The organism is Xanthobacter luteus, from assembly GCF_040049235.1.
Taxonomy (GTDB): domain Bacteria; phylum Pseudomonadota; class Alphaproteobacteria; order Rhizobiales; family Xanthobacteraceae; genus Xanthobacter.
Map to the genome: position 1 here is coordinate 1111196 of NZ_JBDZDO010000001.1, position 111579 is coordinate 1222774.

General features: G+C 70.1%; 105 protein-coding genes (2 of these 105 only partly in view). 47 read left to right on the plus strand and 58 right to left on the minus strand.

What is annotated here, in order from left to right; genetic code table 11:
- Positions 1-1032, plus strand: partial view of a YeeE/YedE family protein gene (locus ABLE88_RS05420; RefSeq protein WP_348830421.1) — the 3' portion only. The gene continues 75 nt to the left of window position 1, outside the view; only the last 1032 of its 1107 coding nucleotides appear in the window; its start codon lies off the left edge, out of view; it ends in the stop codon at positions 1030-1032.
- 37 nt (positions 1033-1069) lie between these two features.
- Here the strand turns inward: ABLE88_RS05420 and pdxR are convergent, their stop codons facing one another.
- Genes pdxR through ABLE88_RS05445 form a run of 5 tightly spaced genes read right to left on the minus strand, consistent with a single transcriptional unit; the run spans position 1070 to position 6688 of the window.
- Positions 1070-2641 (minus strand): MocR-like pyridoxine biosynthesis transcription factor PdxR, encoded by a 1572-nt coding sequence (pdxR, locus tag ABLE88_RS05425; protein WP_348830422.1) that lies wholly within the window; start codon positions 2639-2641, stop codon positions 1070-1072.
- A 46-nt stretch (positions 2642-2687) separates the two neighbouring features.
- Positions 2688-4010: a TRAP transporter large permease gene (locus ABLE88_RS05430; RefSeq protein WP_348830423.1), complete on the minus strand. Its 1323-nt coding sequence runs from the start codon at positions 4008-4010 to the stop codon at positions 2688-2690.
- A 3-nt stretch (positions 4011-4013) separates the two neighbouring features.
- The gene (locus tag ABLE88_RS05435; RefSeq protein ID WP_348830424.1) at positions 4014-4556 is read right to left on the minus strand and encodes a TRAP transporter small permease subunit; all 543 of its coding nucleotides are present in this window, start codon (positions 4554-4556) and stop codon (positions 4014-4016) included.
- A gap of 32 nt (positions 4557-4588) precedes the next feature.
- Positions 4589-5674, minus strand: a complete 1086-nt coding sequence (dctP, locus tag ABLE88_RS05440; protein ID WP_348830425.1) for a TRAP transporter substrate-binding protein DctP — start codon at positions 5672-5674, stop codon at positions 4589-4591.
- A gap of 33 nt (positions 5675-5707) precedes the next feature.
- The gene (locus ABLE88_RS05445) at positions 5708-6688 is read right to left on the minus strand and encodes a dihydrodipicolinate synthase family protein (RefSeq protein ID WP_348830426.1); all 981 of its coding nucleotides are present in this window, start codon (positions 6686-6688) and stop codon (positions 5708-5710) included.
- 191 nt (positions 6689-6879) lie between these two features.
- On the opposite strand from ABLE88_RS05445, the gene ABLE88_RS05450 reads away from it, so the two are divergent.
- The 5 genes from ABLE88_RS05450 to ABLE88_RS05470 all read left to right on the plus strand — a co-directional run bounded on the left by ABLE88_RS05450 (position 6880) and on the right by ABLE88_RS05470 (position 12576).
- A complete protein-coding gene (locus tag ABLE88_RS05450; protein WP_348830427.1) occupies positions 6880-7563 on the plus strand; it encodes a pyridoxamine 5'-phosphate oxidase family protein in 684 nt (227 codons plus the stop codon).
- 334 nt (positions 7564-7897) lie between these two features.
- Positions 7898-8275, plus strand: coding sequence for a hypothetical protein (locus ABLE88_RS05455; RefSeq protein ID WP_348830428.1), 378 nt, complete (start codon positions 7898-7900; stop codon positions 8273-8275).
- Between the two features lie 121 nt (positions 8276-8396).
- Positions 8397-10607, plus strand: coding sequence for a TonB-dependent receptor (locus tag ABLE88_RS05460; protein ID WP_348830429.1), 2211 nt, complete (start codon positions 8397-8399; stop codon positions 10605-10607).
- 176 nt (positions 10608-10783) lie between these two features.
- On the plus strand, positions 10784-12172 hold the full coding sequence (locus tag ABLE88_RS05465) for a PepSY-associated TM helix domain-containing protein (RefSeq protein WP_348830430.1): 1389 nt from the start codon (positions 10784-10786) through the stop codon (positions 12170-12172).
- A 140-nt stretch (positions 12173-12312) separates the two neighbouring features.
- Positions 12313-12576: a hypothetical protein gene (locus ABLE88_RS05470; protein WP_348830431.1), complete on the plus strand. Its 264-nt coding sequence runs from the start codon at positions 12313-12315 to the stop codon at positions 12574-12576.
- Positions 12577-12619: 43 nt separating this feature from the next.
- On the opposite strand, the gene ABLE88_RS05475 is transcribed toward ABLE88_RS05470, so the two are convergent.
- The 10 genes from ABLE88_RS05475 to ABLE88_RS05520 form a co-directional block, all read right to left on the minus strand.
- On the minus strand, positions 12620-13759 hold the full coding sequence (locus ABLE88_RS05475) for an NAD(P)/FAD-dependent oxidoreductase (RefSeq protein ID WP_348830432.1): 1140 nt from the start codon (positions 13757-13759) through the stop codon (positions 12620-12622).
- A gap of 110 nt (positions 13760-13869) precedes the next feature.
- On the minus strand, positions 13870-14334 hold the full coding sequence (locus ABLE88_RS05480; RefSeq protein ID WP_348830433.1) for an SRPBCC family protein: 465 nt from the start codon (positions 14332-14334) through the stop codon (positions 13870-13872).
- A gap of 32 nt (positions 14335-14366) precedes the next feature.
- On the minus strand, positions 14367-15068 hold the full coding sequence (locus ABLE88_RS05485) for an ABC transporter ATP-binding protein (protein WP_348830434.1): 702 nt from the start codon (positions 15066-15068) through the stop codon (positions 14367-14369).
- A complete protein-coding gene (locus ABLE88_RS05490) occupies positions 15061-15801 on the minus strand; it encodes an ABC transporter ATP-binding protein (RefSeq protein WP_510182852.1) in 741 nt (246 codons plus the stop codon). The genes ABLE88_RS05485 and ABLE88_RS05490 overlap by 8 nt, the downstream gene beginning before the upstream one ends.
- 8 nt (positions 15802-15809) lie before the next feature.
- A complete protein-coding gene (locus ABLE88_RS05495; protein WP_348830436.1) occupies positions 15810-16823 on the minus strand; it encodes a branched-chain amino acid ABC transporter permease in 1014 nt (337 codons plus the stop codon).
- A 91-nt stretch (positions 16824-16914) separates the two neighbouring features.
- Positions 16915-17790 carry a branched-chain amino acid ABC transporter permease gene (locus ABLE88_RS05500; protein WP_348830437.1) on the minus strand — a complete coding sequence of 292 codons (876 nt, stop codon included), beginning with the start codon at positions 17788-17790 and terminating at the stop codon, positions 16915-16917.
- Between the two features lie 25 nt (positions 17791-17815).
- Positions 17816-19066 (minus strand): ABC transporter substrate-binding protein, encoded by a 1251-nt coding sequence (locus ABLE88_RS05505; protein WP_348830438.1) that lies wholly within the window; start codon positions 19064-19066, stop codon positions 17816-17818.
- Positions 19067-19097: 31 nt separating this feature from the next.
- Positions 19098-21512, minus strand: coding sequence for a xanthine dehydrogenase family protein molybdopterin-binding subunit (locus tag ABLE88_RS05510; protein WP_348830439.1), 2415 nt, complete (start codon positions 21510-21512; stop codon positions 19098-19100).
- A complete protein-coding gene (locus tag ABLE88_RS05515; protein WP_510182853.1) occupies positions 21509-22012 on the minus strand; it encodes a (2Fe-2S)-binding protein in 504 nt (167 codons plus the stop codon). Before ABLE88_RS05515 ends, ABLE88_RS05510 begins: the two co-directional genes overlap by 4 nt.
- A complete protein-coding gene (locus ABLE88_RS05520; protein ID WP_348830440.1) occupies positions 22009-22869 on the minus strand; it encodes an FAD binding domain-containing protein in 861 nt (286 codons plus the stop codon). The genes ABLE88_RS05515 and ABLE88_RS05520 overlap by 4 nt, the downstream gene beginning before the upstream one ends.
- 486 nt (positions 22870-23355) lie before the next feature.
- Here ABLE88_RS05520 and ABLE88_RS05525 point away from each other — a divergent pair, with 486 nt between their 5' ends.
- From ABLE88_RS05525 to ABLE88_RS05550, 6 genes are all read left to right on the plus strand, one after another.
- Complete coding sequence (locus ABLE88_RS05525; protein ID WP_348831092.1) at positions 23356-23982, plus strand: TetR/AcrR family transcriptional regulator; 627 nt, start codon at positions 23356-23358, stop codon at positions 23980-23982.
- Between the two features lie 111 nt (positions 23983-24093).
- The gene (locus ABLE88_RS05530) at positions 24094-24879 is read left to right on the plus strand and encodes a DeoR/GlpR family DNA-binding transcription regulator (RefSeq protein WP_348830441.1); all 786 of its coding nucleotides are present in this window, start codon (positions 24094-24096) and stop codon (positions 24877-24879) included.
- Complete coding sequence (locus tag ABLE88_RS05535) at positions 24876-25997, plus strand: ABC transporter ATP-binding protein (protein WP_348830442.1); 1122 nt, start codon at positions 24876-24878, stop codon at positions 25995-25997. The genes ABLE88_RS05530 and ABLE88_RS05535 overlap by 4 nt, the downstream gene beginning before the upstream one ends.
- Before the next feature lie 56 nt (positions 25998-26053).
- Positions 26054-27322 carry an ABC transporter substrate-binding protein gene (locus ABLE88_RS05540; RefSeq protein ID WP_348830443.1) on the plus strand — a complete coding sequence of 423 codons (1269 nt, stop codon included), beginning with the start codon at positions 26054-26056 and terminating at the stop codon, positions 27320-27322.
- A gap of 241 nt (positions 27323-27563) precedes the next feature.
- On the plus strand, positions 27564-28475 hold the full coding sequence (locus ABLE88_RS05545) for a carbohydrate ABC transporter permease (protein WP_348830444.1): 912 nt from the start codon (positions 27564-27566) through the stop codon (positions 28473-28475).
- Complete coding sequence (locus ABLE88_RS05550) at positions 28472-29305, plus strand: carbohydrate ABC transporter permease (protein WP_348830445.1); 834 nt, start codon at positions 28472-28474, stop codon at positions 29303-29305. The genes ABLE88_RS05545 and ABLE88_RS05550 overlap by 4 nt, the downstream gene beginning before the upstream one ends.
- A gap of 20 nt (positions 29306-29325) precedes the next feature.
- Here ABLE88_RS05550 and ABLE88_RS05555 read toward each other — a convergent pair whose 3' ends face one another.
- Complete coding sequence (locus ABLE88_RS05555; protein WP_348830446.1) at positions 29326-30516, minus strand: acetyl-CoA C-acetyltransferase; 1191 nt, start codon at positions 30514-30516, stop codon at positions 29326-29328.
- Between the two features lie 31 nt (positions 30517-30547).
- Positions 30548-31315, minus strand: coding sequence for a 3-hydroxyacyl-CoA dehydrogenase (locus tag ABLE88_RS05560; RefSeq protein ID WP_348830447.1), 768 nt, complete (start codon positions 31313-31315; stop codon positions 30548-30550).
- Between the two features lie 139 nt (positions 31316-31454).
- Here ABLE88_RS05560 and ABLE88_RS05565 point away from each other — a divergent pair, with 139 nt between their 5' ends.
- Positions 31455-32480 (plus strand): AraC family transcriptional regulator, encoded by a 1026-nt coding sequence (locus ABLE88_RS05565; RefSeq protein ID WP_348830448.1) that lies wholly within the window; start codon positions 31455-31457, stop codon positions 32478-32480.
- A 93-nt stretch (positions 32481-32573) separates the two neighbouring features.
- Here the strand turns inward: ABLE88_RS05565 and ABLE88_RS05570 are convergent, their stop codons facing one another.
- Positions 32574-33764, minus strand: coding sequence for an MFS transporter (locus tag ABLE88_RS05570; protein ID WP_348830449.1), 1191 nt, complete (start codon positions 33762-33764; stop codon positions 32574-32576).
- A 135-nt stretch (positions 33765-33899) separates the two neighbouring features.
- Here ABLE88_RS05570 and ABLE88_RS05575 point away from each other — a divergent pair, with 135 nt between their 5' ends.
- A complete protein-coding gene (locus ABLE88_RS05575; RefSeq protein ID WP_348830450.1) occupies positions 33900-34784 on the plus strand; it encodes a LysR family transcriptional regulator in 885 nt (294 codons plus the stop codon).
- A gap of 599 nt (positions 34785-35383) precedes the next feature.
- Positions 35384-35638 (plus strand): hypothetical protein, encoded by a 255-nt coding sequence (locus ABLE88_RS05580; RefSeq protein WP_348830451.1) that lies wholly within the window; start codon positions 35384-35386, stop codon positions 35636-35638.
- Positions 35639-35828: 190 nt separating this feature from the next.
- Here ABLE88_RS05580 and ABLE88_RS05585 read toward each other — a convergent pair whose 3' ends face one another.
- The 6 genes from ABLE88_RS05585 to ABLE88_RS05610 all read right to left on the minus strand — a co-directional run bounded on the left by ABLE88_RS05585 (position 35829) and on the right by ABLE88_RS05610 (position 40329).
- Positions 35829-36347 carry a Dps family protein gene (locus ABLE88_RS05585; protein WP_348830452.1) on the minus strand — a complete coding sequence of 173 codons (519 nt, stop codon included), beginning with the start codon at positions 36345-36347 and terminating at the stop codon, positions 35829-35831.
- Positions 36348-36545: 198 nt separating this feature from the next.
- Positions 36546-37061: a hypothetical protein gene (locus tag ABLE88_RS05590; protein ID WP_348830453.1), complete on the minus strand. Its 516-nt coding sequence runs from the start codon at positions 37059-37061 to the stop codon at positions 36546-36548.
- Between the two features lie 51 nt (positions 37062-37112).
- A complete protein-coding gene (locus tag ABLE88_RS05595; RefSeq protein ID WP_348831093.1) occupies positions 37113-37487 on the minus strand; it encodes a response regulator transcription factor in 375 nt (124 codons plus the stop codon).
- A 165-nt stretch (positions 37488-37652) separates the two neighbouring features.
- Positions 37653-38309 carry a response regulator transcription factor gene (locus ABLE88_RS05600; RefSeq protein ID WP_348830454.1) on the minus strand — a complete coding sequence of 219 codons (657 nt, stop codon included), beginning with the start codon at positions 38307-38309 and terminating at the stop codon, positions 37653-37655.
- Positions 38306-39814: an ATP-binding protein gene (locus ABLE88_RS05605; protein ID WP_348830455.1), complete on the minus strand. Its 1509-nt coding sequence runs from the start codon at positions 39812-39814 to the stop codon at positions 38306-38308. Before ABLE88_RS05605 ends, ABLE88_RS05600 begins: the two co-directional genes overlap by 4 nt.
- Positions 39815-40041: 227 nt before the next feature.
- Positions 40042-40329, minus strand: a complete 288-nt coding sequence (locus ABLE88_RS05610) for a hypothetical protein (protein WP_348830456.1) — start codon at positions 40327-40329, stop codon at positions 40042-40044.
- Between the two features lie 301 nt (positions 40330-40630).
- On the opposite strand from ABLE88_RS05610, the gene ABLE88_RS05615 reads away from it, so the two are divergent.
- From ABLE88_RS05615 to ABLE88_RS05635, 5 genes are all read left to right on the plus strand, one after another.
- Positions 40631-41806 carry an HlyD family secretion protein gene (locus ABLE88_RS05615; protein WP_348830457.1) on the plus strand — a complete coding sequence of 392 codons (1176 nt, stop codon included), beginning with the start codon at positions 40631-40633 and terminating at the stop codon, positions 41804-41806.
- Positions 41803-43398, plus strand: coding sequence for an MDR family MFS transporter (locus ABLE88_RS05620; protein ID WP_348830458.1), 1596 nt, complete (start codon positions 41803-41805; stop codon positions 43396-43398). The genes ABLE88_RS05615 and ABLE88_RS05620 overlap by 4 nt, the downstream gene beginning before the upstream one ends.
- A 249-nt stretch (positions 43399-43647) precedes the next feature.
- A complete protein-coding gene (locus ABLE88_RS05625; protein WP_348830459.1) occupies positions 43648-44538 on the plus strand; it encodes a helix-turn-helix domain-containing protein in 891 nt (296 codons plus the stop codon).
- 94 nt (positions 44539-44632) lie between these two features.
- Positions 44633-45685 carry a catalase family peroxidase gene (locus ABLE88_RS05630; protein ID WP_348830460.1) on the plus strand — a complete coding sequence of 351 codons (1053 nt, stop codon included), beginning with the start codon at positions 44633-44635 and terminating at the stop codon, positions 45683-45685.
- A complete protein-coding gene (locus tag ABLE88_RS05635) occupies positions 45682-46266 on the plus strand; it encodes a cytochrome b (protein ID WP_348830461.1) in 585 nt (194 codons plus the stop codon). Before ABLE88_RS05630 ends, ABLE88_RS05635 begins: the two co-directional genes overlap by 4 nt.
- 263 nt (positions 46267-46529) lie before the next feature.
- Here the strand turns inward: ABLE88_RS05635 and ABLE88_RS05640 are convergent, their stop codons facing one another.
- Complete coding sequence (locus ABLE88_RS05640; RefSeq protein WP_348830462.1) at positions 46530-46820, minus strand: hypothetical protein; 291 nt, start codon at positions 46818-46820, stop codon at positions 46530-46532.
- 249 nt (positions 46821-47069) lie between these two features.
- On the opposite strand from ABLE88_RS05640, the gene ABLE88_RS05645 reads away from it, so the two are divergent.
- Both ABLE88_RS05645 and ABLE88_RS05650 read left to right on the plus strand, forming a co-directional pair.
- Positions 47070-48203: a metallophosphoesterase family protein gene (locus ABLE88_RS05645; RefSeq protein ID WP_348830463.1), complete on the plus strand. Its 1134-nt coding sequence runs from the start codon at positions 47070-47072 to the stop codon at positions 48201-48203.
- Positions 48200-50908, plus strand: coding sequence for an AAA family ATPase (locus ABLE88_RS05650; RefSeq protein ID WP_348830464.1), 2709 nt, complete (start codon positions 48200-48202; stop codon positions 50906-50908). The genes ABLE88_RS05645 and ABLE88_RS05650 overlap by 4 nt, the downstream gene beginning before the upstream one ends.
- A 110-nt stretch (positions 50909-51018) precedes the next feature.
- Here ABLE88_RS05650 and egtD read toward each other — a convergent pair whose 3' ends face one another.
- Together egtD and egtB are read right to left on the minus strand one after the other, a co-directional pair.
- Positions 51019-51990: an L-histidine N(alpha)-methyltransferase gene (gene egtD / locus ABLE88_RS05655; protein ID WP_348830465.1), complete on the minus strand. Its 972-nt coding sequence runs from the start codon at positions 51988-51990 to the stop codon at positions 51019-51021.
- Between the two features lie 2 nt (positions 51991-51992).
- Positions 51993-53285 carry an ergothioneine biosynthesis protein EgtB gene (gene egtB / locus ABLE88_RS05660; protein WP_348830466.1) on the minus strand — a complete coding sequence of 431 codons (1293 nt, stop codon included), beginning with the start codon at positions 53283-53285 and terminating at the stop codon, positions 51993-51995.
- A 258-nt stretch (positions 53286-53543) separates the two neighbouring features.
- On the opposite strand from egtB, the gene ABLE88_RS05665 reads away from it, so the two are divergent.
- Both ABLE88_RS05665 and ABLE88_RS05670 read left to right on the plus strand, forming a co-directional pair.
- Positions 53544-54290 carry a haloacid dehalogenase type II gene (locus ABLE88_RS05665; RefSeq protein WP_348830467.1) on the plus strand — a complete coding sequence of 249 codons (747 nt, stop codon included), beginning with the start codon at positions 53544-53546 and terminating at the stop codon, positions 54288-54290.
- A 61-nt stretch (positions 54291-54351) separates the two neighbouring features.
- Positions 54352-55245, plus strand: coding sequence for a LysR family transcriptional regulator (locus ABLE88_RS05670; protein ID WP_348830468.1), 894 nt, complete (start codon positions 54352-54354; stop codon positions 55243-55245).
- Positions 55246-55540: 295 nt separating this feature from the next.
- On the opposite strand, the gene ABLE88_RS05675 is transcribed toward ABLE88_RS05670, so the two are convergent.
- The 5 genes from ABLE88_RS05675 to ABLE88_RS05695 are packed head-to-tail and all read right to left on the minus strand — an operon-like array spanning position 55541 to position 60249.
- Entirely contained in the window at positions 55541-56869 is a 1329-nt protein-coding gene (locus ABLE88_RS05675) for an ABC transporter substrate-binding protein (RefSeq protein ID WP_348830469.1), read from the minus strand.
- Between the two features lie 29 nt (positions 56870-56898).
- Positions 56899-57636, minus strand: coding sequence for an ABC transporter ATP-binding protein (locus ABLE88_RS05680; protein ID WP_348830470.1), 738 nt, complete (start codon positions 57634-57636; stop codon positions 56899-56901).
- Positions 57633-58388: an ABC transporter ATP-binding protein gene (locus tag ABLE88_RS05685; protein ID WP_348830471.1), complete on the minus strand. Its 756-nt coding sequence runs from the start codon at positions 58386-58388 to the stop codon at positions 57633-57635. The genes ABLE88_RS05680 and ABLE88_RS05685 overlap by 4 nt, the downstream gene beginning before the upstream one ends.
- On the minus strand, positions 58385-59398 hold the full coding sequence (locus ABLE88_RS05690; RefSeq protein ID WP_348830472.1) for a branched-chain amino acid ABC transporter permease: 1014 nt from the start codon (positions 59396-59398) through the stop codon (positions 58385-58387). The genes ABLE88_RS05685 and ABLE88_RS05690 overlap by 4 nt, the downstream gene beginning before the upstream one ends.
- A complete protein-coding gene (locus ABLE88_RS05695; protein ID WP_348830473.1) occupies positions 59395-60249 on the minus strand; it encodes a branched-chain amino acid ABC transporter permease in 855 nt (284 codons plus the stop codon). The genes ABLE88_RS05690 and ABLE88_RS05695 overlap by 4 nt, the downstream gene beginning before the upstream one ends.
- A 544-nt stretch (positions 60250-60793) precedes the next feature.
- Here ABLE88_RS05695 and ABLE88_RS05700 point away from each other — a divergent pair.
- Positions 60794-61528 carry a DJ-1/PfpI family protein gene (locus ABLE88_RS05700; protein ID WP_348830474.1) on the plus strand — a complete coding sequence of 245 codons (735 nt, stop codon included), beginning with the start codon at positions 60794-60796 and terminating at the stop codon, positions 61526-61528.
- Positions 61529-61551: 23 nt separating this feature from the next.
- On the opposite strand, the gene ABLE88_RS05705 is transcribed toward ABLE88_RS05700, so the two are convergent.
- Positions 61552-61860: a transcriptional regulator domain-containing protein gene (locus tag ABLE88_RS05705; protein ID WP_348830475.1), complete on the minus strand. Its 309-nt coding sequence runs from the start codon at positions 61858-61860 to the stop codon at positions 61552-61554.
- Positions 61832-62422 (minus strand): GntR family transcriptional regulator, encoded by a 591-nt coding sequence (locus ABLE88_RS05710; protein ID WP_348830476.1) that lies wholly within the window; start codon positions 62420-62422, stop codon positions 61832-61834. The genes ABLE88_RS05705 and ABLE88_RS05710 overlap by 29 nt, the downstream gene beginning before the upstream one ends.
- Before the next feature lie 392 nt (positions 62423-62814).
- Here ABLE88_RS05710 and ABLE88_RS05715 point away from each other — a divergent pair, with 392 nt between their 5' ends.
- Both ABLE88_RS05715 and ABLE88_RS05720 read left to right on the plus strand, forming a co-directional pair.
- Positions 62815-63885 (plus strand): carbon-nitrogen hydrolase family protein, encoded by a 1071-nt coding sequence (locus ABLE88_RS05715; protein ID WP_348830477.1) that lies wholly within the window; start codon positions 62815-62817, stop codon positions 63883-63885.
- Positions 63886-64185: 300 nt separating this feature from the next.
- On the plus strand, positions 64186-65022 hold the full coding sequence (locus ABLE88_RS05720) for an alpha/beta fold hydrolase (RefSeq protein ID WP_348830478.1): 837 nt from the start codon (positions 64186-64188) through the stop codon (positions 65020-65022).
- Positions 65023-65116: 94 nt separating this feature from the next.
- On the opposite strand, the gene ABLE88_RS05725 is transcribed toward ABLE88_RS05720, so the two are convergent.
- The 4 genes from ABLE88_RS05725 to ABLE88_RS05740 form a co-directional block, all read right to left on the minus strand.
- Complete coding sequence (locus tag ABLE88_RS05725) at positions 65117-66433, minus strand: amidase (protein ID WP_348830479.1); 1317 nt, start codon at positions 66431-66433, stop codon at positions 65117-65119.
- 93 nt (positions 66434-66526) lie between these two features.
- Complete coding sequence (locus ABLE88_RS05730; RefSeq protein WP_348830480.1) at positions 66527-67501, minus strand: ABC transporter substrate-binding protein; 975 nt, start codon at positions 67499-67501, stop codon at positions 66527-66529.
- Positions 67502-67544: 43 nt separating this feature from the next.
- The gene (locus tag ABLE88_RS05735; protein WP_348830481.1) at positions 67545-68426 is read right to left on the minus strand and encodes an ABC transporter permease; all 882 of its coding nucleotides are present in this window, start codon (positions 68424-68426) and stop codon (positions 67545-67547) included.
- Positions 68423-69202, minus strand: coding sequence for an ABC transporter ATP-binding protein (locus ABLE88_RS05740; RefSeq protein ID WP_348830482.1), 780 nt, complete (start codon positions 69200-69202; stop codon positions 68423-68425). The genes ABLE88_RS05735 and ABLE88_RS05740 overlap by 4 nt, the downstream gene beginning before the upstream one ends.
- Before the next feature lie 297 nt (positions 69203-69499).
- Here ABLE88_RS05740 and ABLE88_RS05745 point away from each other — a divergent pair, with 297 nt between their 5' ends.
- Positions 69500-70195 (plus strand): class I SAM-dependent methyltransferase, encoded by a 696-nt coding sequence (locus ABLE88_RS05745; protein WP_348830483.1) that lies wholly within the window; start codon positions 69500-69502, stop codon positions 70193-70195.
- A 4-nt stretch (positions 70196-70199) separates the two neighbouring features.
- On the opposite strand, the gene ABLE88_RS05750 is transcribed toward ABLE88_RS05745, so the two are convergent.
- The gene (locus tag ABLE88_RS05750) at positions 70200-70625 is read right to left on the minus strand and encodes a GtrA family protein (protein WP_348830484.1); all 426 of its coding nucleotides are present in this window, start codon (positions 70623-70625) and stop codon (positions 70200-70202) included.
- Between the two features lie 284 nt (positions 70626-70909).
- On the opposite strand from ABLE88_RS05750, the gene carB reads away from it, so the two are divergent.
- Together carB and greA are read left to right on the plus strand one after the other, a co-directional pair.
- Positions 70910-74272 (plus strand): carbamoyl-phosphate synthase large subunit, encoded by a 3363-nt coding sequence (gene carB, locus ABLE88_RS05755; protein WP_348830485.1) that lies wholly within the window; start codon positions 70910-70912, stop codon positions 74270-74272.
- Positions 74273-74522: 250 nt separating this feature from the next.
- Positions 74523-74996 (plus strand): transcription elongation factor GreA, encoded by a 474-nt coding sequence (greA, locus tag ABLE88_RS05760; RefSeq protein WP_348830486.1) that lies wholly within the window; start codon positions 74523-74525, stop codon positions 74994-74996.
- A 208-nt stretch (positions 74997-75204) separates the two neighbouring features.
- Here the strand turns inward: greA and ABLE88_RS05765 are convergent, their stop codons facing one another.
- Positions 75205-75876, minus strand: coding sequence for a hypothetical protein (locus ABLE88_RS05765; RefSeq protein WP_348830487.1), 672 nt, complete (start codon positions 75874-75876; stop codon positions 75205-75207).
- Between the two features lie 178 nt (positions 75877-76054).
- Between ABLE88_RS05765 and ABLE88_RS05770 the strand changes: the two genes are divergently transcribed.
- The gene (locus tag ABLE88_RS05770; RefSeq protein WP_348830488.1) at positions 76055-77557 is read left to right on the plus strand and encodes an MFS transporter; all 1503 of its coding nucleotides are present in this window, start codon (positions 76055-76057) and stop codon (positions 77555-77557) included.
- Positions 77558-77635: 78 nt separating this feature from the next.
- Here the strand turns inward: ABLE88_RS05770 and ABLE88_RS05775 are convergent, their stop codons facing one another.
- From ABLE88_RS05775 to ABLE88_RS05785, 3 genes are all read right to left on the minus strand, one after another.
- A complete protein-coding gene (locus ABLE88_RS05775) occupies positions 77636-78340 on the minus strand; it encodes a superoxide dismutase (RefSeq protein WP_348830489.1) in 705 nt (234 codons plus the stop codon).
- Between the two features lie 99 nt (positions 78341-78439).
- The gene (gene budA / locus ABLE88_RS05780) at positions 78440-79273 is read right to left on the minus strand and encodes an acetolactate decarboxylase (RefSeq protein ID WP_348830490.1); all 834 of its coding nucleotides are present in this window, start codon (positions 79271-79273) and stop codon (positions 78440-78442) included.
- Between the two features lie 116 nt (positions 79274-79389).
- On the minus strand, positions 79390-79932 hold the full coding sequence (locus ABLE88_RS05785; RefSeq protein ID WP_348830491.1) for a DUF2478 domain-containing protein: 543 nt from the start codon (positions 79930-79932) through the stop codon (positions 79390-79392).
- Between the two features lie 201 nt (positions 79933-80133).
- Between ABLE88_RS05785 and ABLE88_RS05790 the strand changes: the two genes are divergently transcribed.
- On the plus strand, positions 80134-80742 hold the full coding sequence (locus tag ABLE88_RS05790; protein ID WP_348830492.1) for a cupin domain-containing protein: 609 nt from the start codon (positions 80134-80136) through the stop codon (positions 80740-80742).
- A 218-nt stretch (positions 80743-80960) separates the two neighbouring features.
- Here ABLE88_RS05790 and glmM read toward each other — a convergent pair whose 3' ends face one another.
- Entirely contained in the window at positions 80961-82304 is a 1344-nt protein-coding gene (gene glmM / locus ABLE88_RS05795) for a phosphoglucosamine mutase (protein ID WP_348831094.1), read from the minus strand.
- Positions 82305-82955: 651 nt separating this feature from the next.
- On the opposite strand from glmM, the gene ABLE88_RS05800 reads away from it, so the two are divergent.
- On the plus strand, positions 82956-83957 hold the full coding sequence (locus ABLE88_RS05800; RefSeq protein ID WP_348830493.1) for an adenosine kinase: 1002 nt from the start codon (positions 82956-82958) through the stop codon (positions 83955-83957).
- 10 nt (positions 83958-83967) lie between these two features.
- Complete coding sequence (locus ABLE88_RS05805; RefSeq protein ID WP_348830494.1) at positions 83968-85299, plus strand: ATP-dependent DNA helicase; 1332 nt, start codon at positions 83968-83970, stop codon at positions 85297-85299.
- Between the two features lie 54 nt (positions 85300-85353).
- Here ABLE88_RS05805 and ABLE88_RS05810 read toward each other — a convergent pair whose 3' ends face one another.
- On the minus strand, positions 85354-86646 hold the full coding sequence (locus ABLE88_RS05810; RefSeq protein ID WP_510182854.1) for a type III PLP-dependent enzyme domain-containing protein: 1293 nt from the start codon (positions 86644-86646) through the stop codon (positions 85354-85356).
- Positions 86647-87009: 363 nt separating this feature from the next.
- Here ABLE88_RS05810 and ABLE88_RS05815 point away from each other — a divergent pair, with 363 nt between their 5' ends.
- The 5 genes from ABLE88_RS05815 to ABLE88_RS05835 all read left to right on the plus strand — a co-directional run bounded on the left by ABLE88_RS05815 (position 87010) and on the right by ABLE88_RS05835 (position 90751).
- On the plus strand, positions 87010-87453 hold the full coding sequence (locus ABLE88_RS05815) for a hypothetical protein (protein ID WP_348830495.1): 444 nt from the start codon (positions 87010-87012) through the stop codon (positions 87451-87453).
- The gene (locus ABLE88_RS05820; protein WP_348830496.1) at positions 87450-88130 is read left to right on the plus strand and encodes a ribonuclease T2 family protein; all 681 of its coding nucleotides are present in this window, start codon (positions 87450-87452) and stop codon (positions 88128-88130) included. Before ABLE88_RS05815 ends, ABLE88_RS05820 begins: the two co-directional genes overlap by 4 nt.
- A gap of 34 nt (positions 88131-88164) precedes the next feature.
- Entirely contained in the window at positions 88165-89013 is an 849-nt protein-coding gene (locus ABLE88_RS05825) for a 23S rRNA (adenine(2030)-N(6))-methyltransferase RlmJ (RefSeq protein WP_348830497.1), read from the plus strand.
- 12 nt (positions 89014-89025) lie between these two features.
- Positions 89026-89970: a hypothetical protein gene (locus ABLE88_RS05830; RefSeq protein WP_348830498.1), complete on the plus strand. Its 945-nt coding sequence runs from the start codon at positions 89026-89028 to the stop codon at positions 89968-89970.
- Between the two features lie 184 nt (positions 89971-90154).
- Entirely contained in the window at positions 90155-90751 is a 597-nt protein-coding gene (locus tag ABLE88_RS05835) for a glutathione S-transferase N-terminal domain-containing protein (RefSeq protein WP_348830499.1), read from the plus strand.
- Positions 90752-90832: 81 nt separating this feature from the next.
- Here ABLE88_RS05835 and ABLE88_RS05840 read toward each other — a convergent pair whose 3' ends face one another.
- Together ABLE88_RS05840 and ABLE88_RS05845 are read right to left on the minus strand one after the other, a co-directional pair.
- Positions 90833-91219 (minus strand): DUF1236 domain-containing protein, encoded by a 387-nt coding sequence (locus ABLE88_RS05840; RefSeq protein ID WP_348830500.1) that lies wholly within the window; start codon positions 91217-91219, stop codon positions 90833-90835.
- Positions 91220-91510: 291 nt separating this feature from the next.
- A complete protein-coding gene (locus ABLE88_RS05845; protein ID WP_348830501.1) occupies positions 91511-92938 on the minus strand; it encodes an aspartate aminotransferase family protein in 1428 nt (475 codons plus the stop codon).
- Between the two features lie 242 nt (positions 92939-93180).
- On the opposite strand from ABLE88_RS05845, the gene tmpT reads away from it, so the two are divergent.
- Positions 93181-93819, plus strand: a complete 639-nt coding sequence (tmpT, locus tag ABLE88_RS05850) for a thiopurine S-methyltransferase (RefSeq protein WP_348830502.1) — start codon at positions 93181-93183, stop codon at positions 93817-93819.
- Positions 93820-93840: 21 nt separating this feature from the next.
- Here the strand turns inward: tmpT and ABLE88_RS05855 are convergent, their stop codons facing one another.
- On the minus strand, positions 93841-95322 hold the full coding sequence (locus ABLE88_RS05855) for an aldehyde dehydrogenase (protein ID WP_348830503.1): 1482 nt from the start codon (positions 95320-95322) through the stop codon (positions 93841-93843).
- 214 nt (positions 95323-95536) lie between these two features.
- Here ABLE88_RS05855 and ABLE88_RS05860 point away from each other — a divergent pair, with 214 nt between their 5' ends.
- A complete protein-coding gene (locus tag ABLE88_RS05860) occupies positions 95537-96442 on the plus strand; it encodes an outer membrane protein (protein ID WP_348830504.1) in 906 nt (301 codons plus the stop codon).
- Between the two features lie 128 nt (positions 96443-96570).
- Here ABLE88_RS05860 and yacG read toward each other — a convergent pair whose 3' ends face one another.
- Together yacG and ABLE88_RS05870 are read right to left on the minus strand one after the other, a co-directional pair.
- Positions 96571-96774: a DNA gyrase inhibitor YacG gene (gene yacG / locus ABLE88_RS05865; protein WP_348830505.1), complete on the minus strand. Its 204-nt coding sequence runs from the start codon at positions 96772-96774 to the stop codon at positions 96571-96573.
- Positions 96771-97391 carry a Maf-like protein gene (locus ABLE88_RS05870; protein WP_348831096.1) on the minus strand — a complete coding sequence of 207 codons (621 nt, stop codon included), beginning with the start codon at positions 97389-97391 and terminating at the stop codon, positions 96771-96773. Before ABLE88_RS05870 ends, yacG begins: the two co-directional genes overlap by 4 nt.
- A gap of 404 nt (positions 97392-97795) precedes the next feature.
- Between ABLE88_RS05870 and ABLE88_RS05875 the strand changes: the two genes are divergently transcribed.
- Positions 97796-98290, plus strand: coding sequence for a GNAT family N-acetyltransferase (locus ABLE88_RS05875; protein WP_348830506.1), 495 nt, complete (start codon positions 97796-97798; stop codon positions 98288-98290).
- An 11-nt stretch (positions 98291-98301) separates the two neighbouring features.
- Here ABLE88_RS05875 and ABLE88_RS05880 read toward each other — a convergent pair whose 3' ends face one another.
- Positions 98302-99039, minus strand: coding sequence for an SDR family oxidoreductase (locus tag ABLE88_RS05880; RefSeq protein ID WP_348830507.1), 738 nt, complete (start codon positions 99037-99039; stop codon positions 98302-98304).
- 230 nt (positions 99040-99269) lie between these two features.
- Here ABLE88_RS05880 and ABLE88_RS05885 point away from each other — a divergent pair, with 230 nt between their 5' ends.
- Positions 99270-99713: a dihydroneopterin aldolase gene (locus tag ABLE88_RS05885; protein ID WP_348830508.1), complete on the plus strand. Its 444-nt coding sequence runs from the start codon at positions 99270-99272 to the stop codon at positions 99711-99713.
- A 17-nt stretch (positions 99714-99730) separates the two neighbouring features.
- Here ABLE88_RS05885 and ABLE88_RS05890 read toward each other — a convergent pair whose 3' ends face one another.
- From ABLE88_RS05890 to ABLE88_RS05900, 3 genes are all read right to left on the minus strand, one after another.
- Positions 99731-100186, minus strand: a complete 456-nt coding sequence (locus ABLE88_RS05890; protein ID WP_348830509.1) for a hypothetical protein — start codon at positions 100184-100186, stop codon at positions 99731-99733.
- An 85-nt stretch (positions 100187-100271) separates the two neighbouring features.
- Positions 100272-101972 (minus strand): SulP family inorganic anion transporter, encoded by a 1701-nt coding sequence (locus tag ABLE88_RS05895; protein WP_348830510.1) that lies wholly within the window; start codon positions 101970-101972, stop codon positions 100272-100274.
- A 254-nt stretch (positions 101973-102226) separates the two neighbouring features.
- Entirely contained in the window at positions 102227-103663 is a 1437-nt protein-coding gene (locus ABLE88_RS05900) for a class II 3-deoxy-7-phosphoheptulonate synthase (RefSeq protein ID WP_348830511.1), read from the minus strand.
- Between the two features lie 312 nt (positions 103664-103975).
- Between ABLE88_RS05900 and ABLE88_RS05905 the strand changes: the two genes are divergently transcribed.
- The 3 genes from ABLE88_RS05905 (at position 103976) to ABLE88_RS05915 (ending at position 106164) form a co-directional block, all read left to right on the plus strand.
- Positions 103976-104335: a DUF6152 family protein gene (locus tag ABLE88_RS05905; protein ID WP_348830512.1), complete on the plus strand. Its 360-nt coding sequence runs from the start codon at positions 103976-103978 to the stop codon at positions 104333-104335.
- Between the two features lie 9 nt (positions 104336-104344).
- Positions 104345-104815 carry a hypothetical protein gene (locus ABLE88_RS05910; protein ID WP_348830513.1) on the plus strand — a complete coding sequence of 157 codons (471 nt, stop codon included), beginning with the start codon at positions 104345-104347 and terminating at the stop codon, positions 104813-104815.
- 116 nt (positions 104816-104931) lie between these two features.
- Entirely contained in the window at positions 104932-106164 is a 1233-nt protein-coding gene (locus tag ABLE88_RS05915; RefSeq protein WP_348830514.1) for a multidrug effflux MFS transporter, read from the plus strand.
- A 37-nt stretch (positions 106165-106201) separates the two neighbouring features.
- On the opposite strand, the gene gor is transcribed toward ABLE88_RS05915, so the two are convergent.
- Positions 106202-107563, minus strand: coding sequence for a glutathione-disulfide reductase (gene gor, locus ABLE88_RS05920; RefSeq protein WP_348830515.1), 1362 nt, complete (start codon positions 107561-107563; stop codon positions 106202-106204).
- A 155-nt stretch (positions 107564-107718) separates the two neighbouring features.
- On the opposite strand from gor, the gene ABLE88_RS05925 reads away from it, so the two are divergent.
- Entirely contained in the window at positions 107719-109905 is a 2187-nt protein-coding gene (locus ABLE88_RS05925; RefSeq protein WP_348830516.1) for a glycosyltransferase, read from the plus strand.
- 109 nt (positions 109906-110014) lie between these two features.
- On the opposite strand, the gene ABLE88_RS05930 is transcribed toward ABLE88_RS05925, so the two are convergent.
- The 3 genes from ABLE88_RS05930 to ABLE88_RS05940 all read right to left on the minus strand — a co-directional run.
- Positions 110015-110560, minus strand: a complete 546-nt coding sequence (locus ABLE88_RS05930; protein ID WP_348830517.1) for a DUF2059 domain-containing protein — start codon at positions 110558-110560, stop codon at positions 110015-110017.
- Positions 110561-110704: 144 nt separating this feature from the next.
- Complete coding sequence (gene rpiA / locus ABLE88_RS05935; RefSeq protein ID WP_348830518.1) at positions 110705-111412, minus strand: ribose-5-phosphate isomerase RpiA; 708 nt, start codon at positions 111410-111412, stop codon at positions 110705-110707.
- A gap of 147 nt (positions 111413-111559) precedes the next feature.
- A protein-coding gene (locus tag ABLE88_RS05940; RefSeq protein ID WP_348830519.1) for a hypothetical protein crosses the window boundary here: on the minus strand, positions 111560-111579 show its 3' end. 424 nt of this gene lie beyond the right edge of the window; only the last 20 of its 444 coding nucleotides appear in the window; its start codon lies off the right edge, out of view — the gene reads right to left on this strand; its stop codon occupies positions 111560-111562.

Consider the following 111579-nt stretch of genomic DNA (forward strand, 5'->3'; position numbering starts at 1 on the left):
CGCGCGCGCCTATGCACCTTCGGCGCCATGGAGGACGCCATGGTCGGGAGCGACTGGCGTCGGATGAAGGTTTTCGCCCTCGCCCTGGGCATTGCCCTGATCGGAACGCAGATCCTCGCCCTCGCCGGCATCTTCGACCCCGAGCGGACCAATTACGTGACCACGGCCTTGCCCTGGCTGGGCATCCTGGCGGGCGGCATCCTGTTCGGCCTCGGCATGGCGCTGGTGGGAACTTGCGCTTTCGGCTCCCTCGTGCGTCTCGGCTCGGGCGACCTGCGCAGCCTCGTCGTCCTGCTCGTCTTCGGCGCCGTCGCCTACGCCACGCTAAGGGGAATCTTCGCCACCATCCGCGTCGATGGCCTGGAACGGATCGCCGTGGCGCTGCCGGCCGGCACGAGGTCGGATCTGCCCTCGCTGCTGGGGTGGCTCACGGGCCATGACCTCAGGGCGATTCTTACCGCCTGCCTCGGCGTGGGGCTGGTGGTTCCCGCCCTGGCCGATCGCCGGCTGCGCCGCGCGGGCCGGCTGATGACGGCGGGCGTGCTGCTCGGCCTCGGCGTGGTCGGCGGATGGCTCGCCACGACCCTGCTGGTGGACGAGTTCGCCCATTCCGGCACACCTCAGAGCCTCACCTTCGTGTCGCCGGTGGCGCGGACCCTATTCGGCGTCCTGTTCGAGCAGTCGAGCCTCGCCGAGTTCGGCGCCGGCAGCGTGGTCGGCGTGGCGCTGGGCGCCTTCCTTGCCGCGCGCCTCGCCGACGAGCTGCGCTGGGAGGCATTCGACGACCCGCGCGAGATGAAGCGCCACCTGCTCGGGGCCGTGCTCATGGGCTCCGGCGGCATCCTGTGCGGCGGATGCACCATCGGCCAAGGCCTCACGGCCGGCTCCCTGTTCGCGCTGTCGTGGCCGCTCGCCGTTGCCGGCATGGCGCTCGGCGCGCGGCTCGGCATCGCGCTTCTGATGGAGGGATCGCTGAGCGGCCTCGTGCGCCAGACGGTGGTGGGGCGCTTCGGCTTCCACAACAAGCCCTGATGGTCCGGATCGCGACGCCGCTGCGGTGGACCAGCCTTCAGAGGCTGGCGTCGCTCGGCCTGGAAATCCGCTGCGTGGGACGCCGGCCGTCGATGCCGGGAATCTCGTGGACGAGGGCGGACTTCAGCTTGGCGATGCCGCTTCGGACCCCCTCGGGCGTCAGCGTCGCGTAGCCGAGGATGAGGCTGCGCGGGTGCGCGCACAGCGTCTCGTAGGCGCCCGCGGCCGACAGCGTATAGACCCCGACGCCTTCGCCGGCGGCGATGCGGCAGACATCCTCCGCCAGAGGAAAATGCTCCGGCATCTGCCACATGATGTGCATGCCCGCCTCGGCGCCGGAAATCTGCACGTCGCCGAACCGCTCGGCGAGGGCCTCCAGAAGCGCCGCCCGCGATTGCGCGTATTGCTGCCGATTGCGCCGCACATGCCGCGCAAATCCGCCGCCGCGCAGGAATTCGGAAAGGAAGATCTGCTCCACCCAGGGATGCCCATAATTGGCCAGACCCTTGGCGCGGCGGGCGGCATCGACCAGATGCTTCGGAACGATCAGGTAGCCGGTCCGCAGCCCCGAGCCGATCGATTTCGAGAAGGTGCCGAGATAGATGACCGAAGTGTTGTTTCTCAGGCCCGCCAAAGAGGGCAGAGGCGGGCCGTCGTAGCGAAAGTCGCTGTCGTAGTCGTCCTCGATGATGTAGGCGCCGTTCTGCTCCGCCCAGTCCAGGAGCTCCGTGCGGCGGGCGCGGGTCATGGTGACGCCGGTGGGAAACTGGTGCGAAGGCGTGACGTAGATCAGCGTCGCGCCCGAGCCCTGCAGCAGGGCTGTTTGCATGCCATGCTGGTCCACCGGAATGGCGAAGAGCGAAGCGCCATAACTGCGGAACACGAGCGCCGCGCCGAGATAGCAGGGGTCCTCCACGGCGATGCGGATCGAAGGCTGGACGAACAGGCGGCTGATCAGGTTCAGACCCTCCTGCGCGCCGGCGGTGACGATGACCTGATCGGCGCTGACCGACGCCGCCCGGGTGACAGAGATATGGGCAGCGATCGCCTCGCGGAGCTCCAGAATGCCCTCGGGCGGACCATAGTGCGAAACATTGGCGCTGGTGCGGGAGAGGTTCTCGGTCAGGATCTGACGCCACTCGCGCAGCGGGAAGTGCCGCCAGTTCGTGCCCCCATACCAGAAGTCGACCTGCAGGGTGCTGGGCCCCGACTGCGCCATGCGCAGCCTGCCGGGGCGCAGCAGGACCGAAGGATGCCGGACCCGCCGCTCCCTCGGCTCGCGGTCGCCGCCGCTCGCCTCGGCGACGGCAACCCGGTCCTGCGGGGCGGGCGCGCTGGCACTGGCTTCCGGAACCGCCTCGGAGACGAAGGTCCCCGCGCCCTGCCGCTTGAAGATGTACCCCTCCTCCTCGAGCCGGTTGTAGGCCAGGACCGCCGTGTTGCGCGAGACGCCCAGGAACTGGGCGAGATCGCGCGACGAGGGCAACCCGGCACCGGCGCGGAGCGTGCCGGCGAGGATCGCGCCGCGCACTTCGCGGTAGATCTGCTCCTGGAGGGAGATCTCGCTCGCGCGCTCCAGACGGAGGGGAATCATGCCATTGCCGGTCATGCCCTGTCCGAAGCAATTTCCGCGCCAACCGCACCCCGCCGGTTCCTCACAGCCGGAACAGAACCTTCGGCATGTAAGTGGCGAGGCTGGGGAACAGGTAGACCAGGAAGAGCGTCAGCATCTGGACCAGGATGAAGGGAACGACGCCGCGGTACATTTCCACGAGGGAGATCAGGCGCGAGGCGATGGATTGCAGATAGAAGATGGAGGGCGCCATGGGCGGCGTCAGGTACGACGTCTGCAGCACGACGCACACCAGGACCGCGAACCACACCGGGTCGATGCCCAGCGACAGCACCACCGGATTGAAGATCGGGACGGTGATCAGCAGGATCGATGCCCAATCGAGCACGAAGCCGAGCACGAAGATCACACCGAGGAACAGGAACAGCGTTCCGTCGGGGCCGAACTCGAGGCTGGCCAGGAGGCCGCGCACCAGCCCGCCGCCGCCGTTGACCATGAAGGCATTGGTGAACAGCGAGCCGCCGAGCATGATCATCAGCGTCATCGCCGTGATGGCCACGGTCCGCTCGAGCGCCTCGGACAGCAACCGCCTCGAGAACTGCCCGTACCAGAGCGTCAGGGCCAGGGCGCCGGCCGATCCGATCGCGGCCGCCTCCGAGGGCGAGGCGACCCCGGCGAAGATGCTGCCGATCACCGCCAGGATGAGCCCGAAGCAGGGCAGCAGCGCCGTGAACAGAAGCCAGATCTTGTCCCGGAAGCTGACGTCGTCCAGTTCGTCCTCGGAAATCGCCGGCCCGTCCTGCGGGTGCGCCACGCATCGGACGACGACGTAGGCCAGGAAGCCAACCGTCATCACCAGGCCGGGAACGAGGATGCCCGCGAACAGGTCGCCGATGGAGAGGTCGGCGATGGAGGCATAGATCACGACGATGACCGAGGGCGGAATGATGGTTCCCAGGGACCCGCCGCCGCAGATCGATCCGGCGATCAGGTCCTTCTTATAGCCGGCGGCGACCATCGCAGGGACCGCCATGAGGCCCACGAGGATCTCGACCGCGCCGACCACGCCCGAGCTGGCGGCGAAGAGGGCGCAGATCAGGATGGTCGACACCGACAGGCCGCCGGGGAAGCGCCCGAGCAGCAGCCGAAGCGCCTTTAAGAGATTTTCCGCGATCTGCGAGCGCTCCAGCAGGGCGCCCATGAAGATGAACAGCGGAATGGCGACGAGCACGAAGTTCGACGCGAGGTTTGTCAGACTTCCATGCACCTGAAGCCCGATATTGTTTCCGAATACGGCGTACCCGAACAGCATGCCCATCGTCAGAAGGCAGAACGCGACCGGAAGACCAAGAAAGATCAGGCCAAACAAGGCAGGGAACATCAACACAGGCAACAAGCCCTGCATGTCTCAGCCTCTGGGGTTGGAGGATGGCGTGAGCGCGCCGGCCGCTGACGGTTCGCTCCAGACCGCCGCGAGTGCTTTCAGGGTTTCGGCGAGAACCTGAAGCCAGAGACTGCACACGCCGACCGCGATGCCGGCGTAGAAGGGCCAGAGCGGCGGGGCCCAGACGCTGACGCGCTCCACCGTCCCCTCCACATAGGCGTCCACGGCCTGCCCGACCGACGCATGGGCCAGGAAGCCGAGCGCGGGCAGGAGGAGGAGAATGTAGAAGGCGGCGTCGATGAGATGGCGCGCGCGCGCCGGAATGTTCTGGGACAGGAACGTGACGCGCACATGCTCGTTCTTCATGAGCGCGTAGCTGGATGCGCCGATGAAGATGCATCCGTTGAGCATGTACGAAAGATCGAAGGCCCACACGGTCGGGGCATTCAGGAAGCGGCGCATGATCACCTCGAAGATCATCACCGCGACCAGGACGACGACCACCGCCATGACGATCCGGGCGAGGGCGGCCGATGTCCAATCGATCACGTCGACGATCTGCTTCATGACCGCGCTCCCCGGTGCCCCGCTCGGCCGGCCTACTGGTTCACGACGCGGATGTCGGCGGCCGCCACCCATTTGTCCTGGAAGGGGTAATAGGAGTTCGCGAACTTCTCCATCCAGGTATTGCCGCTGTCGGCCTGCTTCTTCGCGGTCTTCATGGCCCACTCGCGGCCGTATTTCTTCACCGCTTCGACCAGGCTCGGCTCGGGCGAAAGGAACACGTTCTTGCCCTCCGCCTTCATCTTGGCGATGGTGTCGATGTCGTCGACCGACAGCTTCATGAGCCCTTCGATCATCGTCAGCTGCCCGGCCAGCACCAGCTTCTCCTTGAGATCGGCCGGCAGCTTGTCCCAGGTCTCGGTCTTGACCATGAACTCATAGACATAGGTGGGCTGGTGGATGCCTGGAACCATCACGTACTTCGCGATGTTCTGCAGCCCCGTCGCATAATTGATGCTGGGGGTGACGTACTCCGTCGCGTCGATCACCTTGCGGTCGAGCGCGGTGAAGATCTCTCCGCCCGGCAGCGTCACCGGGGAGGCGCCGAAATAGTCTTTCAGGATGGCGGCCCAGGCGCCGGTGGTTCGGATCTTCAGGCCCTTGAAGTCCTCCGCCTTGGTCAGCGGCTTGTGCGCATGGGCGAAGACCTCGGTCGGCCCGATGCAGGCGACCACCGGGTGAAGGCCCATCTTCTCGCGGCGGAAATTCTCCCACAGCTGCCGACCGCCGCCATAGAAGATCCAGGCCATGGTCGCGTCGGCCGGCATCCCGCCGGGAAGCCCCGCGAGGAAGGCGTTGGCGGGGTCCTCATTGACCATGAAGGCGGGAAAGTAGATCCCGGCATCGGCGATGCCGTTCTGGACCGCCTTGGCGGTTTCGAATGCGGGGGCGAGAATGCCGGCGCCGAACGCCTGGATCTTGATCTGGCCGCTGGTCAGCTTCTCGACATTGCGGATGAAGGGCGCGACGCATTCGCGAAAGTCCGCGTTGCCCTCCGGCGAGAAGGTCGTGAGGCGCCAGTTGATGGGTTCCGCCTGGGCCAGGCCGGACACGAGGCCGAAGGCCAGGGCGGCGACGGCCGTTTTGGTCAGAGCGCGCGCCGTGCGCTTGATCGAGCTCATATCCTGGTTCCCTTTGCGAGAAGAGGTAAGACGTCAGGCAATGCCGGCGCGCGCGATCGCGGCGGCAAGCTCCGCTTTCGCGGCGCCGGTCAGTTTCGCCAGCGGGCGCCGCGGTCCGCCGAGATCGCGCCCGATGAGCTCGAGGCCCGTATGGGCAACCCGGATGATCCCGTAGCGCCCGCCGATCTCGCTGACCTCGAAGAGCCGCTGGCTCAGCGCGAACGCGGCGGCGGCGTCGCCGCCCTTCGCGGCGTTCCAGAACGCGACGCATTCCGCCGGACAGAAGTTCGCAAGGCCCGTAAACCAGGCCGGCGCGGGCCCCATGACCGGCTCCAGCGCGAGGGTGTCCTGGCCGAGCCCGACCTTCACCCGCCCTTCGCTCATCCGCGGAACGGTCCACACGCGGGTGAGGTCGCCGGAACTGTCCTTCATGCCGACAATGTTGGGGACGCGCGCGGAGACCTTGGCCATGAAGTCGGGCTTGAGATCGATGCCGGCAAGGCCGGGATTGTTGTAGACCCAGACCGGTATTTGGCTCGCCTCGCCCACGGCCGCATAATGGTCGAGCAGCTCTTCCTCGGTGGGCTTCCAATAATTCAGCGGAACGACCAGCACCGCATCGGCGCCGTTGGCGGACGCGAACGCGGCAAGCCGCACGCTCTCGGCGGTGGTCATCGCGCCGATGCCGAACATCACGGGCACGCGGCCCGCCACGTGCGCCGCCACCTTGGTGAGGGCCTCCTGCTTCTCGCCCTCGGTAAAGTATCCGTTCGCGCCGGTGCTGCCGAAGAGCGTTATCGTGTGGATTCCGGCCCCAATGGCGAAATCAATATGTCGCGCCCATTGGTTGAAATCGATGGATCCATCGTCGCCGACCGGGGTTATCGAAAAAAGCGAGACGCCTTCGATAGCTGATTTATCGGCAGTCATTCGTTCACCATGGCATGAGCGCGATTTAGAGCTTGTGTAGGCTTGATCCTGCGGTCGATTTGATGCACCGACAAGGGCGCCCATGGATCCAATTTCAAAAAAATCGATGAGACCACCGCCTCCTGGCATGTTTTGCCTGCGCCTCACCGTCTAAGTTTTTCGTGCAAAGCGCCGCCACAACGTCCCCGCGCGGTGACGGACCGTTCGCAGATCGTCCGGTGCTGCAGGGCGGCGCGCGCGTCAGGCATTTTCGTGAACCAAAGGATGAGGAGATCATGAACGATACCGTCGATCCGACAGAAATTGCCGGAGCGCCGAGCGAAAAAACGCGGCTTCGCCGTTATAATTGGCTCGCGAAATATGATCGTGACACGATCAATGCCATCATCGATGCCGGCATCGTCTGTCAGGTCGGCTACGTCATCGACGGCATGCCGTATGTCACACCGACAAATCATTGGCGTATTGATGACTTCGTCTATTGGCACGGCTCTTCGGCCAGCCGCATGCTGAAGGCACAGCAGAAGGGCATTCCGGTCTGCTTCACCGTCACCCATCTCGACGGCATCGTATTCTCGCGTGCCGCCTTCAACCACAACATCCAGTATCGGTCGGTCATGGCGTTCGGCGAGGCCGAACTGTGCGCGGAGGAGGTCAAGCGTCGCGCGCTCGCCACCTTCACCGACCGCCTGGCGCCCGGCCTGTGGGACTATGCCCGCCTGCCCGCCGAGCAGGAGTGGAAAGCCACGAAGGTGATCCGCATGCGGCTGGACGAAGTCTCGGCCAAGGTCGCCGATGGCCTGCCAAGCGAGGACGAGGAGGACTACCAAAGCGACCGCTGGGCAGGATCGGTGGCGCTGAAGATGGTGCAGCTGGATCCCGTGCCGGACCCGAAGCTGCGCGGCGGCATCGAGATGCCCGCCTTCGTGCGGAATTTCCGCTATGTGGGGGTGAAGTGACCGGCTGAGAGCCAGCCAGGGTCGTCCGCCAGGAAAAGCCGGCGGCCGCCATCGGCCCAATGGAGCGGTCACGCGTCGGCCCGGTCCGGGCGGCGCGGACGGTCGGGCGCGCCGCGAGCGCCGCCGCCGGCGACAGGACGGCGTCGGCGGGCCCGCGGCCGGCGGGAACGGACGCCCCCGTGCGAAAAGATCTGGCCCCCCGGGGCGCAAAGGGGGCTGTCTCGCGCGGCGACAGGTGCTAATCCAGAGCCAGTTGCCGCACCTTGGATTGCCTCGCGGCAACCGCTCTTTCGCTGCCCTACAGAGTGGACATGAGGATACCGCGGCCCCACCCATGAGCACGTCGTCGCCCTGGAAGCTCCCTGTCGCGTGGGCCGTTGCCTATCTGCTCGTCATGCAGATGGTCCTGGCCGGATTCGCGCTCGGAGCCCAGGCGGGGCAGGCGCGCGGACAGGCCACAGGCATCCTGTGCGCCGCGTCCGGATCCTCCGATTCCGGCGGCGGCGACAGCCCGCCCGCGAGCCATGTGGACTGCTGCGTCAGCGGCTGTCCCATGGCCGGCGCGCTTTGGATCCCGGCGCCCGGCCAGGCAAGCGTTCCCGCGCCGCAATTCATCGCCGCTCGCAAGGCCCCTCCCCCCGCCGCCGAAGGGCTGGAACCGGCACGGCGGGAAGACCCGCAGTCCGCCCGAGGGCCGCCGCGCGCCGGCTAGACGTCCGCGCGGATGCAGGTCGAGGAGCGCCGGCGCCCGCCGCAAGCGGTGCCGGACGCCGGATGGCGTGCAGCCGCCGCGGAGCCTTCCGCGCCTGCCCCTCATCATCGGACACCACGCCATGCCCCATGCGATTGCGCGCCGCGCCGGCGGACAGCTGAGCCTTGCCGTTCTGCTCGCCTCCACGTCGGCTTTGCCGGCCTTTGCCCAACAGGCCCCCCAGGAGCTCCCCGAGCTGACGGTTCAGGGCGACACCCCCCAGACCGCCGCCGCGGCCCTGGTCCAGCCCGAGCTCGACAAGCTTGCGACCCAGAACGAGACCGGCAGCCTCGTGGGCCTCACGCCCTTCGAGACCCCGGCGGCGATCTCCATCGTCACCCAGCAGGAGATGCAGGAGCGCGGGCTCACGACCCTCACCGACGTCTATAACATCGTGCCCGGCGTCACCGCGGGCAACCTGCCGGGCGAGCCGGGTGTCACCTCGATCCGCGGCTTTTCGCGCGACGCGGTGGGCTATTCGGTGGACGGGATGCAGGTGCCGGACCCGCTCCTGATCTCCCGCAACTATGACAGCTTCAGCTTCGAGCGGGTGGAGGTGCTCAAGGGGCCGGCCTCGGTGATCTACGGCAACGGGGCGCTTGCCGGCACCATCAACCTCGTGACCAAGCAGCCGGTGCTGAACCAGAATTTCGGCCAGGCGCTCGCCAGCATCGGCAGCTTCCAGAGCTATCGCGCAGGCGCCGACTACAATTACGCGATCGGCGAGAATGTGGCGCTGCGGGCAAGCGGCGTCTATTCCCAGTCCGGGGGTTACGTGGACGACACCGATTCCCAGAACGGCGCGTTCACGCTGGCGGCGACGGCGAAGCTGTCCGAGCGCCTGACCACCACCACCGCGCTCGACTATTTCCACGACGATTACGAGACCCCCTACCAGGGCGCGCCACTCATCCCCTATGCGGCGGCCATCAAGCCGTCGGGCATCGTTTCCGCCCCGGGCGGCATGGTGATCGACGAGGCTTTGCGCGACAAGAACTACAACGTCTACAATGGCGAGATGAATTCCACGTCGTGGTGGGCCCGGAACCGCACGGAATACGCCCTCACCGACAACTGGACGCTGCGCAGCGACTTCAATTATTATACGTCCAACCGCCTCTGGGCGAATTCCGAAGACTTCACCTACAACACCGCCACCGGCCTGCTCGACCGCTCGACCACCTTCATCTCCCACGACCAGCAGGTGTGGTCGGAGCGCGCCACCGCGCTCTATGACGGGATGGTCGGCGGAATGCGGCACCGCTTCGCGGCAGGGCTCGAATATATCGACACCACACTCTACTCCCAGCGGCGCTTCGGCGAGACCACCTCGGTGAGCCCCTATTTCCCCCAGCGCGGCGTCTTCCCGGCCGACACTGCGGCGAACTTCCCCACCCGCGTGGACTACGACAGCAAGATCGGCACCTTCGCCGGCTTCGCCGAGGACGCGGTGAACCTCACCGACAAGTGGCTGGTGGTGGGCGGCCTGCGCTACGAGAACATCCAGCTCGACCGCAAGGTCATCAACCTCAACACGCCCGGCACGGATACCTTCGACAACACCTTCAACAGCGTCTCCTGGCGTATCGGCACGGTCTACAACATCGCGCCCGGCACCGCGCTGTTCGCGCAATACAATCAGGCGACCGTGCCGGTCGCCTCGCTGCTGCTGAGCAACCTGGCCGATTCCCAGTTCGAGCTTTCCACCGGCAATTCCGTTGAAGCCGGAATCAAGACCGCCTTGTGGGACAACCGCGTGGTGGGAACGGCCTCGGTCTACCAGATCGAGCAGTACAACATCCTGACGGTCGATCCGGCGAACCCCTCCCAGACCATTCAGGGCGGCTCGCAGCGCTCGCGCGGCGCCGAACTGGAGCTGGCGGTGGCGCTCACCGACCAGTGGAAGCTCTCGGGCTACGTGTCCTACATCAACGCCGAGTTCATGGAGCTCTGGAGCGCGGGCAGGAGCCTCGCCGGCAACCGGCCGCCCAACGTGCCGGAGCTGACCTGGCTGCTGCTCACCAGCTACCGTTTCGACAAGATCCCGCTGACCGTCAGCGCCCAGGTCCAGCATGTGGGCGCGTTCTACACCGACACGGCCAACACCATCGAGGTGGCGGGGCGGACCATCCTCGATGCCTGGATCGACTATGAGATCGGCAAGGGCACGCTGCGCCTGCGCGGCCGCAACCTGACCAACGAATTCTATGCCAACTGGTCCGGCTACAGCCCGACCCAGGTCTATCTCGGCGCGCCGCGCAGCGTCGAGCTGTCGTATTCCGTGAAGTTCTGAAGCCCGAACTGCCCATGCTGTCTCGCGCCCGCGATTCATCTTGGACAGCACACCCGTCGCCTGTCGATGCGTTGGAGCGCGGGCCCATCGGTTGCCGCGCTCGATCGGAGATCGGTTGAAAAGCCCGCCTGTCCCGCGCCAGCCCTGGCCGGGACGGGTCGGCTGGAGATGAAGCCATGCCGGATGCCGTCTGGTCCGCCAGCGCCCATTATCGCGCCGTGTGGCGCTGGCATTTCTATGCCGGGCTGTTCTGCGCCCCCATTCTAGTGATCCTCGCCGTCACCGGCGCCATCTATCTCTTCAACGACGAGATCAACGATCTCGCCTATCCCGAATTGCGCCTCGTTGCGCCGTCGGCGCGCACAGCGGCGCTCTCCACCATGGCCGATGCGGCGCTCGCCGCCTTTCCGGGCGGCCAGGTCACCCGCATGGACACGCCGAAGGAGGGGCGCAGCGTCGAGGTGTTCGTGACGCCGCAGGACGGCCCGCCGGTGCGCGTCTTCGTCGACCCCGGCTCCGGGGCCGTGCTCGGGTCCTACGTCTATGCCCGGACCCTGGTGGGCATCGCCGACCTCACCCATGGCTCCCTGATGCTGGGCCCGTTCGGCGATGGCATGGTCGAGCTCGCCGCGTGCTGGGGCTTCATCCTCACCGTGAGCGGGCTCTATCTGTGGTGGCCGCGGGCCGGGGGCAAGACCCAAGGCGCCTTCCTGCCGCGATGGCGCCTTGGCGGGCGGGCCTTCTTCAAGGAATGGCACGCCGCCATCGGCCTGTGGACCGCCGGGCTGATCTTGTTCCTGATCCTCACCGGCCTGCCCTGGGCCAATCTCTGGGGCGACCTGCTGCGCCGCGGCACCGAATTCGCCGGCATCGGCTATCCGGCGAGCCATCAGGGGTACGCCGTGAGCCTCGCTTCCACGGTGAAGCAGGCGAGCGACGGCGCCGGCCCCTGGACCACGGAGAACGCGCCGGCGCCGCTGTCCGACCCCCATGCCCATCATCACCCCGGCGCAGGCGCATCGCCCGCAGGCGCGCCGCACGCCGCCATCGGCGTCGACCGCGTGGCCGAGATCATCGCCGGCGCAGGCATGCGCGCGCCCTACCGCCTCAATCTGCCGCGCGACGCGACCGGCGCTTACATGATCTTCACCTATCCGGACCAGCCGGAGGGCCAGCGCACGCTCTATGTGGACCAGTATTCCGGCAAGGTGCTCGACGACGTGGGCTTCGCCCACTACGGCATCGCCGCCCAGGCCGTGGAGCTCGGCGTGCAGATCCACATGGGCAATTATTTCGGCCGGCTCAACCAGATCGTCATGCTGCTGCCCTGCCTCGGCATCCTGTTCCTCGCCGTCACCGGCCCCTATATGTGGTGGCGGCGGCGCCCCAAGGGCCGCCTGGCCGCGCCGCGACCTCTGGCGGCGCCGACCCTGAAGGCGCTGGCGATCATCGTGCTCGCCGTGAGCATTCCCTTTCCCCTGGCCGGCGCGTCGCTCGTGGCGTGCCTCGTGGTCGACCGGCTGGCCGCGGCCGGCTGGCGGCGGCTCATCCCCGGCCCCGGCTGAATGCGCAAACATCGCGGCGGACCCCGTCCCGCCCGCGCCGTCGCCCTCGCCCGCTCCCCGCGCGCATTTCTCCAGCCACGTTGAAACGCCTGCCACGCTGCGCCGTTGACTATCAACGTGCGTGGAGCAGGAGCGGCGCGATGGACCAGGACAAAAAGCAACAGAGCGAACAGAAGAAGCAGTCTGAAGGCGGCCTCGTCGGCAACCACCAGGAGAGCAACCGCGAGGCGCCCGGACCGGACGCCGAGGCGTGCGAGCGGGCACCCGGCGGCCTCGTGGGCAACCACCAGCGCGGAAAGCCCGATTGCGAAGCGCCGGCCGCCGAGGCCGCGGCCGAGGGCGCCCCCGCCCGGCCCGCGGCCCGCGGCCGGCCGGACCTGGTCCGGCGCGACGACCGGACTTAGGGCGCGTCCGGAGGCATCACAGAACGCGCCGCGGCGGCCGGGCTCACACGGCGGCCGCGGCGCCGGTTCGGCCCGCTGCCTCCCGCGCACCCAGCCGCGCCACCTCCTCGGCGATGGCCAGGGCACTGGTGAGGCCGGGCGATTCGATGCCGAACAGGTTCACCAGGCCGGCGACCCCGTGGACATCGGCGCCCTGGATCAGGAAGTCCGGAGCCGCACCGCCGACGCCCGGTATTTTCGGTCGGATGCCGGAATAGCCCGGGACGAGGTCGTCCGGCTCCACTTGCGGCCAATAGCGGCGGATGGAGGCCAGCATGGAGCCGCGCCGCGCCGGATCGACCTCATAGCGGCGCTCGGCCACCCATTCCACGTCCGGGCCGAACCGGCCCCGACCGGCGAGGTCCAGCGTCAGATGGGTGCCGAGCCCGCCCGGCTCCGGCACCGGATAGATCAGATGGCGGAAGGGAACCTTGCGGGTGCAGGTGAAATAATTGCCCTTCGCCAGGGTCTGCTGCGGCACCAAATGGGCCGGCATGCCGGCCACCGCGCCCGCCAGAGCCGGCGCGTCGAGACCCGCGGCGTTCACCAGGAGCCGGCAGTCGAGCGTCATCGGCGCGGCCCCGCCGGTGCGCACCCTGAGCCCTCCGGCGACCGGCTCGGCGCCGAGGAAGGGCGCGGCGAGGGCCAGCATGCCGCCGGCCGCCTCCATGTCGCCCAGCAGAGCCAGCATGTAGCCGTGGGAATCGACGATGCCGGTGGACGGCGAGAGCAAAGCGGCGTGCACCGACAGCGCCGGCTCGAGCGCACGCGCCTCGCCGGCATCCAGCATGCGCAGATCGTGGACGCCGTTCCTGGCGCCGTTGGCGGCGAGCTTTTCGAGATAGGCCACCTCTCCGGCGCTGGCGGCGACGATGAGCTTGCCGAGCCGGGCATGAGCGACGCCGTGGCTGGCGCAGAAGGCATAGAGGGCCGCGCGCCCGCGCACGCAGAGCTTGGCCTTCAGGCTGCCCGGCTCGTAATAGATCCCGGCGTGGATCACCTCCGAATTGCGGGACGAGATGCCGGTGCCGATCGCCTCGGCCGCCTCGATCACCACCACGTCGCGACCCGAGACGGCGAGCGCGCGCGCCACGGCGAGCCCGACCACCCCGGCGCCCACCACCATGCAATCGACCTGATCCATCGCACTGACCGCCCTGCGCCAATCGCGGACCGCGCCGGGGTCGCGCGCGACCGGGCCGGGCGGACCCCATGCGCCATCCCAGCACACGCGGAGCGCCGGCGGCAACCGTCTCAGTCCGGGGGCGGGGCCAGGGCCGGCGCGCCCACCATGGCGGCGAAGGTGGAGAAGAACTGGTCGGACAGCTTCCTGGCGGTCGCCTGGATCAGCCGCCCGCCGAGCGAGGCGAGCTTGCCGCCGATCTGGGCGTCGGCGACGTAGGTGAGCACGGTCTGCGCGCCCTCCTCCACGAGGCTCACCTTTGCCTCGCCCTTGGCGAACCCGGCCATGCCGCCATTGCCCTGGCCGACGATGCGGCAGGCGGCGGGCGGATCGAGATCCTGCAGCTCCACGGTGCCGGCGAAGGTGGCGGAGACCGGCCCCACCTTGAGCTGCACCTTGGCCACGTAGGCGCCCTCTCCGGTCCGCTCCAGCTCCTTGCAGCCGGGGATGCAGGCGGCGAGCACTGCGGGGTCCAGCACCGCCCGCCACACCACGTCGCGGGGGGCGGCGATACGATATTCGCCGGTGATCTCCATCTCATGCTCCTTGCGGGAGGCCGCAGGCCGCCTCAGACCGCGCAATAGCGGTCCTGGATGTCCTTGTCGGCGAGCAAAGCCGCGGCGCTCGATTCGTACACCTTCTCGCCCTGGTCGATGATGATGGCGCGGCTGGCGAGCTTCAGCGCCCATTCCACGTTCTGCTCCACCAATAGCAGCGTGGTGCCCTGGTCGCGCAGGGTGCGGAACAGGGCACCCATCTCCTCCACCAGCACCGGCATGATGCCTTCGGAGGGCTCGTCGAGGAGCACCATCTTCGGCCGTGAGATGATGGCGCGGGCGATGGCCAGCATCTGCTGCTCGCCGCCGGACATGGTGGTGCCCTGCTGGTCGAGCCGCTCCTTGAGGCGCGGAAAGCTCTTGGCGATCTCGTCGATGGCCGCGCGCTCGTCGGTGCGGCCGGCGGCGACGAGGCCCAGTTGCAGGTTCTCCCGCACGGTGAGCGAGGGCACGATGCGCCGGTCCTCCGGCACATAGCCGAGGCCGAGGCGGAAGCGGGCATGGGCGCCGAGCGGCAGCAGGCTCGTGCCGCCGAAGGCCACGCGCCCCTCGGCGCGCGGCATCAGCCCCATGATGGCGCGCAGCGTCGAGGTCTTGCCGGCGCCGTTGCGGCCGACGAGGGCGACGATCTCCCCCTCTTCTACGCGGAAGGAAAGGTCGTGCACCACATGGCTCGGGCCGTACCAGGCATTGAGCGCGTCGACCTCAAGCATAGCCATCGTTCTGCCCCAGATAGACGCGGCGCACCTCGGGATCGGACTGCACCTCGGCCGGCGCGCCGTCGGCGATGAGGCGGCCGTGATGCAGCACCAGGATCCGGTCCGACAAACCGAGGATCATCTTCATCTTGTGCTCGACCAGGAGGATGGTGCGATCGGCGGCGAGGCGCTCGATCAGCGCCACCATCTCCTTGGTCTCTTCCGGCCCCATGCCGGCGGTGGGCTCGTCGAGCAGCAGCAATTCCGGCTCGGCGACCAGGGCGATGGCGATCTCCAGCGCCCGCTGCTCGCCGTGGGCGAGGTCGCGCGCGCGCCGGCCGCGGCGGTGAAGCAGCCCCACCTGGGCGAGCGCCGCCTCGGCCTTTTCATCGAGTTCGGGATAGCGCGCGCGGTGGCGCAGGATGTCGTAGCGGGTGGTGAGCGCCTGCGCCGCGACGCGCACATTCTCCTCCACCGACAGGTGCGGGAACAGGTTGGTGATCTGGTAGGAGCGGGCGATGCCGAGATGGGCGAAACGGTGCTGCCTCAGCCCCCGCAATTCCTGCCCCTTGAAGCGGATCGAGCCGGTGGAGGGCGCGAGCACGCCCGAGAGCACGTTGAAGAAGGTGCTCTTGCCGGCGCCGTTGGGGCCGATCACCGCCGTGACCTTGTTGCGCTCGAATTCCGCCGTGATGCCGGCGAGGGCGATGAAGCCGCCGAACGCGCGGCCCACGTCCTTGACGCTCATGATGGCGTTCATTGCTGCGCCCTCCCCCCGCGGCGCGCGAGCGCGATCAGGCTGCCCCAGATGCCCTTGGGCATGAACAGCACGAACACGATGAAGACGATCCCCACGATCAGCTGCCAGTGGGAGGTCCACAGCGAGGCCACGTCCTCGATCAGCAGGAACACGAGGGCACCCACGAACGGTCCAAAGAAGGAGCCGGCTCCGCCCAGCATGGTCATCATCACCACGAGGGAGGAGGTGTGGTAGCCGAGCGCATCGAGCGGCACGATGGACAGGTGAAGGGCGGAGAGCGTCCCCGCGAGGCCGCAGACCGCGCCGGACAGGACGAAGCAGAGGAGCTTGGTGCGCTCCACGTCGAAGCCGCAGGCGCGCGCCCTCGTCTCGTTCTCGCGCACCGCTTCGATGGCAGCGCCGAAGGGCGAATTGAGCACCCGCGAGACGAACCACAGCGCGAGCGCGGTGAAGACCATGAGGAAATAGTATTTCTGCAGCGGGTCCAGAAGGTTGACCGAAAGCCCGCCGATCAGCTCGGCGCGCGCCACGGTAAAGCCGCGCAGGCCGTTCTCGCCGCCGGTCCAGCCCGAGGCCTGGAGCGCGAGATAATAGACGAGCTGCGCCAGCGCCAGCGTGACCATGCAGAAATAGATGCCGCGGGTGCGGATGGCGAGGGCGCCGATGGCCGCCGAGAGCAAGGTCGCCCCGGCGACCCCGGTGAGCATGGCGGGAAACCAGCCGAAGCCGAAATGGACGATGGCCATTCCGGTGAGATAGGCGCCGCCGCCGAAGAAGGCGGCATGGCCGAAGGAGAGCAGCCCGGTATAGCCGAACAGCAGATTGAAGCCGACCGTGAACAGCCCGTAGATCAGCACGTTCACGGCGAGCGCCTGGGACGGCAGCACCCAGGGCAGCAGGCACAGCACGCCGACGGTGAGCGGCACCCGCCAGCGGTCGAGCGCGGCGCCTGCGGACACCGGGCCGCGCGCGGCCAGCTCGCCTGCCGCGGCGAGGTCGGAAGTGGTCATGGTGTGGTCTCCCCGCACGCGCCGGTTTCCCTCACGCCGCAAGTCTTCCTGCCGCAAGTCTTCCTGCCGCAAGTGTTCACGCCCGAAGTCCTCACGCCCGCGCTCCCGGGCGCCCGAACAGGCCCTGCGGCCGCACGAGAAGGATGACGGCCATCAAGGCGAACATGACGATGGTCGCCATTTCGGGAGCGAACAGCGCCGTCATGCTGACCGCGACGCCCACCATGAGCCCGGCCACCACCGCCCCGAGAAGCGAGCCCATGCCGCCGATGACGGTGACGACGAAGGCCTCGGCCAGCACCAGCGTGCCCATCTCCGGGCTCACGTTGCGCATGGGCGCGGCGAGCACGCCGCCGAGCGCGGTGAGGCCGACGCCCAGGCCGAACACGATGAGCCAGAGCTTGCTCACGTCCACCCCCAGCACCCTCATGATGAGCGGATCGCGGGCCCCGGCGCGCACGATCAGCCCGAAGCGGGTCTTCTCGAGCGCGATCCACAGCAGCCCCAGCACCACCGCCACCAGCCCCACCACGAACAGGCGGTAGAGCGGGAAATAGCCGAAGCCGAGATCCACCACCCCCTGGAGCGCCTCCGGCGCCGAGAAGGGGATGCCGTCCGAGCCGAAGGTGATGCGCACCCCCTCCACCAGCACGTAGCCGAGGCCGAAGGTGAGCAGCAGCGGATCGTCGGGCGTGCGCCCGTAGAGCGGACGGATCAGGACCCGCTCGATGAGCATGCCGAAGGCGCCGACGAGGATCGGCGCGAGCACCAGCGCCCACCAGAAGCTGCCGGTCTGCGCCGCGATCCACAGCCCGGCATAGGCGCCGACCATGAACAGCGCGCCGTGGGCGAAGTTCACGATGCCGAGCATGCCGAACACGATGGTGAGCCCGAGGGCCACCATCACGAGGTTCGCGCCGAGGGCGAGGCCGGAGAACAACTGAATGCCTAGGAGTTCGAGGTCCATCGTCCGGTCTCCGGCCGCCTTCGGGTCAGGTCGGGAAGCCGAGTTCCGCGCAGGTGCGCAGCATCTGCTCGGAACCGGGCTCGTTGGCGATGATGTCGAACAGGTCGACCGGGCTCTTCATCTCGGCCTTCGCCTTGGACTTGAGCACCAGCACCGACTGCACCGACTGGTGGTCGCAGGCGCGGTAGTATTGCGGCCCCTTGGCGACGTCGTATTTCAGCCCGGCAAGCGCATCGACCACCTTCTCGGTCTCGGTGCCGCCCGCCTTCTCCATGGCGAGCAGCAGCGCGGAGACGCCGGTGAAGCCGTAGGCGCCGTAGTCGGTGGGCACCGCGCCGTCATAGGCCGCCTTGAAGGCGTCGTTGAAGCGCTTGGCGGTCGGCACGGTGGATTCGAGCTGCCAGTAATAGTTGGCGCCGCCGATCACGCCCTCGAACACCTCGGGCGCGACCGCGATGCGCTGGTTGTAGAGCAGCACCGGCACCACGATCTGCATCTGCTTCTGCATGCCGAAGTCGTTGGCCTGCTTGATGGAGTTGGCCTGGTCGCGGCCGAAGTTGCAGATCGCGAGGATGTCCGGCTTCATGGCGCGCAGGCGCGGCATCAGGGTCGAATAGTCCGGCGTGCCGAGCGGGTGGAGGATCTCGCCCACCACTTCCGCGCCCATGACGGCGGCGGCGCGCTTGAAGCCGCGCAGCATCTCGTGGCCATAGGCGTAGTCCGCCACCAGGAAGGCGATCTTCTGGCCCTTCTTGAAGGTGGCGCGCGCCACCGCGGCGGTGGTCATGTGCGGGTTCAGCGCCTCGTGGAAGGTGTAGCGCGAGAAGTCCTTCACCTCGTTGATGGTGTCCGACTGGCTGATGGACACGTAAATGACCTTGCGGGCGCGGGTCACCTCGTTCACCGCCAGCTGGACCGCGCTCGAGAGCGCGCCGACCACCGCGTGCACCTTGTCCTTCTCGATCAGCTCCAGCGTGCGCGTCGCCGCCTCGCCGGCGTTCAGCTTGTCGTCGCGCACCAGAAGCTCGACCTTGCGGCCGGCGACGCCGCCTTTGTCGTTGGCGAGCTTCACGGCGAGTTCGGCGCTCTTCACCTGGTCCTTCGCCTCCGCCCCGAAGGGACCGGTGAGCGGGACGGGAAAGCCGATGCGGATGGTCTCGGCCTGCGCGCGAACGATCGAAGGCGCGGCGAGAAGGCCGACGCCGGCGGCGCCCATTCCGGCGAGCACGGCGCGGCGGGATACGCTTGAGAAGGGACGCTCTTTGGCTCCGGTCATGTCATCCTCCCGAGTGGCTTTTTGTTTGTGGTCAAATGGTTCCGAGCGCCTTGAGGAGGCGCGCGGGGGTCATGGGGATCTGCGTCAGCAGGGCGCCGTGCGGCGCCAAAGCGTCGTTGACGGCGTTGAGCGCGGCGGCGGCCGAGGCGGCGGTGCCGGCCTCGCCGCAGCCCTTGGCGCCGAGCTCGGTGTCCCGGGTCGGCGTCTCCATGTGGGCGATGACGATGTCGGGCATCTCGCACGCCATGGGCACGAGATAGTCGGCGAGCGAGCCGTTCAGGAGCTGGCCGTTCCCGTCGTAGCGGCATTCCTCGAAGAAGGCGGCGCCGAGGCCCTGCACCACGCCGCCGCGCACCTGCTCCTCCACCAGGAGCGGGTTGATGATGCGGCCGCAATCCTCCACCACGAAGTGCTTCAGGATCTTCACGAGGCCGGTCTCGGTGTCCACCTCCACATGGCAGCCATGGACGCCGTTGGTGAAGGCGAAGGGATAGCCCTTCGGGGCGTAATGGTGGGCGACGGTGAGCTGGGCCTCGATCCCCGGCGGCAGCGTGTCGGAGCGGAAATAGGCGATGCGCGCCACCTCGGCGAGGGCGAGGCGCACCGCGCCGCCGCCGGCGTCCCGCACCGCGCCGTCCACGAGGTCGAGGTCGCAAGGCTGGGCCTGGAGGATGGCGGCGGCGAGCGCGAGCACGTTGGCCTTGAGCTTCTTGGCCGCCTGGAGCGCGGTCTCCCCGCCGATCCCGGCGCCGCGGCAGGCCCAGGTGGCGCCGCCGTGGGGCGTCGTCTCGGTGTCGCCGGTGATGACCCGGACCACGTCGCGCGAGACGCCGAGATAGTCGGCGACGATCTGGCCGATGATGGCCTCGGTGCCCTGCCCCTGCTCGGTCACCGAGATCGTGCAGCGCACCTCGCCGGAGGGCGTCACCGTGATCACCGCGCCGTCCTGGGCCGAGATGCGGGCGCCGCCGACGCCGTAGAAGGCCGGCGTCGGGTTGGTGATCTCCACGAACGCGGCGATGCCGATGCCGCGATAAATGCCGCGCGCGCGCGCCGCCGCCTGCTCGGCGCGCAGCCGCTCATAGTCCATGAGCGCACGCAATCTGCCGAGGCAGGCCTCGTGGGAGAGCTTTTCAAACTGGTAGCCGGTGGGTGAAGCGCACGGATAGGCGTCGTCCGGGATCAGGTTGCGCGCGCGGATGTCGAACGGGTCGAGGCCGAGCCGGGCGGCCGCGCGGTCCATCAGGTGCTCGGTCACCGCGCAGGCGATGGGATGGCCGACGGCGCGGTACTGGCTGGTCTGGGTCTTGTTCTGGAACACCACCTTCAGCTCGCCCCGATAGGCCTCAAGCCGGTAGGGCGCGCCGATCAGGCGGATCACCTGGTTGCCCTCCACCGCGCTGGTGCGGGGATAGGTGGAGAACGGGCCGATGGCGGTCTCGTCCTGCGCCGCGATGGCCAGAACCCGACCGTCCGCGTCCACCGCCGCTTTGGCGCGCACCCGGTGATCGCGGGCGTGGATGTCGGAGACGAAGGCTTCCAGGCGGTCGGCCACATACTTCACCGGCCGGCCCGCCAGCATGGCGAGGCCGATCACCGCCATGTCCTCGTGATAGACGTGCAGCTTGATCCCGAACGAGCCGCCCACGTCCGGCGCCACCACCCGCACGCGGGCTTCGGGAAGGCCGTAGTGCCGGGCATAGATGTCCTGGAACTGGAACGGCGTCTGCGTGGCGTGATGCACCGTGAGGCGGCGCTCGCTCGCGTCGAAGTCGGCGATCAAGGCGCGCGGCTCGAGCGTCACCCCGGTGTGGCGGCCGAAGGTCATCTCCGTCTCCACCACGTGCGCGGCCGCGGCGAAGAGCGCCTCCACCTCGCCCTTCTCGACCACGCTCCGGAAGCAGACATTGTCGGCGAACCCCGGCGCGATGGCGGGGGCGTCCGGCGCCAATGCGCCGTCGAGATCCGCCAGCACGGCCAGTTCCTCGTATTCCACCTCCACCAGCTCGCAGGCGTCTTCCGCCGCGGCGCGGCTCTCCGCCACCACCGCCACCACCGCCTGGCCGCTCCAGGTGACACGCTCCAACGGCAGCGGCAGCTGCGGCGCCGACTTCATGCCCTGGAAATGGTCGAGCGTGCCGACCCAGGGCGTGCAGAGCCGGGCGAGGTCCTCGCCGGTCGCCACCAGGGCGACGCCCGGCGCGGCGCGGGCCGCCGCCACGTCGATGCGGGTGATGCGGGCATGGGCGAACGGCGCGCGCACGAAGGCGGCGTGCAGCATGCGCGGCAGCTTGATGTCGGTCACGTAGGTGCCCCGCCCCGCAAGCAGGCGCTTGGCGCTGGGCCGCGGCAGCGGCGCGCCCACATGGGGCCCGGCATGGGCGTCGGGACGGCCGGCCTCGGGCGAGGGGCGATCGGGCTTGCCGAACACGGTGGGGGCGTTCATCGCGCGCCTCCCTCGCCGCGTTCGGCGCGGGCCGCGGCCTCGATGGCGTCCACGATCGCCTCATAGCCGGTGCAGCGGCAGTAATTGCCGGAGAGGGCGTCGCGGATCTCCTCGCGGTCCGGCACGCCGCCGCGCTCCAGCAGCGCGTGGGCGTTCACCAGCATGCCGGGCGTGCAGAAGCCGCATTGCAGCGCGTTGCGGGCGTGGAAGGCGTCCTGAAGCCGCGCCAGCGCGCCGCGCGCCACCAGGCCTTCCACGGTCTCCACCTGCTGGCCCTCCGCCTGCACGGCGAACACCAGGCAGGAATGCACCGGCACGCCGTCGAGCAGCACCAGGCAGGCGCCGCAGGCGCCCATCTCGCAGCCCACATGGGTGGCGGTCAGCTCCAGCTCGGTGCGCAGGAAGTCGGCCAAAGTGGTGCGCGGCGCCACCATGCGGGCGAGCGGCGAACCATTGACGGTCAGAGCGAGCGGGACGGGGCCCGGGGCGGTCATGGTCATTGCGGCGCCTCCAGCTTTGCGAGCAGCCGGCCGAGCAGGACGCGGGCCAGGTGGCGGCGCAGGCTGGCGGGGATCTCGGCGTCGTCCATGGGGTCGATGTCGCCGTCGAGGGCGCGCTGGGCCTCGGCGATCGCCGCGGCGTCGGGCGCGCGCCCCTCGAGCACCGCCTCGGCGCGCCGGGCGCGCACCGGCGTCGGCCCGACCGAGAACAAGGCGATGCGGACGCCGCGCAACCCATCGCCGGCGCGCTCCGCCATCATCCCGCCGCCGACCATGGCGTAGTCGCCCCGGCGGCGCGCCAGTTCGTCGAACGCCCAGCAATGGCTGGAACCGGCCGCCGGGACATGGAGCGCAATGAGGATTTCTCCCGGCGCGATGGCGGTCTGGTAGAGGTCCTGGAAGTATTCGTCCGCCGGGACGCGCCTGAGGCCCTCGGGCCCGGAAATCTCCATCTGCGCCCCCATGGCCAGCATCATGGCCGGGAATTCGGACGCCGGATCGGCCAAGGCGACGCTTCCGCCCAGGGTTCCGCGGTTGCGGATCGCCGGGTGCGCCACGAACGGGGCGGCGGCGGCGAGCAGCGGCGCGTGGCGGCGGATGAGCGGTTCGGTGAGGGTTTCCGCATGGCGGGTGAGCGCGCCGATGCGCAGCGTCTCCCCTTCCAGGCGAACGCCGCGCAACTGGTCCAGGCCCGCGAGATCCACCAGCAGCTGGGGCGCCTGGAGCCGCATGGCGAGCGCCGGCACCAGGCTCTGGCCGCCGGAAATGAAGCTCGCATCTCCCTGCGCCGCGTCGAAGGCGGCATGGGCCTCCTTGAGCGTGCGCGGACGAACATATGCGAAAGCCCGAGCCTTCACGACGCCTCTCCCCATCGACGCGGCCTATTTGTGACCACTTGGTCACAACATGAGGCCAGCGGCGGGGCGCTGTCAACCGGATTTCCCACACGTCTGCGGAAAAGCTTGCTGCGCCGCAGGAAGGGTCTGTTTCTACGGTGGAAGCCGATCGTTATATTCCTCAGTATATAACGTTGTTCATGAGCAATTCTTGGGACCCATGTCGGGAAGCTGTCCGGAATGGCCGCCGTGTCGCGCAAGGCCGATGGCTGTCATCGCGTCATCCCGGGGACAGGCCGGAGCAGGACGGCCGGCGACCAATGACGGCGGCGCGAAACGGAGCCCCTCCCATCCCCAGCCCCCCGCCCCCCTTGGTGCCGGCGCCGGCTTGCGCTATCGCAGACGAGGCGCGAAACGCCCCGCCGGCGGCCAACGACGAGAGACGCGGTGAAGCCATTGCCCGAGACCACGGCCAAAGCGCCGGCCGCGCGCCCGCCGCGGCGCCACATGCGCGCCGCGGACCGCGAGCAGGCCATCATCGAGGAAGCGGTGCGCTTCTTCGCCGAGCGCGGCTTCGAGGGGCAGACGCGCGAGCTGGCCAAGCGCATGGGCATCACCCATTCCGCCATCTACCGCTACATTCCGAGCAAGGAAGCGCTGATAGAGCGCGTCTACGAGCACGTCTATCTCAGCCGATGGAAGGCCGACTGGGCGCTCCTCGTCACCGACCGCACGCGCCCGCTGGAAGAGCGCCTCACCCAATTCTACCTCGAATATGTGGAACGGGTGTTCGACTACCATTGGGTCCGGATCTTCGCCTTTTCGGGGCTGAAGTCCTTCGACATCACCAGCCGCTACCTCGCCATCGTGCGCGACCAGATCATCCTGCCCGCCTGCGCCGAGCTGCGGGCCGAGCTGGCGCTGCCGCCGCCCACGGAGGCGCCGATCTGCGAGCGCGAGGCCGAGCTGTTCTGGGGACTGCACGGGCGCATCTTCTATCTGGCGATCCGGCGCTACGTTTACGGCACCAAGACGCCGGACGACCTCGCCCCGGTGGTGCGCGACGCGGTGAAGAGCTTCCGGGCGGGCGTCGCCCCGGTGCTGGCGGACATCCTGCGCGAAGAAGCGCGCTGAGGCCGCCCCCTCCCGCCACGTTCATTCGAACGTCATATAACTGACGCTCCAGGGTCAACGAGCCCGTCTACGGTCCGGTCAATGTTCGAATGAACATTTCGGCGGGCGGGAATGAACATCACATTGCGGCAGCACGACATTGTCGACCTCGCCCGCCAGGGCGGCTTCCTGAGCGTCGAGATGCTCGCCGAGCATTTCAGCGTCACCCCGCAGACCATCCGGCGCGACATCAATACCCTGTGCGACGCCAACCTGCTGCGCCGGCGCCGCGGCGGGGCGGAATATGTGGAGGCGCCGCGCCTCAATCTGCCCTACGATTCCCGCCGCATCATCCACCCCCTCGCCAAGCAGGCGATCGGGGCGCTGGTGGCCGGGATGATCCCGAACGGGGCCTCGGTGTCGTTCGGCATCGGCACCACGCCGGAATTCGTGGCGCTGGCCATGCAGGGCCACGCCGACCTCACGGTGGTCACCAACAACCTCAACGTCGCCATGGCGTTGAGCGTGGCGCGCGCGAACCGGATCATCCTGCCGGGCGGCGCCCTGCGGCTGCCGGACCGCGACATGCTGGGCCCGCACGTCGAGGAAATGTTCGGCAATTATCGCGTCGATGTCGCCATCTTCGGCGTCGGCGGCATCGAGCCCGACGGCACGCTGGTGGATTTCGACCGCGCCGAGGTGCTCGCCCGCGCCGCCATGCTGGAGAGCTGCCGCCGCTCCGTCCTGGTCGCCGACGTGAGCAAGCTCGGCCGGCCGGCGCCGGCGCGCGGCGGACGCCTCGACGACGTCGACCTCGTGGTTCTCGACGCCCCGCCGCCGGCCGAATTCGCCGACCTGCTGGGCCGGGAGGCCATGGCCGGCCGGCTGCGCGTCGCCACCCAGGGTGCGGGACCATGAGCATGGCCGCGCCCGGTGCCGATTTCGTCCGCCTCGACGGGGTGACGCGCCTCTTCCCGGGCGGCGGCGGGGTCGTCGACCTGTCGATCGCCATCCCGCGCGGCGGCTTCACCGTGCTGCTCGGCCCGTCCGGCTGCGGCAAGTCGACCACCCTGCGCCTCATCGCCGGGCTCGAGGCGCCGGACCGCGGCCGCATCGCCATCGACGGGCGCGACGTGACCGCGCTCGCCCCGTCCGCGCGCGGCCTCTCGGTGGTGTTCCAGTCCTATGCGCTGTTCCCGCACCTGTCGGTGGCGGAGAACATCGTCTTCGGCCTCAAGGTGCGCCGGGTGGCGAAGGCGGAGCGGCAGCGCAAGCTGACGGAGGCGCTGGCGCTCACCGGCCTCGAAGGGCTCGGCGCGCGCAAGCCGGCCCAGCTCTCCGGCGGCCAGCGCCAGCGCGTGGCGCTGGCGCGCGCCATCGTCGCCGACCATCCGCTGTGCCTGATGGACGAGCCGCTCTCCAACCTCGACGCCAAGCTGCGCCACGCGGTGCGCCAGGACATCCGCGCCCTGCAGCGCCGGCTCGGCATGACGGTGGTCTACGTCACCCACGACCAGACCGAGGCCATGGGCATGGCGGACCAGGTGATCCTCATGCGCGCGGGCCGGGTGGAGCAGCAGGGCGCGCCCGCCGTCCTCTACGAGGCGCCCGCCTCGGCCTTCGCCGCCGGCTTCGTCGGCACCCCGCCCATGACCCTGCTGCCGGGCGCTCTGGTGCCCGTGCCCGCGCCCGCGGGCCATGCGCCCGACCGGCTGCTGGCCGGCGTGCGCGCCGAGGCGCTGCGGCTTTTGCCGCCGGGCGCCGGCCTGCTGGCCGCGCGCGTGAGCGCGAGCGAGTTCCTGGGCGCGGAGACCTTCGTCTATCTCGAGATCGAGGGTGGCGCGCAATTGATCGCCCGCCTGCCCGGCCGCAGCGAGCCGGCGCCCGGCGCGCCGGTGTCGCTGGGCTGGGCACCGGAGGACACCCACTGGTTCGACCGCGACAGCGGCCGGCGCATCCCCGCCGGCCCGGCGCCCGACCGGCCCGCTTTGAGCCCGTCCGCGCCGCCGGTCCCCGCGGTCACGGCCCCGGCTTGACCGCCTCGAGCTTTCACCCGCGTACGCGTTCCCCCAAGGCCAGAAGGACACTGACCATGAGACGCTTCTTCACCGCCGCCGCCACGGCGGCGAGCCTCCTCGCCGCAGCCACGGTCCCGGCCTTCGCCAAGACCGAGCTCACCATGTACTACCCGATCGCCGTCGGCGGCCCGCTCACCAAGGTCATCGACGACATGATCCAGGGCTTCGAGAAGGAGAACCCGGACGTCGCCGTGAAGGCGGTCTATGCCGGCAATTACGACGACACCCGCGTGCGCGCCCTCTCCGCGCTCAAGAGCGGCCAGCCGGCGCAGCTCTCGGTGCTGTTCTCCATCGACGCCTACGACCTCATCGAGCAGGAGCTGATCCTGCCGTTCGAGGACGTGGTGAAGACCGCCGAGGAGAAGGCCTGGCTCGAGAGCTTCTATCCCGCGCTGATGGCGAACGGGCGCATCGATGGCAAGACCTGGGGCATCCCGTTCCAGCGCTCCACCATCGTCATGTTCTACAACAAGGACATGTTCCGCGAGGCCGGCCTCGACCCGAACGCGCCGCCGAAGACCTGGGACGAGATGGTGGCGGCCGGCAAGAAGCTCGCCAAGGACGGCCGCTACGGCCTGATGGTGCCCTCCACCGGCTATCCCTACTGGATGTTCCAGTGCTTCGCGATCCAGAACGGCAAGGAGCTGATGAGCAAGGACGGCGCCAGCGTCGCCTTCGACGACCCGGCGGTGATCGAGGCGCTCGCGTTCTGGAAGTCGCTTTCCAGCGACCACAAGATCTCGCCCGCCGGCCTCGTCGAGTGGGGCACCCTGCGCCAGGCCTTCGTGCAGGGCCAGACGGCCATGATGTGGCACACCACCGGCAACCTCACCGCGGTGAAGAAGGAAGCGAAGTTCGACTTCGGCGTCGCCGAGCTGCCGGCCCACAAGCGGCCCGGCTCGCCCACCGGCGGCGGCAACTTCTACCTGTTCCGCAACGCCTCCGAGGCCGAGCGCGGCGCTGCCCTGAAGCTGATCCGCTACATGACCGCGCCCGAGCGCGCCGCCGAGTGGTCGATCGCCACCGGCTATGTGGGCGTGAGCCCGGCGTCCTACGAGACCGCCAAGCTCGAAGCCTACGGCAAGGAGTTCCCGCAGGCGCTGGTGGCCCGCGACCAGCTCAAGGTCGCGATTGCCGAATTCTCCACCTGGGAGACCGCCCGCGTGCGCGAGGCGCTCAACAACGCCATCCAGGCGGCGCTGACCGGCACCAAGAGCCCGGCCGACGCGCTGAAGGGCGCCCAAGCCACCGCCGACCAGCTGCTCAAGCCCTACAAGCGCTGACCGGCGCTTGGCCTGCGCCGCCGTCATCCCCCGGCTTGTCCGGGGGATCCACCCCTCGGCCGGGCCGGCCTTTTCATCCTGAAGCGCGGCGCAGGCGGCCGCGTGGATGCCCCGGACAAGCCGGGGCATGACGGGCGTGAAGAATGACGACGACCTTGGGTGGCGGCCCCTGATCGCCGTCACCCGCTTGTCCCCAACCCCCGCTTTTTCCTCACCGCCGCCGGCGAACCCCAGGCCCGCAATGTCCGCGACCCGCGCGCTCGATCCCATCGCCTTGCAGCAGCGGCGCCTTCAGGCGCTCTACGCCTTCATGCTGCTCGCCCCGGCGCTGATCCTGCTGACGCTGTTCGCCTTCCTGCCCACCGCCACGACCCTGATCGCCAGCGTCCATTCCCGCGGCACCGCGCGCCGGCCCTCGGTGTTCAACGGCGCCGAGAACTATGCCGATCTCCTCGCCGATCCCACCTTCTGGACCGTGCTCGGCAACAACCTCGTCTATGCCGGCATCACCATCCCGGTCTCGATCGCGCTGGCGCTCGTCATGGCGCTGTGGGCGGACGCGCGCCTGCCGCTGCGCGGCTTCGTGCGCGGCGCCTATTTCACCCCCACCATCCTGCCGATGATCGCGGCGGCGAACCTGTGGCTGTTCTTCTACACGCCCGGCCTCGGCGTGATCGATAGCTTCACCGGCCTCTTCGGCCTGCCGCCCGTGAACTGGCTCGGCCAGCCGCAGACGGCGCTCGGCGCGGTGATCGTCGTCACGGTGTGGAAGGAGGCGGGCTTCTTCATGATCTTCTACCTCGCCGCGCTGCAGACCATTCCCCCCGACCTCAAGGAGGCGGCGCAGGTGGAGGGCGCCGGGCGCTTCACCTATCTGCGCCGCGTGCTGCTGCCGCTGCTGATGCCCACCACCGCCTTCATCTTCATCAATGCGCTGATCAACTCGGTGAAGCTGATCGACCACCTGTTCATCCTCACCAAAGGCGGGCCGAACAACGCCACCAAGCTCGTGCTCTACTGGATCTGGGAGATGGCCTTCTCCTATTTCGACCGCGCCCACGCCGCCGCTCTGACGGCGCTGGTGCTGGCGGTGCTCGGCGCGGTCGCGGTGCTCCAGTTCGCCGTCCTCGACAAAAGGATCCACTACCGATGACGCCCGGCCGCACCCTTCGCCCGGCCGTCTGGAGCGACGCGCTCGATGCCGTGGGCGCGTGGCTGCTGGCGCTCGTCTGGATCGCGCCGCTTTTGTTCGCCGCCTGGGCCTCGGTGCGCGCGCCGGGACAGGCGCTCGACTTCTCGCTAAACGCGCCGTTCACGCTCGAGAACTACCGCGCCGCCTGGGCCGCGGCGCCCTGGCCCACCTACGCGCTCAACACTTTGGCGCTGGTGAGCTTCACCCTCGCCGGCCAGCTCGTGCTGTGCACGCTCGCGGGCTATGCCTTCGCGCGTTTCCGCTTCCCCGGCCGGGAGGCGCTGTTCGTGCTGGTGCTGCTGCAGCTGTTCATCCTGCCCGAGGTGCTGATCGTCGAGAATTACGCCATGGCGGCGCGCCTCGGCCTGATCGACTCCATCGCCGGCATGGGGCTGCCTTATGTGGCGAGCGCGTTCGGCATCTTCCTGCTGCGCCAGGCGTTCAAGTCGGTGCCGCTGGAATTGGAGGAGGCCGCGCGGGTGGAGGGCTGCTCCTTCATGGGCGTGCTGTGGCGGGTCTATGTGCCCGCCGCCCGGCCGGTCTATCTGGCTTATGCGCTGGTGTCGGTCGCGACCCACTGGAACAACTTCCTGTGGCCGCTGATCGTCACCAACGCGCCGGCCACGCGCCCGCTCACGGTGGGCCTGTCGCTGTTCGGCGCGCCGGAGAGCGGGGTGAACATCTCCATCATCAGCGCCGCGACGCTCATGGTGGTGGCGCCCTTGATGATCGCGTTCCTGATCTTCCAGCGCCAGTTCATCCAGGCGTTCCTGCGCGCCGGCATCCGCTGAGGCGGCGCGCGGGCAGGAGCCTATGGCAGGCGCTCGATGGCGACCGCGGTCGCCTCGCCGCCGCCGATGCACAGCGAGGCGACGCCGCGCTTCAGCCCGTAGCGCTGAAGCGCGGCCAGCAGCGTCACCATCACCCGCGCGCCCGAGGCGCCGATGGGATGGCCGAGGGCGCAGGCGCCGCCATGCACGTTCACCTTCTCCGCCGGCAAGCCGAGGTCGCGCATCGCCGCCATGGGCACCACCGCGAACGCCTCGTTGATCTCGTAGAGATCGACGTCCGCGAGCGCCCAGCCGGTCTTGTCGGCGAGCGTCTTCATGGCGCCGATGGGGGCGGTGGTGAACAGGTTCGGCGCCTGGGCGTGGGTGGCGTGACCGACGATGACGGCGAGCGGGGTGAGCCCGCGCTTCTCGGCTTCCGACCGGCGCATCAGCACCAGCGCCGCGGCGCCGTCGGAGATGGAGGAGGAATTGGCCGCCGTCACCGTGCCGCCGTCGCGGAAGGCGGGCTTCAGGGTCGGGATCTTGTCGAGCTTGGCCTTGGGCGGCTGCTCGTCCGTCGCCACCACGCGCTCGGCCTTGCCGGCCTTCACCGTGACCGGGACGATCTCGGCTTCGAAGGCGCCGCTGGTCATCGCCTTCTGGGCCTTCTCAAGCGAGCCGATGGCGAAGGCGTCCTGCGCCTCGCGGGTGAACTGGTAGGCCTCGGCGCAGTCCTCGGCGAAGGTGCCCATGAGGCGGCCCTTGTCGTAGGCGTCCTCGAGCCCGTCCAGGAACATGTGGTCGATCACCTTGCCGTGGCCCATGCGGTAGCCGGCGCGCGCGCGGTCGAGCAGATAGGGGGCGTTGGTCATGCTCTCCATGCCGCCCGCCACCGCCACCCGCGCCGAGCCGGCGGCGAGCAGGTCGTGGGCGAACATGGCGGCCTTCATGCCGGAGCCGCACATCTTGTTGACGGTGGTGGCGCCGGTCGCGAGCGGCAGGCCGGCGCCAAGCGCCGCCTGGCGCGCCGGCGCCTGGCCGAGGCCGGCCGGCAGCACGCAGCCGAACACCACCTCCTCCACCTGATCGGGCGCGAGCCCGGCGCGCGACAGAGCGGCGGCGATGGCGGCGGCGCCCAGCGCCGGGGCGGCGACGTCCTTGAGGTCGCCCTGGAAGCCGCCCATGGGGGTGCGAGCGGCGCCGACGATGACGATGGGATCAGATGCGGTCATGGCTCAATCCTCCCGGAATGACGGACGTGGTTCAGCGCGGTGGCATGCGCAGCGCGCCGTCGAGGCGGATCACCTCGCCGTTCAGCATGGTGTTCTGAAGGATGTGCCGCACCAGAGCGGCATATTCCGAAGGCCGGCCGAGGCGCGGCGGGAACGGCACGGTCTTGCCGAGGCTGTCCTGAACATCCTGGGGCAGGCCCGCCATCATGGGGGTCTCGAAGATGCCGGGCGCGATGGTGACCACGCGCACCCCGAAGCGCGCCAGCTCGCGCGCCACCGGCAGGGTGAGCGCGACGACGCCGCCCTTCGACGCGGCGTAGGCGGCCTGGCCGATCTGGCCGTCGAAGGCGGCGATGGAGGCGGTGTTGACGATCACGCCCCGCTCGCCCTCGGCGTCGGGCGCTTCCTTGACGATGGCGTCCGCCGCAAGCCGCAGCATGTTGAAGGTGCCGACGAGGTTGATGGCCACCGCGCGGGCGAAGCTGTCGAGCCGGTGCGGGCCCTCGCGCCCCACCACCTTCTCGCCGGGGGCGACGCCGGCGCAGTTCACGAGGCCGTGGACATGGCCGAACGCCGCGCGCGCCAGCGCAACGGCGGCGATGCCGTCCGCTTCGCTGGTCACGTCGGCGCGCTGGAAGCGGGCCGCGGCGCCGAGTTCGGCCGCCACCGCCGCGCCGGCCTCGGCGTTGACGTCGACGATCACCACCTTCCCGCCCTCGTCCACCAGCATGCGCGCCACCGCCGCGCCCAGCCCCGAGCCGGCGCCGGTGACGAGAAAGACGTGATCCTTGATCTGCATCCTGTGGTCCTCCCAGGCCGCGCCGGGTCGTTCGCCCAGGGTCGCGGCGATCTAGCCGCCAATCCATATGGCAAGCGATGACAGTTTCGGCATAATTTATCGATCGATTTTGCCATACCAGCGCGCACGCGGAGGGCCGATGGAGCGGCGCATGATTTCCGCCGGTTTCGTGGAGGACGCCCTCGCGGGCGTGCGCCGCGCCGGCCTGCCCGTGGCGCCGCTGCTCGCCCGCGCGGGCCTGCCCGCGAAGGTGCGCGCCTCGGTCTCGGCCGAGCAGTACGGCGCGCTCTGGCGCGAGATCGCCCGCGTGCTCGACGACGAATTCTTCGGCGAGGGCGCGCGGCCCATGCGCGCCGGCAGCTTCGTGCTGCTGTGCCAGGTCATCCTGCATGCGGCGACGCTGGAGCATGCGCTCAAGCGCGCGCTGCGCTTCCTGCGGCTGGTGCTCGACGCGCCCCACGGCCGGCTGGTGGTGGAGGACGGGCTCGCCAAGATCGTGCTGGCGGATGACGGCCCGGCCCGGTCCGCCTTCGCCTACCGCACCTTCTGGGTGATCGTGCACGGCATCACCTGCTGGCTGGTGGGCCGGCGCATCCCGCTGCGCAAGGTGGACTTCCGCGCCCCCGATCTCGCCCATGGGCCGGACTACCGCCTGTTCTTCGGCGCCCCGGTGCGCTTCGACCAGCCGGCGAGTCTGCTCGCCTTCGACGCCGCCTTCCTGAAGCTGCCCGCGATCCGCGACGAGAAGGCGCTGGCCGAGTTCCTGCGCCGGGCGCCGGCCAACATCCTGGTGCGCTACCGCCACGACGCCGGGCTCGCGGCGCGGGTGCGCACGCATTTGCGGGATGCCGCGCCCGCCGCCTGGCCGGGCATCGGCGCCCTCGCCGCCCGCCTGAACCTGTCGCAGCTCAGCCTGCGGCGGCGGCTCAAGGCCGAAGGCCAGACCTATCGCGGCATCAAGGAGGAGGTTCGCCGCGGCCTGGCGCTGGAACACCTCGCCACCGGCACCCGCGGGGTGGGCGAGATCGCCGCCGAGCTCGGCTTTTCCGAGCCGAGCGCATTCCACCGCGCATTCCGCAAATGGACCGGCATGAGCCCGGGCGCCTATCGCCGCGCAGCCTTGGAGCACGCGCCGATCGGCCTGCACCGCAAGCTGATCGGATAACGCGTTCTCCTGCTTCAATTCAGAGGACGAGTCCGATCGCATGGAGGCGATTTGCGGGAATCGCGCTCCAGCGGAAAGCGGCGGGCCTGCGCCTCAGCCCGCGCGAAGCCTGAGCCGGGCCGCGCCCTGGAGCAGCGCGGCGGCGAGCCCGAAGCCGATGCCGAGCGCGCTCACCAGCCCCCAGCCGCCGGCGTTCCAGGCGAGCGTGCCGAGGCCGGAGCCCGCGGCGCCGCCGAGGAACATGACGCCCATGAAGGCGGTGTTGAGCCGCGCCCGCGCCTCGGGCTTCAGCGCATAGATGATGTGCTGGTGCGAGACCAAAGCGCTCTGCATGCCGAAATCCAGCAGCACGCAGCCCACCACCAGTCCGGCCAGGGTGCCCCAGGCGCCGAAGACGATCCAGGACACGAGCGCGACGCCCGTTCCCAGCAGCACCGCGCCGGTCGGCCCGTTGCGGTCGGCGAAGCGCCCGGCGAGCGGCGCGGCGAAGATGCCCACCGCGCCGATCAGCCCGAACAGGCCGGCGATGTCCGGGCCGAACCCGAAACGGGGCGCCTCCAGGCGGAAGGCGAGGATGGTCCAGAACACCGAGAAGGCGGCGAAGATCAGCGCCTGCGTCGCCGCCGCGAGGCGCAGGGTCGGATAGGCGTTCCACAGCTCGACGATCGAGGCGATGAGGCGCCCGTAGCCCATGCGCGTGTCCGGCGCGCTGCGCGGCAGCACCAGCCCCATGAACGCCGCGGCGCCGAGCGACATGGGAACCGCGAGCCAGAACATCTCGCGCCAGCCGCCATGGGTGGCGACGAAGCCCGCCAGCGTGCGGCTGAGCAGGATGCCGGACAAAAGGCCGGCCATCACCGTTCCCACCGTCGAGCCGCGCTTTTCGGGCGCGGCGAGATGGGCGGCCAAGGGCACGATCTGCTGCGCCACCGTGGAGCCGAGCCCCACCATCAGAGACGCGAAGGTCAGCACGGCGGCGTTGGGCGCGAGCGCCGCCAACACCAGCGCGCCGGCGAGCAGCACGAACTGCACGACGATGAGGCGCCGCCGCTCCATCAGGTCGCCGAGCGGCACCAGCAGGAACAGGCCGAGCGCATAGCCGAGCTGGGTCGCGGTGGGGATCGCGCCCGCGAGCGGGCCGGGCAGCTCCTGCTCCATGAGCGCCAGCATGGGCTGATTGTAATAGATGTTCGCCACCGCGATGCCGGTCGCGGCCGCCATGGCGAAGGTGATGCCCGGGCCGGCGGTGCGGACCTGCGCGGGCGCCAGTTCGTGCGTGGTCATGTCCATTCTCCGGATCGCGCCCGTCGCCTATGCCTCGTCGGGCATGAGGGGCGGTGCGATGTCGGCCGGAAAATAGGCTATTGCGGATTGAGTTATAATCTCTTCCTTTGATGCACGGATATAACGGAATCTGCGATGCTGGATCTCTCCGCCCTCGCCCTCCTCGTCGAAATCGCCACGGCCGGCAGCCTGGCCGCCGCCGCGCGCCGGCTGCGCCTCTCCCCCATGGCGGCGAGCCGGCTGCTCGCCGGCCTGGAGCGGGAGCTGGGCGTGCGCCTCGCCCACCGCACCACGCGGGCGCTCTCGCTTACCGAGGAGGGCGCGGCGCTGCTGCCGCATGCCCGGACGATGATGGAGGAGCATGCCGCCGCCCTCGCCAGCGTGCGCGGCAGCGACGCCGGGGCACACGGGCTGCTGCGGGTGACCACCTCGTTCGCCTTCGGCCGCCGGGTGCTGGCGCCGCTGACCGCGCAATTCATGCTGGCGAACCCGAAGGTCCAGGTGGACCTGCAGCTGACCGACGGGGTGATGGACATCGTCGCCGAGGGCATCGACCTCGCCATCCGCATCGCCGCCCCGGCGGACAGTGGGCTCGTGGGCCGCCGGCTCCAGGACAGTCCGCGGGTGCTGGTGGCCGCGCCCGCTTACGTCGAGCGGCGCGGCGCGCCCGAGGTCCTGGCGGACCTGCGCGACCACGACTGCCTCACCATGAGCAGCGCGGCGCACTGGAGCTTTTCCGGCGGCCGGGAGATGCGCCGCGTCCGCGTGGCGGGGCGCTTCACCGCCAATTCCATCGACGCCATCCACGAGGCCTGCCGGGGCGGCCTCGGCATCGCATTGCTGTCGCTGTGGAACGTCGGGCCGGACCTCGAGGCCGGCCTGTTGAGACAGGTCAGGCTCGCCGACGCGGTGCCGGAGCCGCTCGGCATCTGGGCGGTCTATCCCACGCGCCGCATGGTGCCGGCGAAGGTGCGCCTGTTCGTGGAGGCGCTCGCCGCGCGCCTGAAGGCCATGGCCTGAGCGGCGCCCGGCGGCGCCGGCCCGGCGCGCGCCGCCCGCGGCCGTGCGAAGCGGATGGCGCCGTGCGCGGCGAAAAGATGCGCCGCCCGCACGTCCCTAGCCTGGTCCCGTCAGCGATGCGTTCCCACCCCGCTGACCGGCCCGGAAGTCCGCCCCCACAGCTTCCGGTCGCCCTCCCGGCGGCAGCCGCCGCGCTGCCGCCGGGACCATTTCGCCGGCGGCGGACGGGCGGACGTCGGGGGCGGCTGCGCGGAAAGGCATGCCCATGCTGCGGTCGAGACGCACCGGACCCCGAACCGAGATCGGTCGGCTGTTGGCGTTCCTGAGGAACCCCTATTGGGGCTTCAGCTGAGCCGACGCCGCCGCCCTGGAGACCACCATCGCCATCGCCGCCGGGCGCCCCTCTGCGGGAGGCTCGGCGGCGTGCGTCCGCGTGAGGGCGCCCTGCGCCGCGGCCGCCGCCTGCGGCCTCGTCTCCTTGCCGTCATACCCAAGTATCCTCTGGCGATCCGCACCGATTATCGAGACCTATCACTGTTCAATTCTTTATTTCGACTGACAGACATAAAACAGACTGCATCCAGAACGGAGATTTGACCATGAACGCCGCCACCAAGATTGTCGTGACCCTCGGCACCCTGGCTGTCCTCGGCATCGGCGCGCTGCAGAGCGCGTCCGCCGACGAGGGCACCACCCGCGAGAACCTGGAGCAGTACCAGGTGTTCGCCAATGACTATGCGCAGGCGCACGCCCCGGTGTACCGGATGCGCCACGCCGACCACGCGAAGTCGGGCCGCATGGGCGCGATGCCCTTCGAGCAGCGCGCCGTGCCCGCGGATGCGCTCCGCGGCTGAACGGCCGCGAAGGGACCGCGCGCGGGCTCACCCGCCGCACTTTTCCGGCTCTGCGGCCGGCGATCCCCGCGATCGCCGGCCGCAGGACGTAGGACGGCAGCGCCGGCGCGGGGGCACCGGACAGGCCGGCAAGCAAAACCCGCCGGCGCGAGGCGTCCGGCGGGCCATGCTTGGCGAAACGGAAACCGATTCACCGGTGGGTGCGGGTCGCCTCGTAAAGGAACCACACCCGGCGCTCGGCCTCGTCGATCCAGTTCTCGATCAGGCTTGCGGTGGCGACGTCGTTGAACTCGTCGCACACGTCATGGACCTCGCGCAGGAAGGTGATCATGCGCTTGTTGTCCTCCAGCAGCTCGGCGAGCATGTCCTCGGCGGTGACGAAATCGGCGTCGTTGTCGGCGAGGCGCTGGGTGCGGTGGATCTGGCCGATGGAGCGCAGCGTCGTGCCGCCCACCTTGCGGGCGCGCTCGGCGATGTCGTCGGTGGTGGCGAAGATTTGCTCGCCCTGCTCGTCGAGCATCAGATGGTAGTCGCGGAAGTGCGGGCCCGAGACGTGCCAATGGAAGTTCTTGGTCTTCAGATAGAGCGCGAACATGTCGGCGAGCAGGCCCGTGAGGGCGCCGGCGATGTCGCGCGTCGCATTGGCGCCGAGATCGGTGGGGGTGCGCAGGGCGGCCTGTTGGCGCTCCTTGACGGTGGTGGAGGGCATGATCGCGTTCCTCTGAGGGGATGGAAACCGGCAATCGCGGGCGCAGGAGATCCGGCGGTTCGCAAGAACCGGAACGCTGCAAGGCTAGCCCCGTTCCCGGGCGCGGAAAATTTGCGCCATCGTGTGCCCGCCTCATACGTGCGTATGGCCGGCTGTTGCCGGATGTTGGCGGAACGGGGCCGGAAGCGCCGCCAAGGCTCAGCGCAGCTTCATGCGCGCCCAGCGCGCCAGCGCCCGCAGGCGGGCTTTGATGCGGTCGAGACGGATGAAGTCGGTGATGGCGTCGCGCACCGAGGCGGCGGTGTTCACCAGCCAGGCCACCGGACGCAGCGTCATCAGCTGCGCGCGCCCCGCGGTGAAGATGCGCTCGATCAGCACGAACGAGACCAGGTGCGCCAGCAAGAAGGCGGCGCCGCCGGTCTTCACGTGGCCGTCGGCGATCTTGAGCAGAGCCAGGAACTTCAGCGGCTCCACCACCGCATAGGGCACGCCGATCAAGAGCAGGACCAGGTAGGGCGAGAGGCCGGACACCCACCGCTCCAGCGCCCGCATGAGGCCGAGCGCCGCGATCCATCGCACCAGCGGCCGGTAGAGGGGCCGCACCAGCTCGTCGAGCACGATGGCGGCGCCGCACACGACGCGGATCAGGAAGACGAGCGCCGCGAGGATCGGGCTGCGGGCGGCGCGGCGGGGTGGCGACGGGAGGGCGGGCATGGCGCTCCGGCTGACAGGCGCGCGCGTCCAAAATGCGGCGGCGCGACGCCGTCAGCCGTCCGACGGGCCGGCGCCGGACTGCAGCGCGCGATCGATGCACTCGATCATCGCGCTGCCCTCGAACGGCTTGGCGAGAAACCCGAACGTGCCGGCGGCATTCACCTGCCGGCGGACCCGCTCCTCGGGAAAGGCGGTGATGAAGATCAGCGGCGTGCGATGGCCGCGCGCCCGCAGATATTTCTGGAGCTCCACCCCGCTCATGCCCGGCATCTGCACGTCGGTGATGACGCACGCCGTCCGGCCGAGCTCGGACGAGTGAAGGAATTCCTCCGCCGAGGCAAAGGACCTCGCGCCGAAGCCCAGCGACCGGACGAGGCTTTCCGTGGCGACGCGAACGGATTCGTCGTCGTCGATGATCGTGATCATCGGAACAGGGGACACGACAGGTTACCTCGGCACGATCTTGCGTCGCACAACGACGCGTCTATTTAGGTGATCACCATACCCTTCCGGGCTACCAACCTAAATAATACACACGTTTGCGCCGGTATCCCTTGCGCTGTGTCAGACATGCCGGCCGATGCCACGGATTCATTCCTTGGCGCCGCCGAGGCCCAGCGCCTGCGCCATCCGGACCAGGTCGGCGAGCGAGTGCGCTTCCATCTTCCGCATCACGTGGCCGCGGTGGATCTTCACCGTGATCTCGCTGAGGCCCACCTCGGCGGCCACCTGCTTGTTCATCAGGCCGGACGTGACGAGGGCCATGATCTGCTTCTCGCGCGCGGTCAGCGCCTCGTAGCGCCCGCGCAGCTTGGCGGCCGCCTCGCGCACGCCCCGGCGGGCGCGGTCGACGGCGATCGCGCTCGCCACCGCGTCCAGCATGTCCTGGTCGCGGAACGGCTTGGTCAGGAAGTCCACCGCCCCCGCCTTCATGGCCCGCACCGTCATCGGGATGTCCCCGTGGCCGGTCATGAAGATCACGGGCATGTCGATGCCCGAGCGCGCCAGCTGAGCCTGGAAGTCGAGCCCGCTCACCCCGGGCAGGCGGATGTCGAGCACCAGGCAGCGCGGTCCGTCCGGCAGCGTGGCGGCCAGCAGCTCGCTGGCGGAGGAGAACAGCGCGACGCCGAGGCCGATGGAGCGGAACAGGCTGGAGAGCGCCTCGCGCAAGGCGAGGTCGTCATCCACCACGATCACCACGGGTTCCGCCGGGGCCGGCGCGGGGCGCGATTGGGGTCGGCTGGTCACGATGCTGCCTTCCTGCTGGTGGCGGCCGCGGCATCGGCGCCCGCATCCTGGTCCGGCGCCGCCGCCGGCAGCGCCACGGTGAAGCACATGCCCCCCGCCCGCGCGCGCGCGCCGGAGATGCGCCCGCCATGGGCCTCGACGATGGAGCGCGAGATCGACAGGCCGATGCCGATGCCGTTCTTCTTGGTGGTATAGAATGCGGTGAACAAGGCCGGGATCGCCTCCTCCGCCACGCCCGGCCCGTTGTCGCGCACCGTGATGGCCACGCTTGGGGCCGCTTCGTCCGCCATGCGGACGGCGGCGATGCGCAGCACGCGCCCCTCCGCCGGCACCGCATCCATGGCCTGGATGGCGTTGAGCGCCAGATTGATGACCACCTGCTGGAGCTGCACCCGGTCGCCCCGCACCGGCGGCAGGCCGCGCTCGAGGGCGAGGTCGAGCCGCACCCGGTGGTTGGCGAGCTCGCGTTCCAGCAGCATGACGCAATCCTCGACCACCTCGCTCGCATCGACCGCCACGTGCTCGGGGTCGGAGCGCCGCGCCAGCGCGCGCAGGCGCGCCACCACCTCGCTCGCGCGGCGGGCATTGGCGATCATGCGCTTCACCGTGGCGTCGGCCTCGGCGATGTCGGGCACCGGGCGGCCGAGCCACCGCAGGCAGGCCTCGCCATTGGTGACGATGGCGGCCAGCGGCTGGTTCACCTCGTGGGCGATCGAGGCGGTGAGCTCGCCCATGGTGCTCACCCGCGTCACGTGGGCGAGGTCCACCTGGGCGCGGTGCAGCTCGGCCTCGGCGCGCTTGCGCTCGGTGATGTCGTGATTGGTCTCCAAGGTGCCAAGCCAGCGCCCGCGCGCATCGCGCTGGATCGACCAGCGGCTCAGCGTGACGACCTCCGTGCCGTCGCGCCGGGTCTGGACCAGCTCGCCCTCCCAATGGCCGGTGCGCTGCAGCTCGGCCATGATCGCCTCGCGCCGGGCGGGAAAGGCGGTCTTCAGCAGCACCGCCGCCTGGCGGCCGAGCGTGTCCTGGCGCGTCCAGCCGTAGAGCTGCTCGGCACCGCGGTTCCAATAGGTGATGGTATCCTTCGGATCGCGCACGAAGATGGCGTCGTGGGACAGGTCCAGAAGGTCGGCCTGCTCGCGCAGGGAGCGCGTCGCCTCGCGGTCGCGCAGCAGCAGCAGGGTGGTCACGGTGATGGCGGCGACGCTCACCGTGCAGCGCATGGTGGCGGCGAAGCCGTAATCGCCCACATGCATGATGGTGTAGCTGACGAGCGTGAGCCCGATGCAGGCGCCGCCCACGAACAGCAGGCCCTGGCGCTCGACGAACTCCGCCGCGAACAGCACCACCACCACATAGAGCACGGCGATCGCCATATCGAGCGGCGACAGGGTATCGATGAGGAAGATCGTGGCCGCGAGCACAGCCACTAGAGCAAGCCCGAGCCGATTGCCGCGCCGCGCCGCCGCACTGCCACCCGAGATCGCGCCGCGCCGACCGAACATGGGATGCCTCGATTGCCCGATAAGGTGAGGGATACTGTGTACACCCGGCAAACGGACGCAAGGGCCGGATCCACGGCAAGCTACACCGCCCTGCGGCGGCGCAATTGCGGGAAAGCCGGCCCCTTGCCTATTCGCACCGCGAATGCGGCACCGCGTTGGCATGCACCAAAAGGGGGCCGCGGCGCGGCCCCCTGGGTCGACCGCCGGGCCGCGCCCGGCCCCGTCGGTCAGTCGTCGGTGCCGTCGGAGGCGCCGCCCCAGTGCGGGTCCGTGGCCTGGAACGGGCCGAGCGGCGCGTTGTAGGGGCCCTGGATGTGGAACGCGCTCGGACGGGAGATCCGGGCAAGCTCGGCGGTCGCCGCGGCGGGGGACGACGGAAACGCGCGCTCCTCGCGCGACACCGCATACTGCTCCAGATTCTCGCGGGTGGTCTCGGGGCTGGCGAAGGCGGTGCCGGTGGAGGCCAGCAGCGTGGCGGCGAAACCGACGGCGAGGATGGCGGACTTGGCAGACATGTCATTCACTCCGATGCGTGAGGACAATTCCTCGTTGAGAGTGACGACATGGTGCATACATCTCGAACATCGCTCAATTTTACTTATGTTTTCTAGTCATATCTTGTGTTATGGCGTGGCCATACCAAGGTTTTGCCGCCCCCCCGAGGCGGCGCGGCGGCCGCCGCCGCGCCGGACGCCCCGGGGCAGCACGCCCCTTTCGGCGTGCATTCGCATAACCGCGCGTGGCGATGAAGAAGAAGTCCCGCCCCGATCGTGAAAACGATGCCCGCTCCATGTATCCAGCGGACGGGGCGGACCAATGACGGCACCGGTGAAGGAGATCGAAACGGCGAAACGGACCGAGCCCCCCTCGGACCTTCCGCCGGAGGCGACCGGCGGCGCGCCCGCGGCGGCACGGGAGGCGCCGGCCGGCCGGCGGCGCCTCCGCCGCGCCGTCGAGGCGGGGCTCGCCGTGGCGGCGCTCCTCGGCCTCGCGTGGCTCGGCGACCAATACTGGTCCCAGTGGCGCTTCGAGGTCTCCACCGACGACGCCTATGTCCAGGCCGACATCGTCGCCGTCGCGCCCCAGATCCCGGGCACCCTCGCCACCGTTGCCGTCGGCGACAACCAGCCGGTGAAGGCGGGCCAGCTCCTCGCGGTCATCGACCAGCGCGACTACATCGCCGCCCTCGACCGCGCCGACGCCGAGGTGCGCCAGGCGCAGGCGGCGATCGCCACCACGCTGTCCCAGATCGCCCAGCAGCAGGCGGTGGTCACCGAAATCGCGGCCACCATCGAGGCCGACAAGGCCGCGGAGACCTTCGCCGAGCAGAACAACCGGCGCTACGGCACGCTGGCCCAGGACGGCTTCGGCTCGGTGCAGGTCGCCCAGCAGGCGGCGAGCGCCATCGCCACCGCGCGCGCCACCCGCGCCAAGGACGAGGCCGCGCTCGACGCCGCCCGCAAGCAGGTGGCGACGCTGACCTCGCAGCTCGAGGAGGCGCGGGCCGCGCTGGCCGCCAGCGAGGCGGTGCGCGCGCGCGCACGGCTCGACCTTGGCTACACCACGCTCACCGCGCCGGTGGACGGCGTCGTCGGCAACCGCACCCTGCGGGTCGGCCAATACGTGCAGCCGGGCACGCTTTTGCTCTCCATCGTGCCGCTGGCGCAGACCTATGTGGTGGCGAACTTCAAGGAGACCCAGCTCGAAGGCGTGCGGCCCGGCCAGAGCGTCGCGCTCCTGGTCGACACCTATCCCGACGCGCCGGTGCACGGCATCGTGGACAGCATCGCCCCCGCCAGCGGGCAGGAATTCGCGCTGCTGCCGCCGGACAACGCCACCGGCAACTTCACCAAGATCGTGCAGCGCATCCCGGTGCGCATCGCCGTCGACCCGAAGGACCCGCAGGCCGGCCGGCTGCGGCCGGGCATGTCGGTGACCGCGACCATCAGCCTGCGCGCGCCCGCGCCCCGGCCGACCGGGCCCGCATCATGAGCGCCGCCACCACCGGGGGCACCGCCCCCGTCGCCGCGGGCGAAGAGCGCGCCTCGCTGCGCACCTGGATCGCCGTCATGGGGTGCCTGCTCGGCGCGCTGATCGCGGTGCTCGACATCCAGATCGTCAATTCCTCCCTGCCGGACATCGAAGGCGGCATCGGCACCGGCGTCGACAACGGCACCTGGATCTCCACCTCCTATCTCATCGGCGAGATCATCATGATCCCGCTCACCGACTATCTGAGCCGGGTGTTCGGCTTTCGCCGCTTCCTGCTCACCAACGTGGTCCTGTTCCTCACCTTTTCCGTCGCCTGCGCCTTCGCGCGGGACCTGCCGACGATGATCCTGATGCGCGGCCTGCAGGGCTTTTCGGGCGGCGTGATGATCCCCATGGCCTTCACCATGGTGCTCTCCCGCCTGCCGGCGGCGCAGCGGCCCATCGGCATCGCCACGTTCGCCCTCACCGCCACCTTCGGGCCGGCCATCGGCCCCTCGGTGGGCGGCTATCTCACCGAGCAGTACGGCTGGCCCTACATCTTCTACGTCAACCTCGTGCCCGGCGCGGTGATGCTGGCCATGCTGATGCCCACGCTCGAGCGCGCGCCCCTCAAGCTGCACCTGCTCAAAGAGGGCGACTGGTGGGGCATCGGCACCATGGCCATCGGCCTGGCCTGCCTCCAGACGGTGCTGGACGAGGGCAACAAGGACGACTGGTTCGGCTCGCCGCTGATCGTGCGCCTGTCCATCCTCGCCGCCGTGATGCTTACCGCCTTCGTCGTCATCGAGTTGCGCGGCGCCGCGCCGGCGGTGCGGCTGAGGCTGCTCGCGACGCGCAATTTCGGCCTCGGCACGCTCGCCAACATGCTGGTGGGGTTCGCCCTGTTCGGCTCGGTCTACGTTCTGCCCGCCTATCTCGACGAGGTGCAGGGCTACAATGCCGAGCAGATCGGCGAGGTGCTCGCCTGGGCGGGACTGCCGCAGCTCTTCATCATCCCGTTCGTGCCGGCGCTGCTGGCGCGGTTCGATTCGCGCATCATCGTGTGCGCCGGGCTCGTGGTCTTCTCGGCCAGCTGCTTCATGAACGCGCATCTGTCCTTCAACGACGGCGGCCCGCAATTCATCCTCACCAACATCGTGCGCGCCTTCGGCCAGGCGATCGTGCTCTCGCCGCTCGCCAATCTCGCGATGGCGGAGATCGGGCCGAAGGATTCGGCGGCCGCCTCGGGCCTGTTCAACATGCTGCGCAGCCTCGGCGGGGCCATCGGCACGGCGGCGCTTGCCACCATCATCTCCAAGCGCGAGCAGTTCCACTCCAACATCATCGGCCAGTCGGTGACGCCATCGGCTCCGCGCGACGTGTCCTTCCTGCTGGAGATGCAGCGCTTCTTCGAGGCGCACGGTCTGCCCGACCCGGCGCGGGCCTACCACCAAGGCGAGATCCTGCTCGGCAAGCTGGTGGCGCGGCAGGCCCTCATTCTCGCTTTCTCCGATGCCTTCTTCGTCATGGCGGCGGTGCTTCTGACCGCGGCGTTCGCCATCGTCCTGACGCGCGCGCCGCGCCACGCCGCCGGTCCGCACCACCCCGCCTGAGGCCGGCGCCGCATCATACCAAGGTATGAGCGGGACAAACCCATCATATGCGCGGTCAAACGCACGTAGAGTGGAGCCTGCGGACCCGATTGCTATCCTTGTCCCGTCATCAGCCGGAGAAAGACGTAGTATTCATCGGTATTCACGGGGCAAATATTGCCACCTGATCCCCCAGATCAGCCAAACGTGACCCGCTGCGGAACCACGTCCTGCGGCTTCGTCCAGACCCAGGCAGCAAGGGGACCACTCATGTCCGTCCACGTCTCGCCGTCCCTTTCCGGACGCAGCGCCACGGCCCGCATCGCCGAACTCCATCGCGGCGCGATCCCCGCCGGGTCCCCCGCCCTGCCCGCGACGTCGCGAGCGTCCGGATCCGCCGAAACGCTCGCGATCCGGCTCGACCATCTGGGCCTCGTCCTCGACATCTCGCCGGCCAGGCAGACGGGCGCGGACCGGCCGGGCGCGGCGACCGCGGCCGGCACGATCCGCCTGCAGACCGATCGCCGCGCCGATGTCGGCGTGCTGTTCGCCGGCGCGGCCCGCGATGGCGGGGCGCCGCGCGCCGCAGCCGTCGGCGATCCGGTGGTGCGGCGGCTCGCCGAGGCCCTCGCCGAGGCGGAGCTCGGCAGCGATGCGTTTTCGGGGCTCTATGCGGATGCCCTGCGGCTCGCCGTCGTCACCCGCATGCTCGGCATCGATGCGCGCCCGGCCGAGGCCCGCGCGCTCCAGCGGGAGCCGCCGGCGCCGGCGCCCCGCGCCCGCGCCGGCCTCGTCAAATGGCGCCTGAAGCGGGTGACCGCCTTCATCGAGGAGAATCTCTCGCAGACCGTGACGCTGGCCGGCATGGCGTCGGCCGCAGGGCTGAGCCGCATGCATTTCGCCGCCCAGTTCCGGGTCGCCACCGGCCTGCGGCCCCACGACTATCTCCTGCGCCGGCGCATCGCCCGCGCCCAGCAGATGCTGCGCGAGACCCGCGAGCCGCTGGTGCAGGTGGCGCTCGCGGTGGGCTTCCAGACCCAGGCCCATTTCACCACCGTGTTCCGGCGCATCGTCGGCGACACGCCCCATCAGTGGCGCTGCGCCGCCGCCCCGGCGGGCCGGCAAGGGCATTCGGGACGCGATCTGCGCATCTCGGACTAATCGCACCCCGGATCGGCCCGCGATCGGCCGACCGCAACCCGCGCCGGATGGAAACGCTCGTTTCGTCGCCGCGCGCCGCAACGGAGAGAACACCATGCCGATGCCCGCGCACGCGCGCGTCCCGCTCGCCGCCGCCTTGATCATCGCCGGCGTGACCGGGGCGGGAGCCGCCGCCTTCGCCTACACCGCCGGGTGGCTGTCGCCCGGCCGCCTGACGCCGAACAAGATCCTCGACGCCCTGGACCCGAACCCCGCGCTCGGCCACCGGCGCAACCACGCCAAGGGCATCTGCTTCGCCGGCACGTTCGAGGCCAACGGCAACGGCGCCGAAATCTCCCGCGCGCCGATGCTGGCGGCGGGCACCTACCCCGCGCTCGGCCGCTTCAACCTCGGCACCCCCGATCCGGACGCCGCCGACGCCACCGTGCGCGTGCGCGGCCTGAGCCTGCAGATCACCAGCCCGGACGGCGCGGTCTGGCGCGCCGCCATGATCGACCCGCCATTCTTCCCGGTCTCCACCCCCGAGGGCTTCTACGAGCTGCAGAAGGCATCGAAGAGCAAGGACCCGGGCGCCATGGGCGCGCTCGCGCTCCGCCATCCGGAGGTCACGCCGTTCTTCGCATGGGCGTCCACCGCGCCCTATACGACCAGCTACGCGCAGAACCGCTTCAACAGCCTCGACGCCTTCATCGCCACCGACACGGCCGGCACCACCCGCGCCGTGCGCTGGTCCTACGTGCCGCAGGCCGCGGCGACGCCGGTCGGCGCCCAGGCGCTCGCCGCGCTCGGCCCCGATCACCTGGAAACCGAGATCGCCGCCCGCGTCGCCGCGGCGCCGCAGCGCTGGACGCTGGAATTCACGCTCGCCGCCCCCGGCGACCCCACGAACGACCCGAGCAAGGCCTGGCCCGCCGGCCGGCGCACCATCGCCGCGGGCACGCTGGTGGTGCGCGCCACCCAGCCGGAGCGCGACGGCCCCTGCCGCGACATCAATTTCGATCCCACCCTGCTGCCCGACGGCCTCGCGGTCTCGGACGACCCGATCCCCGCCGCGCGCTCGGCGGCCTACGCCAGGTCCTACGACCTGCGCGCCGCGGAAGCGCAGGACTATCCCCGCCACCTCAACACTGGGAGCGCCGCCCGATGACCCGTGACCGCACGCACTTCACCGCGCTCCAGCGCGCCCTCCACTGGCTCATGGCCGCGGCGATCCTGGCGATGCTGTTCATCGGCGTCGGCATGGTCTCCACGGTGGCGCCGGCCTACGTGCCGCTGCTGGCGACCCACAAGACGCTGGGCATCGCCATCCTGGTGCTCGCTCTGGCGCGGCTCGCGGTGCGCCTCAGGTCGGGCGCGCCCGCTTTGCCCGCCGGCCTTCCCGTCCCCGTCAGGCTGGCGGCGCACCTGTCGCACGCGGCGCTCTACGGGCTGATGATCGCGCTTCCGGTCATCGGCTGGGGGATGCTGTCGGCGGCCGGCTATCCGATCGTGCTGCTCGGCGGCATCCGCCTGCCGCCGATCCTGCCGCCGAGCGATACGCTCCACGCCGTGCTGTGGACCGCCCATGCCGGCCTCGCCTTCGCGCTGTTCGCGCTGATCCTGATGCACGTGGCCGCCGCTTTGTTTCATGCCTTGGTGCGGCGCGACGGGGTGTTCGAGAGCATGGCCCCGGTGCCCGCCGCCCGGGCGCGCCCACCGGTGCGGCCGGGGCAGGCGCCCGCCGAGTGAGAGCGCCGCGGGCGGACCAAGGCAAGCGCCGCCAGCCGGCGGCGCCGGACCAGGCCACGCGACCATGGCGTGCGATCAGCGCACGGGATCAGGTGGGGTTTGCGTCGAAGCGCCCGGCCGGGAAGCCGCAGGCACCGGCGCCATACCCGCGGCGGCGGATGCGCTGCTCGGCAAAGGCAGGTCACAGAAGTGGCCTGGCCTCCTGCGACAGACGGGCTCCCTCTGCCGCAGCGGAATAGCGGCGTGCTCTGCCGCCCCTGTTCCTATCGCGGCCAAATGCAGGTCAAATGCTCGCCGCACCATTGTCCAAGCTTGCAGCACCAATTGGCCTTGCCATTGTAGCAACACTTGTCACCATTACACGTAAAGCGCCCGCCCTTCCCATAGCAAACCTGCTCGGCAACTTTGATCATGCCGGCAGGCGCCGGCCGTGAAGCCGCAATGCGGTCTTTGATCTGAGCCAGGGATGTCGTGGCCGAACTGCTCGGATCTGCGCGAACGGGCGTCACCGAGAGAGCCAAGATTGCCAGAATCGCGATGACGAACGCACGCATGACACCCTCCCATCTCCAGTCGCTCTGTACTTATGCGGGGTGCTGCGAGGCCGCATCGCCCAATTGGGGGGGAGGTGGCGACCGCAGGGATGCGGTCGATCCGCTGAGTCATTCACCCTCGCCGGCGTGCGGCGGCGCGGCGGTTCCGGCACCGGAGCAAGGCAACCCGGCCGGAAAAACACGGCTGGTGTTCCATCGCTCCGGATCGCGCTCTAGGATCGGCCGAATCTCGCAGCTCCGGAGAGGCCGGTGGGCATCAGGCTGATCCATACGTCCGACTGGCAGATCGGCAAGGTCTTCCGCTTCCTGGACGGCGCCACCATGGGCGTGCTGCAGGAGGCGCGGCTCGCCGCGATCACGCGCATCGGCGCCCACGCCCAGGCGTTCGGCGCCGGGCACGTGCTGGTGGCCGGCGACGTCTATGACATGCAGGCGCTCTCGGCCCGCTCGCTCAACCAGCCGCTGGAGCGCATGCGCGCCTTTCCCACCGTGACGTGGCACCTGATCCCGGCCAATCACGACCCGCATCGGCCGAACGGGCTGTGGGACCAATTGGTGCGCCGGGGCCTGCCCGCCAACGTCCAGGCCCACCTGGCGCGCGCGCCGGTGGCGCTCGAGGCGGGCGCGGTGCTCCTGCCGGCGCCGCTGTTCCACCGCCACACGCTGGACGACCCCACCGCCTGGATGGACGCGGCCGAGACCGCCGACGGCGCGCTGCGCATCGGCCTTGCCCACGGCTCGGTCACCGGCTTCGGCCCCGAGGGCGTCGACCAGCCCAATTACATCTCGCCGCTGCGCCCGCAGACGGCGGGCCTTGCCTATCTCGCGCTCGGCGACTGGCACCGGCAGCAAAGGATCGGCCCGCGCTGCTGGTACAGTGGCACGCCCGAGCCGGACGCCTTCGACGTGGAGGAGGGCAAGGCGCTGGCGGTCGAGATCGACGGGCCGGACGCGCCGCCGCGGGTCGAGCCGTTCGACACCGGCGGCTTGCGCTGGGTGAGCCTCTCGGCGCAGCTGAACACCCGCGCCGACATCGACCATCTCGCCGCCCGGCTGCGCGCGCTCGCGGCCGATCTCGACCGGGTGCTGGTGCACCTCGAGGTGGAGGGCGCGCTCTCGCTCCAGGACCGCAGCGCGTTCGAGGCCGAGATCGTGGACGGGGTCTCGGCGGCATTGTGCGTCCTCAGGGTGGACGAGCGCCGGCTGTTCCCGAGCCCCACCGCCGAAGACCTCGACCGCATCGACCGCGGCGGCTTCGTGCGCGCGGCCGCCGAGGAGCTGCGGCGGCTCGGCGCGGCGGGCGGCGCCGAGGGCGCGCTCGCGGCGGAGGCGCTCCAGCGGCTCTATGTGGAGCACATGAAGCTCGAGGCGGGGCGCCGATGAGGCTGCGCGCGCTGGCGGTGAACCAGTTCAAGAAGTTCACGGCGCCGGTGCGCCTCGACGGCATCGGCGACGGGCTGAGCGTGGTGGTGGGCGCCAACGAGATGGGCAAGTCCACCCTGCTCGAGGCGCTGCACGCGGCGCTGTTCGAGAAGCACGCCTCGAAGGCGCAGAAGATCGTCGCGCTGCAGAACGACCGCAACCAGGCGGCACCGGTGGTGGAGCTGTCGTTCGAGGTGGAGGGCGGCCTCTATCGCATCACCAAGAGGTTCCTCAAGAAGCCCTATGCGCGCCTCGACTGCCCGGACGGGCGCACGCTGGAGGGCGAGGCCGCCGAGGATGCGCTGCGCGCGCTGCTGCGCTTCGAGGAGCCGGGCAAGGCCGGCGCCAAGGCCGACACGCTCGGCATGTGGAGCGTGCTGTGGGTGAAGCAGGGCCTGTCCTTCGCCGATCTCGCTCTGCCCGAGACCGCGCGCTCCAGCCTCCACGACGCGCTGGAGAGCGAGGTGGGCGCGGTGCTGGGCGGCCGGCGCGGCCTGGCCCTGCCCCAGGCCATCGAGGAGCAGCGCGACGATCTCCTGACCAAGGCCGGCAAGCCGCGCGGCGCCTATGCCAAGGTGATCGAGAGCGTCGAGGCGGTTTCGGCCGAGATCGCGGTCCTCGCGGCGCGCCGCCAGGACCTGTCCCAGACCCTGGAGGCGCTGGAGGCGGCGCAGGAGCGCCTCGCCCGCCTCTCCGCTCCCACGCGCGACCGCGAGGACGAGGCCGAGCTTGCGGACGCGCGCGCGCGCCATGGCCGCCTCGCCGAGCTCGAGGCGCGCATCGCCGGCGCCGCCCATGCGCTGGAGCTGCGCCAGCGCGACCTCGCCCAGGCCGAGGCGGCGGCAGCCGAGCGCGCGCGCCTGAGGGAGGACATGGCCGCCGAGGCGGCCGCCCTCGCCGGCGCGGCCGCGCGCCTCGCCGCGGCGCGCCACGATGGGGCGGCGGCGCGCGCGCGCATGGACGGGCTCAGGCAGGCGGTGCGCGCCGCCGAGGAGGAGGTGGCCGCCTGCGAGGAGCGCGCGCTCGCCGCCCAAGGCCGCGCCGCCGCCGTGGAGCGCGCCGCCCGCATCGGCGAGCTGGAGGCCCGCCTCGCCAAGGCCGAGGCCGCCGCGGCGCGCGCGCGCGACGCCCGTCAGAAGGCGGCGGCGATCCTGGTGAGCGAGGCCGCGCTCCTCGCCATCCGCAAGGCCGAGAAGGAGACCGGGGCGGCCGAGAGCCGGCTCGGCGCGGCGGCGACCCTCGTCAGCCTCGACATCCCCGCCGCGCGGCGCGCCGGGATCGAGGTGGACGGCCGGCCGCTGGCGCCGGACCAGGACACGATCCGCGCGGTGGAGGCGGTGACGCTCCTGATCCCCGAGCGCGGGCGTGTCACCATCACCCCCGCCATCAAGGACCGCGACCTCCTGCAGCGGCAGGCCGAGGAGGCCGCGGCGCGGCTCAAGGAGGCGCTGGCGCGCGCCGGCGTGCCCTCCCCCGCCGAGGCGGAGGCCCAGCACCAGCGGCGCACGCGCCTGCTGGCGGAGGCCGAGTTCGCGCGCAGCGAGGCGGAGCTGCACGCGCCCGCGGGCGAGGGACGCGCCGCCGGCGCGCCGGCGCTCGCCGATCACATCGCCGGCCTGCGCGCCATCCTCGCGCGCGAGGCCGCGGGCCTCGGCCAGGACGGCCTGCCGGGGCGCGAAGCGAGCGAGGCGGCGCTGCGCGCGGCGCAGGACGCATTGGCGGCCGCGCGCGCCGCGCGCCAGGCTGCCCGCGCCGCGCTGACGGGCCCGGAGGAGGACCTGGACCGGCTCCAGGCGGAGCTTGCCACCCTCTCGGCGCGGCACGAGCAGGCGGAGATGCGGGTGGCGCGCCTGCGGCACGCCCTCGACGGGGCGGCGGACGCGGTCGACGATGCCGGGATCGAGGCCGCCATCGCCGAAGCGCGCGCGGCGCGCGCGCGGCAGGAGCGGGACATCCGGGCGCTCGAGGCCCAGCGCACCGAGGAGACGCTGCCCCAGCTCGGCGCGCGCATCGAACGCCTCGAACGGGCGCTCGCCGACCGGCGCGAGAAGCGCGCGGCGCTGCAGGAGCAGATTGCCGGCCTGAAATCCCGCCTCGAAGTCTCCGAGGCGGCCGGCCTCGACGAGGCGCTCGCGCTCAAGGCGCGCGAGCTGGAGCTCTGCGAGGCCGAGCGTGCCCGCCTGGCGCGCGAGGCGGAGGTGCTGGCCCTGCTGGCGCGCACGCTGCGCACGGCCGAGGCTGAGGCCAAGCAGCGCTACCTGTCGCCGGTGCTGAAGCGCGTCGAGCCCTATCTGCGCATCCTGTTTCCCGGCGCGCAGATCCGCATCGACACCGACCTCAACATCACCGGCCTCCTGCGCGAGGGCGCGCACGAGGAGGCGTTCCACCATCTGAGCATGGGCACGCAGGAGCAGATCGCCGTGCTGGTGCGCCTCGCCTTCGCCGAGATGCTGGTGGAGCGCGGCGAGCCGGCCACCGTGATCCTCGACGATGCGCTGGTGTTCTCCGACGACACCCGCATCAAGCGCATGTTCGACATCCTCAACATGGCGGCCAAGAACGTGCAGATCCTGGTGTTCACCTGCCGCGAGCAACTGTTCGACGAATTGGGCGGCAAGCCGCTGACGTTGAAGCCCGGCAGCGGCGAGGATCTGATCTCCGCGTGACGCGCGAGGGGAGGTGCGCGGCGATCTGCCGTGGGCCGATCGCGCTCTAAATCAATGAAAGAGAACGCGGTGTCCGATCAGCTTGCGGTGCAAGCTGATCGGCGCGCGCTCTAAGGCGCGACCTCGGCAAGGAGGACGGCGAACAGCTCCTCCGGGTCGGTCCACCCGGCCACCGGCGTCCAGCCCGCCGCCCGAAGCAGGAGCGAGGCATCGCGCGGGCCGTATTTGTGGCTGTTCTCGGTATGGATGGTTTCCCCGGCGCGGATTGAGAACGGCCGTCCGGCGATGGTGAAGGCCAGATCGCGCTGCGCCTCCAGGTGCATCTCGATCCGCGCCGCGGCATCGTTCCAGCGCACGCGGTGGCGGAATGCCCTAACCGGGATGTTGGCCCCGAGCTCGCGATTGATGCGCACCAGCACATTGAGATTGAACTGCGCCGTGACGCCCTGCGCGTCGTCATAGGCGGGCAGGAGCACGTCCTCGCCCTTGATGCGGTCGATGCCGATCACCAGTTGCGCGCCGGCGCCGAGCGTCGCCGCCAGGGTCCGCAGCAGGTCGACTGCCGCGTCCGCCTCCATGTTGCCGATGGTGGAGCCCGGAAAGAAGCCGAGGCGCGGCGCGCCGGCGAGCGCGGCCGGCAGCGCCAGCGGCTTCAGGAAATCGGCCTCCAAGGGATGGATCGGCAGGTGCGGGAAGGACCTGGCCAGCGCGGCCGCGCTCTCGCGCAGGAACGCGCCCGATATGTCGACCGGCACATAGGCGGAGGGCGCGACGGCGCTCAGCAGCAGCGGCGTCTTGGCCGAAGAGCCGGAGCCGAACTCGACCACCGCGCGCCTCGGGCCGACACGCGCCGCGATCTCCCCCGCCGCCGCGGCGAGGATGCGCCGCTCGGTGCGGGTCGGATAATATTCGGGAAGCGCGGTGATCGCCTCGAACAGCTCGGAGCCGCGATGGTCGTAGAACCACCGCGCCGGAACCGCCTTCTGCGCCGACGCGAAGCCGGCGAGGACGTCCGCCAGGAAGGCCGGGTCGGCGGCGGACGCCGCGGGGTTCGCGGCGACGCGGTCGATCTCGCGCAGCATGATCAAAGATCCTTTGCCAACCGCACACCGGTGAACTGCCAGCGCTGGTGCGGGTAGAAGAAATTGCGGTAGCTCGCGCGGACATGGCCGCGCGGGGTGGCGCAGCTTCCCCCTCTCAGGACGAACTGGCCCGACATGAACTTGCCGTTATATTCGCCGATGGCGCCGGCGGCGGGGCGGAAGCCGGGATAGGCAAGATAAGCGGAGCCGGTCCACTCCCAGACGTCGCCGAACATCTGGCGCAGCCCATCGCCGCCGCGCGCCGGCAGCGGACAGGCCGCCACCGGCGCGTCCAGGAAATTGCCGCTGGCGGGATCGAGCCGGGCGGCGGCGCTCTCCCACTCGGCCTCGGTCGGCAGACGCGCCCCGGCCCAGCGGGCGAACGCGTCCGCCTCGTAATAGCTGACGTGCCGCACCGGCGCCGAGAGGTCGATCTCGCGCAGGCCGTCGAGCCCGAAATGCTGCGACCAGGCCCCCGCTGCGTCGCGCCGCCAATAGGCCGGCGCTTCGATGCCGTTCTCGCGCAGCCAGGCCCAGCCGTCCGCCAGCCACAGGCTCGCCGTCCCATAGCCGCCATCGGCCATGAAGTCGCGCCACTCGCCATTGGTGATGAGGCGGTCGGCGAGCGCGTGCGGCTGCAGCCAGGTGACGTGCCGCGGGCCCTCGCAATCGAACGCGAAGCCGTCGCCGGAATGGCCGATTTCCGCCGTGCCGGCGCGCCCCTCGACCCAGCGCAACGGCTCCGGAACCGCGCCCGGCGGCCGCGCGGCCGGCGCATAGGCGGCCGGGGTCAACGGATTTTGGGCAAACAGGTGCAGGAGATCGGTGAGCAGCAGCTCCTGGTGCTGCTCCTCGTGATGGCAGCCGAGCTCGACGAGCGCGAGCGTGGCCGGCGGCAGATCGGGCAGCACCCGCTCGATCTCCGCATCCACCGCCGCCCGGTAGGCGCGCACCTCGTCGAGCGACGGCCGGGTCAGCAACCCGCGCCGCGGACGGGCGATGCGCGCTCCCTCGGCCTCGTAATAGCTGTTGAACAGGAAGGCGAAGCGGCCATCGAACGACCGGTGGTTCGGGACATGATCGCGCAGCACGAAGGTCTCGAAGAACCAGGTGGTGTGCGCCAGATGCCATTTGCTTGGCGAGGCGTCCGGCATCGATTGCGCCGTGGCGTCCGCGTCGGAAAGCGGCGCCGCCAGATCGAGCGAGAGCTTCCTGACCCGCGCGAAGCGTCGCGCGGCCGCGGCGTGCGGTGCCGTCTCGGCGCTGCGCGCCATGGCATCGTGTCGAACACTCATGGATGCCTCCCTGGTTGATTGCGGAACGGCGGCAGGGTCATGGGGCAGTGGCGACGCTACGCACCCGGATCACCGGGACCTGGGAACCAAAGCCAAGGATTGCAAGACCTGCGCCTCTCGACCCTGAGCGCAGACGCGACCATTCGCCGGCGTCGCGCGCCGAAATCAACGCCGCGGGCCTCGCATCGGATCACGCCCGCGCCTAAAAATGTCGTGGCTGTCCCTCCGCCGCCGCGCACCCCCTTACCGGAGCACCCCATGATCAAGGCCTTCGTGTTCGACGCCTATGGCACCCTCTACGACGTCCAGTCGGTGGCGGATGTCACCGAGGCCGCCTTTCCCGGCCATGGCGCGCTCATCACCCAGATCTGGCGCATGAAGCAGCTGGAATACAGCTGGCTGCGCTCCATGATGGGGGCCTATGAGGATTTCTGGGCGGTGACGCGCCAGTCGCTGGCGTATTCGCTCGACGTGCTGGGCCTCGAACCGTCGGCGACGCTGATCGACGAGATCGCCGAGGCCTATAATTGCCTGACCCCCTATCCCGAGGCCGAGGCGGCGCTCGCCGCATTGTCCGGCTACCGGCGCGCCATCCTGTCCAACGGCAGCCCGGCGATGCTGGACGCGCTGGTGGGGCGTTCGCCGCTCGCCGCGCAGATCAGCACGGTCCTGAGCGTCGACGAAAAGCGCGCCTACAAGCCGGACCCGCGTGCCTACGATCTGGTGCAGGAGCGCCTCGGGGTCGCGCCGTCCGAGGTGGTGTTCGTCTCCGCCAACGGCTTCGACATCGCGGGAGCGAAGAAATACGGCTTCCGCGTCGCCCGCATCGCCCGCGTGCCCGCGGCGGCGCTGCGCGCGGAGATCGGCGCCGGGCCGGTGGGCCCCGCGACGCTCTTCAAGGCGCTGCGCAGCCAGCTCGAAGGGCTCGGCTACGCGCCGGATTTTGAGGTCTCCTCCCTCACCGAGCTCGCCCGCCTGCCCGGCGTGGCGCCGGCCGCGCATTGACGCGCCGTCCTTTGCCGGCCATCAAGGGGGCCCCGCCCGCGCACCGATCACCGGGGTTGACGTGTTCAACTGGAACGATCTGACCTATTTCCTGGAGCTCGCGCGGCAGAGCCGGCTGATGCCGGCCGCGCGGCGGTTGAGGGTCGACCACACCACGGTCTCGCGCCGGATCGCCGAATTGGAGAAGGACCTCTCGGTCAAGCTGTTCGACCGCAAGCCGGACGGCTTCGTGCTGACCGAGCACGGCCACCGCCTGTTCGCCATCGCCGAGCGCATCGAGCAGGAGGCGGGGGAGATCCAGGAATCCATCCGCGCCGCGCCGAGCGCGCCCACGGGCCGGGTGCGCGTCGCCTCCATGGAGGGGATCGGCGCCTTCTACCTCGCCGAGCGCTTCGCCGAGCTGGCCGAGAAGGAGCCCGGCATCGTCGTCGAGCTGGTCACCGAGCGCCACCTCATCAATTTGACCAAGCGCGAGGCGGACATCTCCATCTCCTTCGTGCCGCTCTCGGGCCAGCGCCTGGTGATGCGCAAGCTCGGCCAGTTCCGGCTCTCGCTTTATGCCGCGCCCGATTACATCCGCCGGCGCGGCCTGCCGCAGACGCCGGACGACCTGCCCGCCCACAGCTTCGTGGACTATGTGGAGGACCTGGTGGCGATCCGGCCGGTGCACTGGCTGCTGGACGTGCTGGAGCCCTCCAGCGTCGCCTTCCGCTCCACCTCCATGCACGCCCAGCAGAACGCCATCGCGCGCGGGGCCGGCATCGGGCTTCTGCCGCTGTTCTCGGCCAAGTCCAATCCGCGCCTGATCCCGGTGCTGGCGGACGAGGTCCAGGTAATGCGCGACGTGTTCGTGAGCGTCCACGAGGATCTGGAATTCATGGGCCGCGTCAAGGTGGTGCTGCGGCACCTCACCGACATTTTCAGGCGCGACGCGGACTTTCTGACCAAGCTCTGAGGGCGGGGGCCGCGCGCGCCGTCGCCCTCCGGCTTGACCGGAGGGCCCATGCCGCGGCCAGGCGCAACACCGGGCAGCGCATCGATGGTCCGGTCAAGCCGGAGCATGACGGCGACGGGCTTCAGCGGCCTGTCGCTCCTGTCACCGCCGTCATCCCCCGGCTTATCCGGGGGATCCACGCACCGGCTGGTCCGGAGCTCCATTTTTGGGCTGCCCGCAGGCTGCGGGGTGGATGCCCCGGACGAGCCGGGGCATGACGGCAATTGGGGCCGCGTTCAGCCAATCGCAGCCTCGCTCAGGCCGGCATCTTGGAGAGGTCCACGCGCGGCGGCATGGCCTTGCCCAGCTCCTCGCGGGTGACCTTCTTCTGCACCTCGAACTTGTTGTCGATGACGCGCGAGATGTAGCAGTCGATGATGCCGGAATGGTCCTCCTTGCGCAGCAGCTTGGCGCCCTGGGGGTGGCCCAGCGAATTGGCCATCTCCAGCCCCTCCAGCGCCTCGATGACGAGCACGTCGTCCTTCTTGGTCTTCCAGCCGCTCTTCTCGATCGCCTGCTTGAGCGCGAACACGTTCTCCCACGACTGCCAGGCGTGGCTCTTGGCCATCACCTTGGTGGAGGTCTTCTCGCGCGCGTCGACGTCGTCGATCTCCATGATCTCGTTGTGCTTCTTGTGATACTCGTCATCCTTGAACTTCAGCATGCGCGGGAAGTTCTCGACCAGATAGACCCCCTCGCCCGCGCCCTGCAGGTCCGCCGGGGCGATCGCCTCCATGGTGCCGCAGATGGAATACATGCGCATGGTCTTCTCGAGGCCCATGGATTTCGCCTGGGTGTAGAAGGCCACCGACTGGGCGCCGAAGAACACCGAGAACAGAACCTCCGTGTCCTGGGCGATCTTGGCGAGGTAGGGCACGAGGTCCTTGGCGTCGAGCGGCACGAAGATGGGCGGATGGACCTTGCCGCCGAGCTTCTCGATGACCGCCTTGTGCTCCTGATAGTGGCTGTGGCCCCAGGCATAATCGGGCGAGATGATGGTCCAGGTCTTGCCGAGATTTTGGAACGCCCAGGGCGCGCCGGCGGCGGCGAGGCCGTAGGTGTCGGTGCCGGTGCGGAACGAATAGCGCGTGCTCTTCGAGCCGGTGGCCTCGGTGGCCTCGCCGGCGGAGAAATAGACCGTCTTCAGCTCGGTCGCGACCGGGATGGAGGCCAGCATCACGCCCGAATGCACCGAGCCGACGACGAAGTTCGCGCCGCCGCGCTCGATCAGCGCCCGCAGCTTGCGCGCGCCCACCGCCGGGTTCGATTCCGTGTCCTCGGTGAGCAGCTCCACCTTGCGCCCGGCGATGCCGCCGCCCTCGTTCACGAGCTTGACGGCGGCCTTGGCCGCCTTGTCGTGCCAGTAGCCCCAGGAGGAGAAGCCGCCGGTCAGCTCGCAGTGATTGCCGATATAGATCGGCCCGCCGGCCTGGGCGTAGAGGTCGCGGGTCAAACCGAGATAGGCCGTGCCGGCGGCGACGCCGCCGGCGAGCGCGTGGCCGAGGAAGCTGCGCCGCGACAGGCCGGACGCCTCGGGCGCGGGGGACGCGGACAATTCGGGGGTGTTCGCCTTGCCGTCGGTCATCTGTTCCACTCCGGTTTTTGCGACCCCTGTCAGAGCGCCACGCCGAGATAGCGATGGACCGTCGAAGGATCGGAGGTGAGCTCAACGCTGGTGGCCTCGTGGACCACCTGTCCGCGCTCCATGAGATAGATGCGCGAGGCGAGCGCGAGCGCCGTGCGCACGTTCTGCTCCACCAGCAGCACGGCGACGCCGCGCCTGGCGATGGCGGCGATCTCGCGCCGGATCTCGGCGACCAGCTTCGGCATGATGCCTTCGGTGGGCTCGTCGAGGAGGATCAGCGAGGGCTTGCGCATCAGGCAGCGGCCGATGGCGAGGATCTGCTGCTCGCCGCCCGACAGCGTGCCCGCCGCCTGGAAGCGCCGCTCGGCGAGGCGCGGGAAGCGGGTGTAGATGTCCTCCACCAGTTCCGGATCGGGCGCCGACCTTAGGCCGAGGAACAGGTTCTCCTCCACGCTCAGCACCGGGAAGATGCCGCGCCCCTGCGGCACGTAGCCGATGCCGAGGCCGGAGAGCTTGTAGGCCGGCAGGCGGCCGATGTCGGCGCCCTGGAACGCCACGGAGCCGCCGCGCCGCGGCAAGAGGCCGAGGATGGCGCGCAGGGTCGAGGTCTTGCCGACGCCGTTGCGGCCGAGCAGCGCCACGGTCTCCCCGGCGCCGACCTTGAGGTCGACCCCGCGCAGCACCGGCACGCGGCCGATGGCGGCCTGAAGCCCCTTCACGTCGAGCACGGTGCTGCCGACCACGGGATGAGCGAGCGGAGCGTTCATGCCGCCTCCTCCGGAGCGCCGAGATAGGCGTCCTGCACCTCGCGGTTCGCCGCGATCTCCTTTGGCGTGCCGCGCGCCAGCACCCGGCCCGCCGCCATCACGGTGATGCGCTCGGCGATGGCGAACACCACCTCCATGTCGTGCTCGATGAGGATGATCTGCGTCGATTTCGAGAGCGCGAGGATGCGGGCGACCGTGGTCTCGGTCTCCGCCGGGCTCATGCCGCAGATGGGCTCGTCGAGCAGCAGCAGCTTCGGCGCGTTGGCGAGCGCGAGGGCGATCTCCAGCAGCGCCACGTCGCCGTAGGACAGCGTGCCGGCGACCCGCTTGGCGAGGCGCGCGAGCCCGGTCTCGGCGAGCAGCTCCTCCACCCGCCGGTTGACGCCGGCAAAGCCCGCGGCCGGGCGGAAGGGGCTCGCGATCTTCTCGTGCGCCATCACCGCGACCCTGAGATTGTCGGCGACGGTGAGGCCGGTGAACACGCTCTTGATCTGCAGCGTGCGCGAGAGGCCGCGGGCGACAATCTGGTGCGGCCTGAGGCCGGCGATGTCGTCACCCGCGAAGATCACCTGGCCGGCGTCCGCCGGCAGCATGCCGGTGATGAGGTTGAACAGCGTGGTCTTGCCGGCGCCGTTGGGGCCGATCACGGCGCTGAGCACGCCATAGGGGAAGTCGAGGTCCACCCCGTCCACGGCGGCGAGGCCGCCGAAGCGCTTGGTGAGGCCGCGGATGGAGAGCACGTTGTCCATCATTCGGCCTCCGCGCGGGCGGTCACGGGGACGCCGGGATTTTCCAGGTGCTCCTTCTCCTCGGCTTCGCCGCGCCAGGCGAGCGCATTGAGCGAGCCGACGATGCCCTTGGGCGCGAAGATCACCACCAGGATGGTGATGGCGCCCACGGCCATCAGATAGTTCTCCCACAGGCCGGAGACCACCTCGCGGAAGACGATGAGCAGCGCGGTGCCCACCAGCGGGCCGAGCAGCGTGCCGGCGCCGCCGACGATGGCCCAGACCACCGCCTCGCCGGACACGTGGTAGAACATGTAGGAGGCCGAGGCGTAGCGCCCGAACAAGGCGAGCAGCGCCCCGCCCACCCCGGCGATGAAGCCCGCCAGCACGAAGGCGATCCAGCGCGTGGCATAGACGTTGATGCCGATCAGTTGCGCCCGCTTCTCGTTCTCCCGCACGGCGGCGAAGCGCAGGCCGAGCGGGCTCGCCACCACCAGCGCCAGGAGCGCGTAGCAGGCGAGGCAGATCAGCAGGATGAAATAGTATTGGGTGGTGCGGTCGGTGAGCATCAGCCCGGCCGCGGCAAGGATCGGCGGCGCGCTGAAGGACAAACCGTCGTCGCCCCCGGTGAGCCATTTCGCCGACATGGCGAGGAAATAGAAGATCAGCGAGAACACCACGGTGATGATGGCGAAATAGTGCCAGGTGAGCCGCACCGCGAACGCGCCCGCCACCGCCGCCATGGCGGTCGCGGCGGCGATGCCGAGCCCCAGCGCCGGCCACAGCCCGAGCCCGAGCAAGGAGATGCCGATGGCGGTGCCGTACATGCCGAAGCCGAAATAGAGCGCCTGGCCGAACGACAGCAGCCCCACATAGCCGAACAAAAGGTTCACGCTGGCGGCGAGCAGCGACCAGATGAGGATCTCGGCCACCACGTTCACCCAGAAGGTGAGGCCGAAGGCGGGCAGCACCAGCGGCAGGCTGGCGAGTGCGGCGATGAGCGCCACGATCAGAGCGATGCCGGCGCCCCTCATCGCGTCGCCCCCGCGAACAGACCGTGGGGACGCGCCAGCAGCACGACGCTCATCACCACCAACGAGGAGATGCGCGCCATGGTGGGATCGGCGAAGGCGGAGACCACGCCCTCCATCACCGCCAGCAGCATTGCGGCGGCCACCGTTCCCTTGAGGTTGCCGAGGCCGCCGATCACCACCGCCATGAAGCAGACCGGCAGGATGTCGATGCCGGCGCGGAAGTCCACCGTGGTGATGGGCGCGGCGATGACGCCGCCGAGCAGCGCCAGCGCGGTGCCGAGGCCGAAGGTGAAGGCGCACACCAGCGTCACCGGGATGCCGAGCGCGGTCGCCGTCTCCCGGTCGTGGCGCACGGCGCGGATCCAGGTGCCGAGCGTGGTGCGCGACAGGAACAGGAAGAAGCCGGCGATGGCGAGCGCGGCGAACAGTGCCGCGAACAGGCGATAGACGTCGTAGTCGATGCCGAACAGATGGATGGTGCCCTCCACCGGGGCGGCCATGCGGCGCGGCTGCGGACCGAGGGTGGCGCGCACCGCCTCCTGGAGGATCATCGACAGGCCGAAGGTGATGACGATGGTGAGCGAGGCCGAACTGATGGCCGGGCGGATCACCAGGCGCTCGATCACCAGCCCCAGGCAGAAGCCCAGCAGCGGCACCAACACGAGGGCGATCCAGAAGCCCGTGGCGCCGGTGATGACCAGCCCGAGCACGGTGCCCACCATGAAGAAGTCGCCATGGGCGACGTTGATGATGTCCAGGAGGCCGAAGATGATGGAGAGGCCGAGGGCGATGAGCGCCACGATCAGCCCCCAGATCAGCCCGTTGATGGTCAATGCGATGACGATATCCATGGCTCTGGCAGGTTGTTGTGTTTCATCGAGTGTTGCCGCCCGGGCGCCCGGGGGGTACCGCGAAAATCTGCAAAAGGGTTTGCGGAAAAGGCACGCCCAAATTCTCGGCAGATGGCATCCCTTTCGGCATTTTCGCCGGCCGTCCGCCTGCAATGTCTTCAACGCATGGCGCAGCGCCGGGCCGCAGCCGCCGGAATGTCCGCACGCCCCGCTTCGACGCCCCCAGGCGCGGCCGAAGCGCGACGACCCCGCTCATTCACTCGATCCACTCATACGCACCCTCCTTTGTCATACGTTTGACTTTAGTGTAATGTTTTGTCTTTCAGCAAACAGGCCAGCGAGATTTCATATGGTATTCAGCCCTGGTGCCGATTTCGAGATGGAGGGCGGCGGCAATTCTTGCCACGCACAATCAGACTTTGCCACGTTAAATCAGACAATATGTGTCAAAAAAAGTTCTGTCAATGTTTGTCTTGACGATGGTTGACGTGCTTGTCACACAGGGCTGTCGCCAACGCGCGACGCGCCAAAGGAAGGACCAGCCATGATCCCCGCAGACACGCATCTCCAGATCGGTTCGATCCTGTTCGACGGGCTCGACCAGATCGACTTCACCGGCCCCTTCGAGGTCTTGTCGCGGATCCCCAACTCGACGCTCCATATCGCCGGCAAGAGCCTGGCGCCGGTGAAGGATACCCGCGGCCTCATCCTCACGCCGGAGAAGACCTTTGCCGAGGTCCCGAAGCTGGACGTGCTTCACGTGCCCGGCGGGCCGGGCCAGGAGGCGCTGATGGAGGATGAGGAGACGCTCGATTTCATCCGCACCCAGGCCGCAGGCGCGCGGTTCGTGTTCTCGGTCTGCACCGGCGCGCTGATCTGCGGCGCGGCTGGCCTGCTCAAGGGCAAGCGCGCCACGACCCACTGGGCGGCCATGGATGTCCTGCCCTACCTTGGCGCGACCGCGCTGACGGACCGCGTGGTGATCGACGCGAACTACATCTTCGCGGGTGGCGTGACGTCGGGCATCGACGGCGCGCTGCACCTGGCGGCCATGCTGCGGGGCGAGGCGGTCGCCCAGCAGATCCAGCTCTATATGCAGTACCACCCCGAGCCTCCGTTCGATGCGGGCATCCCGGAGCGCGCGCCCGCGGAAATCGTCGCCGCGGCGCGGGACTCCGTGAAGCAGCTCACCGAGCGCCGGATCGCAACCGCGAAGCGGGTCGGCGCGCGCCTGGGCATCGCCCACCACGGCGATGCGGGACAAGTGCCTTCGGCCTGAACACCCGTGGGGTTGGAAGAGGATCAGGCACCTCTTTCGACCCCCTCGTTCCGGACGATCGCGGCCAGCGTCCGGGCGAACTCCTCGGACAAAGTCTTGTCGATTGCGCTCGCGGTGACGCGGATGGCCGGCGGCGAGGCCAGGCGGAAGATGGCGCCCGTGCGCACGGTCCAGCCGCTGTCGAGGAGACGGCGCGCGACCGCCTGCTCGTCGTCCACCGGGATCCAGACATTCATGCCATCGCGGCCATGGGCTTGAATGCCCTCGGCGGCCAGAGCGGCAATGATGCCTTCTCTGCGCCGCTCATAGGCGGCCGCGGCTTTGGCGATCATCTGCTCGTGACCCGGCGCCGGCCTGCCGCATCAGGCCCAGCGTGGTCATGAAGCAGGGATCTTCCACTCCAATGGCATCCCCGGGCGCCAGCATCTTGCGGAAGATGGTGGCGATGGCGTCGAAGGTGCCCGACGCCAGCCACAGTTCGCCGATGGGCAGCCCGTCCCTTTCGAGCCTCTGGCCGAGGATGCGCATCAGCTCCGGATCGTCGGGAGGATCCTCATAGGCCCGCTGGTGCCACCCCATGGCCCTGAGCACCGACGTCATGTCCGGCAGCAGCGCGGGATCCGGATTTCCCCCGGCAAGATCGCGCGGCGAGGTGCGCATGCGCGGCGCAGCGGCGGCATCGCTGGTCACGCGGCTGCCCTGGCGCCCGCGCCCCTCGATGATGCCCGCTTCGGAAAGCAGCTTGTAGGCCGCCGCCACCGTATTGCGGTTCACGCCGAGCTCGTCCGCCAGCGTTCGCACCGTGGGCAAACCCTGCCCCCGCTTCAGCTGGCCGCCTTCCACTGCGGATTGAATGCTCTGGACGATCTCGGCTGCCCTGCGGCCCGTAATCACGCCTCGATTCCCTTCGTCCCATGCGCGGGCGGCCCGCCCCTGCGAGGAGCGCGCCCAAGGTGGGCAACGCTCAGCGCTCCGCCACCTGGAAGCAGTGATGACGCTGGATTCTCTTAGCGCCATCAGACAAATAACGTCAAATTCTCTATTTCACGCTTTTGTCTTGAATACCGGCATCGCGGTAGTCATTCTTGCCCAGACAAAGCCGATCGAGGAGAGGATCACATCGGCAGCAGCGTGACGCGGCGCGAACGATCCGCGCGAGGCGTGGCGGAAGCCTCCGGGCAGAAGTGCAGGGGGATGTGCGGAAATTCGCGGTTCTCCCCGCATTCGGCCTCCCCACTAATGGTCCGAACCCGCGCGCCGCGCGCCGTCCAGAGACCGGGGCAAAGATGACCGTCACCTATCCGCGCTTCAAGGCCGCCGCCTGCCACACCTCGTCCGTGTTCCTCGATTCCGAGAAGACCGCCGAGAAGGCCTGCGATCTCATCGCCGAGGCCGCCCATGCGGGCGCCGCTTTGGTGGCGTTCCCGGAATCCTTCCTGCCCGGCTTTCCGGTCTGGGCCGCGCTTCAGGCGCCGATCTACAATCACAGCTTCTTCCGCGCGCTGGTGGCCGAGGCGCAGAAGCTCGCCGACCCCGCCATCCGCTCGATCCGCATGGCGGCGCGCCGCCACGGCGTCACCGTCTCGCTCGGCTTCACCGAGGGCACGGACGCCAGCGTCGGCTGCATCTGGAATTCCAACATCCTGATCGGTCCGGACGGCGCCATCCTGAACCATCACCGGAAGCTCGTGCCCACCTTCTACGAGAAGCTGGTGTGGGCCAATGGCGATGCGCGCGGCCTTCGGGTGAGCGCCACCGAGATCGGCCGCATCGGCATGCTGATCTGCGGCGAGAACACCAATCCCCTCGCCCGCTACGCGCTGATGGCGCAGGGCGAACAGGTGCATGTCTCCTCCTATCCGCCGATCTGGCCGACCCGTCCGCCGAGCGAGGAGGGCGGCTACGACTTGAAGCGCGCGATCGAGATCCGCGCTGGCGCCCACGCCTTCGAGGCCAAGGTGTTCAACATCGTCGCCTCCGGCTTCGTCGACGCGGCCATGCGCGAGGCGCTCGGCTCGGTGAACCGGGAAAGCCTCGATATCATAGACAATTCCCCGCGGGGCATCTCCCTGGTGCTCGACCCCACGAGCGAGGTGATTTCGGACGTGCTCGCCGATCACGAGGGCATTCTCTACGCCGAGATTGACACCGCGCGCTGCGTGGAGCCGAAGCAGTTCCACGACGTGGTGGGCTATTATAACCGCTTCGACGTGTTCCACCTCGAGGTCAACCGCGCGCCCCACGAGCCGGCCCACTTCTCCCAGGACGCCGGTGAGCTCGATAGCGCGCCGCTGGTCCATGCGGCCGCGGACACGCTGGACGAGCCGTTCTTCGCGCGCGCCAACGGCGCCCTCTGAGGCGCCGCCCCGGCGCGGTCGCACATCCGGCGTCGGCGCGTGAACGACCGGCGCGCGTGTCGCGGGCCCGTCGGTCGCGCGCACCGGATGGCAGCCCGCCATCTCGCTGCCCTTTGATTCGCGGCCCCCGCATCGTCCTGCGAGGCGGCAGGACGGCGCGCGCTTACGCAAGGGTGCGGTCTTATCCGCAAGACGCGGCGGCGCGGCGAAGGCGATGGTCCGGGGCGCCTGCAAACGGCGCTGCGCGCTGGCCGGCAGGCCCGGCGCCACCGCTGCCCCGAACCGCGAAGGAACTCCCCAATGCCCACGATCACCACCAAGGACGGCGTCGACATCTTCTACAAGGACTGGGGTCCGAAGGACGCCCAACCGATCGTGTTCCACCACGGCTGGCCCCTGTCGTCCGACGACTGGGACACGCAGATGCTGTTCTTCCTCGCCAACGGCTATCGCGTGGTGGCCCACGACCGGCGCGGCCACGGCCGCTCGGCGCAGGTTTCCGACGGGCACGACATGGACCACTATGCCGCCGACGCGGCGGCGGTGATGGCGCATCTCGACCTCCTGAACGCGGTGCATATCGGCCACTCCACCGGCGGCGGCGAAGTGGCCCGCTATGTGGCGAAGTTCGGCCAGCCGCAGGGCCGCGTCGTCAAGGCGGTGCTGGTCAGCGCCGTGCCGCCCGTCATGGTGAAGACCGCAAATTATCCCGGCGGGCTGCCGATCGCGGTGTTCGACGGCTTGCGCGCCGCGCTCGCCGCCAACCGCTCCCAGTTCTTCATGGATGTGGCCTCCGGCCCGTTCTACGGCTTCAACCGCGACGGCGCGACGGTGTCCCAGGGCGTGATCCTCAATTGGTGGCGCCAGGGCATGATGGGCAGCGCCAAGGCCCATCTCGACGGCATCAAGGCGTTCTCGGAGACCGACCAGACCGAGGATCTCAAGGCCATCACCGTGCCGACCCTGGTGCTGCACGGCGAGGACGACCAGGTGGTGCCGATCGACAATGCCGGCCGGCTGAGCGTCACGCTGGTGCAGAACGGCACCCTCAAGACCTATCCCGGCTACCCGCACGGCATGCTCACCACCCATGCCGACGTTCTGAACCGCGACCTGCTCGCCTTCGTCAAAGGCTGAAGGCCGCGCCGCCGGTCGGCACGGGGGCCAGGCGACGTCGCGCCGCCCCGCGGCGGCCCGGCGTCGCAGGTGCGCCTCTCGCTCGAACGGAACCTCACGCCACGGGGGCGATGCCGAGCGGGCGGCCGAGCGCCATCTCGGCCGCCTTGGCGACGCGCAGCAGCTTGAGATCCTCGCCGAACGGCGCGACGAGCTGGATGCCGAGCGGCAGGCCCTTCGGCCCGACGCCGGCCGGCACGGCGATGGCCGGCACGCCGATGGTGGTCCACGGCACGCACAATGCGGGGTCGCCGGTATTGTCCAGGGTCTCGGGCGCCTCGCCATAGGCCGGGGCGGTGAGCAGCACATCGAAGCCGGCGAGCGCGCCGGGCAGCGCCGCCCGCAGCGCCGCCTGGTCCTGGCGCGCGGCGACATAGGCCGGCGCCGGCACCGCCCGCCCCGCCGCCGCCAGCGCCTTGAGCCGGTCGCTGGCCTTGTCGGGGAAGCGGTCGGCGAGCGGGCCGAGATGGAAGGCGCCCTCCGCATGGCAGATGGTGGTGCCGATCTCCACCAGGCGCTGGAACGCGGCCGGCAGGCTGATCTCCTCCACCACCGCGCCGGCATCGGCCAACATCCCCGCGGCGTGGCGCAGCACCTCGCGCTGGGACGGCTCCAGGAGCGCCCATTCGGGCCCCATGAGCAGGCCGATGCGCGGCTTCGGAAACGGGGCGAGTCCGTCCAGCGGCACCTGGAACGGCGGGAAGGCGCGCGCGCCGTCGCCCTCGGCGATGAGCGCGAGCACGTAGGTCGCGTCGTCCACCGAGCGGGTGAAGAGGCCCACATGGTCCAGCGACAAAGCGAGCGGATGCACCCCCGCCCGCGGCACTGCGCCGAACGAGGCCTTCAGCCCCACCACGCCGCAATAGGCGGCCGGCCGCAGCACCGAGCCGAACGTCTGGGTGCCGAGGGCGACAGCGACCGCGCCGCAGGCCACCGCCGCCGCCGAGCCCGAGGACGAGCCGCCCGGCGTATGGCCGGCGTTCCAGGGGTTGCGGGTGCCGGCGGGATGGCGCCAGGCGAATTCGGTGGACTGGGTCTTGCCGATAGGCACCGCCGCGAGCGCCTTCAGGCGCTTCACCACCGCCGCGTCGGCCGCCGGCACATGGTCGGCATAGATCGGCGAGCCGTAGGTGGTGGGCATGTCCGCGGTGTCGATCACGTCCTTCACGCCGACGGCGACGCCGGCGAGCGGTCCCGCGCCGGGGTCGGGCGCGGCGCCGAGGTCGGCGAGATACGTGAAAGCGCCCACCGCCGGCTCGCAGGCGCGAGCGCGGGCCGCGGCCGCGGCGAGGCTCGCGCGCGGATCGAGCGTGCCGGCGGCGACGGCGCGCACGGTTTCGAGCACCCCCTTCGGGGCGAAGGTCTCAGTCATGGATGTGCCGAAGGTCCAAATTTCAGGGCGGCGGCCGGTCCCTCGGGGCCGGCCGCCGCCTGGTGGATGAAAGACGGGGCCCGGGGGGCGGCGTCAGTTGATGGTCAGGGCCTTGTCGATGAATCCCTTGCCCACGAAGGTCTTGTAGTCGGGCTGCGCCTTCAGGTTGCCGAGCGCGATCTGGGTATCGAGGCCCACCTTCAGCGCGGCGGGGGTTATGTCGACGCTCTTGGGATAGACGTCGTCCGCCAGCATGCGCTTGGTGGCGGCCTCGACCACCGAAGCATCGAGCTTCGGGAACTCCTTCTTGGCGATCTCCACCGTCTCGGCCTCGTTGGCGTGCATGAAGCGCATGGCGCGCTCCAGGCCGTTGGCGAGGCGCTGGGCGAGGTCGGCATCCACGTCCTTGCGGGCGGTGATGGAGGAGAAGGCATAGGGGCCGTAGAGCTTCGGGAAGCCAAGAATGACCTTCATGCCCCGCGCCACCACCTGGTCGAGGCCGGGCTCGTACATCACCGCGAGCTTGGCCTGGCCGGCAGCCAGCGGTCCGGGCTCGGAGCCGATCGGCACCTGGATCATCTCCACGTCCGTCTCGCCCAGGCCGTTCTCCTTGAGCAGCTTGATGAAGAGCGAGGTGCTGGTGGTGGGCATCTGGCCGGTCACCACCTTCTGGCCCTTGAAGTCCTTGGGGCTCTCGAACTTGAAGTCCGGGGCGGCGGCGATCCACACGGCGGCGCCGTTCACCACATTGGCCATGATGAAGACCGGAGCGCCCTTCTCGGCGGCGATGGCGGTCCATTCCGGCCCGTGCAGCGAGAATTGGGCGCTGCCGGAGATCACCGCCGAGAGCGCGGCGGTGGGCGAGCCCGCGGTCTCCTTCGTCAAGTCGAGGCCCTCCTTCTCGAAGTAGCCCTTGTTGATGGCCACGTAGAGCGGAAGATAAAGCATCGACTGGAAGGCCTGCGAGAGCACCACCTTCTTGCTCTGCGCGGCGGCCGGCGCGGTGCCGGCGGCGAGCGCCACGGCCGCCGCGAGCGATGCCATCTTCAGTTTGCGCACAAAGGACATGGGCAATCTCCGATCGGGTTGGAAAGGCGGGTCGGTGAGGGGGTCAGACGTTGATCTGGGTCGCGTGCTGCTCCTGCTTCCAGGGCAGCAGCCAGCGCTCGGTGAGTTCCACCAACTGGTAGAAGACGAAGCCCACCAGCATCAGCACGAACAGGCCGGCCCACACCGAGTTGAGGTCGTAGAGGCTGGAGGCGGTGTAGATCAGGTGGCCGAGGCCGTGCTGGGAGGAGATGAATTCGCCCACCACCGCGCCCACCAGCGCGAAGCCGATATTGATGCGGAAGGTGGCGATGATCGCCGGCAGCGTGGACGGCACGATCACCTTCTTGAAGATGCGGTGCTTGTCCGCCCCCATGGAGAACAGAAGGGCCTGCAGGTCCTTGTCCGCGTCCTTGGCGGCCTGGTAGGCGGTGATGAGGGCGACGATGGAGGTGAGCGAGACCGCGAGCGCCACCTTCGAGGTCAGCCCGGTGCCGAACCACAGGATGATGATCGGCGCGAGCGCGATCTTCGGCACCGAGTTGATGGCGGCGATGAACGGCTCGGTGAGCCGGGCCACGAACACCGAATACCAGAGCGCAAGGCCGATCACCGAGCCGATGACCGTGCCGAAGGCGAAGCCCAGCAGCGCCTCGAACACCGTGTAGCCGGTGTCGACGAACAGCGAGCCGTCGGCGACGGACGAGACCAGCACGCCGAGGATGCCGCTCGGCTGGCCCAGCAGGAAGGCATTGGCCCAGCCGATGTCCACCGCCACCTCCCACAGCAGGAAGAAGGCGACCACGGTGAGGATCTGGAGGGCGGAGCGCCCGAGGGTGGAATCGAGCGCGTTGCGGCGCGCCTTGCGGCGCCCGGGCGCCCTCCTCACGGCGGGCTTGGGGGCGGCACCGGGCTTGCTCATGGCGGTCTCAGACATGTCGCTCATGCGGTGGCCCTCGTCTGGATATCGAGCTCGGCGCACAACGTGTGGAAATAGCCGGAGAAGCGCGGATCGGAGCGGGCGGCGATCGGCGAACGCTCGGACAGCGCGATCTCGTGCACCGACTTCACGGTGGTGGGCCGGTGGCTCAGGACCACCACGCGCTTGGACAGCGCCACGGCCTCGTCGATGTCGTGGGTGACGAGGATCACGGTCTTGTGGAAGGTCTCGACCGCTTCCAGCAGCACCGCCTCGAGATACAGCCGGGTCTGGTAGTCGAGCGCCGAGAAGGGCTCGTCCAGCAGCAGGATGTCGGGGTCCAGCACCAGCGTGCGGATCAGCGCCGCGCGCTGGCGCATGCCGCCGGAGAGCATCTTGGGATAGGCGTTCTCGAACCCCGAGAGGCCGAAGGTGCTGATGTACTCACGCGCGGTGTCGCGCGCCTCGGCCGGCTTCACGCCCCGCGCGTCGAGGCCGAGCAGGACATTGTCGAGCACCGTGAGCCAGGGGAACAGCAGGTCCTTCTGCATCATGTAGCCGACGCGGCCGCGCAGGCTGTCCACCTCCTGCCCCCGATAGAGCAGCATGCCCTCGTCCGGCTCCGTGAGGCCGGCGATCACATTGAATACAGTCGTCTTGCCGCATCCCGACGGCCCGATGATGCTGACGAAGTCCTTTTCGTGGATGTCGAACGTCAGGCCGTCGAGCACTTTGACGGGCTCGGTCTTGCCCGGGAAGCTCTTGCGGATGCCGTTCAGGCGGAGCTGAACTTTGGGCGCCATCGGCGTCTCCTTTGTTGCCAGACCAAGAGGTAGCAACAAGGGTGCCAAAGCGGCGTCGGTGGATTTTTTGCTTTGCAACAAAGGCTTGCAGCGCAGCGGGCGGGGTGCCCCTGGGGCAGTGCGCTGATGCGATTGTATGCATGTTGCCGCCTTTTTTGTCATGGCAGCACCATGACGAGTGCATGCAGTCCGGACCCGATCCCGTCGTCGCCGCATCTTGCGTGCGCCGTGCGGTATTTTCGCGTGAGGTCGGCGCCGACCTGTGCCACAAGCGTCCGCCTACGGGGGGACGCGTTCATGGCAAGCTGGATCTCCTTCTGGGACGGCGCCAGTGCCGTCTATGTGAACAGGCGGCACAAGGCGGTGCATTACGCGCGGATCGCCGCCGACCTCGCCTGCTTCATTCCCTCGCCCGACGCGCGCGTCCTGGACTTCGGCTGCGGCGAGGCGCTCAGCGCCGGGCGGCTCGCCGAGGCCTGCGGCACGCTGGTGCTGTGCGACGCCGCCCCGTCGGTGCGGGAGGCGGCGAAGGCGCGCCACGCCGGCAATCCCAAGATCGAGGTGCTCTCCCCCGAAGAGGTGGCGGCGCTGCCGGACGGCAGCTTCCATCTCGTGGTCGTGAACTCGGTGCTCCAATATATCCCGCGCCCGGACCTGCCCGGCCTGCTCGCCGGCTGGCGGCGGCTGCTGGCCAAGGGGGGCAGCCTGCTGCTGGCGGACGTGATCCCTCCCGACGTGGGCATGCTGCAGGACGTGGCCGCATTGCTCGCGTTCGCGACCCAGGAGGGCTTCCTGCCGGCGGCGCTGCTCGGTTTGGTGCGCACCGCCCTTTCGCCCTACCGCAAGCTGCGCAACGAACTCGGCCTCACCTTCTACCAGGAGGAGGAAATGCTGCGGCTGCTGGAGCAGGCGCGCCTGCCGGCGAGCCGCGTGCGTCCCAATATCGGCCACAACCAGAGCCGCATGGCGTTCCAGGCGTTCCGCCTGCGCTGAGGGCTCACGCCTCCGGCGCGTGGCGGAAGGCCCAGATCCGATAGGCGCCGAAGGTCCAGATCAGCACCAGCCCGGTGGTGACGACCTGGGCGAGGAGATAGAACAGCCCCAGCCGGTGGACCAGGAGGTCCATGAGGAAGGCGTTCAGCGCGAAGGCGACGCCGGCCACGGCGATGAACCGCGGCACCGCCCCCACATGGGACCGGGTGGCGTTGAAGGTGAAGCGGCGGTTCAGCACATAGGAGATCACGCCGCCCACCAGGAAGCCGCAGGCCGAGGCGCGGACCGGCCCGGCGAGGCCAAGTTCCACCAGCGCCGCCAGCGTCGAGAAATGGCCCACCGCCGCCACCGAGCCGGCGCCGGCGAAAGAGATCACCTGCCTGATCAGCGGCTGGTAGCGCCGAACCAGATCGTGAACCATGGATGCCATGCAGGGCCGCTCCCGGCGGGTAGGGGAGGAAGGCGTCTTCCGTCACCCGGAATTATGGTCTAAGGAAGCCCATCAGTGTGACGGGCCAAGGGATATTTCGTCGCTCTCGCGCCGCCCTGCCCGCCCGCGCCGCCTTCGGGCGGTGATCGAGCTTAATGATGAGGGGCGCGCGACCCGCGGCCCTTTTTTTGCGCCCGAGGCGCGATCTTTGCCGAAAAGCGCATGACGGTTTTCGGGAAGGCGTGTCGCAGCCCGGGCGAACGTGGAACGAGCGCCGGGAAGACATGCCGAAACGCACCGACATCGACACCATCCTCATCATCGGCGCCGGGCCCATCGTCATCGGCCAGGCCTGCGAGTTCGACTATTCCGGAACCCAGGCGGTCAAGGCGCTCAAGGAGGAAGGATACCGGGTGGTCCTGGTGAATTCCAATCCGGCGACCATCATGACCGACCCGGATCTGGCGGACGCGACCTATATCGAGCCCATCACCGCCGAAATCGTCACCAAGATCATCGAGAAGGAGCGCGGCGACCGCTCCCGGGGCTTCGCGCTCTTGCCCACCATGGGCGGCCAGACCGCGCTCAATTGCGCGCTGTCGCTCAAGAAGATGGGCACGCTGGAGGCGTTCGACGTCGAGATGATCGGCGCCACCGCCGAGGCCATCGACATGGCCGAGGACCGCGAGCTGTTCCGCAACGCCATGACCCGGATCGGCCTCGCCACCCCGAGGTCGCGCCAGATCAAGACGCTCGCCCAGGCGCTCGAGGCGCTCGAGGAGGTGGGCCTGCCGGCCATCATCCGCCCGTCCTTCACCATGGGCGGCACCGGCGGCGGCATCGCCTACAACAAGGCCGAGTTCATCGAGATCATCGAGCGCGGCATCGATGCCTCCCCCACCAACGAGGTGCTGGTGGAGGAGAGCGTGCTGGGCTGGAAGGAATACGAGATGGAGGTGGTCCGCGACAAGGCGGACAATTGCATCATCATCTGCTCGATCGAGAACATCGACCCGATGGGCGTGCACACCGGCGATTCCATCACGGTGGCGCCGGCGCTCACGCTCACCGACAAGGAATACCAGATCATGCGCGATGCATCGCTTGCGGTGCTGCGCGAGATCGGGGTCGAGACCGGCGGCTCGAACGTCCAGTTCGCGGTGAACCCCGAGGACGGGCGCCTGATCGTCATCGAGATGAACCCGCGCGTCTCCCGTTCCTCGGCGCTGGCCTCCAAGGCCACCGGCTTCCCGATCGCCAAGGTCGCGGCGCGCCTCGCCGTGGGCTACACGCTCGACGAGATCGAGAACGACATCACCGGCGGCGCGACGCCGGCCTCGTTCGAGCCCACCATCGACTATGTGGTCACCAAGATCCCGCGCTTCGCGTTCGAGAAGTTCCCCGGTGCCGACCCGGTGCTCACCACCTCCATGAAGTCGGTGGGCGAGGCCATGGCCATCGGCCGCACCTTCCAGGAGAGCCTGCAGAAGGCGCTGCGCTCGCTGGAGACCGGCCTTTCCGGCCTCGACGACATCGAGATCGAGGGCCTGCACCAGGGCGACGACAAGAACGCCGTGCGCGCCGCGCTCGGAACCCCCACCCCCGACCGCATCCTCTATGTGGCGCAGGCGATGCGGCTCGGCCTCACCGACGAGCAGATCCACGCCGCGTGCAAGATCGACCCCTGGTTCCTGGCCGAGATCCGCGGCATCGTCGAGATGGAGCAGAAGGTGCGCCGGCTCGGCCTGCCGGGCACGGAGGGCGCGTTCCGGCGCCTGAAGGCCATGGGCTTTTCCGACGCGCGCCTCGCCGCGCTCTGCGGGCTCACCGAGGCCCAGGTGCGCGCCCGGCGCCACGCCCTCGACGTGCGGCCGGCCTACAAGCGCATCGACACCTGCGCCGCCGAGTTCGCCTCGCCCACCGCTTATATGTATTCGACCTACGAGACGCCGTTCGCGGGCGCGCTCGCCGACGAGGCGCAGCCGTCCGACCGGGAGAAGGTCATCATCCTCGGCGGCGGGCCGAACCGCATCGGCCAGGGCATCGAGTTCGACTATTGCTGCTGCCACGCGGCCTTCGCGCTGAAGGAGGCGGGCTATGAAGCGATCATGGTCAACTGCAACCCGGAAACCGTCTCGACCGACTACGACACCTCGGACCGGCTCTATTTCGAGCCGCTGACCGCCGAGGACGTGCTGGAGCTGATCGCCCGGGAGAAGTCGAACGGCACGCTCAAGGGCGTGATCGTGCAGTTCGGCGGCCAGACGCCGCTCAAGCTCGCCAAGGCCCTGGAGGAGGCGGACGTGCCGATCCTCGGCACCTCGCCCGACGCCATCGACCTCGCCGAGGACCGCGACCGCTTCAAGACCCTCCTCGACCGCCTGAAGATCCGCCAGCCGGCCAACGGCATCGCCTATTCCGTGGAGCAGGCGCGCCTGGTCGTCGGCGAGCTCGGCTATCCCATGGTGGTGCGCCCCTCTTACGTGCTGGGCGGCCGGGCCATGCAGATCATCCGCGAGGAGCGCGAGCTCGGCGACTATTTGCTGGAGACCCTGCCAGGCCTGGTGCCGCAGGAGGTGAAGGCGCGCTACCCCAACGACAAGACCGGGCAGATCAACACCGTGCTCGGCAAGAACCCGCTTTTGTTCGACCGCTATCTGTCCGACGCCATCGAGGTGGACGTGGACGCGCTGTGCGACGGCAAGGACGTGTTCATCGCCGGCATCATGGAGCACATCGAGGAAGCAGGCATCCATTCGGGCGACAGCGCCTGCTCGCTGCCGCCCCATTCGCTCTCGCCGCAGATGATCGCGGCGCTGGAGAAGCAGACCGCCGCCATGGCGCTGGCTTTGGGCGTGGTCGGCTTGATGAACGTGCAGTACGCCATCAAGGGCGACGACATCTATGTGCTGGAGGTGAATCCGCGCGCCTCGCGCACCGTGCCCTTCGTGGCCAAGGTGATCGGCATCCCCATCGCCAAGATCGCGGCGCGGGTGATGGCGGGCGAGAAGATCGCCGCCTTCGGCCTCAAGGCGCCGCGCATCGACCACATCGCCGTCAAGGAAGCGGTGTTCCCGTTCGCCCGCTTCCCCGGCGTCGACACCGTACTGGGGCCGGAGATGCGCTCCACCGGCGAGGTGATGGGCCTCGACACCGATTATGGCGTCGCCTTCGCCAAGAGCCAGCTCGGCGGCGGCACCAAGGTGCCGAAGTCCGGCACCGTGTTCGTCTCGGTGCGCGACGAGGACAAGGCGCGCATCCTGCCGACGGTGAAGATGCTGCAGCAGCTGGGCTTCAAGGTGATCGCCACCTCCGGCACCCTGCGCTATCTCGAGGAGAACGGCGTCGCCGCCAGCAAGATCAACAAGGTGCTGGAAGGCCGGCCGCACATCGTCGACGCCATCAAGAACGGCGGGGTGCAATTGGTGTTCAACACCACCGAGGGCGCCCAGGCGCTGGCGGACAGCCGCTCGCTGCGCCGGGCCGCCCTCTTGCAGAAAGTGCCGTATTACACCACGCTGTCCGGCGCCATAGCTGCGGCGCAGGGGATCAAGGCCTATGTGGGCGGCGATCTCAAGGTGCGCCCGCTGCAGGGCTATTTCGACGCCGATGGAAGCGCGCGACGGGGCAACACCTCCGCCGCATGAGCCGTCGGCTCTCTTCGGTGGGCGTGGGCGGGCGCAAATCCGTCCGCGCGCGCCTTCATATGTGCCGGGCCTCTGCGGCGCGCACCGGAACACGGATCGCCCCTTGCGCTCCGGCCCGGTGGATGGCGCGAGGCGAGGCGGCCGAGCGGACGGTCCGGCGACAGACGGCGGGCCGCCGCGACAGGCCGATCGGAGCCCCCGGAATGGGGGCCACCGGCGGCCACAGGTTCAGGAGGTCTTGAAAGGACCCATGGAGAAGATCCCCATGACGGCGGCAGGCTATGCCGCCCTCGAGAAAGAACTGAAGCAGCGCCAGCAGGTCGAGCGCCCGCGCATCATCAACGCCATCTCCGAGGCGCGCGCCCATGGCGACCTCTCCGAGAATGCCGAATACCATGCCGCCAAGGAGCAGCAGTCGCACAATGAGGGCCGCATCGCCGAGCTCGAGGACAAGCTGTCCCGGGCGGAGGTGATCGACGTCTCCAAGCTCTCCGGCGACGTCGTCAAGTTCGGCGCCACAGTGACCCTCGTGGACGAGGACACGGAGGAGGAGCGGGTCTGGCAGATCGTCGGCGACAGCGAGGCTGACGCGAAGGCCGGCCGCATCTCCATTTCTTCTCCGGTGGCGCGCGCGCTCATCGGCAAGAAGAAGGGCGCCACCGTCGAGGTCGTCACGCCCAAGGGGGCGCGCTCGTTCGAGATCGTCGGTGTGCGCTGGGCCTGACGCGCTCCTTCGGCCGCCTTGCGCAGGCGGCAGGGCGCGGCTGAAAGGCCCCTCTTCCAGGCTCGAAAACGTTGGAGGGCGGCTCGCTGCCCATAGAAATCGCGTCGCGGCTCCCTATGGACGGCAAATCGGCCTTCATTTCTGGAATGGAGACGGGTTCGCTCCCCATGGGGAATCGCTCGGGCGATTGACCATGGGGCATCCGGCGCTAGCGGTAGAGCACCCAGAACAGGCCCACTCTGGGGTTGGCCGCGCGCACGGCGGCATCGGACGAGGCGAAGAATTTCGGCCCGGCGACCCGTGCCTGGACCTGGTCCGACAGGGTGGCCGGCAGCGCCAGTTGCAGCCCCAGCCGGCAGCCCGAGCCGAGATTGCCGAGCTTGCCGCCCTGCCAGTCCGCCACCACGCCGCCGGCCGGTCCGCTGAAGCCCTGGATCCGGAACGGGCGGCCGTTGGCCTTCTCCACGTCGGCAAGGCTCGCGCCGATGCCGATGCCGTTCACGGTCCAGGCGGTGGCCTCGGTGAAGGCGACGCGGCGCGGATTGGTCATGCCGATGGCGTCGCCCCAGGCGACGTCGACGCGCAAAGCGGGATCGCCCGGCAGCAGAACCGTGCCATTGGCGACCGAGCCGTCCGGCTCCATCACCGGGGCGGCGATCACGTTGGCCTGGCCGAAGTCGGCGGCGATGTTGACGGCGGTGGTGTTGGGCGCGAACGGGCCCTGGCACACGAACTGGCGCGGCCCGGCGGTGGGCTTGGGGATCGACACCACCGTCTCGGCATAGTCGCCGAAGGCGTCGGTCTCCTTCACCACGCCGGTGCCCCAGCTGTCCGGCGAACCCTGGCAGGCGGCGAGCCCCAGCACCGCAAGCGCCAGCATGCCAGTGGCGGCGCACGCCGATCGCGCAGGGGAACGGGTAGCACAACGCTTGGACATGGGTTTCTCCCGCAACGCCACCGTCTTAGCCCTTTCACGCCGGGCTCGCCAGGGGGCGCCCGTTACAGCGGCGTCACGGTTGCCGGGCAATGCTTGCCGCAGCGCAGAGGGGGGCGGATCCATGAACGAGATCGAGGCATTTGATACCCATGCCGCGGCGTCCAGCCATGCGGACGCGGCGCACGGCCGTTCGGTCCAGGACTATATCGACGAGGCGCCGGTCTGGCGCGACGGCACGCAGGTCGCCTCCACCCCCATGACGTCCATGCAGTGGCGCATCTGGTGGCTGGCCGCGGCGGGCAAGTTCTTCGAGGGCCTCGTGGTCTTCATGACCGGCGTCGCCCTGCCGCTGATGTCGAAGGAATTCGGCATGGACGCGTTCCAGCACGGCCTCGTGGGCGCGGCGAGCCTTGCCGGCATCCTGGTCGGCGCGCTGTTCCTGGGCGGCCTTGCCGATCATTTCGGCCGCAAGGCGATGTTCGTGGCGGAGATGGTGATCTTCATCGTCTTCCTGGTGCTGCTCTCGGTCAGCCCCACTTTCACCTGGACCGTGGTGTTCCTGTTCGGCATCGGCGTCGCGCTCGGCTGCGACTATCCCACGGCCCATCTGGTGATCTCCGAGAGCATCCCCTCCTCGGCGCGCGGGCGGCTGGTGCTCAGCGCCTTCGGCTTCCAGGCCGTGGGCGCGCTCACCGGCACGCTGGTCGGCTACCTGGTGCTCACCAACATCACCCAGGAATCGTCCTGGCGGCTGATGTACGCGCTCGCCATCCTGCCGGCGCTGGCGGTCACCCTGGGGCGCTTCTTCGTCACCGAGAGCGCCGCCTGGCTGCTCGCCCACGGCCGCGCCGAGGCGGCCGAGCGCGAGGCGGCGCGGCTGCTGGAGCGTACGCCGCCCTATCCCAGGCAGGTCAAGCTGGTGCGCCGCCACAGGCACCACCAGGCGCCGGGGGAGCGCCACCCGCTCGCTCTGTTCAATTCCAAGAACCGGCGCGCCACCATCCTCGCCAGCGTGCCCTGGTTCCTGCAGGACCTCGGCACCTACGGCATCGGCATCTTCACGCCCACCATTCTCGCCGCCGCGCTCGGCCATGCCGCCACGCAGGTGCAGGACCTCACCGACATCATCGTCAAGGACGAACTGGCGGCCGAGGGCGCGGCGCTCATCGACCTGCTGCTGCTGGTCGGCATCGCCGCCGCGGTGGGGCTCGCCGACAAGGTGGGCCGCGTGCCGCTGCAGATCATCGGCTTCATCGGCTGCGCCGCCGGGCTGCTGCTCGCCGCCTTCTCCTCCGCCTATACCGGGAGCACGCAGATCGCCCTCATCTTCGCGGGCTTCATGCTGTTCAACTTCATGACCAATCTCGGCCCAAACGCGCAGACCTACCTGCTGGCGGGCGAGGTGTTTCCGACCCACATCCGCGGCATGGGAGCGGGCTTTGCGGCGGCGTTCGCCAAGATCGGCGCGGTGATGACGGCGTTCCTGTTCCCGATCCTGCTGCACCGGATCGGTACCTCGGCGCTGCTCTACATCCTGGTGGGCACCTCGCTCCTGGGGGCGGTGGTGACCTACCTGTTCCGCATCGAGACCACCGGCAAGAGCCTGGACGATATCGGGCTCTAGGCCGCCCGCACCGCCGCCCCGCGCTGCGGCGGGGGGCGACGGTGGAGGACGGCCGGGCGCGGGGCGCGGGCGCCCCGCTCAGCCCCAGCGCTCGGAGACGTAGGCCCAGTTCATGCGGTCATCGAGCACCGCCTTCACGTGGGCGGTGCGGCGGTTCTCCCAGTCGAGATAATAAGCGTGCTCCCACACGTCGATGCCGGCGAGCACCTTCTTGCCGTCGGGCAGCGGGTTGATGGCGTCCTTGAGGCCCACCACCTCGAGCTTGTCGCCATTCCTCACCAGCCAGACCCAGCCGGTGCCGAACACGCCGTCGCCGGTGTCGGTCATGGCCTTCTTGAGGCCGGCGAGGTCGCCGAAGTCGCGCTTCACCGCATCGGCGAACGCGCCGGTCGGCGGATTGGAGCCGCCCTTGAACTCCATCCAGTAGAGATCATGGTTCCAGGCCTGCGCGGCATTGTTGAACACCGGCGCGTCATTGGCCTTGCGCGCGGCGACCACGACCTCCTCCAACGTCATGTCGGCATAGGGCTTGCCGACGACGAGGGTGTTGAGCTTGTCGTAATAGCCCTTGTGGTGCTTGCCGTAGTGCAGGCCCACGGTGCGCGCCGAGATGGTGGGCGCGAGCGCGCCCTCCGCATAGGGCAAGGGCGGCTGCTGGAACGGCGCGGCGGCGCGGGCGAGGCGCGGCATGGCGAGGGTGGCGGCAGCGGCGCCCGCCATCACCAGCGCGGCACGCCGGCTGACGGGGGCGGGAGCGGAAGCGGCAAGCACGCGGGCGGACATGGCGGTTTTCCCCATGGATGTTCCTCCAACCGCGATCAACGCCACGGCTCCGGTTCCGGTTCCGTCCCCAAACGGCCCGCGGGAGCGCAATCGCGTCCCTCAGCGCCGGGCCCGCTCCGCCGTATCGAGCGCCGCCTCGGTGTCGCCGGAAAGGTCGGCCTTGAGGAAGGCGGCGGTCTCCGGCATGGCGAGGCGGAAGTCGTCGAGCCGCTCCATCTCGAGGGTGATCCCCTCCCCCGCGCAGCCCAGGACGTGGCCGCCGCGGGTGAAGTCGGCGCTGATCACATGCAGGTGCCAGCCGGGAATGCCGATGCCGCGCGCATAAGGCGGCGTGTAGAACCCCACCATGGTGCCGGCCACGTCCGTGTGGTGGAACTCGGCCTGGTGGCTGGTGGCCTCGACCAGCGTCTCGTGCTCGCCGGCCTTGCAGGCGACGCGGTCGTGGATCTGGGAAAAGCGCCCGGTCAGGCGCACCGCGAAGAAGATGTTGTCGGTGTCGCGCCGGGCGTCGAGCGCCGCCAGCAGCTGCGCCATGGAGACGAACGGCGCCAGCGTCTCCTGGTGTTGCGGCGCGAAGTGGGTGACGAGCGCGAACGGCACCTGCATGGCGTCGCCGGCGCGGTGGATCGAGCCGTCCGCGCGCATCTGGAAGAACGCGCCGTCGAGGGCGATCATCTCGCCGTCGAGGCCGGCGAAGGTGCCGAGGCCGAAATCGCCGTGCTCGCGCAGCGTTCCCACCGAGACCACGCCGCCGAACAGCCCCTCCACGATGGCGCCGGAGGTGGAGACCTGGAACAGCGTGCCGTGCTCCACCTGGAGCGCGTCGGCGAGCGCGCGGGAGACGATGTGGTCGACGCTCTCCCCGCTCTCGGCGGCGGCGCGGGTCAGCGCGTCGAGGAGCGAGGCCGAGACCTCGCAGGTGAGTTTCGGCATGGCGGCTCCAAAGCGGGAACGGACGGGATTCGGGCCGGGAGCTTAGCGGAGCGGCGGAGCAGGGCGAAGAGGGTGGGCGCCGCGCGACGCCGCCCCGAAAGCGGGATCCCGAGAACTCAGCCCGCCGCCACGGCGATGCCCCACCAGTCCTCCACCGCGGCGAGATCGGCGGGCGCGAGGCGAGCAAGGTCGCCGACGAAGCCGTCCCACGCGCCGCGCACGGTGGGCGAGACCGAGGTGAGCACGCACAACTCCGCCGCCACGGCGGCGTGGAAGGCGCTGGTCAGCCCGCGCCCCTCCGCCTCCTGGCGGCCGAACTTCGACAGCACCACCACGGTGTCGGAGAGGTCGCCGCCCTCATCGAGCCGCGCGGCGATGGCGCGCTCGACGCCCGCGGCGGCGGCGGCGAGGCCGGCCGGATCGAGGCTGCAGCCGGCCGCGCCGGGGCCGAGATCCTGGTGCAGGCGATGGGTCTCTCCGGAGACCAGATCGAGCAGCAGCACATCTTCGTGGCCGCCGCCTTCGGGCAGGTGCTCGACCACGCCGATGACGCGCGCGCCGCCGGCGGAAAGCCGCCGGGCGGCTTGCGCCAGCAGCGCCTGGATCACCTCGCGGTCGGCGCCTTGCACGGCGAGGATCATGGGTCGTTCGAGCGGCATGCGTCACCCACCTGCGGCCCGCACACCCCACGGACCCGCGGGATGGCTTGCCGGTTTACGAACTCCATTATGCGCGGCGCCGCAAGCCTGTCAGCCTCGGGCAAAACCCGGAGGGCGCGGGCGCCCCGTGCCGAAGCGCGACGCCGCTTGGAATGGCGGGCGGGGCGTGCTTGTCTGTCGCACGCAACCGCGGAGGCCGCCATGGCCGATCACAGCCGACGGGACATCATGGCCGGCGGTGCCCTCGCCGGCGGCAGCCTTGCCGCGTCCGGCGCGCTGGGCGCTGCCATGGCGCAGGCCCTGACCCACGACGACGTGATGCGGCTACTCGCGCTGGAGCCCAACGCCACCTGCGGCTACGTGCGCCTGACCTATGTGAGCAAGGAGCGGATCGCTCCCGGCGGGCTGCCGGCGCCGTTCGCCGCGGGGCGCCCCATGGGCTCGGCGCTGTTTTTCATGCTGACCCCGGACCAGCCGGTGAAGCTGCACCGGATCCGCAACGACCAGCTTTATCACTATTATCTGGGTGACCCCATCGAGGTGCTTTTGATGCTGGAGGACGGCAGCACGCAGAGGCACGTCGTCGGCCCGGACCTGCGTGCCGGCCACACGTTGCAATTGTTCATCCCCGGCGGCACCTTCCACACCGCCCGCCTCGCCGGATCGCGGCGCTGGTTCCTGGGCGGCTCCACCGAATGGCCGGGCGTGGAGCCGCAGGATGTGGAGCTCGGCAAGGCCGACGAGCTCGCCGCCCGCTTCCCCGCCGTCGCCGAACAGATCCGCACCTGGCCGCTGCCGGCGAAGGGCTAGCGAAGGCCCTAGGTACCTCCGGCGAGGCGACGCCGGGCGCAGGTGGCCGGCGCCTCAAGTCCGAAAGACCGGCCCCGCCGCGCCCGTTCCGCCCCCTCTCCCGCGCGGGGAGAGGGGAGGAGCGACACGGAATTTCAGGGATCGATGATCGCGGAGTGGCCGCGCGCTCAGGAGCCGCAGATCAATCGCCACCTCCGCCTGCCCGCGGGCCGCACCTCTCAGGCGGCGACGCGCTGGAGCGCGTCGATCACCTCGTCCACCACGTTCTCCACCAGCTCGCGGTCCTCGCCCTCGCCCATGACGCGGATCACCGGCTCGGTGCCCGAGGGGCGGATGAGCAGGCGGCCGGTATTGGACAGGCGCTGTTCGCCGCGGGCGATGGCATGCTTCACCGCCTCGTTCTCCAGCGGCTTGCCGGAGCCGTAGCGCACGTTCTTCAGGATCTGCGGCATGGGCTCGAAGCGGTGGCACACCTCGGACACCGGCTTGCCGCTGCGCGCGACCACCGCCAGAACCTGGAGCGCGGCCACGAGGCCGTCGCCGGTGGTGGAATAATCGGACAGGATGAGGTGGCCGGACTGCTCGCCGCCCACATTGTAGCCGCCCTGGCGCATGCGCTCGAGCACGTAGCGGTCGCCCACCGCCGTGCGCGCCAACTCGATGCCCTCGCCGGCCAGATAGCGCTCGAGCCCGAGGTTCGACATCACGGTGGCGACGATGCCGTTGCGGGAAAGCCGGCCGTCCACCTTGAAGCTCTCGGCCACCACCGCCATGAGCTGGTCGCCGTCCACCACATGGCCCTTCTCGTCGATGAGGATCACGCGGTCGGCGTCGCCGTCGAGGGCGATGCCGATGTCCGCGCGCACCTCGCGCACCTTGGCCGAGAGCGCGGCGGTGGCGGTGGAGCCCACGTCGCGGTTGATGTTGAGGCCATCCGGCTCGACGCCGATGGAGATCACGTCCGCGCCCAGCTCCCAGAGCGCCTCGGGCGCCACCCGGTAGGCGGCGCCGTGGGCGCAGTCCACCACCACCCGCATGCCCTCGAAGGACTGGTTCCGCGGCAGCGTCCCCTTGGCATATTCGATGTAGCGCGCGTGCACGCCCTCGAGCCGCTTGGCGCGGCCGATCTCGGCGGGCTTCGCCAGCTTCTTGGAGAGGTTCTGGCCGATCAGGCCCTCGATCTCCCGTTCCACCTCGTCGGAGAGCTTGTAGCCGTCCGGGCCGAACAGCTTGATGCCGTTGTCGTCGTACGGGTTGTGCGAGGCGGAGATCATGACGCCGAGGTCGGCGCGCATGGAGCGCGTCAGCATGCCCACCGCCGGGGTCGGCATCGGGCCGAGCAGGAACACGTCCATGCCAACGGAAGTGAAGCCGGCCACCAAAGCGGTCTCGAGCATGTAGCCGGACAGGCGCGTGTCCTTGCCGATCACCACCCGGTGGCGGTGGTCGCCGCGGCTGAAGACGAGCCCCGCCGCCATGCCGACGCGCAAGGCGAGGTCCGCCGTGAGCGTGGCGTTGGCGCGACCGCGCACGCCATCGGTTCCGAAATACCTGCGAGACATGGGGTCCTCGTCCGAACGCTCGGGACTCTTGCCGCCATTTACCACTCGCCGAGAGGAGCCGCCATCATTCTGAATCAAATCGGGGATTTCACGTCCCGCGCCGGGCGTCCGTCCAAGGCCCTCCCAGGGCGTCTTGGCGCCCGCCGCAGGATCCTCCGCCGGTGCGCGCACCGCATGGCTGGCGGCGGTCCCGGCCGCCGGCTCCGCCTCGGTTCCGGTGGCCGCGAGAGCCGCCACGAGGCGCTCGAAGGAGGCGACGGATTGGCGGACTTCCTCCGGGCTCATGTCCCAGATGGACGGCCCGCGCGCCGGCTCCGGCGCGCGGCCGGCGACGCGCTCCAGAAGCTCGCGCATGCCCTGGGCGACGGCGGCCATGGCGCCCCAGCTCCCGCGCCCGTCGCGCATTTCTCCCGCCGTGAAACCAGAGGCCAGATCCGACACCGATCTTTCTCCCTCGCGGACAAAAGCGTGTTCAGGCACGGCCCGGTCGCCGGGACCGCCGCGCCTGCGCGCCCGTCTCGCCCACCCGCCGCGCGCGGCTGCCCAGCCTTGCCGCACGCCCCTCCATTTTACCGGTAAAGGTTAAGACTGCTTGCACGACAACCGCCTGGCGTGCACAAGACGCCCGATTTCACCGGAGACCGCCGCGCCGTGACCAGTCCTGCCCTCGACGTTCTCGCCATCGGAAACGCCATCGTCGACGTGCTTGCCCGGGCGGAGGAGGACGTCCTCGCCGCCCACGGCATGGCCAAGGGCAGCATGACGCTGATCGATGAGGCGCGGGCGGAGGCGGTCTACGCCGCCATGGGCCCGGGCACCGAGGCCTCGGGCGGCTCGGCCGCCAACACCGCCGCCGGCATCGCCTCCCTGGGCGGCAAAGCGGGCTTCATCGGCAAGGTGAGGGACGACCTGCTGGGCTCGGTGTTCGGCCACGACATCCGCGCCGCCGGCGTCGCCTTCGCCACCCCCGCCGCCGCCGACGGACCGGCCACCGCACGCTGCCTGATCCTCGTCACCGCCGACGGCGAGCGCACCATGAACACCTATCTGGGCGCGGCGCAGAACCTCACCACCGCCGAGATCGACGCCGCCATGGTGGCGAACGCCAAGGTGACCTATCTCGAAGGCTATCTGTGGGACCCGCCGCCGGCCAAGGACGCCTTCCTCGCCGCCGCCCGGATTGCCCACGGCGCCGGCCGGGAGGTGGCGCTGACGCTGTCGGACGCGTTCTGCGTCGACCGCTACCGCGCCGAGTTCATGGACCTGATCCGCTCCGGCACGGTGGACCTTGTGTTCTGCAACGAGGCGGAGCTGAAGTCGCTCTACGAGACCGCCGACTTCGACGCGGCGCTGGTGGCCCTGCGCAAGGACGCCAAGCAGGCGGTGGTGACGCGCTCGGAGAAGGGCGCTGCGTTCGTCACCTCCGGCGCGGTGGTCTCGGTGCCCGCGTATCCGGTGGAGCGCGTGGTGGACACCACCGGTGCGGGCGACCTGTTCGCCGCCGGCTTCCTGGTGGGTCACGCGCGCGGGCTCGACCCGGCGACCTCGCTGCGCCTCGGCGCGCTCGCGGCGGGCGAGATCCTCTCCCAGATGGGCGCCCGGCCGCAGCGCAGCCTGCTCGACCTCGCCCGCGAGGCCGGCCTGCTGTCGTGAGCGCGCCCCGTTGAGCGCGGCCGGCGGCGAGATCGAGCGCACCGAGGGGGACGTCCAGTCCGAGCGGGCGCTCGCCGCCATCGACGGCGGCGCGCGGGCGCTCATGGTGCTCGGCGGCGCCGGCACGGGCAAGACCACTTTCCTCAACCGCCTCAGGCGCGAGCCGCGCGGCAAACAGGTGTTCCTCGCCCCCACCGGGGTGGCCGCGCTCCAGGTCGGCGGCCAGACCATCCACTCCTTCTTCGGCATCGCGCCGCGCTTGCTCAACCCCGACGAGGTGAAGCCGCGCGTGCAGGTGCGCCGCCTGCTGAAGCGGCTCGACCGGGTCGTGATCGACGAAATCTCCATGGTGCGCGCCGATCTGCTCGATGCGGTCGACCTCTCCTTGCGCATCGCCCGCGACACGTCGGAGCCGTTCGGCGGCGTGCAGATGGTGCTGGTGGGCGACTTCCTGCAATTGCCGCCGGTGGTGGCACGCGGCGAGCAAGAGATGCTTGGCCGCATGGGCTATGAGGGCCCCTTCGCCTTCCAGTCCAAGGCCCTGATGGGGCAGGAGGCGGCCCGTGTGGCGTTCACCCACGTCCACCGCCAGACCGACCGCGCCTTCATCGCCATGCTCGACGCGCTGCGCCGGGGCCGCGGCGCGCGCGAGGCGGCGGAGGCGCTGAATGCCGCCTGCGTGCGCCCGCACCGCGCGGGCGCACAGCCGGTTCTGCTCACCCCCACCAATGCCCGCGCCGACGCCTATAACGCCCAGGGTCTGGCGGCCCTGCCGGGCGAAGCGCGCGAGTTCGGCGGGCTGGTGAAGGGCGAGTTCGGGCTCGACGGCGACCGCCTGCCGGTGCCCGAACGCCTGGCACTGAAGCCCGGAGCGCGGGTGATGGCGCTGCGCAACGATCCCGCCCGACGCTGGGTGAACGGCTCGGTGGGCACGGTGCTCGGCCTCGGCGCCCACAGCGCGGTGGTCCGGCTCGACGCCGGGCCGATCGTCGAGATCGAGGCCTTCACCTGGGAGCGCATCCGCTACGGCTGGGACGAACCAAACGGGCGCCTGGAGACGCAGGTGGTGGGCACCTTCACCCAATTGCCCCTCGCCCCCGCCTGGGCGCTCACCATGCACAAGGCGCAGGGCCTGACGCTGGACGACGTGCGCATCGATTTCGGCGACGGCGCCTTCGCGCCCGGCCAGGCCTATGTGGCGCTCTCCCGCGCCCGCTCGCTTGAGGGCCTCTCCTTGGTGCGCGAGATCCGCGGCACCGACGTGCGGGTGAACCGCAAGGTGGCGGCCTTCATGGAGGCGTTCGAGCGCGACGATGTCGAGGGCGAAGACTTCCAGGCCTAGGACCGGCGCAGAATGCCCGTGCCGGGCGCTGAAGGCGCTCCCCCTGCGCCGTCCTCACCCCTCCGGCGCCACCCCCATGCGCCGCTCGGGCTCGGCATAGCCTTCGGGCGCGGCGCCGGCCTCGAACGGCTCGTCCACCTCGACGAACGTGTCGGGATAGAAACCGTTGAAATGGGTGCGCAGCGAGAGCGAATAGGCGCCGATGTGGCCGATCTCGATCCAGTCGCCGGTGTCCACGCTCTCCGGCAGGAAGAACGGGCGCGAGAGCACGTCCACGCTGTCGCAGGTGGCGCCGTAGATGCGGAACGGCTCGATCTTGTCGCCCCGCCCCGGACGGCGGCGGCGCGCCGGATCGGGGATGTGGCGCACCGGCAGGACGATCTTGCCGGTCCAGGAATCCGACAGCGAGGCCCAGATGCCGTCATTGATGTAGAGCCGCTGGCCCTTCTTCAGCAGCACCCGCGCGATCACCGAGAAGGCGCGCGCCACGATCACCCGCCCCGGCTCCGCCACCAGCGGCGTGCCGGAAAAGCCGCCGCGCTCCACGGCGCCCATGAGGCGGGCGACGATGTCCGAGAGCGGCGGCATCGCAGGCTGCGGGCGGCGCGGGTCGGCGGCATAGGCGGCGGGAAAGCCGCCGCCCACGTCGAGCGCCGCGATCGGCACGCGCGCGGCGTCGCGCACCTCGGCGGCGGTCGCCACCGCGCGCTCGTAGGTGGCCGCGTCCTCCACCTGGCTGCCCACATGGAAGCAGAGGCCGCACCGGACGCCGAGGCCGTCGATGCGCTGGAGCAGTTCGGCCGCGTGCCCCGGCGCCGCGCCGAACTTCTTCGACAATTCGTAGGCCGCCTCCCCCTTGGAGGCGATGCGCACGAACAAGGTGAGGTCCTGCGGGTCGAGGTCGAGCGCGCGCACGATGCGCAGGATCTTCGCCACCTCGTCCTCGTGGTCGAGGGCGGTGACGCGGATGCGGTAGTGCTCCAGCGCCAGACGGATGTCCGCCTGCGCCTTCACCGGATGCATGTAGAGCAGCTCGGCGTCGGGCGCGACCGCGCGCACGGCGGCGAACTCATGCGGGCTCGCCACGTCGAAGGCGCCGATGCCGGCGCCGGCGAGCGTCTCCAGCACCATGGGCTCGTCATTGGTCTTCACCGCATAAGCGGTGCGGCCGGGAAAGGCATCGAGGAAGGCGCGGGCGTCGGCCGTGAGCACGCTCGGGCGGAAGCAGTAGACCGGATGGTCGGGCCGCAGCTCCAGCGCCGCCTCCCGGCCAGAGGGGAAGCGCGGCAGCGGACGGCCGGCCGCCCCGGTGCGACGGCCGTCGGGCGCGGAGCGGAACGAGGTCATGGCGGTCTCCCTTCGGTCTGCCCTGGCGCCGGCCTGCGGGGCGGCGCCATCATGCCTCATGGAGGGGCATTCGGGCGACGGCGCGGCGCACCCGTCCGGACCTGGCGTGTTTTTCTCCCCGGTGTGTCCCGCCTGCGCTTGACGGACCGCTGACGCCCGCCCCATCGTCCGGCCGGAGCGGGGTGCGTGCGGGCGCCCCATTGGCGTTGGCGCGCCGCGGCGCGCCGTCTCAACGGGGGATGCCGCGCTCGGGGTGCGCTCCCGCGATACGGGTGGAGAGGATCAATGGCCGATCGGGTGCGCGGTTCAGTTCCAGCGACCGCGGGCATGCGCCGCCAGGGTGCCCGTCCGGGCGTCCTAGGCATGATGGCCGCAGCCCTCACGGTGCTGGCCCTCCTCGCCGTCGCCGCGCCGCACGCGCGCGCCGCGAGCCTGCTGGAGAAGAATTTCTGGCTCTCCGGCCCCAATTACAGCGGCATCGTGCCGGCCTGCGACCAGCAGGAGGCGCTGAACATGATCGCGTCGCGCTTCGCCGAGACCGAGCGCATGTATTGGAACTCGACCCTCGCCATCGCCAGCTTCGACAAGCTGCACGAGATCGCCTTCCGCCCCTGGGGGCCGCAGTACCAGCCGCGCCGCTATTGCAGCGCCCGCGTGTTCACCACCGACAACAAGCAGCGCGCCATCTATTACTCGATCATCGAGGACGGCGGCTTCATCGGCGCCAGTTGGGGCGTGGAGTGGTGCATCGTCGGTCTCGACCGCAACTATGCCTATGCGCCCTCCTGCAAGATGGCGCGCCCGTGAGGCTTGAGCGCGCGCGCCGCCTTGCCGCGGCGCTCTGCGGCGCCTTTCTGCTCGCCGCGCTGCAGCCTTCGGGCGCCGCCCGTGCTCAGCAGGACGTTCCCGGCCGCTTCGATTTCTACGTGCTGTCCTTGTCCTGGTCGCCGGCCTGGTGCGAGGCGCAGGGCGCGGAGGCGGACGACGAGCCGCAATGCTCCCGCGCGCGGCCGTTCGCGTTCGTGGTGCACGGCCTGTGGCCGCAGCATGCCCGCGGCTTCCCGCAGTTTTGCGTCCGCCCGGCGCCGTACGTGCCGAACGATTTGCTGCGCGCCATGACCGAGGTGATGCCGAGCCGCGGCCTGGTGCTGCACCAGTGGCGCAAGCACGGCACCTGCTCGGGCCTCGGCCCGCAGGGTTATTTCGACCTGGTGCGGGACGCCAAGGCGAAGGTGGAGATCCCGCCCGAGTTCCAGCGGCTCAACACCTACCGCATGGTCTCGCCCCAGGAGGTGGAGGCCGCCTTCCGCGCCGCCAATCCCGGCCTGAAGCCGGACATGATCTCGGTGGAGTGCGACAGCCGGCGCCTGCGCGAGGTGCGGATCTGCATGAGCCGGGAGCTAGCCTTCACCCCCTGCCCCGAGGTGGACCGGCGTGCCTGCCGCCTCGGCAAGATGGTGATGCCCCCGGTGCGCGGCGGCTGACGCCGCTCCCCCGCGATCCCAGGACGGCCGCCCGATGAACTATCGCCACGCCTTCCATGCGGGCAACCCCGCCGACGTGGTGAAGCACGCCGTGCTCGCCTTGATCCTCGCTTACCTCAACCGCAAGGACGCGCCGTACCGGGTGCTGGACACCCATGCGGGCGCCGGCCTCTACGACCTCGCCGGCGCCACGGCGCAGCGCACCAAGGAGGCGGACGACGGCATCGAGAAGGTGCTCGCCGCCGCATTGCCGGAGCCGGCCGCAACCCTCCTCGCGCCCTATCTCGACGTGGTGCGGAAGCTCAGAGAGGACGGCGGCCGGCGCTATCCGGGCTCGCCCGCCCTCGCACTGGCGCTGGGCCGCGCGCAGGACCGCTTCCTGTTCTGCGAGACCAACCGCGAGGAGCGGGCCAAGCTCGAAAAGCGGATCGGCGCCGACCCGCGCGTCAAGATCCTGGCCCAGGACGGGTGGCAGGCGATCACCGCCCATCTGCCTCCGCGCGAGCGGCGCGGCCTCATGCTGGTGGACCCGCCGTTCGAGGAGCCGGGCGAGTTCCAGCGACTTGCCGAAGGTCTGATCGCCGCCCACCGGCGCTTTGCCACCGGAATCTTCATGCTGTGGTATCCTATCAAGGACCTGCAGGCGGTCGACGCCTTCCGCCGCGAGGTGGCGCGGGCGCGGCTGCCCAAGACCCTGAAGGTGGAGGTGGACTTCGCGGAGGTGCGGCGGCTGGACACGCTTTCCGGCTCCGGGCAGATGATCGTCAACCCGCCCTTCACGCTCGCCGACGACCTGCGCACGGTCCTTGGCGCCCTCGCGCCGATCATTTCGCGGGACGGGAAGGGCCGCGTGCGGGTATCATGGCTCACCGGCGAGGCTTGAAGGAGGCATCTCATGGGGTTGGTCTGGTTGCGGAGTGCGCTTCTCGTCTGCGGTGTCGCCATCGCCCTGGCGACACCTGCCGCCGCGGACTGGTCTCCGGTACCGTTCGCGCCCAAGATCGGAAGCCGCTTTCTCATCACGGTGGAGGACGGCACCACCGACGCCGTCCGCTCCACCACCCGGACCGTCACCTACAAGTTCGACCTCAACTATGTCGCCCGCGAGGGCGATGGCTACCGCATCACCTACCTCCTGCGCGACGCCGTGGTGACCGGAAACGCCCCTTCGGTGGTGCTGGCGCGCGGCGCGGTCGAGGCGCTGCGCGGGGTGATCGTGCGGGCCGTCACCGATGCCAGCGGCAAGCCCCTGCGGGTGGAGAACGAGGACGCCGTGCGCAATTCCATGCGCGGGCTCACGGAGCGCTTCCTCCTGCCCTATCGGGGCAATCCGCAGCTCACCCAGATGCTGAAGCAGGCGTTCGAAGAGCTGTTCACCGCCACCGGCAGCGAGGCGGCAGAGGTCTTCCTGACGCCCCTGCCGCTTCTTGCCAGCGCGCAGAACACCACGTTGAAGCCGGGCGAGGAGCGTCGCTCCAAGAGCAGCCTGCCGAACCCCTTCGGCGGCACCCTCGCCAGCGTCCAGGTGGTGAAGCTCGGAGCAAATCCCAAGCCCGCCGACTACAGCGTTGTGGAGACCGAGACGTTCGACGAAGCCTCGGTGAAGGCGGCGATCGCCGCCCTGACCGATCGCCTCCCGTCGGCGGCCACCCCAAGCGGCGCCGATCTGCGTGCCAAGCTGCCCCAGATCACGCTTTCGGTGACCAAGACGCGCACCGTGGAAGTGAAGGACGGCATCGCGCGGACGGCGCGCACCGTGGAGACGACGCGCGGCAGCGCCGGCGACCAGACCAGCGAGCGCACGCGCAACGTGAACGTTACCGTGACGCCGATTCCCTGAACGCGCCGACGCGGCGGGTCGAGGCCCTTGGTGCCGGCGGCGCCCCCTGCTTATGCTGGGCCGTTGGCGGGCCATCAGCCCTGCGGAACCGTGGCGCGGTTCCAGCGGGGCTGAGAATCGCCCGCTATTGATCGATCGAGGCATCCCGCCGCCCGCCAGGACAACCACCGGAAACGGCTCGCTTATGCTGCTGCGCACCTCGCCCACCTCGCCGTTCGTCCGCAAGGTCCGCCTCGCGGCGGACTGGCTCAACATTCCGCTCGAGCTGAAGCCGGCCGACACGGCCGACAGCTCCGACAGCCTCAGGCTCGAAAACCCCCTCGGCAAGGTTCCGGTCCTGATCACGGACGACGGCGAAACCTGTTTCGACAGCCGCGTGATCCTGGCCCATCTCGACCAGGTCGCTGGGGGCGGACGCATCCTGCCGGCCGATCCGAAGGCGCGCCTCGCCGCCATGCGGCTCGAGGCCCTCGCCGACGGACTGATGGATGCGGGCATACTGGTGCTCTACGAGACGCGGTTCCGGCCCGAGGATCGCCATGAGCCGCGCTGGCTCGACCACCAGAAAGGCAAGATGGACCGCGCCGTCGACGCCCTGGAGCACAATCCGCCGCGCGCGGACGACATGACTGTCGGCACCATCGCCGTGGCCTGCGCGCTGGGCTTCCTCGATTTCCGCTTCGGCGGCCGCTGGCGCGAGAGCCATCCCCGCCTGGCCGCCTTCCAGGACGCCTTCGCGGCCCGCTGCCCGGCGTTCGCGGACACCGCTCCGCGCGCGTGATCCCCCTCCACATCCCGTCTGTGGACACGGATGGGCGGCCGCCCCGGGGAGGGGCGGCCGCCCGGTTCGTGGGCCGCAGCGTCAGTTGACGATGTACACCACCTTGCGGGTACCCGGCTCGACGATCACACGCTGGCCGTTCACCACGGCATACTCATAGTCGCTGTTGGGCACCTCGTAGACCGCCACCTGCCGCGGCAGAGGGCGACCCACGCCGACCTCCTCGCGAACCGTCACGGACGGCCGCCGCTCCTGCACCACGTAGGAGCGCACCTCGGCGGGCGGCTCGGCCGCCGCGCCGACGGTCGCGCCGACGGCACCGCCGACCACCGCGCCCACAGGTCCGCCCACCACCGCGCCGACGGCCGCGCCGCCCACCGCACCGGTGGCGGTGGACGCCTGGGCGAAGGCAAGGCCCGGCACCATCACGGCAAGCGCGGCGCCGCCAACAAGCATCTTCCTGATCATCTCGTGTCTCCTCGTCTGTCAACCCTGTGATCGGAAACGAGGTCGGGAGCAATTCGTTCCAGGCTCGCGAAATGACCTCAATATTGACAGACCAGAGACGATGTCTTCATCGTTTTATTTCACTGCGACGGGAACCTGATCATCGTTCGATGATCGATACATAAGCTTTAGCTGCACCAAGCGTGACATTAGCATTCGGCCAGCCGCGAGCGGCGCACGAAACCTCGTGTGCGCCGGCGGGACCGCGCCGCAGCCGGCACCATCGCTTCTTGGATCGTGAAGGGCTGCGCCTCAGGCGGAGGCGCGCGCCGGAACGCGGGCCACGGGCACCATCAGGCCGCGCTTCAGGAGTTCGGCATGGGTGAGGTCCAGCACCCGCCAGGCGGTGGCCACCAGGTCGTCGGCCTCCTCGTAGCTGAGCGTGAAGGGCGGCGCGAGGATCATGCCGTCGCGCACCGCCCGCATCACCAGGCCTTCGCGGAAGGAGAAGTCGCGGCAGATCAGGCCGACGGTCCCCTCCTCCGCGGCGAAGGCGGCGCGGCTCGCCTTGTCGGGGGTCAGCTCCATGGCGCCGATCAGGCCCACCATGCGCGCCTCGCCCACCAGCGGATGCGCGGCGAGCTTCAGCCAGCGCTCCTGGAGATAGGGGCCGATGTCGCTCTTCACCCGGGCGACGAGCTTTTCCTCGTGCAGGATCTTGAGGTTGGCGAGCGCGGCGGCGCAGCCGCCGGGATGGCCCGAATAGGTGAAGCCGTGGTTGAAGTCGCCGCCGTGCTCGATGAAGCCCTCGGCCACCTTGTCGCCGACGATCACCCCGCCCAGCGGGAAGTAGCCGGAGGTGACCCCCTTGGCGAAGGTGATGAGGTCCGGCTTCACGCCCATGTGCTGGCAGCCGAACCACTCCCCCGTCCGGCCGAAGCCGCAGATCACCTCGTCGCAGACCAGCAGCACATCGCGCTCGCGGCAGATCTTCTCCACCTCGGGCCAATAATTGGGCGGCGGGATGACGACGCCACCGGCGCCCTGGATCGGTTCGCCGATGAAGGCGGCGACGTTTTGCGGCCCGGCTTCGTCGATGGCGCGGGCCACCTCGCGGGCGGCGAAAAGGCCGAACTCCTCGCGCGACATCTGCCCGCCCTCGGCCCACCAATAAGGCTGCTGCACGTGGATGATGCCGGGAATGGGCAGCCCGCCCTGCGCGTGCATGGGCTTCATGCCGCCGAGCGAGGCGCCGCCCACGGTGGAGCCGTGATAGCCGTTGCGGCGGGAGATGAAGATCGACTTTTCGGGTCGGCCCAGCGCGGCCCAATAGTGGCGCACCATGCGCAGCACGGTGTCCACCGCTTCCGACCCGCCGGAGGTGAAGAACACCCGGCTCATGCCCTCGGGCGCCACCTGCGAGATGGCGGCGGCAAGCTCCGCTGCGGCCGGGTGGGTGGTCTTGAAGAAGGTGTTGTAGTAGTCGAGCTCGCGCAATTGGCGCGCGATCGCATCGACGATCTCGTGGCGGCCATGGCCCACCTGCGAGCACCACAGGCCCGACATGCCGTCGAGGATGCGATTGCCCTCGCTGTCATAGACATAGACCCCTTCGGCCCGCGTGATGACCCGCACCCCCTCGGCGTTGAGCGCCTTGGTGTCGGAGAAAGGGTGGAGATGGTGCGCCGCGTCGAGGGCGCGCCAGTGGGCCGTGGAATTGGACGGGGGGCTGGACGTCACGATTGCGATGCTCCTTGGGAAGCCAGGTCACGCTCGGCTCAAGCATGTCATGATCCGGCGGAGAATGCGCGGTTCGGCGTGCCGCGCAAGCCGATCGGATGACGCGGGTCAGGCTGACAGGGGAGCAGGGGCCCGTTATCTTTCGTCGGCATTGCCGGCTCCGCTGGCGGATGCTCAAGCCGTCGCTGGTATTTGCGACCCGTGGGGCGCGTGCCCGTGGGCGCGGGGAAGAAGGCCGTCGAATGGACCCGGATTTCTGGCATGCGCGATGGACCGCCAACCAGATCGGCTTTCACGAAGGCAAGCCGAACGCCCATCTGGAGGCGCATCTGGGACGCCTCGGCCTCGCGGCCGGCGCGCGGCTGTTCCTGCCCTTGTGCGGGAAGACGCGGGACATTGCGTGGCTGTTGTCGCGCGGCCTCAGGGTCGCCGGCGCGGAGCTGAGCCCGCTGGCGGTGACGCAGCTCTTCGACGACCTGGGCGTCGCGCCCGAAATCTCGTCCGCCGGCCGCCTGGAGCATCGTCGCGCGGGCGGCCTCGATGTCTTCGTCGGCGACATCTTCGCGCTTTCGGCGGACCTGCTCGGCCCGGTGGATGCGGTCTATGACCGGGCGGCGCTGGTGGCGCTGCCCGCGCCCATGCGCGCGCGCTACGCCGCGCATATGGCCGCCATCACCGCTGGCGCGCCCCAACTGCTGGTCTGCTTCACCTACGACCAGGCGCAGGCGGAGGGGCCGCCCTTTTCCGTCCCCGCCGAGGACGTGCGCGCGCTCTATGGCGCAGCCTACCGTCCGGCGCTGCTCGAAAGCCGCCCGGTTCCCGGCGGGCTCAAGGGCAAGGTCCCGGCCGAGGAGCAGGCCTGGCTCCTGGAGCCCGCCTGACGGCGCGCGCCGGCCGCTCCTCTACAGGCGCGTCCAGACGGTCTTCAGGTCGCAATACTTGTCCAGCGCGTGCAGGGACTTGTCGCGCCCGAAGCCGGACTGCTTCACGCCGCCGAACGGGGTGGTGATGTCGTCGGCGTCGAAGCAGTTCACATAGACCACCCCCGCCTTGAAGCGGCGCGCCACCCTGTGCGCGGCGCCGAGGTCGGCGCTCCACACCGCGGCGCCGAGGCCGTAGACCGTGCCGTTGGCGATCTCCACCGCCTGGTCGAGCCCATCGAAGCCGATCACCGAGAGCACCGGGCCGAAGATCTCCTGCTGCGCCAGCGCGGAGGACGGCGCCACATCGTCGAACACGGTGGGGGCGACGAAGGCGCCGCCGGTCTCCTCCCGCACCGCCGTGCCTCCGGCGACGAGCCGCGCCCCTTGCTTCAGCCCGCCGTCGATGGCCGTGAGGATGCGCTGCTGGTGCTCGCGGCTCACCACCGCGCCGGCGGTGGCGGCGGGGTCGAGCGGGTCCGCAGGCATCCAGCGCGGGGCGAGCGCGACGACGCGGGCCACCAGTTCCGCGCGGATGCGGTTGTCCACCAGCAGCCGCGAGGCCGCGGTGCACATCTCGCCCTGGTTGAAGAAGATGCCGCCGGCCACCGCCTCGGCCACCGCGTCGAGGTCCTTGACGTCGTGGGCGACCACCACGGCGGTCTTGCCGCCGAGCTCGAGATAGACGCGCTTGAGGTTGCTCTCGGCGGAATAGCGCATGAAGTGGCGCCCCACCTCGGTGGAGCCGGTGAAGGCGATGGCGTCCACGTCCATGTGCAGGCCGAGCGCCCGGCCCGCCTCGACGCCGAGGCCCGGCACCACGTTGAACACGCCGTCGGGGATGCCCGCCTCCTGGGCCAGCTCGGCAAGGCGCAGCGCGGTGAGCGGGCTCTCCTCCGCCGGCTTCAGCACCACGGAATTGCCCATGGCAAGCGCCGGCGCCACCTTCCAGGCGGCCATGATCATGGGGAAGTTCCAGGGCACCACGCAGCCCACCACCCCGATCGGCTCGCGCAGGATGAGGGCGAGGTTCTCCAAAGTGGTCGGCGCCACCTCGCCATAGATCTTGTCGGCACATTCTCCGTAAAAGGCGAAGCAGTCGGCGGCGGCGCGGGCGTCGATGGCGCGGGCGTCCGAAATCGGCTTGCCCATATTGAGGCACTCGGTGAGGGCCAGTTCCTCCCGGTGCGCCCGGATCAGCTCGGCGAAGCGCTGCAGCGTGCGCTTGCGGTCGAGCGGCCTCAGGCCGGCCCAGCGGCGGTCCTCGAACGCCGCGCGCGCCGCCTTCACGGCCCGGTCCACGTCCTCGGCGTCGCAGGCGGCGACCTGCGCCAGCACCTTGCCGGTGGCCGGGTTCACGGCCGAGAAGGTGCGGCCCGAGGCGGCCGGCACGAACCCCCCGCCGATGAAGGCCTGCGTGCGGAAGGTGGGGTGTCCCTCCGGCGCCCGTTCCGCCACTGCCATCGGACTGCTCCTTCATCTTTGCGAGGCGGCAACCTCGCGCGGCCCCCGGAGGCCGTCAAGCCGGCCGCTACGGGGCATGGCCGCGCGGCGCGCGTGCACCCGTTGCCCAAGGGCAACCCCGAGGGAGAAACGCACCGGACGCTCCGCTCCGCCCTGTCGGGGGGGGGGGCAGGTATTCCGGTACGATTCCCTTTGGACGGCGAGGAGCGGGCTCATGGCACGGCGGCGGGTTCTGATGGCGTCCCGATGGGGCTGTGCCCTTTTGGCCTGCGTGCCGGCCTGGGCCGCCGATCTGGCGGACAAGGCGCCGCCCGCGCCGGCCGGGGCCGGCACCTGGACCGGTCTCTATCTCGGCAGCTTCGTCGGCGCCGGCATGGCCGACAGCTCTTGGCGCTGCGCCGGGTCGCCGCTCGCCACCGCGGCCCGACAGCAGCCCTCGCTCCAGAATTCCGGCTCCGGCGGCCTCATTGGCGCGCAGCTGGGCTACAATTACCAGCTTGGCGCCCTCGTGCTCGGCATAGAGGCGGACGCGGGGTCCGGCTTCCAGAGCGCGACCGTGCAATGCCTGCGCGGCTGGGCCTCCACCTGCACCACCGACACCGACGTTCTCGGCACGCTCGCGGCGCGCGTCGGCTATGGGTTCGACAATCTGCTCCTCTACGGCAAGGTCGGCGCAGCCTTGACAAACGAGAGCTACACCATCGCCGGAAACACCTATGCCGGCCAGTTCACCGGCACGCAGACCCGCACCGGCTGGACCGCCGGGGGCGGCGTCGAGATGGCGCTGACGCCGCAATTCTCGGTCAAGGCGGAATACGCGTTCCTCGACTTCGGCGAGAGCGACGCCACCCTGGTCAAGGGACCGGACCGCCTCGACGCCCAGACCTCGGCTTCCGCGCAGATGGTGAAGCTCGGCCTCAACTACCGGCCCTTCGGCGCCCCGCTGCCCGGCGCCGGCCCGCTCCCCGCCTCGCCCGGCCGGGACTGGAGCGGCGTTTATCTCGGCGCCTTCGCCGGCGGCGCCTGGGGCCGGAACGACTGGGCCGACGGCACCGGCACTTCGAGTTCGGCGGCAGCCCGCCGTTCACCACCGCCACGGTGCCGGCGCTCGCGGGCGTGAACCTCGCGCCAGGTTCGCTGCCGCTCGACATGGTGGGCCTGAACGTGAACTACCGCTTCGCCACCTTCGCCGGCGCCCCCTGAGGCGCGAACCGGGCGGATCGGACCCGCCGCGGCTCGCATCCGGCCCTAGCGTTCCGGCGCCCCGCCCTCCCCGTCCTCGTCCTCCTCGGAGGTGCCGGGGATGGCATAGGTGCCCGACAACCAGCGGTGGAGGTCCACGTCCGCGCAGCGCTTGGAGCAGAACGGGCGGTATTTCTCCACGGCCGGCTTGCCGCAGATCGGGCAGGGCCTGGCGGCGGCCGCCTTCTGCGGAGCGTCCTCGGCGCTCACGCGGCGCGCTCCACCCAGCCGGCGCGCACGTCATAGCCCTCGCTGGCGAGCAGGCCTACGGTCTCGGGCAAGGGCAGGCCGACCACATTGGTGTAGGAGCCCACGAGCTTCAGCACGAAGGTTCCGGCGATGCCCTGGATGGCGTAGCCGCCCGCCTTGCCGCGCCACTCGCCGCAGGCGAGATAGTCGGCGAGCTCGTCGCGCGACAGGCGCTTGAAGCGCACCCGGGTCTCCACCAGGCGGGTGTGGGGGCGCCGCTTCAGATCCATCACGCAGATGCCGGTATAGACCCGGTGGGTGCGCCCCGAGAGCAGGCGCAGGCACGCCTCCGCCTCGTCGGTCAGTTCGGGCTTGGGCAGGATGCGCCGGCCCACGGCCACCACCGTGTCCGCCGCCAGCACCAGGGCCGCGATGCCCGCCTCCTTGGCGCGCGTCGCCACCAGCCGCCCCTTTTCCTCCGCCAGCCGCTGGGCGAGACGGCGCGGCAGCTCTCCGCGCTCGGGCGCCTCGTCCAGCTCCGCCGGCATGAGCAGGTCCGGCTCGATGCCGGCCTGGTTGAGCAGTGCGAGCCGGCGCGGCGAGCCGGATGCGAGGACGAGCTTCACCTTGTCTTCCACGGCGATCAGAACCTTTCCGCGCTTGGCGACGGCCGCGTGGACCGGAGCGAACCGGCCCGCCAGGCCACCCTTCCCCGTCATCGGGAGGGCGCGTTCGCCAGCGGGCGGCACGCTAATGGAAAGGGGCGCCGGTGTGAACGGGGCAGTTGGCACAGGGCCTTGCCGGCGCGCCCGCGAGGCAGGGCCGAACCGGCGGATCGCGGCCACTGGACCCGCCCGGCGCGGCGTGCTATCGCCCGCGCCTCATCGGACGAGGATCACCCGGTCATGGCGCCCAGGATGCGACGACGAGAGGACGGACCGCGCGCAAGCGCGCCGCTTCGCCTGCCCGCCTGACCGCCAACCGGGGACGACCCCCGGCGTCGGACCTGCGGGCGACCGCGCCAGCTGATCCGAAGAAGACCATGACCGAGCTTCCCCTCCTGATCGCCGCCGAGCGGCCCGAAGACGCCGCCGCCATCGAGCGGCTCCACGAACGCACCTTTGGCCCCGGACGGTTCGCGCGCACCGCCTTCCGCATCCGCGAGCAGGCCGCCCACGCGCCCGCGCTGTCCTTCACCGCCCGCGTGGGCACCATGCTGGTGGGCTCGGTGCGGCTGACCCGGGTGCGCATCGGCGCTCATCCCGCGCTGCTGCTGGGCCCGCTCACGGTGGAGCCGCCGTTCCAGTCGGTGGGTATCGGCGCGCGGCTCTTGGAGGTGTCGCTGGACGCCGCCCGTGGCGCCGGCCACCGTCTCGTGATCCTGGTGGGCGATGAGCCTTATTATGGGCGGTTCGGCTTTTTCCGGGTGCCGGCGGGCCGGGTCACTTTGCCCGGCCCGGTGGATCCGGCCCGGCTCCTGGTGTGCGAGCTCCAGCCCGGCGCCTTCGAGGGCGTGGCGGGGCCGGTCGCGGCCTGACGCAAAGCAGGTCAGCGCAGGTGCTGGCCCGAATCGAGCGCCAGCATCTGGCCGGTGAGCGAGGGCGTCTCGACGAAATAGCGGATGGTGCGGCCGAAATCGGCGAGGCGCGGCGCATGCTGGAGCGGCGTCGCCTCGACCTCGCGGGCGAAGGCCTCCGGCGTGAGGCCCTCATGGGGCAGCACCGGCCCCGGCCCGATGCCCAGCACCCGGACGCGGGGCGCGAGGCGCTCGGCCAGCATGCGCGTCGCCGCCCACAAAGCGGATTTCGAGACGCCGTAGGCGAAATGGTCCGGGGTCAGCCGCAGCACGCGCTGGTCGAGAATGTTCACCACCACCCCGTCCGCGCCCTCGGGCAGGCGGGCGGCAAAGGCGGCGGCGAGCACGGCGGGGGCCAGGGTGTTGACGCGGAAGTGCCGCTCCAGGGCGGCCGCCTCCACCGCCGCGCCATCGTCCTCGAACAGCGCGGCGCAATTGACCAGGACGCCGAGCGGGCCGACCAGAACCTCGGCGTCGGCCAGCAGGCCCGGCAGCCGCTCGGCCTCGGCGAGGTCGGCTGTCACCGCCGCCGCCCGGCCGCCGGCGCCGGCGATCTCCGCCGCGAGCGCCCGCGCCGCCGCCGCCGAGCGGTTCGCGTGCAGCGCCACCGCGAAGCCGTTCGCCGCCAGGTCCAGGGCGATGGCGCGGCCGATCCGGTGGGCGGCACCGGTGACCAAAGCGACTCTCGGAACGGGCTGGGGCTCTCGCATCATCGCGCCTCCGCAAGGCCACGACACCGAAGCCGCGCCGCCGGACCGGCTTTGTCACATCTCTGCCGGCAAATGAAGGGGCGTGCCGGCTTTATTGCCGGGCGATCCAAGGCTAGGCTTTCGCCGTATAGGTCGCGCACGCCGACGCCGGTGCCGTCACAGCCGGCCTGGCCTTGGCGGGCCATCCGTCTTCGCAACGGAAGCGGGGGCGAGCGGCGATGGATCATGGCATGAAGCAGGACTTTGGGACCCAGTCTCCAGCGATCGGCGGCGATCCGGCCCGCCCCGCCTTCGATCTGCTGTCGAGCCACCAGAAGATCATCGTGCGCGGCATGAAGACCGACATCAATGTCGGCCTCCATCCGTGGGAGACCCACCCCGAGCATCCCACGCGCGTGATCGTCGACGTGGAGATGTATGCAAGCTGCGAGCGGCTCGGCGACAGCCTTTCCGCCATCATCGATTACGATCCCATCCGCGCTCTGGTGACGCGCGACTGGCCCAAGCGGCCCCATACGCCGCTGCTGGAAAGCTGGGTCGAGGAACTGGTGGCGTTCTGCTTCGCCGACCGGCGCATCGACGCCTGCCGCGTTTCCATCGTGAAGCCCTACATCTTCCCCGAGACCGAGGCGGTGGGGGTCGAGGTGTTCCGCCTCAGGCCACCCGGCACCTGACGCCGCGCCGTCCCGCCTCAAAGCACCCTGGCGGCCACCAGCACGCCCAGCAAAGCGGCCATGGCGAGATCGGACACCGTGGCGATCTGCTCCTTGGCGTTGCCGCCCCCGCGCGCCGCGTGCTGGACGCCGGCGAGGGCGAGGAAGACGCCGGCCGTCACCGCCGCCGGCACCAGGAAGGACGGGAACGGCAGGGACAGAAGTCCGAGCGCGCCGATGGAGGCGTTGGCGAAGCCGAGCTCGCGCACCAGGACGGCGGCCTCTGGATCGGCCACGCCGAGGATGTCCCGGGACGTGAACAGCGGCTGCGTGATCTGCTTGAGGCCGGCCGTGAACAGGCGCGCCCCCGCCCCCCAGAACACGAACCACTTGAGCGCCAGCGCCGCGAGGCCGCCGCCCTGAAGGCCCCATTCCACCGCCATGGTGCCGAGCGGCAGGATCAGCATCAAGGTTGCGATCGCGGCGAAATACATGGAGCGGCCCCCGGCTCGAATTTGGCGGTGAAAAGATAGTCGCAGTCATCTTGCCGCCTGGACAGGGCCACCGCGCGCGGGAAGGTCAGGCCTGCGCCTCGCGCGAAAGCGGGCGGGGGCGGCACGCTTTCACCGCCTGGCGCAAGGTGGGGTAGAGCGGCAGCGCATCGCGCGGGAAGCCGTGGCGGTCGAGCCATTGGAGCCATTCGGTCTGGCGTCCGGCGGCGGCGAGAACGATGCCGCTTGCGGCGAGCGCCTCCTTCACCTCCTTCAAAGCGAAGAGGCCGGTCACGTCCACGTCGGTGACCGGCAGCAGGTCGAGGATCACGGTCTCGACCCTTTCCCCCTCCCCGTCCGCCGCCTTCAGGAGCGCATGGCGGAAATGGCCGGCATTGAAGAAGACGATGGGGCCGTTGAAGCGGAAAATGAGCACTCCCGCGGGGGCGACGCCGTCCTTGTGCCGGTCGAGGGAATGGAAGCCCGGCAGGCCCTCGATACGGCCCAGGATCTCGACGCGCGGGCGGGCGCTGATGCGCACGAAGCGCAGCACCGCCAGCAGCACCGCGACCAGGATGCCCTGGATGGCGCCGAACGCCACCACGCCCGCGGTCGCCAGCACCGAGATGGCCGCCTCGGCCCGGTCGGCGCGCCAGATGAGCGCGAGGGTGCGCAGATCCACCAGCGACAGGCCGGCGAACACCAATACCGCGCCCAGCGCCGCCACCGGCACGTAGCGCAGGGGCTCGGTGAGGAACAGCAGCACGAGCCCAACGGCCAGCGCGGCGAACAGGCCGGTGGCGTGGGTGCGCCCGCCCGCGGCATCCGCCATGGCGGTGCGCGAATCCGCGCCGCTGACGGCAAATCCGTGGGTCACGGCGGAGACCATGTTGGCAAGGCCGAGCGCGGCGAAGTCCTGGTCCGCGTCCACCTCGTAGCGGTTCTTGGAGGCGAAGGAGCGCGCCGTGAGCATGAGGCTCGAAAAGCTCACCAGCGCAAGACCCGCCGCCTCGGCGAAGAGCTGCGGCAGCAGCGCCGGGTCCACGCGCGGAAAGGCGAGCCCCGGCAGGCCCGCCGGCACCGCGCCGAGCGTCCTCACGCCCCTCGCGTCGAGGCTCAGCACCGCCACCGCGAGCGCGCTCGCGGCCATGGCCGAGACCGCGGCCGGCACCGCCGGCAGAAAGCGCTGGCCGAGCAGGAACACCGCAACCGCCCCGAGCGCCACCAGCAGGGTCGGCAGATGGGTCTCGCCGAGGCGCATGGCGAGGTCGAGCAGGGTCGAAAGCACCCCCTCCGCCTGGAGCGGGATGCCGAAGACCTTGGCGAGCTGGCCGATGATGATGGTGAGGGCGACGCCGTTGAGGAAGCCCACCAATATGGGCTTGGACAGGAAATCGGCGAGCGCGCCGAGCCTGAGGAAGCTCGCGGCGACGCACACCAGCCCGGCGAGCAGAGCGAGCATGCCCGAAAGGCTCGCATAGAGCGCCGGGTCCCCCGCCGCGAGCGGCGCGACCGAGGCGGCGATCACCGCGCAGGTGGCGGCGTCCGGCCCGAGGATGAGCTGGCGCGAGCTGCCGAACAGCCCATAGGCGACGAGCGGGAAGAGGCAGGAATAAAGCCCGATCTGCGGCCCGAACCCCGCAAGCCCCGCATAGGCGATGCCCACCGGCACCGCCACCGCCGCCACCGCGAGGCCGGCCTTGAGGTCGGGCAGGAGGTCGGCCCGGCGATAGGCCAGGAGGGCGGCGAGGCCAGGCGCCCAGCGGGCGAGGTTGGGATGCGGCGTCACGGCATCGCTCCGGCCCGCCGCGGCGGCAGCCGGGGGGCGAAGAAACGGGGAAATCCCTTCGGAATCAATCTATACAGCATCATTTGCCGACATGATCGAAAGAGTTGCAAGCCGCCGCCCGGCGCGCGATGCCGATCGGCGGACGCAATGAAAAAGGCCGGGAGCGCATGCTCCCGGCCTTGTGGGCGTCGTGGCAACGCCACGCCTATCTCACTCCGCCGCCACCACCTTGTGCCTGCTGTGGTGGCGGCCGACTACTCCGCCGCCACCACCTGCGGGCGGCCGCGGGCGATGCGCTCGCGCTTGAGCAGCTCGGCCACCAGGAAGGCGGTCTCGATCGCCTGCTCGGCATTGAGGCGCGGGTCGCAGAAGGTGTGGTAGCGGTCGCGCAGGTCCTCGTCCGAGATGGCGCGGGCGCCGCCGGTGCATTCGGTGACGTTCTTGCCGGTCATCTCCAGATGCACGCCGCCGGCAAAGGTGCCCTCGGCCGCATGGATGTCGAAGAACGAGCGGATCTCCGACTGGATGCGCTCGAATGGCCGGGTCTTGTAGCCCGACGCCGCCTTGATGGTGTTGCCGTGCATGGGATCGCACGACCACACCACAGTGCGGCCCTCCTTCTCCACCGCCCGGATCAGGCCGGGCAGATGCTCGCCCACCTTGTCCGCGCCGAAGCGGCAGATCAGCGAGATGCGGCCGGGCTCGTTGTCCGGCTGGAGCGTATCGAGCAGGCGGATCAGCCCGTCGCCGGTCAGCGACGGCCCGCACTTGATGCCGATCGGATTGCGGATGCCGCGGAAGTATTCCACATGCGCATGGTCCGGCTGGCGGGTGCGGTCGCCGATCCACAAGAGGTGGCCGGAGGTGGCGTACCAGTCGCCGGAGGTGGAATCGACGCGGGTCATCGCCTGCTCGTAGCCGAGCAGCAGCGCCTCGTGGCTGGTGAAGAAGTCGGTGGTCCGCATCTCCGGGTGGCTCTGCGGATTGATGCCGCAGGCGCGCATGAAGTCGAGCGCCTGCGTGATGCGGTCCGCCAGCTCCTGGTAGCGCGAGGACTGGGGGCTGTCCTTCACGAAGCCCAGCATCCACTGGTGCGCGTTCTCGAGATTGGCATAGCCGCCGGTGGCGAAGGCGCGCAAAAGATTGAGGGTGGCCGCCGACTGGCGGTAGGCCTCGATCTGGCGGCGCGGATCGGGGATGCGGGCCTCGGGCGTGAAGGCGATGTCGTTGACGATGTCGCCGCGATAGCTCGGCAGGGTCACGCCGTTCTCGGTCTCGGTGTCCGAGGACCGGGGCTTGGCGAACTGGCCGGCGATGCGGCCCACCTTGACCACCGGCGAGCCGCCGGCGAACGTCATCACCACCGCCATCTGCAGGAAGACGCGGAAGAAATCGCGGATGTTGTCGGCCGAATGCTCGTCGAAGCTCTCGGCGCAGTCGCCGCCCTGGAGCAGGAACGCCTCGCCCTTGGCGACGCGCGCGAGCTCCGCCTTCAGCCGGCGGGCCTCGCCGGCGAAGACCAGGGGCGGGTAGGAGGCGAGCTTGGCTTCCACTTCGGCGAGCGCAGCCTTGTCGGGATAATCGGGCATCTGCACGCCGGGATAAAATCGCCAGCTATCCGGACGCCAGCCTTCGGCGCGGCGGGAAGCCTCGGCGCCAGGGACGGATGCGGATTGCGGGCGGGTGACCATTTCACTCTCCTGGAGATGAGTTCCAGCACGCCGTCGTGCCGGACCGGCCCGTGCCGCGTTCCTCTTGTGTTCGCGCCCTCGGCCGGAAGGCGGGCTTATACACGAGGAACTCGCCCCCCGAAAGATGAGGTCCATGCAGCCCGCGCGGGGCCAGACCGCGCCGCGCGGACCGCGCGCCGGCAAGCCCCGCGTGCACGCCGTTGTGAACGCACCGTCGCCCGCGCGCCGCAAAGCGGTCGCCGGCGGCGGCGAAAGTCGACGCTCTCGGCAGGCCGCCGATCTGCCCCGCGCCCGCGGACAAGGGAAAGCCCCATGACCTTCGCCCGTTTCTCCGTCGCCGTCTTCGCGCTGTTCGGCGTTCTCGCCGCGAGCGATGCCATCGCCCACCACGGGTGGGGCAGCTACGACACCAGCAAGGCCTTCACCATCACCGCCCCGGTGAAGGCGCTGGAGTGGGCCAATCCCCATGCCCACCTCATGCTCGAGCACGAGGGCGTGGTGTGGGAGGCGATCCTCGCCCCGCTCTCGCGCATTCAGGCGCGCGGCATCACCCCGGAGATGCTGAAGCCCGGCACCCCCGTCAGCGTCTACGGCTATCCCTCGACCCGCACCCCGAACGAGATGCGCGCCGAGCGCGTCACCGTCGCAGGCCTGACCGTGGAACTGCGCTGAGACGCCGGCATGACCCTGCTTTACGCGCTAGCCGCGCTGGTCGAAGGCTCGGCGCTGGGCCAGATGGCGCGGGCGAGCGTCTGGCTCTATCCGGTGGCGAACCTGGCCCACGTGCTCGGGGCCGCGCTGGTGGTGGGCGCCATCGCCACCTTCGACATAGCCGTGCTGAGGCGCGTGCCGGCGGCCCGCGGCCTGGTGCGCGCCGGCATCCCGGTGGCGGCCGCGGGCCTCGTGCTGGTGCTGGTCTCGGGCACCGTCCTGTTCGCGGCGGAGGCGGGACCGCTGGTGCGCAACGGCGTGTTCCTCGCCAAGCTCGGCGTGATCGCGCTCGGCATCTTGAACGTCACCTTGTTCCACCTCGCCATTTCCGGCGCGCTCAAGCGGGGCGAGGTTCCGGCCACCGCGCGCCTCTTCGCCGCCATCTCGCTCACGGCGTGGATCGCGGCCCTTCTCCTCGGACGCGCCATCGCCTATGTGTGAGCCGCGGCTGCGCTGCGGCGCAGCATAGGCCCGTCCCTTCGGCCGGACCGCCGCCTTCCGCCCGTTCTCCTCCTCCGTGTCTGTTGCGGGACACGCGCCTCTCAATCGAGTGATCGATGCCTCACAACGGCGCTCCCGCCGGCTCCTCAAAGCCGCCTTTTCTGGAGTTCGTCGCCCTCGTCGCCTTGATGATGGGCATGACGGCCTTCTCCATCGACAACCTCCTGCCCGCCTTCGGCGCGATCCGGGCCGACTTCGCGCTGGAAGACCCCAACCGCGTGCAGATGCTGGTCTATGCCTACCTCATCGGCATCGCGGTGGCGCAGATCGTCTACGGCACCATTTCGGACGTGGTCGGCCGGCGGCCGGCGCTGCTCGTCGGCCTCGCCATCTATGCCGCCGGCTGCATGATCGCCCTCCTCACCGACGATTTCGCGCTGCTCATCGTCGCCCGCGTGGTGCAGGGGGTGGGCGCCTCGGCGGGGCGCGTGATGGCGGTCGCCATCGTGCGGGACCGCTTCGAGGGCCGGGAGATGGCGCGCATCATGTCGCTGGTGATGATGGTGTTCCTGACCGTGCCCATCGTCGCGCCGGCGCTCGGCAGCCTGATCCTCGTCTTCGGGTCCTGGCACTTGATCTTCGCCGCCATGCTGGCGCTCGGCGTCGCGGTGGCGGTGTGGTTCGCGCTGCGCATGCCCGAGACCTTGCATCCCGAATACCGCGTGCCGTTCTCGGTGCGCGCCATCTGGGCCGGCATGGTGATGACGGTGACCAACCGCCGGGCGTTCGGCTACGCCACCGGGATGGGCCTGATGATGGGCGCCCTGATGGCCTATGTGGGCTCGGCCTCGCAGGTGTTCGACACCGACATCTACAAGCTCGGCCACCTGTTCCCGGTGGTGTTCGCGGTGGTGGCGGCGATCATGGCGGCGGCCTCGTTCCTCAACGCCTCGCTGGTGCGCAGACTGGGCATGCGGCGGCTCTCCCACGGCGGGGTGATCGGCTTCGTCGTCGTCTCGCTCGCCATGGTGGCCGCGGCGCTCGCGTTCGATGGGCGCCCGCCGCTGCTGCTGTTCTGCGGCCTCGTGGCGGCGGCGCAGTTCCTGTTCGCGCTCACGGTGCCGAACTTCAACTCCACCGCCATGGAACCGCTCGGGGCGGTGGCCGGCACCGCCTCCTCCTTCATCGGCTTCTACACCACGCTGATGGCGGCGCTGATCGCCCTTTTCGTGGGGCATGCGTTCGACGGCACGGTGCTGCCGATCACGCTCGGCTATGCCGGCCTCGGCATCCTCGCTTTGCTTGCCGTGCTGTGGGCCGAGAAGGGCCGGCTGTTCCACCACGCCTGAGCGGCGGCGCCTCCGCGGGCGGCGGCGGCCCGGCGGGTCAGGACGCCTTCGTGCGCATCGTCACGAGCTCTTCGGCGGCGGTGGGATGCACCGCCACCGTGCGGTCGAAGTCCGACTTGCGGGCGCCCATGCCGATCGCCACCGCGGCGAGCTGGATCATCTCCGAGGCGCCCTCGCCGACGATGTGGCAGCCGACCACGCGCTCGTCGGTGGCGTCCACCACCAGCTTCATGAACACCCTGGTGTCGCGGCCCGAGAGCGTCGCCTTCAGCGGCCGGAAGGTGGTCTTGTAGACGTCGACCTTGGGGCAGACCGCCCGCGCGCCGGCCTCGGTGAGGCCCACGGTGCCGATCTCGGGCTCGGAGAACACCGCCGAGGCGATGCCGGAATGGTCCACGCTCCAGGGCTTGCCGCCGAACACGGTGTCGGCGAAGGCGTGGCCCTCGCGGATGGCGACGGGGGTGAGGTTCACCCGGTCGGTGACGTCGCCCACCGCATAGATGGAGGGCACCGAGCTGCGCGAGGCGGCGTCCACCTCCACCGCGCCCGCCGCGTCGAGCTTCACGCCCGCGGCCTCGAGCCCGAGCCCTTCGGTGTTGGGGCTGCGGCCGATGGCGAGCATCACCTCGTCCACCTCCACCGCCGAGCCGTCGGAGAGCGTCACCTTCTTGCCGCCGGCGATCGCCTCGATCTTGGCGAGGGTCGCGCCGGCGTGCAGGTGGATGCCCTGCTTCACCATCTCGGAGGCCAGATGCGCGCGGACCTCGTCGTCGAAGCCGCGCAGGATCTGCGCGCCGCGGAACACGAGGTGGGTCAGCGCCCCCAGCGCCCGGAACAGGCCGGCGAATTCCACCGCGATATAGCCCGCCCCCTGTACCAGGACCCGCTCGGGGAAGCGCGGCAGATGGAACGCCTCGTTGGAGGTGATGGCGAGCTCACGGCCGGGAATGTCGGGCCCCGACGCCGGCTTCGCGCCGGTGGCGACCAGGATGTGGCGCGCCTCGATCTCCGCGCCGGTCGCGACGATGCGCACCGTCGTCGGCCCGGCCACCACGGCGCGGGAGGCGACGATCTCGACCCCCGCGGCCTCCGCATTCTTGCGGTAGAGCCCCTCCAGGCGGGCGATCTCCTTGTCCTTGTTGGCGATCAGGGTCAGCCAGTCGAACTCGACCCCGGACACGCGCCAGCCGAACCCGGCCATGTCCTCGAGATCGTGGGCGTAGCGTCCGGCATGGACGAACAGCTTCTTCGGCACGCAGCCGCGGATCACGCAGGTGCCGCCCATGCGGTATTCCTCGGCCATCATGACCTTGGCGCCATGCTGGGCCGCGATGCGCGCCGCGCGCACGCCGCCGGAGCCGCCGCCGATAACGAACAGATCCACTTGCTTCGACGACATCGGGCTCGACCTTTCGCGGCTGCCGGGACGGGGGCACACACAAGTCCGGCCGACCTCCCGCGTCAAGCGGTCCCGCGCTCGCGCGGCGGGTGCGCTTGCTTCACGCCTGGAATGAGTGGTTTAACGCGCGCGAAGCGACCGGATGAGCAGCGCCCATGGCGAATGAGATTGCCCCCATCGCCTTGCGGGACAGCGCATGGGCGGCGCAGGGACGAAGGTTTTACGTGCCGTGGCTGATGCGGCTGGCCAGCCTGCGCCGGGGCACGGTGGCGATGCTCACGGTGTCGGGCGTCGCCGGAGCGCACGAGTGCCGCTTCGAAGGCGGCGCGGGCGGCGCAAGCCTCACCCTAACGCCCGGCGCGCTCGAACCGGTCGAGATTCCGCCGGGCACCAGGAGCCTGCTGCTGATCGGCGATCGCGCCGCGCTGGCAGGGGTGCAGGTCGCCTATTTCCCGGTGCGCGGGCAGTTCCCCCTGGGCCGCGTGATCCTCAAGGTCCATTCCTTCCTCGCCGGATACCGCAGCACGGCAAGCGCCGGCGCGACGCTGAAGGCGCGCTGGCGGCAGGCCTCCGAGGCGGCGCGCCATCTCGGCTTCCAGATGGCGGCGCGGCTCGCCAGCTCGCCGTTGCAGCTGCGGATCGCCCGGCCCGTCTTCCTCAAGTTCCGCTCCCGCTTCGTCGAGGACTTCGCCGCCGTCGCGCCGCCCGAGGCCGCGCCGGTGCTGGTGTTCGTGACGCCGGTCGGCGCCGAGACGCCGCGCGCGGAGGAGCTGTCCGCCTGCGCCGCCGCTTTGCGCCAGCAGACCGACCCCGCCTTCCAGTGGCTGCTCGCCGTCGCCGAGGAGCGGCTCGCGCGGGAGGAGGCCGCCCTTTCCGCTCTGGTGGCGGGCATCGGCCGCCTGGTGCCGGCCGCGCGGGAGGGGGCGGCGGGCGCCCTCGGCGCGGCCCTGGCGCAGCCGGAGCCCGCCGACGCCTTGCTGAGCGTGCTCGACGCGCGCGGCGCGCCGACGCGCGATGCGGTGGCGATGATCCGCGCGGCGTTCGCCGACGTGCCGGGCCTGATGCTGCTCTACACCGACGAGGAGCACCGCGACGCCGCGGGCGAGCCGATCCAGGGCGTGTTCAAGCCGGCCTACAACCGCCACTTCCTGGAATCCTCGCCCTATCTCGGCGCGCTCACCGTCGTGCGGGCGGACCGCGCGCGGCAGATCGGCCTGCGCGCGCGCTTCGCCGCGGCGGCGCCCTATGATTTCCTGCTGCGCTATGTGGAGGGGCTCGACGCCGCGGCGCTGCGTCATCTGCCGCGCATCGCCTATGGCGGCCCGATGGAGCCGGCCGGCTTCCCGGACCCCGAGACCGGGCGCCTGGCAGCCGAGGCGCTCGCCGAGACGCTAAGCGTGCCGGTGCAGACCGTCGCCGACGGGCGCTTCCTGCGCCCGCTCTTCCCGGTGCCGCCGGCGCCGCCGCTGGTCTCCATCGTCGTGCCCACCCGCGACCGGGCGGAACTGCTGGGGATGACCCTGCGCACGCTGATCGCCCAGACCGCCTACCGCCGGTTCGAGATCGTCGTCGTCGACAACGGCTCGGTGGAGCCCGCGACCTTCGCTCTGTTCGACGAGGTGAAACGCCTGTGGCCGGCGACGCAGATCGTGCGCGACGACGGCGACTTCAACTTCTCGCGCATCTGCAACAATGGGATCGCCGTGACCTCGGGCGAACTGATCCTGCTGCTCAACAACGACGTCGAGGTGATCGACGGCAGCTGGCTCGACGAGATGGTGGCGCTGATCTCGCGCCGCGACCACGGAGTCGACACCGGCATCGTCGGCGCCAAGCTGCTGTTTCCCGACCGCACCCTCCAGCATGGCGGCGTCATCGTCGGCCTGTTCGGCTACGCCTCGCACTGGTTCTCGTCCTGCCAGCCGGAGGCGGAGGGGCCGCAGGGGCGGCTCCTGGTGCGCCAGGACATGACGGCGGTCACGGGGGCCTGCCTGCTGATCCGCCGCGACGTGTGGGAGCGGATCGGTCCGCTCGATCCGGTGCGGTTCCCGGAAGACTGCAACGACATCGATCTGTGCATGCGCGCGCGGCAAGCGGGCTACGGCGTGGTGTGGACGCCGCACGCGCTGCTGATCCACCACGAATCCGCCTCGCGCGGCACCCACCGCACGGCGGCGCACCGGGCGCGGCTGAAGCAGCAACACCGGCATTTCGAGGAGCTGTGGAAGGCGAGCGTGTTCGTCGACCCCCACTACAACCCCAATCTGAGCCGCGTGAACAGCTTCGCAATCGCCGGCAAGGCGCCGCTCGGCCCGCGCACCGCCCGCACCGCGCAGCCGTGAGGCCGGGCCGCGCATCCCGGTGCGTCGTCCTGGACTCGGCCCCTGACCAGGCCACGCGCCGCGCCGCCGCCCCCCTTTTGCTTCGGCGCCGGCCGAAGCGGCTGCGGCCTCAGAGGTCGTAGCCCTTCTTCTTCATCTCGGCGCGCACGCGCTCGAGCACCTCGGCATTGACCTGGGCGCCCCAGACCTGGATGCCCTGCACGGTCTGCTGCACGATGGCCGGCCGGTCGGCGACCAGCTTCTTGCCGGTGGCGGTGCGGTAGAAGGCCAGCGCCTCCTTCAGCTCGGCCTCGGTGAAGCGCGAGGCGTAGGCCGAAGCCAGGATCTGCACCACCTCGCCTTGGCGCTTCTCGAACTCGACGCGCAGCGTCTGGGCGACGTCGGCGAGCGGCTTTGCGAGATCGGGATTGGTGGGCACGAAGGAGCGGGCCGCGCCGTTGACGATCTCCGAGATCACACCCTCGAAGGCGCGGGCTTCGCCGTTCGCCGCCACCAGCTCCTTGGCGATGGCGATCAGCGCGGCCGAGGGCTGCGCCGCCTGCTGGGCGCTGGCGCCCACGGGGCGCAAGGGGGCAAGGCCGAGCGGGGCGGCCGTGACGGCGAGCGCCGCCAGGAGGCCGAGGCCGGCACGGCGGGCGAGGATCTGTGCGCGCATGGGATTCTCCGCAAAGAAGGTTGTCGCATTCTGGAGCCGGAACCGGTCGCATCGAGCGGTCCGGCCGGCGGGTTGGTCTCCGATCGATCGCGAAAGACCGCGGCGCCCGGCCGCCCCCGCAGGGCAAGCCGGCCGGCGCGGGCCTCAGAAGCTGGAGCGGTCGAGCACCTCGATCCCGTCCGTGCCCGCGAGCACGGCCCGGCCCGCGAGACCGAGGAACAGACCGTGCTCGACCACGCCCGGAACCTGCGCGATCGCCTGGGCGAGGCGCGCGGGATCGGGGATGCGGCCGAGATGGGCGTCGATGATGAGGTGCCCCTGGTCGGTGACGAAAGCATGACCATCGCCGTCGCGCCGCAGCACCAGCGGGCCGGCGCAGCCGGAAGCGGCGATCGCCTCGGCGAGGCTGCGCTCGATGCTGGCGACGCCGAAATCCACCACCTCGACGGGCAGCGGGAAGCGGCCGAGCACCGCCACCCTCTTGGAGGCGTCGGCGATCACCACCATCTCGCGGGCGGCGCGGGCGACGATCTTCTCGCGCAGCAGCGCACCGCCCCCGCCCTTCACCAATGCGAGGCCGGGGCCCACCTCGTCGGCGCCGTCGACGCACAGATCGAGCTCGCGCGCCTCGTCCAGCGTGGCGATCGGCACGCCGAGGTCCACCGCCTGCTGCAGCGTCTGCTCGGAGGTGGGAACGCAGAGCACGTTCAGCCCCTCGCGCACGCGCTCGGCCAGAAGGTCGACGAAATGGCGCGCGGTGGAGCCGGTGCCGAGACCGAGCCGCATGCCGTCGGTGACGAATTCGAGGGCGCGGGCGGCGGCGCGGCGCTTCAAGTCTTCGGCGGGGGCCATGGCGCTTCCGTTCTGGTTTGGCGGGAGCCGCGGCGCGGGCCGGCTGGCCCGGCGGGCGGTCCGATCCTCGCCTCTAGCCTCGATCGCGGGCGCCGACAAGGGACCCGGCGCCCCCTCCGTGCATTTGCCGGCCGCGCGCCGCGCGGCTCATTTGGCCGGCGGGGTGC

What these genes read in the sequence shown, in the direction of transcription:
- ABLE88_RS05490 (WP_510182852.1), bottom strand. Translation starts at nt 15,801, where the DNA reads ATGAGCGTCAAGGACGTGGGCCGCGCGTTCGGCGGCTTCATCGCCCTC.
- ABLE88_RS05580 (WP_348830451.1), top strand. Translation starts at nt 35,384, where the DNA reads ATGAACGCCGCCACCAAGATTGTCGTGACCCTCGGCACCCTGGCTGTC.
- ABLE88_RS05715 (WP_348830477.1), top strand. Translation starts at nt 62,815, where the DNA reads ATGACCGTCACCTATCCGCGCTTCAAGGCCGCCGCCTGCCACACCTCG.
- ABLE88_RS05725 (WP_348830479.1), bottom strand. Translation starts at nt 66,433, where the DNA reads ATGACTGAGACCTTCGCCCCGAAGGGGGTGCTCGAAACCGTGCGCGCC.
- ABLE88_RS05495 (WP_348830436.1), bottom strand. Translation starts at nt 16,823, where the DNA reads ATGACCACTTCCGACCTCGCCGCGGCAGGCGAGCTGGCCGCGCGCGGC.
- ABLE88_RS05900 (WP_348830511.1), bottom strand. Translation starts at nt 103,663, where the DNA reads ATGGTCACCCGCCCGCAATCCGCATCCGTCCCTGGCGCCGAGGCTTCC.
- ABLE88_RS05835 (WP_348830499.1), top strand. Translation starts at nt 90,155, where the DNA reads ATGCTGCTGCGCACCTCGCCCACCTCGCCGTTCGTCCGCAAGGTCCGC.
- ABLE88_RS05485 (WP_348830434.1), bottom strand. Translation starts at nt 15,068, where the DNA reads ATGCTTGAGGTCGACGCGCTCAATGCCTGGTACGGCCCGAGCCATGTG.
- ABLE88_RS05560 (WP_348830447.1), bottom strand. Translation starts at nt 31,315, where the DNA reads ATGCAGATCAAGGATCACGTCTTTCTCGTCACCGGCGCCGGCTCGGGG.
- ABLE88_RS05430 (WP_348830423.1), bottom strand. Translation starts at nt 4,010, where the DNA reads ATGCAGGGCTTGTTGCCTGTGTTGATGTTCCCTGCCTTGTTTGGCCTG.
- ABLE88_RS05745 (WP_348830483.1), top strand. Translation starts at nt 69,500, where the DNA reads ATGGCAAGCTGGATCTCCTTCTGGGACGGCGCCAGTGCCGTCTATGTG.
- ABLE88_RS05570 (WP_348830449.1), bottom strand. Translation starts at nt 33,764, where the DNA reads ATGACCACGCACGAACTGGCGCCCGCGCAGGTCCGCACCGCCGGCCCG.
- ABLE88_RS05705 (WP_348830475.1), bottom strand. Translation starts at nt 61,860, where the DNA reads ATGATCGCCAAAGCCGCGGCCGCCTATGAGCGGCGCAGAGAAGGCATC.
- tmpT (WP_348830502.1), top strand. Translation starts at nt 93,181, where the DNA reads ATGGACCCGGATTTCTGGCATGCGCGATGGACCGCCAACCAGATCGGC.
- budA (WP_348830490.1), bottom strand. Translation starts at nt 79,273, where the DNA reads ATGCCGAAACTCACCTGCGAGGTCTCGGCCTCGCTCCTCGACGCGCTG.
- ABLE88_RS05475 (WP_348830432.1), bottom strand. Translation starts at nt 13,759, where the DNA reads ATGGATCAGGTCGATTGCATGGTGGTGGGCGCCGGGGTGGTCGGGCTC.
- ABLE88_RS05540 (WP_348830443.1), top strand. Translation starts at nt 26,054, where the DNA reads ATGAGACGCTTCTTCACCGCCGCCGCCACGGCGGCGAGCCTCCTCGCC.
- ABLE88_RS05815 (WP_348830495.1), top strand. Translation starts at nt 87,010, where the DNA reads ATGATGGCCGCAGCCCTCACGGTGCTGGCCCTCCTCGCCGTCGCCGCG.
- ABLE88_RS05610 (WP_348830456.1), bottom strand. Translation starts at nt 40,329, where the DNA reads ATGTCTGCCAAGTCCGCCATCCTCGCCGTCGGTTTCGCCGCCACGCTG.
- ABLE88_RS05455 (WP_348830428.1), top strand. Translation starts at nt 7,898, where the DNA reads ATGAGCACGTCGTCGCCCTGGAAGCTCCCTGTCGCGTGGGCCGTTGCC.
- ABLE88_RS05785 (WP_348830491.1), bottom strand. Translation starts at nt 79,932, where the DNA reads ATGCCGCTCGAACGACCCATGATCCTCGCCGTGCAAGGCGCCGACCGC.
- egtB (WP_348830466.1), bottom strand. Translation starts at nt 53,285, where the DNA reads ATGAGTGTTCGACACGATGCCATGGCGCGCAGCGCCGAGACGGCACCG.
- ABLE88_RS05675 (WP_348830469.1), bottom strand. Translation starts at nt 56,869, where the DNA reads ATGACCGACGGCAAGGCGAACACCCCCGAATTGTCCGCGTCCCCCGCG.
- ABLE88_RS05855 (WP_348830503.1), bottom strand. Translation starts at nt 95,322, where the DNA reads ATGGCAGTGGCGGAACGGGCGCCGGAGGGACACCCCACCTTCCGCACG.
- ABLE88_RS05650 (WP_348830464.1), top strand. Translation starts at nt 48,200, where the DNA reads ATGAGGCTGCGCGCGCTGGCGGTGAACCAGTTCAAGAAGTTCACGGCG.
- ABLE88_RS05585 (WP_348830452.1), bottom strand. Translation starts at nt 36,347, where the DNA reads ATGCCCTCCACCACCGTCAAGGAGCGCCAACAGGCCGCCCTGCGCACC.
- ABLE88_RS05885 (WP_348830508.1), top strand. Translation starts at nt 99,270, where the DNA reads ATGAAGCAGGACTTTGGGACCCAGTCTCCAGCGATCGGCGGCGATCCG.
- ABLE88_RS05915 (WP_348830514.1), top strand. Translation starts at nt 104,932, where the DNA reads ATGCCTCACAACGGCGCTCCCGCCGGCTCCTCAAAGCCGCCTTTTCTG.
- ABLE88_RS05905 (WP_348830512.1), top strand. Translation starts at nt 103,976, where the DNA reads ATGACCTTCGCCCGTTTCTCCGTCGCCGTCTTCGCGCTGTTCGGCGTT.
- ABLE88_RS05555 (WP_348830446.1), bottom strand. Translation starts at nt 30,516, where the DNA reads ATGACCGCATCTGATCCCATCGTCATCGTCGGCGCCGCTCGCACCCCC.
- ABLE88_RS05605 (WP_348830455.1), bottom strand. Translation starts at nt 39,814, where the DNA reads ATGTTCGGTCGGCGCGGCGCGATCTCGGGTGGCAGTGCGGCGGCGCGG.
- ABLE88_RS05565 (WP_348830448.1), top strand. Translation starts at nt 31,455, where the DNA reads ATGGAGCGGCGCATGATTTCCGCCGGTTTCGTGGAGGACGCCCTCGCG.
- ABLE88_RS05770 (WP_348830488.1), top strand. Translation starts at nt 76,055, where the DNA reads ATGAACGAGATCGAGGCATTTGATACCCATGCCGCGGCGTCCAGCCAT.
- ABLE88_RS05635 (WP_348830461.1), top strand. Translation starts at nt 45,682, where the DNA reads ATGACCCGTGACCGCACGCACTTCACCGCGCTCCAGCGCGCCCTCCAC.
- ABLE88_RS05530 (WP_348830441.1), top strand. Translation starts at nt 24,094, where the DNA reads ATGAACATCACATTGCGGCAGCACGACATTGTCGACCTCGCCCGCCAG.
- ABLE88_RS05790 (WP_348830492.1), top strand. Translation starts at nt 80,134, where the DNA reads ATGGCCGATCACAGCCGACGGGACATCATGGCCGGCGGTGCCCTCGCC.
- ABLE88_RS05830 (WP_348830498.1), top strand. Translation starts at nt 89,026, where the DNA reads ATGGGGTTGGTCTGGTTGCGGAGTGCGCTTCTCGTCTGCGGTGTCGCC.
- ABLE88_RS05470 (WP_348830431.1), top strand. Translation starts at nt 12,313, where the DNA reads ATGGACCAGGACAAAAAGCAACAGAGCGAACAGAAGAAGCAGTCTGAA.
- ABLE88_RS05630 (WP_348830460.1), top strand. Translation starts at nt 44,633, where the DNA reads ATGCCGATGCCCGCGCACGCGCGCGTCCCGCTCGCCGCCGCCTTGATC.
- ABLE88_RS05500 (WP_348830437.1), bottom strand. Translation starts at nt 17,790, where the DNA reads ATGGACCTCGAACTCCTAGGCATTCAGTTGTTCTCCGGCCTCGCCCTC.
- ABLE88_RS05720 (WP_348830478.1), top strand. Translation starts at nt 64,186, where the DNA reads ATGCCCACGATCACCACCAAGGACGGCGTCGACATCTTCTACAAGGAC.
- ABLE88_RS05595 (WP_348831093.1), bottom strand. Translation starts at nt 37,487, where the DNA reads ATGATCACGATCATCGACGACGACGAATCCGTTCGCGTCGCCACGGAA.
- ABLE88_RS05925 (WP_348830516.1), top strand. Translation starts at nt 107,719, where the DNA reads ATGGCGAATGAGATTGCCCCCATCGCCTTGCGGGACAGCGCATGGGCG.
- ABLE88_RS05930 (WP_348830517.1), bottom strand. Translation starts at nt 110,560, where the DNA reads ATGCGCGCACAGATCCTCGCCCGCCGTGCCGGCCTCGGCCTCCTGGCG.
- ABLE88_RS05880 (WP_348830507.1), bottom strand. Translation starts at nt 99,039, where the DNA reads ATGCGAGAGCCCCAGCCCGTTCCGAGAGTCGCTTTGGTCACCGGTGCC.
- ABLE88_RS05810 (WP_510182854.1), bottom strand. Translation starts at nt 86,646, where the DNA reads ATGACCTCGTTCCGCTCCGCGCCCGACGGCCGTCGCACCGGGGCGGCC.
- carB (WP_348830485.1), top strand. Translation starts at nt 70,910, where the DNA reads ATGCCGAAACGCACCGACATCGACACCATCCTCATCATCGGCGCCGGG.
- ABLE88_RS05695 (WP_348830473.1), bottom strand. Translation starts at nt 60,249, where the DNA reads ATGGATATCGTCATCGCATTGACCATCAACGGGCTGATCTGGGGGCTG.
- ABLE88_RS05545 (WP_348830444.1), top strand. Translation starts at nt 27,564, where the DNA reads ATGTCCGCGACCCGCGCGCTCGATCCCATCGCCTTGCAGCAGCGGCGC.
- ABLE88_RS05910 (WP_348830513.1), top strand. Translation starts at nt 104,345, where the DNA reads ATGACCCTGCTTTACGCGCTAGCCGCGCTGGTCGAAGGCTCGGCGCTG.
- ABLE88_RS05465 (WP_348830430.1), top strand. Translation starts at nt 10,784, where the DNA reads ATGCCGGATGCCGTCTGGTCCGCCAGCGCCCATTATCGCGCCGTGTGG.
- ABLE88_RS05480 (WP_348830433.1), bottom strand. Translation starts at nt 14,334, where the DNA reads ATGGAGATCACCGGCGAATATCGTATCGCCGCCCCCCGCGACGTGGTG.
- ABLE88_RS05775 (WP_348830489.1), bottom strand. Translation starts at nt 78,340, where the DNA reads ATGTCCGCCCGCGTGCTTGCCGCTTCCGCTCCCGCCCCCGTCAGCCGG.
- glmM (WP_348831094.1), bottom strand. Translation starts at nt 82,304, where the DNA reads ATGTCTCGCAGGTATTTCGGAACCGATGGCGTGCGCGGTCGCGCCAAC.
- ABLE88_RS05435 (WP_348830424.1), bottom strand. Translation starts at nt 4,556, where the DNA reads ATGAAGCAGATCGTCGACGTGATCGATTGGACATCGGCCGCCCTCGCC.
- ABLE88_RS05535 (WP_348830442.1), top strand. Translation starts at nt 24,876, where the DNA reads ATGAGCATGGCCGCGCCCGGTGCCGATTTCGTCCGCCTCGACGGGGTG.
- ABLE88_RS05680 (WP_348830470.1), bottom strand. Translation starts at nt 57,636, where the DNA reads ATGAACGCTCCGCTCGCTCATCCCGTGGTCGGCAGCACCGTGCTCGAC.
- ABLE88_RS05860 (WP_348830504.1), top strand. Translation starts at nt 95,537, where the DNA reads ATGGCACGGCGGCGGGTTCTGATGGCGTCCCGATGGGGCTGTGCCCTT.
- ABLE88_RS05875 (WP_348830506.1), top strand. Translation starts at nt 97,796, where the DNA reads ATGACCGAGCTTCCCCTCCTGATCGCCGCCGAGCGGCCCGAAGACGCC.
- ABLE88_RS05840 (WP_348830500.1), bottom strand. Translation starts at nt 91,219, where the DNA reads ATGATCAGGAAGATGCTTGTTGGCGGCGCCGCGCTTGCCGTGATGGTG.
- ABLE88_RS05550 (WP_348830445.1), top strand. Translation starts at nt 28,472, where the DNA reads ATGACGCCCGGCCGCACCCTTCGCCCGGCCGTCTGGAGCGACGCGCTC.
- ABLE88_RS05690 (WP_348830472.1), bottom strand. Translation starts at nt 59,398, where the DNA reads ATGAGGGGCGCCGGCATCGCTCTGATCGTGGCGCTCATCGCCGCACTC.
- ABLE88_RS05825 (WP_348830497.1), top strand. Translation starts at nt 88,165, where the DNA reads ATGAACTATCGCCACGCCTTCCATGCGGGCAACCCCGCCGACGTGGTG.
- ABLE88_RS05450 (WP_348830427.1), top strand. Translation starts at nt 6,880, where the DNA reads ATGAACGATACCGTCGATCCGACAGAAATTGCCGGAGCGCCGAGCGAA.
- ABLE88_RS05590 (WP_348830453.1), bottom strand. Translation starts at nt 37,061, where the DNA reads ATGCCCGCCCTCCCGTCGCCACCCCGCCGCGCCGCCCGCAGCCCGATC.
- rpiA (WP_348830518.1), bottom strand. Translation starts at nt 111,412, where the DNA reads ATGGCCCCCGCCGAAGACTTGAAGCGCCGCGCCGCCGCCCGCGCCCTC.
- ABLE88_RS05665 (WP_348830467.1), top strand. Translation starts at nt 53,544, where the DNA reads ATGATCAAGGCCTTCGTGTTCGACGCCTATGGCACCCTCTACGACGTC.
- ABLE88_RS05640 (WP_348830462.1), bottom strand. Translation starts at nt 46,820, where the DNA reads ATGCGTGCGTTCGTCATCGCGATTCTGGCAATCTTGGCTCTCTCGGTG.
- ABLE88_RS05575 (WP_348830450.1), top strand. Translation starts at nt 33,900, where the DNA reads ATGCTGGATCTCTCCGCCCTCGCCCTCCTCGTCGAAATCGCCACGGCC.
- ABLE88_RS05460 (WP_348830429.1), top strand. Translation starts at nt 8,397, where the DNA reads ATGCCCCATGCGATTGCGCGCCGCGCCGGCGGACAGCTGAGCCTTGCC.
- ABLE88_RS05505 (WP_348830438.1), bottom strand. Translation starts at nt 19,066, where the DNA reads ATGACCGGAGCCAAAGAGCGTCCCTTCTCAAGCGTATCCCGCCGCGCC.
- ABLE88_RS05700 (WP_348830474.1), top strand. Translation starts at nt 60,794, where the DNA reads ATGATCCCCGCAGACACGCATCTCCAGATCGGTTCGATCCTGTTCGAC.
- ABLE88_RS05735 (WP_348830481.1), bottom strand. Translation starts at nt 68,426, where the DNA reads ATGAGCGACATGTCTGAGACCGCCATGAGCAAGCCCGGTGCCGCCCCC.
- ABLE88_RS05515 (WP_510182853.1), bottom strand. Translation starts at nt 22,012, where the DNA reads ATGACCATGACCGCCCCGGGCCCCGTCCCGCTCGCTCTGACCGTCAAT.
- ABLE88_RS05445 (WP_348830426.1), bottom strand. Translation starts at nt 6,688, where the DNA reads ATGGGCGCCCTTGTCGGTGCATCAAATCGACCGCAGGATCAAGCCTAC.
- ABLE88_RS05890 (WP_348830509.1), bottom strand. Translation starts at nt 100,186, where the DNA reads ATGTATTTCGCCGCGATCGCAACCTTGATGCTGATCCTGCCGCTCGGC.
- ABLE88_RS05620 (WP_348830458.1), top strand. Translation starts at nt 41,803, where the DNA reads ATGAGCGCCGCCACCACCGGGGGCACCGCCCCCGTCGCCGCGGGCGAA.
- ABLE88_RS05615 (WP_348830457.1), top strand. Translation starts at nt 40,631, where the DNA reads ATGACGGCACCGGTGAAGGAGATCGAAACGGCGAAACGGACCGAGCCC.
- greA (WP_348830486.1), top strand. Translation starts at nt 74,523, where the DNA reads ATGGAGAAGATCCCCATGACGGCGGCAGGCTATGCCGCCCTCGAGAAA.
- ABLE88_RS05525 (WP_348831092.1), top strand. Translation starts at nt 23,356, where the DNA reads ATGCGCGCCGCGGACCGCGAGCAGGCCATCATCGAGGAAGCGGTGCGC.
- ABLE88_RS05625 (WP_348830459.1), top strand. Translation starts at nt 43,648, where the DNA reads ATGTCCGTCCACGTCTCGCCGTCCCTTTCCGGACGCAGCGCCACGGCC.
- ABLE88_RS05740 (WP_348830482.1), bottom strand. Translation starts at nt 69,202, where the DNA reads ATGGCGCCCAAAGTTCAGCTCCGCCTGAACGGCATCCGCAAGAGCTTC.
- dctP (WP_348830425.1), bottom strand. Translation starts at nt 5,674, where the DNA reads ATGAGCTCGATCAAGCGCACGGCGCGCGCTCTGACCAAAACGGCCGTC.
- ABLE88_RS05765 (WP_348830487.1), bottom strand. Translation starts at nt 75,876, where the DNA reads ATGCTGGCGCTTGCGGTGCTGGGGCTCGCCGCCTGCCAGGGTTCGCCG.
- gor (WP_348830515.1), bottom strand. Translation starts at nt 107,563, where the DNA reads ATGTCGTCGAAGCAAGTGGATCTGTTCGTTATCGGCGGCGGCTCCGGC.
- egtD (WP_348830465.1), bottom strand. Translation starts at nt 51,990, where the DNA reads ATGCTGCGCGAGATCGACCGCGTCGCCGCGAACCCCGCGGCGTCCGCC.
- ABLE88_RS05750 (WP_348830484.1), bottom strand. Translation starts at nt 70,625, where the DNA reads ATGGCATCCATGGTTCACGATCTGGTTCGGCGCTACCAGCCGCTGATC.
- pdxR (WP_348830422.1), bottom strand. Translation starts at nt 2,641, where the DNA reads ATGACCGGCAATGGCATGATTCCCCTCCGTCTGGAGCGCGCGAGCGAG.
- ABLE88_RS05685 (WP_348830471.1), bottom strand. Translation starts at nt 58,388, where the DNA reads ATGATGGACAACGTGCTCTCCATCCGCGGCCTCACCAAGCGCTTCGGC.
- ABLE88_RS05510 (WP_348830439.1), bottom strand. Translation starts at nt 21,512, where the DNA reads ATGAACGCCCCCACCGTGTTCGGCAAGCCCGATCGCCCCTCGCCCGAG.
- ABLE88_RS05730 (WP_348830480.1), bottom strand. Translation starts at nt 67,501, where the DNA reads ATGTCCTTTGTGCGCAAACTGAAGATGGCATCGCTCGCGGCGGCCGTG.